The 115,343-nt window shown below is 42.9% G+C and carries 87 protein-coding genes and 1 rRNA gene (1 of these 88 running past the window's edge); 44 read left to right on the top strand and 44 right to left on the bottom strand.

Features of this window, described 5'->3' with window-relative positions:
- A protein-coding gene (locus tag HC965_RS22570; RefSeq protein WP_191033591.1) for a SusC/RagA family TonB-linked outer membrane protein crosses the window boundary here: on the bottom strand, positions 1 to 2,029 show its 5' portion. 1,232 nt of this gene lie to the left of the window's left edge; only the first 2,029 of its 3,261 coding nucleotides appear in the window; it begins with the start codon at positions 2,027 to 2,029; the stop codon falls past the left edge of the window.
- Between the two features lie 30 nt (positions 2,030 to 2,059).
- Positions 2,060 to 3,223, bottom strand: coding sequence for a thioredoxin family protein (locus HC965_RS22565; protein WP_191033590.1), 1,164 nt, complete (start codon positions 3,221 to 3,223; stop codon positions 2,060 to 2,062).
- 248 nt (positions 3,224 to 3,471) lie between these two features.
- Here HC965_RS22565 and HC965_RS22560 point away from each other — a divergent pair, with 248 nt between their 5' ends.
- Both HC965_RS22560 and HC965_RS22555 read left to right on the top strand, forming a co-directional pair.
- Positions 3,472 to 3,933, top strand: coding sequence for a helix-turn-helix domain-containing protein (locus HC965_RS22560; RefSeq protein ID WP_191033589.1), 462 nt, complete (start codon positions 3,472 to 3,474; stop codon positions 3,931 to 3,933).
- 30 nt (positions 3,934 to 3,963) lie between these two features.
- Positions 3,964 to 5,721 carry an ATP-binding protein gene (locus tag HC965_RS22555; RefSeq protein ID WP_191033588.1) on the top strand — a complete coding sequence of 586 codons (1,758 nt, stop codon included), beginning with the start codon at positions 3,964 to 3,966 and terminating at the stop codon, positions 5,719 to 5,721.
- 595 nt (positions 5,722 to 6,316) lie between these two features.
- Here HC965_RS22555 and buk read toward each other — a convergent pair.
- Positions 6,317 to 7,381, bottom strand: coding sequence for a butyrate kinase (gene buk, locus HC965_RS22550; RefSeq protein ID WP_191033587.1), 1,065 nt, complete (start codon positions 7,379 to 7,381; stop codon positions 6,317 to 6,319).
- Between the two features lie 17 nt (positions 7,382 to 7,398).
- Complete coding sequence (locus HC965_RS22545) at positions 7,399 to 8,355, bottom strand: phosphate acyltransferase (RefSeq protein WP_191033586.1); 957 nt, start codon at positions 8,353 to 8,355, stop codon at positions 7,399 to 7,401.
- A 181-nt stretch (positions 8,356 to 8,536) separates the two neighbouring features.
- Here HC965_RS22545 and HC965_RS22540 point away from each other — a divergent pair, with 181 nt between their 5' ends.
- The 4 genes from HC965_RS22540 to HC965_RS22525 all read left to right on the top strand — a co-directional run bounded on the left by HC965_RS22540 (position 8,537) and on the right by HC965_RS22525 (position 11,756).
- Positions 8,537 to 9,340: a glycoside hydrolase family 16 protein gene (locus HC965_RS22540; protein WP_191033585.1), complete on the top strand. Its 804-nt coding sequence runs from the start codon at positions 8,537 to 8,539 to the stop codon at positions 9,338 to 9,340.
- A gap of 17 nt (positions 9,341 to 9,357) precedes the next feature.
- A complete protein-coding gene (locus HC965_RS22535) occupies positions 9,358 to 10,266 on the top strand; it encodes an LD-carboxypeptidase (protein WP_191033584.1) in 909 nt (302 codons plus the stop codon).
- A gap of 70 nt (positions 10,267 to 10,336) precedes the next feature.
- Positions 10,337 to 11,320, top strand: coding sequence for a M28 family peptidase (locus tag HC965_RS22530; RefSeq protein ID WP_191033583.1), 984 nt, complete (start codon positions 10,337 to 10,339; stop codon positions 11,318 to 11,320).
- Positions 11,321 to 11,330: 10 nt separating this feature from the next.
- On the top strand, positions 11,331 to 11,756 hold the full coding sequence (locus tag HC965_RS22525; RefSeq protein ID WP_004316653.1) for a SufE family protein: 426 nt from the start codon (positions 11,331 to 11,333) through the stop codon (positions 11,754 to 11,756).
- 14 nt (positions 11,757 to 11,770) lie between these two features.
- Here HC965_RS22525 and HC965_RS22520 read toward each other — a convergent pair whose 3' ends face one another.
- From HC965_RS22520 to HC965_RS22500, 5 genes are all read right to left on the bottom strand, one after another.
- Positions 11,771 to 12,550 carry a CPBP family intramembrane glutamic endopeptidase gene (locus HC965_RS22520; RefSeq protein WP_191033582.1) on the bottom strand — a complete coding sequence of 260 codons (780 nt, stop codon included), beginning with the start codon at positions 12,548 to 12,550 and terminating at the stop codon, positions 11,771 to 11,773.
- Between the two features lie 146 nt (positions 12,551 to 12,696).
- Complete coding sequence (gene ribF / locus HC965_RS22515; protein WP_191033581.1) at positions 12,697 to 13,689, bottom strand: riboflavin biosynthesis protein RibF; 993 nt, start codon at positions 13,687 to 13,689, stop codon at positions 12,697 to 12,699.
- A 10-nt stretch (positions 13,690 to 13,699) separates the two neighbouring features.
- Positions 13,700 to 14,323 (bottom strand): HAD family phosphatase, encoded by a 624-nt coding sequence (locus HC965_RS22510; protein WP_191033580.1) that lies wholly within the window; start codon positions 14,321 to 14,323, stop codon positions 13,700 to 13,702.
- Complete coding sequence (locus HC965_RS22505; protein ID WP_191033579.1) at positions 14,313 to 17,018, bottom strand: calcium-translocating P-type ATPase, PMCA-type; 2,706 nt, start codon at positions 17,016 to 17,018, stop codon at positions 14,313 to 14,315. The genes HC965_RS22510 and HC965_RS22505 overlap by 11 nt, the downstream gene beginning before the upstream one ends.
- A gap of 90 nt (positions 17,019 to 17,108) precedes the next feature.
- Positions 17,109 to 18,284, bottom strand: a complete 1,176-nt coding sequence (locus HC965_RS22500) for a HAMP domain-containing sensor histidine kinase (RefSeq protein WP_191033578.1) — start codon at positions 18,282 to 18,284, stop codon at positions 17,109 to 17,111.
- Positions 18,285 to 18,507: 223 nt separating this feature from the next.
- Here HC965_RS22500 and rd point away from each other — a divergent pair, with 223 nt between their 5' ends.
- Both rd and HC965_RS22490 read left to right on the top strand, forming a co-directional pair.
- Positions 18,508 to 18,672 (top strand): rubredoxin, encoded by a 165-nt coding sequence (gene rd / locus HC965_RS22495; protein ID WP_191033577.1) that lies wholly within the window; start codon positions 18,508 to 18,510, stop codon positions 18,670 to 18,672.
- Between the two features lie 134 nt (positions 18,673 to 18,806).
- On the top strand, positions 18,807 to 19,523 hold the full coding sequence (locus HC965_RS22490; RefSeq protein ID WP_191033576.1) for a hypothetical protein: 717 nt from the start codon (positions 18,807 to 18,809) through the stop codon (positions 19,521 to 19,523).
- Positions 19,524 to 19,619: 96 nt separating this feature from the next.
- On the opposite strand, the gene HC965_RS22485 is transcribed toward HC965_RS22490, so the two are convergent.
- Positions 19,620 to 21,317, bottom strand: coding sequence for a Na/Pi cotransporter family protein (locus HC965_RS22485; RefSeq protein WP_191033575.1), 1,698 nt, complete (start codon positions 21,315 to 21,317; stop codon positions 19,620 to 19,622).
- 82 nt (positions 21,318 to 21,399) lie between these two features.
- Between HC965_RS22485 and HC965_RS22480 the strand changes: the two genes are divergently transcribed.
- Complete coding sequence (locus HC965_RS22480; protein ID WP_191033574.1) at positions 21,400 to 23,073, top strand: nucleoside kinase; 1,674 nt, start codon at positions 21,400 to 21,402, stop codon at positions 23,071 to 23,073.
- Positions 23,074 to 23,288: 215 nt separating this feature from the next.
- Complete coding sequence (locus HC965_RS22475) at positions 23,289 to 23,696, top strand: hypothetical protein (RefSeq protein WP_191033573.1); 408 nt, start codon at positions 23,289 to 23,291, stop codon at positions 23,694 to 23,696.
- A 174-nt stretch (positions 23,697 to 23,870) separates the two neighbouring features.
- Here HC965_RS22475 and HC965_RS22470 read toward each other — a convergent pair whose 3' ends face one another.
- Positions 23,871 to 25,178, bottom strand: coding sequence for an acetylxylan esterase (locus tag HC965_RS22470; RefSeq protein WP_191033572.1), 1,308 nt, complete (start codon positions 25,176 to 25,178; stop codon positions 23,871 to 23,873).
- Positions 25,179 to 25,388: 210 nt separating this feature from the next.
- A complete protein-coding gene (locus HC965_RS22465; protein WP_191033571.1) occupies positions 25,389 to 26,762 on the bottom strand; it encodes an aminopeptidase P family protein in 1,374 nt (457 codons plus the stop codon).
- Between the two features lie 138 nt (positions 26,763 to 26,900).
- Between HC965_RS22465 and rpoN the strand changes: the two genes are divergently transcribed.
- The 8 genes from rpoN (at position 26,901) to HC965_RS22425 (ending at position 35,379) form a co-directional block, all read left to right on the top strand.
- Entirely contained in the window at positions 26,901 to 28,385 is a 1,485-nt protein-coding gene (rpoN, locus tag HC965_RS22460; RefSeq protein WP_191033570.1) for an RNA polymerase factor sigma-54, read from the top strand.
- Between the two features lie 84 nt (positions 28,386 to 28,469).
- A complete protein-coding gene (locus tag HC965_RS22455; protein WP_191033569.1) occupies positions 28,470 to 29,141 on the top strand; it encodes a phosphatase PAP2 family protein in 672 nt (223 codons plus the stop codon).
- Positions 29,142 to 29,170: 29 nt separating this feature from the next.
- On the top strand, positions 29,171 to 29,551 hold the full coding sequence (gcvH, locus tag HC965_RS22450) for a glycine cleavage system protein GcvH (RefSeq protein WP_191033568.1): 381 nt from the start codon (positions 29,171 to 29,173) through the stop codon (positions 29,549 to 29,551).
- 52 nt (positions 29,552 to 29,603) lie between these two features.
- Positions 29,604 to 30,113 (top strand): 5-(carboxyamino)imidazole ribonucleotide mutase, encoded by a 510-nt coding sequence (gene purE / locus HC965_RS22445; RefSeq protein ID WP_191033567.1) that lies wholly within the window; start codon positions 29,604 to 29,606, stop codon positions 30,111 to 30,113.
- On the top strand, positions 30,113 to 31,963 hold the full coding sequence (locus HC965_RS22440; protein ID WP_191033566.1) for a 4-hydroxy-3-methylbut-2-en-1-yl diphosphate synthase: 1,851 nt from the start codon (positions 30,113 to 30,115) through the stop codon (positions 31,961 to 31,963). Before purE ends, HC965_RS22440 begins: the two co-directional genes overlap by 1 nt.
- Positions 31,963 to 33,438 carry a DUF3843 family protein gene (locus HC965_RS22435; RefSeq protein ID WP_191033565.1) on the top strand — a complete coding sequence of 492 codons (1,476 nt, stop codon included), beginning with the start codon at positions 31,963 to 31,965 and terminating at the stop codon, positions 33,436 to 33,438. Before HC965_RS22440 ends, HC965_RS22435 begins: the two co-directional genes overlap by 1 nt.
- A 117-nt stretch (positions 33,439 to 33,555) precedes the next feature.
- Positions 33,556 to 34,827: an ATP-binding protein gene (locus HC965_RS22430; protein WP_191033564.1), complete on the top strand. Its 1,272-nt coding sequence runs from the start codon at positions 33,556 to 33,558 to the stop codon at positions 34,825 to 34,827.
- A gap of 117 nt (positions 34,828 to 34,944) precedes the next feature.
- A complete protein-coding gene (locus tag HC965_RS22425) occupies positions 34,945 to 35,379 on the top strand; it encodes a DUF6078 family protein (RefSeq protein ID WP_191033563.1) in 435 nt (144 codons plus the stop codon).
- Positions 35,380 to 35,498: 119 nt separating this feature from the next.
- Here HC965_RS22425 and HC965_RS22420 read toward each other — a convergent pair whose 3' ends face one another.
- From HC965_RS22420 to HC965_RS22405, 4 genes are all read right to left on the bottom strand, one after another.
- The gene (locus HC965_RS22420; RefSeq protein ID WP_191033562.1) at positions 35,499 to 37,595 is read right to left on the bottom strand and encodes a BT4734/BF3469 family protein; all 2,097 of its coding nucleotides are present in this window, start codon (positions 37,593 to 37,595) and stop codon (positions 35,499 to 35,501) included.
- Positions 37,596 to 38,616: 1,021 nt separating this feature from the next.
- The gene (locus HC965_RS22415) at positions 38,617 to 38,940 is read right to left on the bottom strand and encodes a hypothetical protein (protein WP_191033561.1); all 324 of its coding nucleotides are present in this window, start codon (positions 38,938 to 38,940) and stop codon (positions 38,617 to 38,619) included.
- A 252-nt stretch (positions 38,941 to 39,192) separates the two neighbouring features.
- Positions 39,193 to 40,731, bottom strand: a complete 1,539-nt coding sequence (locus tag HC965_RS22410; protein WP_191033560.1) for a type II toxin-antitoxin system HipA family toxin — start codon at positions 40,729 to 40,731, stop codon at positions 39,193 to 39,195.
- The gene (locus HC965_RS22405) at positions 40,721 to 41,041 is read right to left on the bottom strand and encodes a helix-turn-helix transcriptional regulator (RefSeq protein WP_191033559.1); all 321 of its coding nucleotides are present in this window, start codon (positions 41,039 to 41,041) and stop codon (positions 40,721 to 40,723) included. Before HC965_RS22405 ends, HC965_RS22410 begins: the two co-directional genes overlap by 11 nt.
- Before the next feature lie 232 nt (positions 41,042 to 41,273).
- Here HC965_RS22405 and HC965_RS22400 point away from each other — a divergent pair, with 232 nt between their 5' ends.
- Positions 41,274 to 41,903 (top strand): porin family protein, encoded by a 630-nt coding sequence (locus HC965_RS22400; RefSeq protein ID WP_191033558.1) that lies wholly within the window; start codon positions 41,274 to 41,276, stop codon positions 41,901 to 41,903.
- A gap of 139 nt (positions 41,904 to 42,042) precedes the next feature.
- Here HC965_RS22400 and HC965_RS22395 read toward each other — a convergent pair whose 3' ends face one another.
- Genes HC965_RS22395 through HC965_RS22360 form a run of 8 tightly spaced genes read right to left on the bottom strand, consistent with a single transcriptional unit; the run spans position 42,043 to position 55,489 of the window.
- On the bottom strand, positions 42,043 to 43,230 hold the full coding sequence (locus HC965_RS22395) for a hypothetical protein (protein WP_191033557.1): 1,188 nt from the start codon (positions 43,228 to 43,230) through the stop codon (positions 42,043 to 42,045).
- Positions 43,231 to 43,269: 39 nt separating this feature from the next.
- Positions 43,270 to 44,706, bottom strand: coding sequence for a BACON domain-containing protein (locus tag HC965_RS22390; protein ID WP_191033556.1), 1,437 nt, complete (start codon positions 44,704 to 44,706; stop codon positions 43,270 to 43,272).
- An 18-nt stretch (positions 44,707 to 44,724) separates the two neighbouring features.
- The gene (locus HC965_RS22385; protein WP_191033555.1) at positions 44,725 to 46,164 is read right to left on the bottom strand and encodes a hypothetical protein; all 1,440 of its coding nucleotides are present in this window, start codon (positions 46,162 to 46,164) and stop codon (positions 44,725 to 44,727) included.
- A gap of 38 nt (positions 46,165 to 46,202) precedes the next feature.
- Positions 46,203 to 47,138, bottom strand: a complete 936-nt coding sequence (locus HC965_RS22380) for a PorV/PorQ family protein (protein ID WP_191033554.1) — start codon at positions 47,136 to 47,138, stop codon at positions 46,203 to 46,205.
- Positions 47,135 to 49,990 carry a S8 family serine peptidase gene (locus HC965_RS22375; RefSeq protein ID WP_191033553.1) on the bottom strand — a complete coding sequence of 952 codons (2,856 nt, stop codon included), beginning with the start codon at positions 49,988 to 49,990 and terminating at the stop codon, positions 47,135 to 47,137. Before HC965_RS22375 ends, HC965_RS22380 begins: the two co-directional genes overlap by 4 nt.
- A 30-nt stretch (positions 49,991 to 50,020) precedes the next feature.
- Positions 50,021 to 50,917: a hypothetical protein gene (locus HC965_RS22370; protein ID WP_191033552.1), complete on the bottom strand. Its 897-nt coding sequence runs from the start codon at positions 50,915 to 50,917 to the stop codon at positions 50,021 to 50,023.
- A gap of 24 nt (positions 50,918 to 50,941) precedes the next feature.
- On the bottom strand, positions 50,942 to 52,462 hold the full coding sequence (locus HC965_RS22365) for a RagB/SusD family nutrient uptake outer membrane protein (protein WP_191033551.1): 1,521 nt from the start codon (positions 52,460 to 52,462) through the stop codon (positions 50,942 to 50,944).
- Positions 52,463 to 52,480: 18 nt separating this feature from the next.
- On the bottom strand, positions 52,481 to 55,489 hold the full coding sequence (locus tag HC965_RS22360) for a SusC/RagA family TonB-linked outer membrane protein (protein WP_191033550.1): 3,009 nt from the start codon (positions 55,487 to 55,489) through the stop codon (positions 52,481 to 52,483).
- A gap of 559 nt (positions 55,490 to 56,048) precedes the next feature.
- Between HC965_RS22360 and HC965_RS22355 the strand changes: the two genes are divergently transcribed.
- The 5 genes from HC965_RS22355 to HC965_RS22335 all read left to right on the top strand — a co-directional run bounded on the left by HC965_RS22355 (position 56,049) and on the right by HC965_RS22335 (position 62,969).
- The gene (locus HC965_RS22355; RefSeq protein ID WP_191033549.1) at positions 56,049 to 57,995 is read left to right on the top strand and encodes a heavy metal translocating P-type ATPase; all 1,947 of its coding nucleotides are present in this window, start codon (positions 56,049 to 56,051) and stop codon (positions 57,993 to 57,995) included.
- A 6-nt stretch (positions 57,996 to 58,001) separates the two neighbouring features.
- Complete coding sequence (locus tag HC965_RS22350) at positions 58,002 to 58,424, top strand: Fur family transcriptional regulator (protein WP_191033548.1); 423 nt, start codon at positions 58,002 to 58,004, stop codon at positions 58,422 to 58,424.
- A gap of 252 nt (positions 58,425 to 58,676) precedes the next feature.
- Positions 58,677 to 59,915, top strand: coding sequence for a hypothetical protein (locus HC965_RS22345; protein WP_191033547.1), 1,239 nt, complete (start codon positions 58,677 to 58,679; stop codon positions 59,913 to 59,915).
- A 103-nt stretch (positions 59,916 to 60,018) separates the two neighbouring features.
- On the top strand, positions 60,019 to 62,088 hold the full coding sequence (locus tag HC965_RS22340; RefSeq protein WP_191033546.1) for a TonB-dependent receptor: 2,070 nt from the start codon (positions 60,019 to 60,021) through the stop codon (positions 62,086 to 62,088).
- A 2-nt stretch (positions 62,089 to 62,090) separates the two neighbouring features.
- A complete protein-coding gene (locus HC965_RS22335; RefSeq protein ID WP_191033545.1) occupies positions 62,091 to 62,969 on the top strand; it encodes a DUF4249 family protein in 879 nt (292 codons plus the stop codon).
- 106 nt (positions 62,970 to 63,075) lie between these two features.
- Here HC965_RS22335 and HC965_RS22330 read toward each other — a convergent pair whose 3' ends face one another.
- Positions 63,076 to 64,077: a malate dehydrogenase gene (locus tag HC965_RS22330; RefSeq protein WP_191033544.1), complete on the bottom strand. Its 1,002-nt coding sequence runs from the start codon at positions 64,075 to 64,077 to the stop codon at positions 63,076 to 63,078.
- 198 nt (positions 64,078 to 64,275) lie between these two features.
- Here HC965_RS22330 and HC965_RS22325 point away from each other — a divergent pair, with 198 nt between their 5' ends.
- The 4 genes from HC965_RS22325 to HC965_RS22310 all read left to right on the top strand — a co-directional run bounded on the left by HC965_RS22325 (position 64,276) and on the right by HC965_RS22310 (position 67,989).
- Positions 64,276 to 65,115: a S1 RNA-binding domain-containing protein gene (locus HC965_RS22325; protein WP_191033543.1), complete on the top strand. Its 840-nt coding sequence runs from the start codon at positions 64,276 to 64,278 to the stop codon at positions 65,113 to 65,115.
- Between the two features lie 115 nt (positions 65,116 to 65,230).
- Positions 65,231 to 65,908, top strand: a complete 678-nt coding sequence (locus tag HC965_RS22320) for a DUF4476 domain-containing protein (protein WP_191033542.1) — start codon at positions 65,231 to 65,233, stop codon at positions 65,906 to 65,908.
- Between the two features lie 30 nt (positions 65,909 to 65,938).
- A complete protein-coding gene (locus HC965_RS22315) occupies positions 65,939 to 66,619 on the top strand; it encodes a DUF4476 domain-containing protein (RefSeq protein WP_191033541.1) in 681 nt (226 codons plus the stop codon).
- Between the two features lie 14 nt (positions 66,620 to 66,633).
- A complete protein-coding gene (locus tag HC965_RS22310) occupies positions 66,634 to 67,989 on the top strand; it encodes a hypothetical protein (RefSeq protein WP_191033540.1) in 1,356 nt (451 codons plus the stop codon).
- Positions 67,990 to 68,016: 27 nt separating this feature from the next.
- On the opposite strand, the gene HC965_RS22305 is transcribed toward HC965_RS22310, so the two are convergent.
- Positions 68,017 to 69,969, bottom strand: coding sequence for a biosynthetic peptidoglycan transglycosylase (locus tag HC965_RS22305; RefSeq protein ID WP_191033539.1), 1,953 nt, complete (start codon positions 69,967 to 69,969; stop codon positions 68,017 to 68,019).
- A 219-nt stretch (positions 69,970 to 70,188) separates the two neighbouring features.
- Here HC965_RS22305 and HC965_RS22300 point away from each other — a divergent pair, with 219 nt between their 5' ends.
- The 9 genes from HC965_RS22300 (at position 70,189) to HC965_RS22260 (ending at position 81,576) form a co-directional block, all read left to right on the top strand.
- Positions 70,189 to 71,613 (top strand): leucine Rich Repeat, encoded by a 1,425-nt coding sequence (locus HC965_RS22300; RefSeq protein ID WP_223854987.1) that lies wholly within the window; start codon positions 70,189 to 70,191, stop codon positions 71,611 to 71,613.
- A gap of 21 nt (positions 71,614 to 71,634) precedes the next feature.
- The gene (dcuC, locus tag HC965_RS22295; protein ID WP_191033604.1) at positions 71,635 to 73,011 is read left to right on the top strand and encodes a C4-dicarboxylate transporter DcuC; all 1,377 of its coding nucleotides are present in this window, start codon (positions 71,635 to 71,637) and stop codon (positions 73,009 to 73,011) included.
- 18 nt (positions 73,012 to 73,029) lie between these two features.
- On the top strand, positions 73,030 to 74,175 hold the full coding sequence (iadA, locus tag HC965_RS22290; protein WP_191033538.1) for a beta-aspartyl-peptidase: 1,146 nt from the start codon (positions 73,030 to 73,032) through the stop codon (positions 74,173 to 74,175).
- Between the two features lie 18 nt (positions 74,176 to 74,193).
- The gene (locus HC965_RS22285; RefSeq protein ID WP_191033537.1) at positions 74,194 to 75,564 is read left to right on the top strand and encodes a porin; all 1,371 of its coding nucleotides are present in this window, start codon (positions 74,194 to 74,196) and stop codon (positions 75,562 to 75,564) included.
- A gap of 7 nt (positions 75,565 to 75,571) precedes the next feature.
- On the top strand, positions 75,572 to 77,095 hold the full coding sequence (locus HC965_RS22280; RefSeq protein WP_191033536.1) for a M14 family metallocarboxypeptidase: 1,524 nt from the start codon (positions 75,572 to 75,574) through the stop codon (positions 77,093 to 77,095).
- A 32-nt stretch (positions 77,096 to 77,127) separates the two neighbouring features.
- Positions 77,128 to 78,357, top strand: coding sequence for a porin (locus tag HC965_RS22275; protein ID WP_191033535.1), 1,230 nt, complete (start codon positions 77,128 to 77,130; stop codon positions 78,355 to 78,357).
- A 5-nt stretch (positions 78,358 to 78,362) separates the two neighbouring features.
- Entirely contained in the window at positions 78,363 to 79,256 is an 894-nt protein-coding gene (locus tag HC965_RS22270; RefSeq protein WP_191033534.1) for a hypothetical protein, read from the top strand.
- A gap of 73 nt (positions 79,257 to 79,329) precedes the next feature.
- Positions 79,330 to 80,793: a hypothetical protein gene (locus tag HC965_RS22265; protein ID WP_191033533.1), complete on the top strand. Its 1,464-nt coding sequence runs from the start codon at positions 79,330 to 79,332 to the stop codon at positions 80,791 to 80,793.
- Between the two features lie 264 nt (positions 80,794 to 81,057).
- Positions 81,058 to 81,576 carry a DUF3836 domain-containing protein gene (locus HC965_RS22260; RefSeq protein ID WP_191033532.1) on the top strand — a complete coding sequence of 173 codons (519 nt, stop codon included), beginning with the start codon at positions 81,058 to 81,060 and terminating at the stop codon, positions 81,574 to 81,576.
- Positions 81,577 to 81,720: 144 nt separating this feature from the next.
- Here the strand turns inward: HC965_RS22260 and msrB are convergent, their stop codons facing one another.
- From msrB to HC965_RS22230, 6 genes are all read right to left on the bottom strand, one after another.
- A complete protein-coding gene (msrB, locus tag HC965_RS22255) occupies positions 81,721 to 82,749 on the bottom strand; it encodes a peptide-methionine (R)-S-oxide reductase MsrB (protein ID WP_191033531.1) in 1,029 nt (342 codons plus the stop codon).
- A gap of 84 nt (positions 82,750 to 82,833) precedes the next feature.
- The gene (locus HC965_RS22250) at positions 82,834 to 84,174 is read right to left on the bottom strand and encodes a TolC family protein (protein WP_191033530.1); all 1,341 of its coding nucleotides are present in this window, start codon (positions 84,172 to 84,174) and stop codon (positions 82,834 to 82,836) included.
- Positions 84,175 to 84,183: 9 nt separating this feature from the next.
- Complete coding sequence (locus tag HC965_RS22245) at positions 84,184 to 85,284, bottom strand: efflux RND transporter periplasmic adaptor subunit (protein ID WP_191033529.1); 1,101 nt, start codon at positions 85,282 to 85,284, stop codon at positions 84,184 to 84,186.
- Between the two features lie 61 nt (positions 85,285 to 85,345).
- On the bottom strand, positions 85,346 to 86,587 hold the full coding sequence (locus HC965_RS22240) for an ABC transporter permease (protein ID WP_191033528.1): 1,242 nt from the start codon (positions 86,585 to 86,587) through the stop codon (positions 85,346 to 85,348).
- 4 nt (positions 86,588 to 86,591) lie between these two features.
- On the bottom strand, positions 86,592 to 87,851 hold the full coding sequence (locus HC965_RS22235) for an ABC transporter permease (RefSeq protein ID WP_191033527.1): 1,260 nt from the start codon (positions 87,849 to 87,851) through the stop codon (positions 86,592 to 86,594).
- 33 nt (positions 87,852 to 87,884) lie between these two features.
- Positions 87,885 to 88,601, bottom strand: coding sequence for an ABC transporter ATP-binding protein (locus HC965_RS22230; RefSeq protein WP_191033526.1), 717 nt, complete (start codon positions 88,599 to 88,601; stop codon positions 87,885 to 87,887).
- Positions 88,602 to 88,780: 179 nt separating this feature from the next.
- On the opposite strand from HC965_RS22230, the gene HC965_RS22225 reads away from it, so the two are divergent.
- Positions 88,781 to 89,761 (top strand): ROK family protein, encoded by a 981-nt coding sequence (locus HC965_RS22225; protein ID WP_191033525.1) that lies wholly within the window; start codon positions 88,781 to 88,783, stop codon positions 89,759 to 89,761.
- Between the two features lie 293 nt (positions 89,762 to 90,054).
- On the opposite strand, the gene rplS is transcribed toward HC965_RS22225, so the two are convergent.
- Complete coding sequence (gene rplS, locus HC965_RS22220; protein WP_044654838.1) at positions 90,055 to 90,408, bottom strand: 50S ribosomal protein L19; 354 nt, start codon at positions 90,406 to 90,408, stop codon at positions 90,055 to 90,057.
- A 156-nt stretch (positions 90,409 to 90,564) separates the two neighbouring features.
- Here rplS and HC965_RS22215 point away from each other — a divergent pair, with 156 nt between their 5' ends.
- The 3 genes from HC965_RS22215 to HC965_RS22205 are packed head-to-tail and all read left to right on the top strand — an operon-like array spanning position 90,565 to position 95,214.
- Positions 90,565 to 91,350: a 5'-nucleotidase C-terminal domain-containing protein gene (locus HC965_RS22215; protein ID WP_191033524.1), complete on the top strand. Its 786-nt coding sequence runs from the start codon at positions 90,565 to 90,567 to the stop codon at positions 91,348 to 91,350.
- A gap of 25 nt (positions 91,351 to 91,375) precedes the next feature.
- The gene (locus HC965_RS22210; protein WP_191033523.1) at positions 91,376 to 92,206 is read left to right on the top strand and encodes a metallophosphatase; all 831 of its coding nucleotides are present in this window, start codon (positions 91,376 to 91,378) and stop codon (positions 92,204 to 92,206) included.
- Complete coding sequence (locus tag HC965_RS22205; RefSeq protein WP_191033522.1) at positions 92,203 to 95,214, top strand: glycoside hydrolase family 3 N-terminal domain-containing protein; 3,012 nt, start codon at positions 92,203 to 92,205, stop codon at positions 95,212 to 95,214. The genes HC965_RS22210 and HC965_RS22205 overlap by 4 nt, the downstream gene beginning before the upstream one ends.
- Before the next feature lie 186 nt (positions 95,215 to 95,400).
- Here HC965_RS22205 and HC965_RS22200 read toward each other — a convergent pair whose 3' ends face one another.
- The 4 genes from HC965_RS22200 to HC965_RS22185 all read right to left on the bottom strand — a co-directional run bounded on the left by HC965_RS22200 (position 95,401) and on the right by HC965_RS22185 (position 99,731).
- On the bottom strand, positions 95,401 to 96,027 hold the full coding sequence (locus HC965_RS22200) for an outer membrane beta-barrel protein (protein WP_191033521.1): 627 nt from the start codon (positions 96,025 to 96,027) through the stop codon (positions 95,401 to 95,403).
- A gap of 15 nt (positions 96,028 to 96,042) precedes the next feature.
- Positions 96,043 to 96,678 (bottom strand): DUF4136 domain-containing protein, encoded by a 636-nt coding sequence (locus HC965_RS22195; protein WP_191033520.1) that lies wholly within the window; start codon positions 96,676 to 96,678, stop codon positions 96,043 to 96,045.
- Positions 96,679 to 96,904: 226 nt separating this feature from the next.
- Positions 96,905 to 97,255 carry a winged helix DNA-binding protein gene (locus tag HC965_RS22190; RefSeq protein WP_191033519.1) on the bottom strand — a complete coding sequence of 117 codons (351 nt, stop codon included), beginning with the start codon at positions 97,253 to 97,255 and terminating at the stop codon, positions 96,905 to 96,907.
- Positions 97,256 to 97,289: 34 nt separating this feature from the next.
- The gene (locus HC965_RS22185; RefSeq protein ID WP_191033518.1) at positions 97,290 to 99,731 is read right to left on the bottom strand and encodes an FAD-dependent oxidoreductase; all 2,442 of its coding nucleotides are present in this window, start codon (positions 99,729 to 99,731) and stop codon (positions 97,290 to 97,292) included.
- A gap of 131 nt (positions 99,732 to 99,862) precedes the next feature.
- On the opposite strand from HC965_RS22185, the gene HC965_RS22180 reads away from it, so the two are divergent.
- Positions 99,863 to 101,203, top strand: coding sequence for a sigma-54 dependent transcriptional regulator (locus HC965_RS22180; protein ID WP_191033517.1), 1,341 nt, complete (start codon positions 99,863 to 99,865; stop codon positions 101,201 to 101,203).
- A gap of 168 nt (positions 101,204 to 101,371) precedes the next feature.
- Here HC965_RS22180 and HC965_RS22175 read toward each other — a convergent pair whose 3' ends face one another.
- The 7 genes from HC965_RS22175 to HC965_RS22145 all read right to left on the bottom strand — a co-directional run bounded on the left by HC965_RS22175 (position 101,372) and on the right by HC965_RS22145 (position 111,788).
- On the bottom strand, positions 101,372 to 102,595 hold the full coding sequence (locus tag HC965_RS22175; RefSeq protein WP_191033516.1) for a clostripain-related cysteine peptidase: 1,224 nt from the start codon (positions 102,593 to 102,595) through the stop codon (positions 101,372 to 101,374).
- A 112-nt stretch (positions 102,596 to 102,707) separates the two neighbouring features.
- Positions 102,708 to 104,786: a hypothetical protein gene (locus HC965_RS22170; protein ID WP_191033515.1), complete on the bottom strand. Its 2,079-nt coding sequence runs from the start codon at positions 104,784 to 104,786 to the stop codon at positions 102,708 to 102,710.
- Between the two features lie 61 nt (positions 104,787 to 104,847).
- The gene (locus tag HC965_RS22165) at positions 104,848 to 105,924 is read right to left on the bottom strand and encodes a DUF6562 domain-containing protein (protein ID WP_223854985.1); all 1,077 of its coding nucleotides are present in this window, start codon (positions 105,922 to 105,924) and stop codon (positions 104,848 to 104,850) included.
- A 44-nt stretch (positions 105,925 to 105,968) separates the two neighbouring features.
- Positions 105,969 to 107,081 carry a DUF6562 domain-containing protein gene (locus tag HC965_RS22160; protein ID WP_223854984.1) on the bottom strand — a complete coding sequence of 371 codons (1,113 nt, stop codon included), beginning with the start codon at positions 107,079 to 107,081 and terminating at the stop codon, positions 105,969 to 105,971.
- 19 nt (positions 107,082 to 107,100) lie between these two features.
- The gene (locus tag HC965_RS22155) at positions 107,101 to 108,411 is read right to left on the bottom strand and encodes a DUF3575 domain-containing protein (RefSeq protein WP_223854983.1); all 1,311 of its coding nucleotides are present in this window, start codon (positions 108,409 to 108,411) and stop codon (positions 107,101 to 107,103) included.
- 275 nt (positions 108,412 to 108,686) lie between these two features.
- Positions 108,687 to 109,676 carry a site-specific integrase gene (locus tag HC965_RS22150; protein WP_223854982.1) on the bottom strand — a complete coding sequence of 330 codons (990 nt, stop codon included), beginning with the start codon at positions 109,674 to 109,676 and terminating at the stop codon, positions 108,687 to 108,689.
- Positions 109,677 to 110,294: 618 nt separating this feature from the next.
- Positions 110,295 to 111,788: a Fic family protein gene (locus HC965_RS22145; RefSeq protein ID WP_191033512.1), complete on the bottom strand. Its 1,494-nt coding sequence runs from the start codon at positions 111,786 to 111,788 to the stop codon at positions 110,295 to 110,297.
- 1,628 nt (positions 111,789 to 113,416) lie between these two features.
- On the opposite strand from HC965_RS22145, the gene HC965_RS22140 reads away from it, so the two are divergent.
- Complete coding sequence (locus HC965_RS22140; protein ID WP_191033511.1) at positions 113,417 to 113,758, top strand: hypothetical protein; 342 nt, start codon at positions 113,417 to 113,419, stop codon at positions 113,756 to 113,758.
- Between the two features lie 1,398 nt (positions 113,759 to 115,156).
- Positions 115,157 to 115,343, top strand: a 16S ribosomal RNA gene (locus HC965_RS22135); the annotation flags it as partial.

Below are 115,343 nucleotides of genomic sequence, written 5' to 3'. Positions count from 1 at the left end.
CTGTGCCAAACAGGTTTGACTGGTCAATACGAATACTGCCGGTGGCGGATAAACGCTGATCCAATGAATAAGACGCATTGCCATAGAATGAAACATAGCGGTCATCAGTTTCGGTGAACTTGTCATAAGGGCCACTGAAATAATAGCTGCCATATAAAGCCTGTGTTCCACTGATGCCAGTCCCCAATTGCAGTTCATTAAACGATTTCCATGTCAGGCTTTGCGGGTCATATCCCCATTTGGTGTAGTATGAGCTTTGGGTTTTCACTTGTCTTCTTTCAGCGCCAACCAGCACTTGTACGTCATGCCGGCCGAACTCTTTATTAAAATCGGCTTGTATGCGGAATGTATATGATTTATTCTTGTTCCATGTTTCACTTAAACGTCCGCCTGCCGGGATATGATTGGTAATATTTCCATCTTTAATAACAGTCGCATTATTTATCTCAGATTTCATGGTATATGAATTAACATCGTAATACTGACTTCTATAAATAGAAGTATTTTCATTCTGATAGTATATCGACAGATTCAGTTCAGGCATTATTTTGAATCTTGCGCTAAAGTTTATATTCTGATATTTATTTTCATTGATAGAATGTGCCTTGTCTATTTCGTCCAACGGGCGGTAAGTTTCATCCAGTAAGCCTTTGTCGACCAGTCCGTCAATAGATGTCTGTGTGCGGCTCATAGTCCATATGGCAGGACTACCGTCCTCATTGCGAAGCATACGGTAAGGCCTTGAATATAAATTGCTAAATCCATTGAATCCATTATCGTAATCTTCTTTGTAATTACTATTGATTATGCCTACATTTACCTGCATCCATTTAAAGAAGTCGAACTGGTTCTTTAAGTTAAAGCCGATACGTCGATTGGACTGTTCCTTTTCGTATGGCAGATTTTCTTTATAATTGGCTGATAAAGAATATTTGTAAATATCGGAACCTCCGCTGAATGCAATGTTATGCTGATGGGTTATCGCAGCCTTACGCACAAGCTCATCTTTTATCTGCTGATAATTATTACGATTGCGATATACATCAAGTTGCGACTGCAACTCTCCGTCGGTTGCTATTTCTCCCGCTTCGCGTTTATACATTAATAAATAAATTTCATTGGTGGCACGTGCGTCGTTAGGTTGATACGGATTATGATAATATCCGAATAACTCTTGCATTAAATCAACCAGTTCAGCGCTTGACGTAAGATTCATATAGCTGTGTGAAGGCAATGGCGTAAACTTTATGCTACCATTATAACTTACCCGGGTTTTGCCTTTTTCACCGGAACGAGTAGTAATAACGATGACACCGTTGGCCGAACGAGCTCCATAGATGGAGGCTGCCGTAGCATCTTTCAATACAGTCACATTAATAATGTCCGCGGGGTTAATGGCATCCAGTCCGCCTTCGTAGGGGATGCCGTCTACTACATACAATGGCGCCCGTTTGCTACTGACCAAAGTCGATATGCCTCGTATGGAAGGACTGGCGTTGGGTCTTAAATCCAGTCCCGCAATCTTTCCTTCCATTCTATCCAGAATATTGGTCTGAAGTTTTCCTTCCATATCTTTCGGGGTTATGATAGCATAAGAACCCGTTGCACGTTCTTTCGAGATGGTTTGATAGCCGGTAACTACCACCTCATCCAACAGACGGCTTTCCGGTTTTAAATCTATCGCATAGTTCACCTTACCCGGAGTGATTTTCAACTCAGTTCTGGCATATCCCACAAAAGATATCACCAATGTATTTCCCGGCTCCACACTTAGTGAGAATTGTCCGTCCATAGTAGTGACAGTGCCATTATTGCTTCCTCTTACAATAATACTGGCACCGGGAACCGCATTGCCGTTTTCGTCTCTTACCACACCGGTGATTTTTACTTTCTTTTGGTTTGCTTCCATTGCCGTATCATCGTGATTCGCCTGAACGGCGTAAATAGAAGAGACCGGATAAAACAAAATAGAACTAAAAGCAAGTAAACCATATATACTGCTTCTCTTCGTAATGTTTGCTATTTTCATATATTAGGCAGTTTATTAAATATATTCGTGTTACTTTCGCCTGGGTTTTGCTTTCAAGGCATCCGGGCGCATATTATACACCGTTTTACCGTGTGTCGGCGGAGCGATGATATAAGCAGGAATAACTTGTTTGTCATTCATTCTGCGGACAACCATTTCCAAGGCAGACGCATATTCCTGATGGATAAAAGCATCGTCTCTTTCTTTTTGGTTGTAAGCGATATAGCGTAAATAGTCGACACACTTGTAGAACCATGCGTCAGGCATCTCATCAGTTTTATAACTTAAGCGTGCAATAAATTTCAATCGGGAAATAAGCTCTTGCTGATTGACATTTGTATCGGCAATCATTGCGTCAATCCGTGCTGCGGCATCATCGTACTTTTTTTCGTTAATGCTGTTGTTGATATGAATCATTTTGCAATTGAAATCTTTTCCTTCGTAGTCGCATAAAGCTTCAATGGCAGCGAGGTCGGCGTAGGTTGTTTCTTTGGCGAGCTTTGCATCCACTGCTTTTTTGCCGAAGCGTTGGCAAAAGTCCATATAATTATTCGACACTTGTCTCAGATAAGGAGTAATGCCCGGGATGTTATCTGCATAGACTTCCCAAATATCCGGTTCTGTCAGCTTGGCACCGTTTTTCAGTAAATCCTCAAAAGCCTTTTGGACATTGTTACGTGCATAAATAGAGTGATTATAACGGATGTAATCGATTAAAAAAGCACGTTCTCTATTGCCTTTCGCATACTGTTCCTGTAAATAGAAAGAACGTTGGGTGGGTATAGTAGCGGCTTTTCCTGTCTGAATGAACTGCTCTGCCGACTGGCGACTACTGCTTCTATGAACTATATTTTCAGTGGTGGGGTCTATGAACGCATAAGTCGGATAACTGTGCACTCCGTATTTCTTGGCAAGAGTCATTCCTTCGCCTTCCTCTGCGTCTATTTTCAGATTGACGAATGTATGATTGTAGTAATACCCTACTGTCGGCAAAGAAAATACAGTTTGTGCCATATTCATACAAGGACCGCACCATTGGGTGTAGAAGTCTATGAATATAAGTTTATTCTCCGCTTTTGCTTTCGTTACGGCTTCCGCCCATGTGACACCATGTAGAAAGTTGATCCCTGCGCTTTGAGCGCTCAAAGAAATTGCATAAATACATGCAGCTAAAATTAATAAGTTTCTTTTCATGTTTCGCTATTTGGTTAAGAATTGATTGTGTGTTTACTTTCGAGTTACCTCTTATTCTCATTTATTGCAAAGTTCATATTTCTTTCTACTATCAAGCGCCTTGACTGTATTCCTTTTATTCTATTTGCTCGGAAGTAATATTCCTTTTATTCATATTATCACATCTATTCGTTTTTTTCGTATATTTGCTTCGAGCGAAACTTTTCATTTGTATATTTGTTGGATTTTAAAAAGAAAAAAGAATAAAGATGGAAACAGAAGAATTGATAATCGGGAGAGTTCATCATGGACGCAATATACGTCGAACCCGCATTGAAAAGAATATAAAACAGGAGGCTTTAAGTAAATCAGTACATTTGTCTCAGCCTGCTATCTCTAAATATGAGAAGATGAAGGTGATTGATGATGAAATGTTGCAGCGCTTTGCGCGGGCGTTGAATGTACCCTTCGATTATCTCAAGACTTTGGAGGAGGATGCACAGACGGTGGTGTTTGAGAATAATACGGTGAATAATAACGATCAAGGCGGAGCTAGCTTTAATTTGGGAACTGTTAAGACATGTGATGTTGATAACGATAACCGAGTTAACAATTTCAATCCTATCGACAAAATCACCGAACTCTACGAACGTCTCTTAAAAGAGAAAGATGAAAAGTACGCTGCATTAGAACGTCGTTTGCAGCATATCGAGCAGAGTTTGCAGAAATAAGTAAACAGATAGTTTGAAAGGAATCGCAGTATGATGAAACAAATACCTTACGGAATTACTGATTTTGGTCGAATCCGGAAAGAAAATTATTATTATGTGGACAAGACCATGTTCATTGGAAAAATAGAAATGCAGCCGCCTTATCTATTTTTGATTCGCCCTCGCCGATTTGGAAAGAGTTTAACTTTGGCTATGCTCGAAACCTATTATGACATAAAGTATGCAGACAGGTTTGATGAATTGTTCGGAAACTTATATGTAGGGCAACATCCTACTAAGTTGCATAATCAGTTCCTCATTATGCGATTTAATTTTTCAGAAATTAGTTCCAATGTCAATGAGGTTGAGCAATCGTTTAAACTTCATTGTTGTAACAAGTTAAAGGACTTTGTCTTTAAGTACGAAGAACTGCTGGGAAAAGAAATTTGGGATGTACTTGACGAGAAAACCCAAGAAGCCCCCGGTGCTTTTTTATCTTCAATCAGTACCTATGCCAGTCGTAAAGGAAATCTCCGTATTTATTTACTTATTGATGAATACGATAATTTCACCAATACCATTCTTTCAACATACGGTACAGAGTTTTACCGAAAAGCAACGCATGGTGAAGGCTTTATCCGTGGCTTCTTTAATGTGATAAAATCTGCTACTACCGGAACAGGCTCTGCACTCGAACGATTGTTTATCACAGGAGTGAGTCCGGTAACGATGGACGATGTCACTAGTGGCTTTAATATCGGAACTAATATCACAACCGACTCATGGTTCAATGATTTGGTTGGCTTTAGTGAGAAGGAATTGCGTGAAATGCTGACCTATTATAAAGAGCAGGGAGTCCTTGAAGAATCTGTAGATGAAATAGTTGCCATGATGAAACCCAATTATGACAATTATTGCTTTAGTGAAGATACGTTGGAACAGTGTATGTTCAACTCTGATATGGCACTTTATTTTCTGAAATCTTTTGTTCTTCATCATAAAAAACCAAAAGAAATAGTAGACCCCAACATCCGTACTGACTTCAACAAATTGACATACTTGATAAAGCTTGACCACGGATTGGGAGAAAACTTCTCCGTTATAAAAGAAATTGCCGAACAAGGAGAAATTACTACCGATATTGTTACTCATTTTTCAGCATTGGAAATGACGAATCCTAGTAATTTCAAGTCTTTGTTATTCTATTTCGGACTTCTTACCATTAAGGGTGTAAATATGGTAGGAAGGCCCATTTTGCACGTTCCGAATTTAGTTGTGAGGGAACAGCTCTTCAACTTCCTGATTCAAGGATACATTAAACATGATATTTTCAAAATGGATATGGACAGGATGGCTGCTTTATTTGAGAATATGGCTTTCAGGGGAGACTGGAAACCCCTGTTCGATTTTATAGCTGAGGCTATTCGTGAACAGAGTCGTATTCGTGAATATATTGAAGGTGAAGCGCATATTAAAGGTTTCCTGCTTGCTTATTTAGGGATGTACCGTTATTATCAGCTTTATCCGGAATACGAATTGAATAAAGGTTTTGCAGATTTCTTATTTAAACCCAGTCCATCGGTTCCTGTGATGCCCCCTTTTACTTATTTGCTTGAAGTGAAATATGCAAAGGCGGGTGCTTCGGAGAATGAGATACGTGTCCTTGCCGATGAAGCGCGTGAGCAGTTACTTCGTTATAGCGAAGATGAACTGGTGGCAGAAGCCAAGGCAAAAGGGGGACTCAAACTGATTACGATTGTATGGCGTAGTTGGGAACTTGTATTATTGGAAGAAATCACTCTTTCTTAATAAATAAGTAGCATAAATGCAACTATAAGACTTTTGCGGTTCATTGATTCCACCTGATTCTTGAAATGCCGATGAATAAGGCAATAGCGGGTGAAGGCAAGGACTAAATTTAGGTGAAACTGAACATGATAGGTTTCACCTTGTTTTTTTAATCCCCCCTTAAGTCAAAACAAATATCCCTTGAGCTAAAATAAATATGATTATAGCTAATCCGGATATGATTATAGCTAATCGAAATATGCTCATTGCAAATCTACGGTCAGGCATAATGGACTGTCAGATATTAATAGTCTGGTTGTCAAAAGTTAATAGCTTATCTTTTAGAAGTTAATAGTCTAGCCTTCAGCTATTAATAGCTGAATTGTTGTGTCTATATCCCCAATACATTGCATCTATATATCCAGCATATTGTGTCTATATGCCCAGCACATTGCGCCTATATGCCCAATAATTGATGTAAATAAAATCGACCGGTGAAAGCAATAGCGGAAGGTTTCACCTTATTTTTCCCCATGCTTTCACCTGCTATTGCCCTATTCATCGGAGTTTCAGATGTGAGGTGAAACCTGTGAAACTTGTGAATCAAAAGTTCGTGTTACTTGTAGACCTGTATGGGTAACTCACCTTTTAACGCCCCTATCGCATTAAGCGCCAATGCTTCCATCTCATCTTCTCCCGGATATACATATATGGGAGCTAAAAATGAAATGCGTTTCTTTAAACGGGGAATTACATAATCAGAATAAGCAATTCCACCAGTCAGAAGGATGGCATCTATTTTTCCGCAGAGAACAGTGGCTGCGCCGCCGATAGCTTTTGCTACATTATAAATCATGGCATCCAGTATCAGTTCCGCTTTCTTGTCTCCTTCTTCTATCGCTTTGATAATGGCAGGAACATCCGTCGTTCCAAGATGTGCCGTCAGTCCGGCACGACCGGAAATACGTTTCTTCAATTCATCTTTCGTAAGCTGACCGCTGAAACATAGGTCAATGAGCTGTCCGGCAGGAAGTGTCCCCGCACGTTCCGGTGAGAAAGGCCCTTCGCCGTCCAGCGCATTATTCGCGTCAATCGCACGTCCGTGATGATGGACAGCTATCGAGATACCGCCACCCAAATGACAGATAATTAAATCAAGGTCCTCATATCTTGTTCTTTGCTCTTTTGCGAAACGCCGTGCTATGGCCTTCTGATTCAACGCATGCCAAATCGTAATTTTCGGCATCAATGGAGAACCTGTAATGCGGGCTATATCTTCCAGTTCATCTACCACTCCCGGATCAGCAATGAAAGCGGGACAGCCGGGAAGGGAAGAAGCTAGTTCTTTGGCTATTAGTCCACCTAGATTGCAGGCATGTGTGCGCATAGCGTGAAGTGTATCCCGTTCCATTGCTTCATTCACTATATATACACCACCGGGGATAGGCTTCACCAGTCCACCACGCCCGATGACAGCATCAAACGTAAAAGGAATCCCATTCGATTCCAACTCCTGAAGTACCAAGTTTTTCCGAAACTCAAACTGGTCTATCACCTGCGGATAAACGGACAATTCTTCTACCGTATGCTTGATGTTGCTGACTAGCAGAGGTTTTTCATCCTCATATACAGCTATCTTTGTAGAGGTGGAACCGGGATTGATAACCAGGATCTTCTTCATAGAGTTTGATGTTTGAATTATGAATTGTTACCTTGACTAAGCACTTGCTTTCTGCATTCGCAATCTCCTGATACCTGAAGGCAGGCCATTGCTATACTGTAATACTTAGATAGTCCCGAATCACTGCGGGACGGGAGAACGACAGGACAAATGGGGCCTTGCAGCAATCCTGCCATTTCAGCATTGGCAAACAGGGAAACAGACTTATAAAAAGCATTTCCCGATTCTATATTGGGGAATATAAGTACATCCGCCTGTCCGTTGATAGGAGATACAATTCCTTTTATATCTCCACTGGCCTGTTCGCAGGACGTACGCACATCCAACGGACCGTCGATAATGACATTGCCGAACTCTCCGGCTTCAGCCAATTCCACGATATTCACATAGTCCAGTGAATGAGGAAATTTGGCACTCACCTTTTCCGTGCAGTGAATCAATGCCACGCGCGGCTGTTCAATACCGAAATGCCGGCATGTGCAAATAGCGTACCATATCATCTCTATACGCTGCTGCAATGTGGGACGTGGGATAACCGCAGCATCCGAGAAGAAAAGCAGCTTATGGTAAGTCGGAATTTCCATCACAGCCAGATGCGTGAGGATTTTGCCTTTCGGGAGCAGTCCTTTTTCCTTGTCCAGTATGGCGTGCAGCAAATTGTCCGTATTGATGATTCCTTTCATTAAAATATCCGCTCCGCCTTCACGAACGATGCGGACAGCTTCACGGGCCGCTTCGTCCGGGTTCTCTATATGAATGGTCTTCACATATTCCGGATATTGTTTGAGCGTAGGATATTTTTCCAGGATAGCCGAATCTCCGATCATCAGGAACTCCGCGATCCCTTCTTTCAGAGCACGCGCCATTGCATACTCCGTGTTAGGATCGTTTGCACAAACCACGGCAATCCGTTTTCTGTGGTTTAGTTTCTTTAGATGGTCTGTGAGCTGGGCAAAATTAAGAATAGGTTCCATAACGTTAGATTTTTAGCAAATATCAGAAAAATGATTGAGAAAACAGGGATTCTAACCCGAAAAAAATACATCTGTTGTGTAACATTTTGCTATATTTCATTTGTTTTAGCCGCCAGATGTGCATGGAATCGTTTTTTCGTGTATTTTTGCATACATAAATCCCCCAAATTATAAAAATGACATGAAACAGTTTAAAAATCTATTATTTATTAGCTTAATTCTCCTTTGTTGGTTGCTTGTATCCTGTAAAACGTCTAAAATCCCATCCGGTTGGTCATTGGCCTGGGAAGAGAATTTTAGTCAGAAAAATACTTTCGATTCGAAGGTATGGAGCAAGATTCCACGGGGAAAATCTGATTGGAATAACTATATGACGGACTTTGATTCTTGTTACTCTATGCGCAAAGGTAAACTGATATTGAGAGGTATTGTCAATCATACGCAGCCTAATGATACCGCCCCCTATTTGACCGGCGGTGTCTATACGAAAGGCAAAAAGGCTTTTGATAATGGGCGTATCGAGATTTGTGCCAAGCTCAATGCGGCGAAAGGAGCCTGGCCTGCTATCTGGATGCTGCCTGAAAAAGCAGCCTGGCCATCGGGCGGAGAAATTGACATAATGGAACGTTTGAATTACGATTCCATAGCCTATCAGACGGTACATTCCCATTATACCTATACGCTGGGTATCAAGGAAAATCCAAAATCTCATTCGACAGGAGTGATTCACCCCGATCGGTACAATGTTTTTGCGGTTGAGATGTACCCGGATAGTCTCTCATTTTATGTCAATGATGTACATACGTTTACTTATCCCCGCATACAAACGAAGGAAGAAGGACAATTCCCCTTTAACCAGCCTTTTTATCTGCTGATAGATATGCAGTTGGGCGGCTCGTGGGTTGGCGCTGTCGATCCTGAAGACCTGCCGGTGGAGATGGAAGTAGACTGGGTACGTTTTTATCAGCGAAAGTCAACAAAATAGATTCTAAATTATAATATATGGATATTCAATTTCCCCCTTTTTTGCAGCCGGGTGATAAAGTAGTCATTGTGTCGCCTTCCAGTAAGATAGACAAAGAGTTTCTGAAAGGTGCCCGCAAGCGGATCGAGTCATGGGGACTGAAGGTTGCTATCGGAAAGCATGCCGGCGGTTCTGCCGGAAGATATGCCGGAACCATCAAGCAACGTCTCAAAGACTTGCAGGACGCGATGGATGACCCGACGGTGAAAGCTATTCTTTGCAGCCGTGGGGGATATGGAGCCGTACATCTGGTAGATAAGATAGATTTCACAGCTTTCCATGAGCATCCGAAGTGGTTGCTTGGATTCAGTGACATCACGGCATTGCACAATCTGTTTCAGAAAAACGGATATGCATCCCTGCATTCACTGATGGCACGCCATCTCACGGTAGAGCCGGAGGATGATCCGTGTACCGTCTATTTAAAAGATATCCTGTTCGGAAATCTGCCAGTTTATACTTGTGAAAAACACAAGTTGAATAAACAGGGGAGCACGCAAGGCATTCTGCATGGCGGAAACATGGCAGTAGCTTACGGTTTGCGGGGAACTCCTTACGATATTCCGGCAGAAGGGACTGTGCTGTTTATAGAAGATGTCAGCGAGCGCCCTCATGCCATTGAACGGATGATGTATAATCTGAAATTGGGCGGCGTGCTCGAAAAATTGTCAGGGCTTATCATCGGGCAATTTACCGAATATGAAGAAGACCGTTCCTTGGGAAAGGAATTGTATGCAGCCCTGGCAGATTTAGTGAAAGAGTATGATTATCCCGTTTGTTTTAATTTCCCGGTAGGGCATGTCACACATAATTTGCCGCTTGTCAATGGGGCGAAAGTAGAGTTCACGGTCGGAAAGAAAAATGTCGAATTAAAGTTTATTTGTTAATAATCTATTCCATCTGAACGATACTGTGTTGAAAATGACTAATTTTGAGGCTTTAATAGAAAAGAGGACGATGAAAAAGAAAACTATGATAGTATTGACAAGTGCCTTTTTGTTATTATCGGCATTCTCTTGCGGAGGCGGCAACAAGGCAAATAGTACAAATGAACAAAGCGAAAAGATTGTTGTGAATGTGCCACAGTTTGATGCGGATAGTGCTTATCTGTATGTAAAGAATCAAGTGGATTTCGGTCCTCGTGTGCCTAATACGAAGGAACACGTGGCTTGTGGAAACTACCTGGCAAAACAGTTGAAAGACTTTGGTGCACAGGTGACCGATCAATATGCCGACCTGATAGCCTATGACGGAACTTTGCTGAAAGCAAGGAATATCATCGGTTCTTATAAGCCCGATAGTAAAAAGAGAATTGCCCTCTTTGCGCATTGGGATACGCGTCCTTGGGCCGACAGCGACCCCGATGAAAAGAATCATAAGACTCCTATTTTAGGAGCAAATGACGGAGCGAGCGGGGTAGGAGCCTTACTGGAGATAGCCCGTTTGATAAACCAACAGCAACCGCAACTCGGTATTGATATAATCTTCCTTGATGCGGAAGATTATGGGGCGCACGATCAGAATAATGAAGAATCATGGTGCCTGGGCGCACAATATTGGGCACGCAACCCTCATGTGCAGGGATACAATGCCCGTTTTGGTATCCTGCTCGATATGGTGGGCGGTAAAAATACCGTTTTCCTGAAAGAATCATATTCCGAAAGATTTGCGCCGGACATCAATAAGAAAGTTTGGAAAGCAGCCAAGAAGTTAGGATATGGCAGTATGTTTATTGATGAAGACGGCGGTGGAGTGACGGACGACCATCTGTTTATCAACCGGCTGGCACGCATCAAAACGATTGATATCATCGCTTCTGACCCCGAAGGGGGCTTTACTCCTACCTGGCATACGCTGACGGACAATATGGATCATATTGATAAAAATACATTGAAAGCAGTCGGACAGACTGTATTGGAAGTAATTTATAACGAGAAATAATAAATATATCATGTCAATTAATGAATTGCAAGACGAAGTTATTGCAGAGTTCAGTGACTTCGACGATTGGATGGATCGCTACCAACTACTTATTGACTTAGGAAATGAGCAGGAACCGCTTGAAGAAAAATATAAAACGGAGCAGAATCTGATTGAAGGATGCCAAAGCCGGGTATGGCTTCAGGCGGATGATGTAGACGGTAAGATTGTTTTTAAGGCAGAAAGTGACGCGTTGATTGTAAAAGGAATCATTGCCTTGCTGATTAAGGTATTGTCAGGGCACACTCCTGACGAAATTCTGAATACGGATCTTTATTTTATTGATAAGATCGGATTGAAAGAACATTTATCGCCTACACGCAGCAATGGATTGCTGTCGATGGTAAAACAAATACGAATGTACGCATTAGCGTTCAAGGCAAAAGAGGGGAAGTGAAAACTTCCCTTTTTTCATTCTGTTTTTGCGGAAGTCAGATAACGCATTGTCAGCACACTGCCGATAAGTAGTAGAACCGCTCCGGATAAGACAAGCAGGTAAGGTGTACCGCTTATCAGGTCATCCATGTTTTTCGCTTCGGGGTATTGGATACTGAGATATACTGCCAGGGAATTGTTCAGCACATGCATGAGTATACAGGGAATCAGGCTGCCGGTCTTATAATACGTCCATGCAAACAGGATACCGATAAGAAATGCCGGAAGTATCTGCGCTGGATTAATATGAAAGACACCAAACAGAAGCGCTGAGATGAGGATAGCCTTTGTCGGGCTATATTGTTGCAGTAAGGCTTTGGTGATAGCTCCGCGAAACAACAGTTCTTCCAGCACAGGACCTATGATGGCTATCGCAAGAATCCCTCCCCAGCCGGATTGGAGAATGTCAAAAGATTGCTCCATGATATCAGGAATCCAGTCAAGCAGTCCCATAAGTGCGGATACTGTAAATCCACCGGTGAGAATAGCCAGTCCGCTACATACCAGATAAGGAGCTGATACAGGCGACCATGTTGCCTTTCTCGTACTGATATAACCGGCTTTCCATAGATAAATACCCATCATAACCTGACCGGCCAATTGTGCCGGAATCATGATTGTCTGCGTCAAGACAGCTTTGTCCAAATCCCCGGTAGTAACCAATAAATAGATGGTACAGGGAATCATTATCAGAATAGGGGCGACGATCTGTGCGATGAGAAGGTCGATCAGAACTAGTTTGATGGCTGTCTTCATAAGGTTTTATGCTCTTTATTTAGTTGTAAAGAAACTGCATATGAACATAGCTAACATTGAAATAGCTATTACCACGAGGGAGATACTCATAAATGTCTTTTGCATAAGAATCAGCTTTTAAGTTGTTGTTATATTATTCATATTGTCTATTCTGTCGGAGGCACTTCTTTCTCCTTTGATGAGCTTGTCTTTTGGGCAAGGAGGATGGCTTCTGTCTCTTCAGCGTCTTTGTGAAGTTGTACGATCAGTTCGTCGATACTGGAATATTTCAGTTCGGGACGAGTCCGCTTTACAAAAGTGAGCCGGATAAACTTGTCATATATGTTGGAATGGAAGTGAAGGATATTCACTTCAATCGTACGGTTAGGGCCGTTACCAATTGTCGGGCGGACGCCTATATTCAACATTCCCATATAAGTTTTCCCGTCGAATGTCACCCATACGGCATAAACACCATCCGCAGGAACGAGCTTGTCGGGATCGTCTACGCTTAAATTGGCGGTCGGGAAACCGATTTTCCTACCTACCTGATAGCCGCCTACAACAGTTCCGTCCAGGAAATATTCATATCCCAGGCAGCGGGCTGCCAAGTCTACATCTCCTTTGTGGAGCAGTTTGCGGATAAGGGAAGAACTGACAGTTGCATGCTGTCCGTCCTCCATTTCTATGGGACTGGTATAGGCTTTTGCCTGAATAACCTCTGTGCCGATTTCTTTTCCATAACACACATAATCCTCAAAGCCTTCGCTGCGATTGTGTCCGAAACGATGGTCGTAACCAATCACCAGGCATTCTACCTGAAAGCGTTCCTTCAGTACTTGCGTCATAAACTCACGTGCCGTCAGGTGGGAAATCTCCGGTGTGAAATCAAGCATCAGACAGTAGTCCACTCCGATGTTGGCTAATAGGTTTATTTTTTCTTCCGGTGTAGTCAGAAGTTCCGGGCGATAATCCGCGTTCATCACTTTGCGGGGATGAACAGGGAAAGTGACCAATGCAGAACGTAAACCTTTGGCTGCTGCTATCTCCTTCACTTGCTGAAACAGATAGCGGTGTCCTGCATGAACTCCATCAAAGAAACCGATGGTAGCTACGCAAGGTTCCGGAGTAAGGGGCGATATGTCACGTATGATCTGCATTTTTACGAATTTATTTGCTTTTGAAAAGATGGCTCCAGTCTTCGCCGGCTTTTGCCGTATAGGTGGAAATGCCAAGTCCTTCGGCCGCTTTACAATTTAGTTCGGAATCGTCGATGAAAAGTGTTTCTTGCGGTTCAATGCCTGCATCTTCGATGACAGCTTTAAAAATCTCCGGTTCCGGTTTTATCATGTGCATCTCATAAGAGAGATATGTTTTTTCAAAATAATCTTCTACTCTGAAGGTACGATATGGGAAAGCATGTTGGCAAGCCCATTTCCAGTGAATTTCGTTTGTGTTGCTAAGCAGGTAGACTACATACTTGGTGCGCAGTTTCAGCAGTAAGTCGAGTTTGTAAGCGGGAATATCCACCAGGAAACTATTCCATGCAGCATCTATCTGTTTGTCGCTTACTGTTTTGCCCATCATATCCCGGATCTCATTCCGAAAGTCGGCGGAAGTAATTAGCCCTTTCTCCTGCTGCATGAATATTCCATGCAGTTGTTGTATGTTCAATCGCTCTTCTACGTCTGTGAACCCTAATTTCTTAAAGCTCTCCATGCAACGTTGGCGGTCAAGATTGATAAGCACACCACCTAAATCAATAAGAAGGTTTTTAATTCCTTTACTTTTCATTTCTACTTTTTTTGTGAATAATACGTTGAACAAGGCGAATAAGTTCTCCAACCCATAACACCATGGACGAAACGCCTATAATTAGAAGCCAGGTTTGCCAGTCGAGTGGTGTCGTACGGAATACAGCTCCACCGAACTGTACGATCAGGAATTGTCCGACCAGGATGGCCAGCACAATCAATTCCATGCCATACGATTTGGAAAGTCCTTTGAACGCCGAATCGGTAGTACCGAATACACGGGCATTAAAGAGGTTCCAGAATTGTAACATGACAAAGAAGGTAAAGAATATTGTGAGATTGTGTATATCCATGCCCTTCACGCTGTGGTCGAAATAATAAATCATTCCGAGCAGCACAATAAGGAAAATAGACCCTACACCTAGTATATTAGTCCGCATTGCCTTACTGATAATAAAATCAGTACTGCGACGGGGTTTTTCAAGCATCACTGTCTCACTTGGCGGGATGGAAGCTAGTGCAAGTGCCGCAAAGGTATCCATAATCAGGTTTACCCATAACATTTGTGTCACGGTCAGCGGAAGTTCCGTTCCGATGACAGAGCCTAGCAGGACAATAAGCAGCGCAACGAAATTGATCGTCAACTGGAAAACAATGAAACGCTGGATATTCTTATAAAGCGAACGTCCCCACATGACAGCGGTTCCGATACTGTTGAACGAGTCATCGAGCAATGTAATGTCACTGGCTTCTTTGGCAACGGAAGTTCCCGTTCCCATTGACAACCCGACTTGTGCATGATTCAAAGCCGGAGCATCATTCGTACCATCTCCGGTTACGGCTACTACCGCCCCTTTCTGCTGAAGTAATTGTACCAGGCGTTGCTTATCCGTCGGACGGGCACGCGACATGATTTTAAGATCCATCACCCGGTCTAATGCTTCTTCGTCGCTCAATTCAGCGAATGCAACTCCGGTGATACGATTCCGTTCCGTATCTGTCTCCGGGTTCCAAAGACCTATCTGACGGGCTATCTCCGTTGCTGTTCCCGGCGTGTCACCGGTCACGATCTTAATGCCGATACCCGCCGATTGGCATTTGGCTACGGCAGCAGGCACGTCAGGACGAATCGGGTCGGAGATGGCAACGATTCCCAAGAAGTTCAGGTCATTGGCTGATACTAATTCGACACAGTCATCCGGCTCATTCTCTCCGACAATCTTGAACGCAAATCCAAGTGTACGCATAGCCATATTCTGATAATTCAGCAACTGCGCTTCCACTGTCGAACGGTATTCCACAGCGTCTACCCGTTTTCCGTCCAGGACTACTTCCTTGCATTTGCCAAGAACGATTTCGGGAGCTCCCTTGATATAGAGTATTTTCTTGCCAATCAATGGAGACTCTACAAGAGTAGCCATGAACTTTCGTTCTGTCGAGAACGTGAGTTGGTCGAGAATATGTGCGTTTTCACGAAGTTCGAGATAATTTCTTCCCTGGCTGTTCAACCATAACAGCAAAGCTACTTCAGTAGGATTTCCCACTCCTTTCGGTTTTTCTCCGGCTGTCGATTCTTCCAGGAAAGCGGTTGAATTGGCACTGATACCTTCTGCGATAAGTGCACTGATATCGTCATCGGACAGGTCACTGCCATTCTTTATACCATAAAAGTTCGGTTCATGTACCTGCATCAGATTCTGTGTCAGCGTACCGGTTTTGTCTGTACAGATCACAGTGATAGCGCCCATCGTCTCGCAAGCGTGCATCTTTCGTACCAGATTATTGGTAGAAAGCATACGGCGCATATTCAACGCCAGGCTAAGGGTGACGCTCATAGGCAAACCTTCGGGCACGGCCACTACAATCAGAGTAACCGCCATCATAAAGTATTTGAGTGTCCGCTCGAAAACCGGAAGCCATTCATGCCATCCGTTCAGCGCGCCGAAGTCAAAGGCAAACACTACATCTTTTACGAAGAAGATAAGGAAAGCGAGGCCGGCAACGGTAAAACCAATTTTTCCGATCAGGTTGGCAAGTTTGGTCAACTGTATATTCAGCGGTGTCGGTTCAAGATTATCTTCCGTGCTTTGGCGGGCTACTTTTCCGATTTCGGTAGCATCTCCTACATGTAACACGCGCATCGTTCCATGTCCGTCTACTACCGTAGTTCCGCGCATTGCCAGATTGGAAGCATACGTCGCTTCATCATCAAAATCCGCTTCCACAGTAGTTTTATTGATAACAGGCTCTCCTGTCAGATTGGATTCGTTTACCTGCAAGGAAATGGCTTCCAACAGTTCCCCATCCGCCGGTATTTCTTCTCCGGTTTCCAAAATTACAATGTCGCCTACTACTATATCTTTACGGGGAATTTCCTGTACGCGTCCGTTACGAATCACTTTTACCAGTGTCTCCTCATTGACTGCATTCAGCAAATCGAATTTTTTACTGGCGTCATATTCGAAAAAGAAACCGATGCCGGTAGCCAGCAGGATAGCGGCGATAATTCCGATAGTCTCGGCATATTCGTTTTCGATGATGGAGATAATTAACGAGAATGCGGCTGCCACTAATAGCACACGTACAACCGGATCTTCAAACTTTTCGAGATAGAGCTTCCATAGGGAAGGACGCTTGGGGGGTGTTAACAGGTTAATACCATTCTTTTCCCTGCTTTGAAGGACTTCATTATCAGTAAGTCCTATATGATAAAAATCATCTTTATTTGTACTCATGCAGATACATGCGTTTAGTTCGGATTGCAAAAGTACAACATAATATTGTGATTAAATGTTTAATTAAAACTTTTTATGAAGTTGAATTTATTACTGCGGTTTGCCACACGTCCGGTAAGGAATGGTGAACCAGAATGTAGAACCTTCACCTTCCACGGAGTCTGCTCCAATCTGGCCATCCAGCTTGTTCACGATGGTTTGGGAAATAGACAATCCCAGTCCGGCTCCCTTCTTGTCCTTGTTCAGCTTCACGAAGCGCCCGAATACATCCGGCAATTTATCCGCAGGAATACCCGCTCCGGTATCCTTCACATAGAAGTAGAGTTCTGTGTTCCTGGCTTCATATCCTATGCGGATTGTCCCTTCGTGGGTGAATTTCATCGCATTGGAAGTAAAATTGGAAAGCACTTGGGCAACCCGGTTGCGGTCGGTCGATATTAGGCAGGAAGAGCGTGACGGCTCTGCTATTATCTTAATTATTCCGCCTGCATCATTCACCCGCATTTGGAAAAGCTGTTGTAAATCCGACAATAACTGGTTAATGTCTACCGTAGCATATACAAACTCCAAAGTACCTGCCTCAATCTTGGACATGTCAAGGATATCATTCACCAGTTGCATCAGGAGGTCAGCATTCATCTTTATGATTTCCTGATATTGGGCTTTTTCCTCTTCTGTGTTTGCGCTGCCCATTATTTCCGCAAATCCGGTGATAGCATTAAGTGGAGTACGTATCTCATGGCTCATATTGGCTAAGAAAGCAGATTTGGAAATATCGGCTTTCTCCGCTTTTTCTTTGGCTATAATCAGCTCCTTTTCCGCTTTCTTCCGTCGGGTGACATCATGAACGGTAAGCACCATGTTCTCTTCATCATTGAGAAGAAAGTAAGAACCTGATATGACGGCGTCACATTCTACTGTTGCATTGTCGGAAGTGACCATTGTCAATGTTGCTTCCAGGTCGGTGAAATTCCTTCTTTGTTCAAAAGCCTGGCGTATGGCGGTGCGTATCGGGCAGGAACCACAGAATGAATGCGTGCCGCAGCCACCTTCTGCCGACAATGCATTACGGCACTGCAACAGATCACCCACTCTTTTGTCTTCCAATCCTTTTTTTGTTCCGGTTTTCTGATAGTAGTTGGTTTTCAGAACTTTGAAATCATTATTTATAAGCAGAATAAAAGCATGCACATTTTTTAGGACAGCACCGGCGATGTGGTTGGTACGTTCCAACTTTCTTGATTCCCGGAATAATCGGCGTTGCATCCGGAGATATTTTTTGCGTTCCCACAAAAAACTGATTAGCAGGACAGCACATAAGACGATGAGGGTTGATATTAATGCTATGAGCATACTTGTATATTGTTGCTTTAGTTTGGTTAATATGTTCACAAAGATAGTTTTTTATTTCATTATTCGAAAAGTGTTTGAACAAATATCTTGTTATTGTTGTTATATTATTTAGAAAACCAATTAAAAGACGAACGTTATGAAAAAGTACATTTGCACGGTCTGTGAATATATTTACGACCCCGAACAAGGAGATCCGGATAGCGGAATTGACCCAGGAACTGCGTTTGAAGACATTCCAGATGATTGGACTTGTCCGTTATGTGGGGTAGGAAAAGATGATTTCGAACCGTACGAAGGATAAAACAAAGAGGGAGAATTTATTAAGTGGGAATAGCTGAATACATGAAATTGTGTTCAGCTATTTTTGTTTTTTTGTGATAACAAATGCTTGTGATACTTATATTTGTAATACCTTTGAATTAAAATTATAGAATTATGTATTACAACAAGATAGCTACTCATCGGATCTCACAGTTATTCCCTTTTATATCTGTATTATTGATATTCAGTTTTTTAATCGTAGGCTGCCATGATGATAATGAAGAGAAACCACCTGTTCCCGAACTACCTACTCCCGAACCACCGGATTATAGTACGATAATTGTCAAAGACATAAGAAATATTCCAGAGAATTTCATTTTTGACAAAGTTAGGGTGAAAGTAACAGGCCTTGATTGGAGTGTAATCGAGACTCTTGAATTTCCCTATGAAAACGGACAGATTGTAATGGAGCTTCCCACTACTTTTCCTTCGGAGAAACTTCAGAAAGTAGATCGTCGGGTTGGTATTGGTATGAGAGGATACTGGACTGGAACAGCAGATGACGGTGATGCACTTGTGGCTACGCTAGGGGATTTTCTCGTTTTTAATGGTGAGACGAAAGTGGGGCGGATTGCAATTTCTAATTGGTCGGGTAAAGGCTCATCTGCGGAGAAGGCAACTCTGGTGAGCTATCAGTATGCTGATCGTCCTTTTACATTGACCGGCAGCGATAAATCTTATTATTATAATGATTGTTCTTTTAATGAAGGGTGGAATATATTTGCTAATATCAACCCGGCAGAAGGTAGTTCACAAAAGGTACTTCGTACAACCAATGTTCCTGAATCCACTTTATTTTGGAGACTTGCGGAATCCTACGTATATAATTAGCCGTTGACTCAAAAGAGATATAAAAAAGGAGAATCAGCCTGATGCATTGGCACGGCTGATTCTCCTTTTATTATTTCTATTCTTTCCTATTAAGAATTAAGAAGCTCTTTTCTCTTTCACATCGCTGCTCGCTTCTACTACATTCACTACATAGTCGCCTAGTTTCTCACATTCGGCGATAATATCCATGTAATAAACTCCCATCTGATAATCATATTCCTTGTTGTTTACGTCCAGGATATTCTGATTCTTCAGTTGGTTACGGTAGTTATTGATTTCGTTCTCGATGTTGAAGGACTTGTTGATGTCAATACTTTGATGCTCCGGTTTTTCCACCACCACAATCATTTGTGCGAGTGCATCGTTAGTCAGCTTCATCATGAAATGAATGTGCTCGTATTGTTTTTCGGTAAAGTCCTGGCTAATTTGGCGTTTCCGGTTGATGGTACGTGCCAGGTTATAACAGCTATCACCGATACTTTCAATCTCTGTTACTTCACGCAACATAGCGCGTATTTGCAACTTACTTTCAGAACTCAGACGACCTTCGGATACCTGATTCAGATAGTTGGCTATCTCAAGCTCCATATTATCGCTAATATTTTCGTACTTCTCTATCCGGCTGAATAGTTTGTTGAAATCATCATCTTTCTCTGTGTGTAGCAAATCCTGCACCATACCGAACATACGGTGTGTACGTTCCGCGAAAAGATGAATTTCCTTACGTGCTTGAAGGATAGAAAGCTCGGCAGTGGAAAGCATACCACCCGTGATAAAACGCAGGCGCGGTTCCTCGTCCTCTTCTTTCGGGCGGATTAGAGCACATACGGTACGCTCAATCAGTTTCACACCCCATATCAGCAAGCATACATTACATATATTAAAGATAGAGTGGAAAGCGGACAGTTTGTAAGAGATGGCAACTTCCGGATTACTGGTTTGGAAGAAGGTGTCTACTACCCAATTCACGAATTGCATGAAAGGGTGGAAAATAATCAATACCCAGATAACACCGAACACATTAAAAACAAAATGGGCCAATGCTGCCCGCTTCGCCTGTGTGTTGGCTGTAAGTGCGGCAAGATTGGCCGTGATAGTGGTTCCGATGTTTTCACCCAGTACGAGTGCTGCTCCCAGTTCGAGGCTGATCCAGCCGTTGGCACACATAATCAGTGTAATTGCCATCGTGGCGGCTGAGGCCTGTACAATCATGGTCAGTATCGTACCGATGAATAAGAACAGGAGAATGGAGAAGAATCCCATATCCGTGTAGTTCTGTACGAAGGCGAGCATTTCCGGGTTGGCATTCAAGTCGGGTGCATTTGCTTTCAGGTACGAAAGTCCCATGAAGAGGAAAGAAAAACCGAAAATGAATTCACCGATGGACTTACGATTGCTTTTACCCGAGAAGATCAGCGGAAGAGCGATGGCCAGGAGAGGAAGAGCAAAAGCGGCCATATCAACCTTAAATCCGAAAATAGAAATAATCCAGGCAGTTACGGTAGTACCGATATTGGCACCCATAATGACGCTAATGGATTCAGCAAGAGTGAGTAACCCGGCATTCACGAAACTCACGACCATTACCGTCGTTGCTGAAGAAGATTGGATAAGGGCTGTGATTAACACACCTGTTAAAACCCCCGTTACCCTGTTGGTAGTCATTGCCGTCAAGATACTTCGTAGTCTGTCACCCGCGACCTTTTGTAAGCCCTCGCTCATAATCTTCATTCCGTACAGGAAGAGTCCTAGTGAGCCGATGAGCTTTAAAAAATCATAAAAAGAATATTCCATCTATAATATTTTTAATGGTTATTTGTTCTCAGTCTGATTATAAGTATATTAGTCCCATATTATTCACCTTTTAACGAACTCGATGAAACAGATGTTACAAATATGTTGCAAAAATAACAATATTTCCAAAGAATTCCCTATCGGAAGCTCACTTTTGGATATTTATTACGGTTTTAATCTTAATTTTCCTTACCAGGTGGTTAGCGCCAAGGTCAATAACCGTTCCGAAGGATTAAATTTCAGAGTCTATAATAATAAGGATATAGAGTTTCTCGATGTGAGAGACCAGTCCGGTATGCGTACTTATGTACGTTCGCTCTGTTTTGTCCTGTTCAAGGCTGTCACGGAATTATTCCCCGAAGGAAAGTTATTCGTAGAACATCCCGTATCCAAAGGATATTTCTGTAATTTACGGATCGGACGCCCCATTGAACTGGAAGATGTGAAACGCATCAAACAACGGATGCAGGAAATTATCGCAGAAAATATATCTTATCACCGCATTGAATGTCATACGGCAGAAGCTGTTCGTGTTTTCAGCGAACGGGGAATGAATGATAAGGTGCGATTGCTCGAAACTTCCGGTTCTCTCTATACCTATTATTATACGTTGGGTGATACCGTCGATTATTATTATGGTAATCTGTTGCCCAGCACCGGATACTTGAAACTGTTCGACATCGTGAAATATTACGATGGATTGCTTCTTCGGATTCCGAATCGCGAAAACCCGGAAGTGCTGGAAGACGTCGTGAAGCAGGAGAAGATGCTGGATGTTTTCAAGGAATATCTAAGCTGGAGCAATATTATGGGAATCAACAATGCCGGTGATTTTAATCTGGCTTGCGAAGAAGGCCATGCTACGGGCTTGATTAATGTAGCCGAAGCTTTGCAGGAGAAAAAGATAGCGCAGATAGCCGATACTATCTTCCACCGTGGAGAGAATGGCAACAGGGTGAAACTGGTATTGATTGCCGGCCCCTCATCTTCGGGAAAGACTACTTTCAGCAAACGCCTTTCCATCCAGTTGATGACAAACGGATTGAAGCCATATCCCATCTCTTTGGATAATTATTTCGTAGACCGTGAAGATACTCCGTTGGATGAGAACGGAAACTATGATTATGAATCACTCTACGCGCTTGACCTGGAATTATTCAATCAGCAATTGGAAGCCTTGCTCCGTGGTGAAGAAGTAGAACTTCCACGTTTCAACTTCTCCCTCGGCAAGAAAGAATATAAAGGCGATAAACTGAAAATAGAAGATAATACGATTTTAATTCTGGAAGGCATCCATGCCTTGAACCCCGAACTGACACCGCATATACCGGCCGAACGCAAGTTCAAGATTTACGTATCCGCACTGACTACCATTTCTTTGGACGACCATAACTGGATTCCGACCACCGACAACCGTTTGTTGCGCCGTATTATCCGTGATTTCAATTATCGTGGATATTCTGCCCGCGAAACTATCTCACGTTGGCCGAGTGTACGTGCCGGTGAAGATAAGTGGATATTCCCTTACCAGGAGAATGCCGATGTGATGTTCAACTCTGCCTTGCTTTTTGAGTTTGCCGTACTTCGCCTGCATGCAGAACCTATTTTGATGGGAGTTCCGCGAAACTGTCCCGAATATTGTGAAGCCTACCGATTGCTGAAATTCATTAAGTATTTTGTTCCGGTGCAGGACAAAGAAATTCCGCCTACTTCATTACTCCGTGAGTTCTTAGGCGGAAGCAGTTTTAAATACTAAGTAAAACGATTAAAGAATATATTCGTCCCTGTGTTTTCATGACAGAAAACACAGGGACTTTTTATGTTGTATAAAAGCAAAGAAAGTGCAAAATAAATAATAATCAGATTCTATTTTCGAAATATAGACTCTAAACTTCCTATTAAACTTTAAAGCACTGAACCTTTGTTTGCCTATTCTGTTATGAATCTACATACAACAAAAAAAATGAGAATATGATATTTTACAATAATCTTTTAGCAAAATGGTTCTTAGGAAAAGGGAAGAATAAGAGTCATTATTTTATGTTTGGTGGTTTTATCTTTACCCGATATAAGTATTTGGAAGTTTGGGAAGATATGGAACTACGGATTCATGCAAGGCAATTTTGGGAATGTTTCCTTTTGACACTGTTGCCTGCCTTGATCTTGTCATTAGTGTATTCATGGTGGTGGATGATTCTCCCCTTCATGACCTATCACATATTTTACTGGCTGGAAAAGTCATTCCGTCCTCACTCTGTTTTCGATTGGGAGGCCATCGAGAATTGCGGCGATACACTTTATATCAGAAAAAGAAAATCGTATGCATGGATGAAATGGTACGGAAAGAAAACCTTGCCTTTGTCCGATTGGGACGATTAAAAACAAGTAAAATGATTAAAGAATAGAGGTTATCAAATCTCCCTTATGATTTTTATTTAGGCACGGATTACGTAGATAAACACGGTTTTTATTTAATTAGAACCGTGAAATCCGTGTAATCCGTGCCTGAATAATATTGTTATAGATGGTAGATTTTATTTCTAATCGTCTACTCTATTTCAGATGTTTCTTTATCCAAAGCAAATGCCCGTATTCAGTATCATTTGATGTCCAATGCTCGTTAATCGGAGTAATCAATGCTTCTTTAGGACAGTTTAATACATTATATACAATGTAACTGGTGGTCGGCGGACATACATCGTCGTTGAATCCCCATGTTATATAAGTATCTACCTTGATTAGCTTTGCGAAGTTTACTACATCGTAATAAGCCATCGTCTTCATCTTTTCAGGCGTATCCATGTCTACGGAATTTCTGAAGAAATGGGGATAACCACCGGCGCGGCCCGCCTTATATCCGGCCATATCGCTTAAAGCAGGATGATTGGCAACACAAGCTGTCACGCGCTGGTCTAGTCCGGCAGTGATTAATGCCAATGCACCGCCCTGACTACCACCCTGGGCAATCACATTCTTACCATCCCACTCCGGCAAAGAAGTCAGGAAGTCAATGCTGCGAACACAAGCAAGATATACCCGTTTCATATAATAATTATCACGGCTATCCAGTCCATTGGTTAAATATCCGTTCTCTCTGCCATTGAATGCATTGCTGATTTCCTTAAAGTCTTCTTCGCTCATTTCAGGATTAAGACCGTGTATCTCTATTTCAAAACGGATGCAGCCTTGTTCCGCATAATATTTATGACGCAAAGGATCTTTTATCGTTTTAATTCCTGCTCCCGGCGGGCACAATACAACGGGAAATTTACCTTCTTTCTTCGGATAGAATAAATAACCATAGACGCATTGGCCACGTCTATTCAATTGAAGTTTCACCAAATAACAATCTATTTTATCCGTAGAATACTTTTCAACATGCTCTTTTGTATAAGTCAGCGGAAAGTCCTTTTGCTCTGCTTTAGCTTTTTCCCAAAATTCATTGAAATCGGAAGGCATAGTAGTATAAGGTTTTAACTTTTCCGGTGAGAAACCGACTTTCACATGATGCGAATACGTTTTTCCGTCCACTGTTGCCTTCAGGCGGCAATCACGAAATCCGGGTTCTTTCATTGTGCCGACAGGCACTACAGCCTTGCCATTTTTCAGTGTCACGCTTCCTTTCGTATCGGCAGGCATCATATCTCCGCCTATTTCATAGCTGACAACTACGTTATCTCCCGGAATACCATATTTATAAAATTGTACTTCCACCGTCGCTTTTTCTCCTGTCTTATAAAGCCAGTCGGCATGATTGGGAACAGTAACCCAAAGCACATCGCTTTTATAAGGATAATTTTCGGCTACGGCAAATAGCAAACTAACTGACAACAGGCATACGAATAAAAGTAGTTTCTTCATGGTGTTATTCATCATTTTATATAAGCATAAAAGTAAGTAATTAAATTCTGATGCAATATTACGGAAGATTTGGCAAAAAGTGTGTAGAAAAAATGTGCAAAGAAATGGATTATTTGGTACTTTGATGAAAATAGCGGAAGTTTCTCATATAAATGAAAAACTTCCGCCATTGTATAATAGATAATCTCGTCTTATTCCGACAATTTGCTTTTACCGCAAAGCTTCCACTTCTTCCGGTGTCAAAGGTATTTTCTTGCCCAGTCTACGAGCACCGGTTTCAGTAATCAGATAATCTTCTTCGTTACGGATACCACCGAAATCCTTGTAAGTCTCTACCACATCGTAATTGATGAAATCAGTAAACTTCTTTTCTGCCTTCCACATATCAATCAGTTCGGGAATAAAGTAAATACCCGGTTCTACCGTATGCACAAATCCCGGTTCCAATGGAATGGCAAGACGTTGTGACTTACGACCGAACTGTGTACTCTTCGGCTGACCGTTATAGCCTACCCATATCTCTCCCAGGTTCTCCATATCATGTACATCCAGTCCCATCATATGACCTAATCCGTGTGGATAGAACAACGCATGAGCACCTTCACGAACTGCACTTTCCGCATCTCCTTTCATCAACCCAAGCGCCTTCATACCTTCTACCATCACACGTGCAGACAATTCATATACCTCCATATAAGGAATTCTCGGGCGGAGAGCTTTCACAGATTCCAGATGCATCGCATTCTGAATTTCATAAACTTCACGCTGACGGGTAGTAAATTTCTTATCGGCAGGAACCGTAGACGACATATCGCCTGCATAACCCGATTCTACTTCCGCACCGGCATCAATCAGGAACAAATCACCCGGTTTCACTTTATTTCCATGATAATGGTTGTGTAATGTCTGTCCGTTGATAGTAGCAATTGTGGCAAAAGAGAGCTGGCAGTTGTTAGCTTCTGCCACCCGGTTCATTTCCGCTACTACTTCATATTCATACATCCCCGGGCGAAGCACCTTCATGGCAGTGATATGCATATCGGCAGTCACGTCGCAAGCCTTTTCTATCTCTACGATTTCTTCAGCTGATTTATAATTACGTTGAGTGATGACAGCGCGAATGAAAGGAACAGACCCCTCCTGACGTGCAGGCGGGATACCCAGCCAATCCATCAACTTCAATTTATGTTCGGGACGGTAAGGCGGCAGATAATGAACTGCTTTCCCTTTCTGCACACACTTGTGAAGATAACTTACAATATCAGCGGATGGCATTAAATTAGATACACCTACACGTTCGCACTTATCGCGCAACGTTGGTTGGGATCCCATCCACACAATTGCGTCAATAGACAGTTCGTCGCCAAAAATAATTTCCTTATCTTCGTCAATATCTATGATTGCCGAAAGTCCGGCGCAAGAAAGCCCGAAATAATAGAGGAAAGTAGAATCCTGCCGATAACGGAACGTGTTATCCTCGTAATTCAGTCCGCACTCGTCATTTCCAAGAAATAACAATACTCCAGAGCCTATATTCTTTTTCAGCAGGGCTCTCCGCTGCATATACGTTTCTTTGGCAAACATATGGTCCTAAATTTTAAGTTCGTGCAACAAAGATAACGAATTTTGTGTTATAGGATTAAAAATAATCCCCTTAATCTGTGTAATCTCTCGTTAAAAAGTTACTTTTGTAGCGAGAAATAGTAGAAAGCAAAAACGAATATGGCACAAGGTTCCCGTCAAATACAATCTCAGGCGCAACAGCAAGTACAGACGCTCTCGCCACAGCAGATTCTGGTCGTGAAATTGTTGGAACTTCCCGCAGTAGAGCTGGAAGACCGTATCCATGCCGAACTGCTTGAAAATCCGGCACTTGAAGAAGGCAAAGAAGATAATGCCGCCGATGAATTTTCCGATGCCGACGGTGCGGAAGATGGCATGGAGAGTGATGCCAATGACTATGACTCTTTAGGTGACTACCTCACCGAAGATGATATTCCCGACTATAAACTGCAAGAGAATAACCGCTCGAAAGACGAGCAGGCGGAAGATATCCCCTTCTCCGACACCACTTCTTTTTATGAAATACTGAAAGAGCAACTCCGTGAACGGAATTTGACAGAACATCAATGCGACCTGGTAGAATACCTGATCGGCTCATTGGATGACGACGGACTGCTCCGTAAATCTTTGGAAAGCATCTGTGACGAACTGGCTATTTATGCCGGCATAGAATCCACAGAAGAAGAACTCGAAGAAGCATTGTGCATCTTGCAGGACTTTGATCCGGCAGGTATTGGTGCCCGTAGCCTTCAGGAATGTCTGTTGATACAGATTGACCGGAAGAAAGAGACAGAAAGAACTCCCAATCCCATACTCGACCTCGAAGAACGCATCATCCGTGACTGCTACGAAGAGTTCACCCGCAAGCATTGGGAGAAAATCATAAAGAAGCTGGATATTGATGAAGAAACATTCAATGACGCCATCTGCGAAATCACCAAACTGAATCCCCGACCCGGCGCTTCTTTGGGCGAAACCATCGGCAGAAATCTTCAGCAGATAATTCCCGACTTTATCGTGGAAACGTATGATGACGGAACGATCAATATAAGTCTCAATAACCGTAATGTCCCCGAACTCCGCATGAGCCGTGACTTTACGGAAATGGTGGAAGAACATACTAAAAATAGAGCCAACCAGTCCAAAGAATCCAAAGAAGCAATGATGTTCCTAAAGCAGAAGATGGACGCGGCACAAGGATTCATCGACGCTGTCAAACAACGTCAGAATACACTGATGACCACCATGCAGGCAATCATCGACCTGCAACGACCGTTTTTCATCGACGGAGACGAATCCCTGTTGAAGCCGATGATTCTGAAAGACGTAGCCGAACGTACAGGACTGGATATATCGACTATCTCCCGTGTCAGCAACAGTAAATATGTGCAGACGAATTACGGCATCTATCCGCTTAAATTCTTCTTCAGCGACGGATATACCACGGAAGACGGAGAGGAAATGTCCGTCCGCGAAATCCGTAAGATTCTGAAAGAATGTATCGACGGAGAGGACAAGAAAAAGCCACTGACCGATGATGAACTGGCAGAAATCCTGAAAGAAAAAGGATACCCCATTGCCCGCCGGACCGTAGCCAAATACCGCCAGCAACTGAATATACCGGTGGCGCGGCTTAGGAAATAGCGGCTTCGGAAATAAGAATGGACAATTGATATTATAGGAACGAGAGTTGTAATTTGCAATTAATAATCAGTAATTAAAAAAGAAGTGGACAGAGAAAGAGAGCATATCATAGCGGATAAGTCAATGTTGCAGGTGGCGAGAGTCACTTCGATATTGTTTACCCCATTTTCCATTCCGTTTTTGTCGTTTCTGGTGTTATTCCTGTTTTCTTATCTACGCATCATGCCGATGGTGTATAAGTTGATTGTATTGGGAATCGTTTACTGCTTCACCATACTGACACCTACCATCACCATTTTCCTGTTTCGCAAGATTAATGGTTTTGACCGTCAGGAATTGAGTGAACGTAAGAAACGCTATATACCTATCCTGCTGACTATCATCTCCTATGTATTCTGCCTGTTGATGATGCGCAAACTGAATATACCCTGGTATATGACAGGCATTATTCTGGCCTCCCTGGTGGTATCTGTCATTTGCATTGCAGTCAACCTGAAATGGAAATTGAGCGAACATATGGCCGGAATGGGTGGAGTGATAGGCGGACTGGTTTCTTTCAGTGCCCTGTTCGGCTATAATCCGGTAGGTTGGTTATGCCTGTTTATCCTGATAGCCGGGATACTCGGTTCAGCCCGTATCATCCTGGGACATCATACATTGGGTGAGGTACTTTCCGGCTTTGCGGTCGGTCTGGTATGTGCCCTTTTGGTGCTTCATCCGATGAGCAATTCCTTATTTCGAATATTTTTATTTTAAAACAGTATAAATCCTAAAAACTAATTATTATGGACTTTCCACAGAATTTGAAGTACACGAACGAACACGAATGGATTCGCGTTGAAGGAGACATTGCTTATGTTGGTATCACAGACTATGCTCAAGAACAATTGGGTGATATTGTGTTCGTAGATATACCTACTGTTGGTGAATCGTTGGAAGCTGATGAAGTTTTCGGAACCATCGAGGTAGTAAAGACTATTTCCGACCTTTTCCTGCCGGTAGCGGGTGAAGTGATGGAACAAAACGAAGCGCTGGAAGAAAATCCGGAGCTGGTGAACAAGGACCCTTATGGTGAAGGCTGGCTGATTAAAATGAAACCGGCAAACCTGAAAGACGTAGAAGACTTGCTGGGTGCCGAAGGCTATAAAGCTGTGGTAAACGGATAACTCTTACCCCACTTTAAATAGTAAATAGAAAATCGTAAAATAGTAAATCAAAATGACTCCAATTGTAAGTATTATCATGGGCAGCACGTCCGACCTCCCCGTAATGGAGAAGGCTGCGCAACTGCTGAATGATATGCATGTACCGTTCGAAATGAACGCACTTTCTGCTCACCGCACGCCCGAGGCTGTGGAAGAGTTTGCCAAGAATGCCTGCAACCGTGGCATCAAAGTGATTATTGCTGCTGCCGGAATGGCTGCCGCCCTTCCTGGTGTAATTGCGGCTAACACTACGCTTCCCGTTATCGGAGTACCCGTAAAAGGTTCCGTTCTCGATGGTGTAGACGCCCTTTACTCTATCATTCAGATGCCTCCGGGTATTCCCGTAGCCACCGTTGCTATTAATGGCGCGATGAATGCGGCTATCCTAGCTATTCAGATGCTTGCATTGAGTGACGAGAATTTGGCGGAAGCTTTTGCTGCTTACAAAGAAGGACTGAAAAAGAAAATCGTAAAAGCAAACGAAGAACTGAAAGAAGTGAAGTTTGAATATAAAACGAACTAATGGATCTATTCAATTATTTTCGAAGAGAAACCACAGAAGTGAATATTGGGGCTGTACCGTTGGGCGGCCCCAATTCTATTCGTGTCCAGTCGATGACCAACACATCTACGCAGGATACCGAGGCTTGTGTGGAACAGGCAAAGCGAATTGTTGACGCAGGTGGCGAATATGTTCGCCTGACAACGCAGGGCATCAAGGAAGCGGAAAACCTGATGAATATCAACATCGGTTTGCGCAGCCAGGGATATATGGTTCCGTTGGTTGCCGATGTACACTTCAACCCGAAAGTGGCCGATGTAGCCGCTCAATATGCGGAAAAGGTGCGTATCAATCCGGGAAATTATGTAGATGCTGCCCGTACTTTTAAGAAACTCGAATATACAGACGAAGAGTACGCGCAGGAAATACAAAAGATTCATGACCGGTTTGTTCCTTTCCTGAATATCTGCAAAGAGAACCACACGGCTATCCGCATCGGAGTAAACCATGGCTCTTTGTCCGACCGCATCATGTCACGTTATGGTGACACACCCGCCGGAATGGTAGAATCCTGCATGGAATTTCTTCGTATCTGTGTCGAAGAGAACTTCACCGACGTAGTGATTTCTATCAAAGCGTCCAATACAGTCGTCATGGTGAAAACCGTCCGCCTGTTGGCAGACGTAATGGAAAAAGAGGGCATGGCCTTCCCGTTGCACCTCGGAGTGACGGAAGCCGGAGACGGTGAGGACGGACGTATCAAGTCTGCTCTCGGCATCGGAGCGCTGTTGAACGACGGACTGGGTGATACCATCCGTGTGTCTTTGAGCGAAGCGCCCGAAGCAGAAATTCCCGTAGCCCGCAAACTGGTAGATTACATCCTGCTGAGGCAGAACCATCCATATATCCCGGGACTGGAAGCACCGGACTTCAATTATCTGTCTCCCGAACGACGGAAGACGAAAGCTGTCCGCAATATCGGTGGCGAACACGTACCTGTGGTGATTGCCGACCGTATGGATGGAAAGACGGAGGTGAATCCCCAATTCACCCCGGATTATATCTATGCCGGACGCGCTTTGCCCGAACAACGGGAAGACGGTGTAGAATATATCCTCGATGCCGACGTATGGAAGGGGGAACCCGGCACCTGGCCTGCTTTTAACCATGCGCAACTGCCACTGATGGGCGGCTGCAATGCAGAACTCAAATTCTTGTTTATGCCCTATATGGCACAGACTGATGAAGTGATTGCCTGCCTGAAGCAACATCCCGAAGTAGTCATCGTTTCCCAAAGCAATCACCCGAACCGTTTGGGCGAGCACCGTGCATTGGTACATCAACTGACAACGGAAGGTTTGCAAAATCCGGTTGTCTTCTTCCAGCATTACGCAGAAGATAATGCGGAGGATTTGCAGATAAAATCTGCCGCCGATATGGGCGCATTGATTTTTGACGGACTTTGCGATGGAATCTTCCTGTTCAATCAAGGTAACCTGAGCCATGCAGTAGTAGACGCAACTGCTTTCGGAATCCTGCAAGCCGGACGTACCCGCACTTCCAAGACAGAATATATCTCTTGTCCCGGTTGTGGACGTACGCTCTACGACTTGGAAAAGACAATTGCCCGCATCAAGGCAGCTACTTCACACCTGACAGGATTGAAGATTGGTATCATGGGATGCATTGTGAATGGCCCCGGTGAAATGGCGGATGCTGACTATGGTTATGTAGGTGCCGGACGTGGCAAGATTAGTCTTTATAAAGGCAAAGTTTGTGTCGAAAAGAATATCCCTGAAGAAGAAGCAGTGGAAAGATTGCTGGAATTTATCAGGAATGACAGGGAAGAAAACAACACAAGAATGGCATAATGAAAAGCTTGATAAATATAAATTCATGGAATTCAGGACATCTCGATATCCAAACTAATGCTTCTGATTTTTATTATGTAAAGTTGGCGCGTAAACTGTATGGTATAATTCGCTTCTCAGAAATCGGAAGGGATGAAGGAGAATTTATGTGCGAACGCTTTGCTATGGCTGCGGCTTATTATTTTGAAGATGTCGTGTCCGGCATCGGTATATGGCAAACTTTTACTTCCAAGCATAAAGAGTTGTATGGTAAATATCTTCCTTTTTATGATTTGGATGAAGAAGAATATTATCAGGACGAAGTAAATTTAGAAGATGTATGCTTCCTTGTGTGGATGATTCTTCAGAAAGAAAAGGATGGGACTTTTTTGAATCCGGAGAATCCATACTTGGTAAAAATGGCTTCAATGATTTATGAGGTATTGGATGCTGAGTTTGAGGAGGCCCCTATGAATACAGAGATGTTGGAACATTTGAAGAATCCATCTTATTATAGAGATTTCTATTCAGTGAAGCTTATGCTGACTCGTTTGATAAGTGAAGTTTACTTGTTCGAGCCTTTCATAGATGAGCGGATAACTAAAGTGGAAGATGAAGTGAATGCGTTGCTAGGAAATAGCTTGGATGATTCATCGCTTGCTTATGCTGTAGACTCGATAATATCGTGCTGTGAAAAGACCGGACCTTTGGCTCTTTATGCTCATGATTGGCTGGCAGCTATATTGGCCCATTGGGGGATGAAAGAAGAGAGCGAACGTGTTGCAGCGATCAAATCTTTAAAGTATGCCGTTTATTTGTTGAAGAGATATGATTCACAAACAATTTGCCTGGAGGATATCAAAGGGGAAGAGTACATTATTCCCCGCGATTCTTTTAACAAATTACCGGATACTACCTTGTTGGATAATAAAAGTTTCATCGGTTCATTAGTGAAATTTGATGGTGAATGGCTGGTGAATGGTATAAGTTCATGGAGCTTAGGAACGAAGCTTTTTGATGCCTATAAGGAAAATATGGCTGCGATAGGGGGTGATCCTATCTTATATGATAAAATTTTGAAAATCAATGAGAATCATCCTATGCTGTATTTTAAGGATTATGAAGAGATGTTGAAGTGGTTCGACAGTCATATCGGGTTGGATGAAAGCTTTACATTGCCTGAGCAAATGAAAAAGCAACATTTCTTTGCTGTCTATGTAGATAAGGTGCGGGATATGGCTGTGCTTCCTGATGGCGCTCTGGTGGTAAAGGATGAACGCAATCCTTATTATAATAAGGAAAAAGCGGAAGAGCAGGGCATCAACTTTATTGTTTCTGATGCAACGACTTCGAAGGAACTGTTGCATTACCTGATAGTACATGATATGCTTCCCGATGCTTGTATTAATTCCACCAAAGGGTTGGAAAGAGGGAAACAACTGGTTCAGGAAAATATGGATTTCATAGCACGTTTTATGCGGGTGGATAATTATTGATATTTTCTCCATTATCAGAACTGTAGAAAATGATTGTTATGACTAGGGAAAAATGGATATTGCTTAGTATATTGAGCATATTTTCATTATATTTGTTCAATATATTAAGCAATGGATATGGAGAAAAGGATTATAAAGGCGATTATTGCTGAGCGTCAGCAAGAAATCAATGAGATACAATTGGTCGAGAGACCGATATTTTTTGAAGAACAAGCCAATTATGTATTGGTAGGTATTCGGCGTGCCGGAAAATCTTATCAGATGTATCAGGATATACAGAATAGGATAAAATCGGGTAAAGCGGTTATTGAGGACTTTCTTTATATAAATTTTGAAGATGAGCGCATTGCTTCTATTGAAGCTTCGGAACTGGGACTTTTATTGGAATGCTATGCTGAGATGTATGATAATCCTAAACCGTTGATTTATCTTGATGAGATTCAGAATATTGAAGGCTGGGAAAAATTTGCCCGTCGATTAGCCGACTCTAAATACAGAGTTTTTATTACCGGAAGTAATGCAAAGATGCTGAGTAGTGATATTGCTACGACTTTGGGGGGAAGATATATCATACGGGAAATATTTCCTTTTTCATTTGCAGAGTTTCTTACCTATCATCAAGTTGAATTGAAAAAAAATTGGGAATATAATCCAACTTTGCGCTTGCAGGTTATTAAATTGTTTGAAATCTATTTTCATTTTGGGGGATTCGCGGAAATGTTTTCGTTAATTGATAAGAGAGAATGGATTAATTCGTTGTACCAAAAGATATTATTGGGAGATATTATAGCTCGCAATGAAATTCGTAATGGTAACGCAATTCGTTTGCTTGCCAGAAAACTGGCTGAAAGCGTGATGCAACCGATTACTCAAATCCGGTTGCTGCATATTATCAAATCCTCCGGCAGTAATATAAGTCGTAATACTTTGGCCGACTATCTGGTTTATATGAATGATGTTTATCTGACTTTTAATATTCCCAACTTCATAGATTCATTGGTTGAACGTACCTCTACTTGCAAGCGGTATTATTATGATAATGGATTGCTCAATAATTTTTTGGTCGGTGGGGAGGCCAAACTATTGGAAAATATAGTGGCTATCGACCTTATCGAGCGTTATAGAAAAGGTGAGGATGATAGAGTGTTTTTCTATAACAAAGGCGTCGAAGTGGACTTTTATCTTCCAAACGAAGAAATGGCAATACAAGTCTCATACAGTATTGACGAACCTCTTACCCGAGAACGGGAGGTGAGAGCTTTGCGTAAAATTGTGGAAGTTTATTCTCTCAAAAAAGCTTTTATCATTACTCGTGATGAGGAGAATATAATTTCTGAGTATGGAATGGATATTGAAGTTGTTCCTGTTTGGAAATGGTTGTTGAGGTAATTTCGAATATATATAGTGGAACGGGTCAGAAAAATAAAAATGCGATATAAATTGTCTTACTAATTAATTTGCTGTAACTTTGTTTCGTCAAATAAGAAAGCAAAATAAAATACGATAATGGAAGAAAATTTTGACTATCAGGCAGTGCCCTATGGTTTTACCCATTGCTTCAATAACCAATGTCCGAAAGGAGAAAAATGCTTGCATCGCTTGGTAGCAATGCATAGTACCGATCAGTATCCCACTTTGTCTGTGGTAAATCCCAATTGCATCCCGGAAGATGCAAACGCTTGTTCTTTTTATAAGTCGATAAAGAAGATACGGGTAGCGTGGGGAGTAAGGCATTTGTTGGATAACGTGCCCCATAAGGATGCGGAAGCACTTAAAAGCCAGATGCTTGGTTATTTCGGACGCGCGATGTATTACCGCTTTTATCGCAAAGAGAAATATCTGTCTCCTGAACAGCAGGAATATATCCGTAGAATTTTTCGCCAAAAAGGTATAACTGAAGAACCTGTGTTTGATTCCTACACAGAAGAATATAAATGGTAATTATCTGCCATCTGCAACAAAATCGTTGTATTCGATTGAAATATAATAGTTTATAGCGTTGCAGATACCTGTTGCAGATGTGTTGCAGATAAAGTATCTGCAACACATCTGTTTTTAGTTCATGAGAGTCTGACAACATGGTAAACAGTACCGCTCCGAACTCGTTTTGAAGGAATTTCGTGTTTGCGCAGTACCCGTCCGAATACACTTACCCGCTTGTTAGACAACGGGATAGCGCTACTTCTTCCTATCTCTTCCAATATCTCTGCCGGTGAAAGCCATTCTCCGTCTTCCTCCTCTTTTGCCGGACGGAAATAACGGTAAAACAACTGTTCTTCGAGTGATACCTGTTCAAATTCGCGGTTACTTTCCGTCATTAACTGCTCTTCTTTCCGGTCAAACCAGTAGCGTTCGCCATGATCCAGCTCATACATGGCTTGTGCATATAACTGTTCGTAATCTATTGCCCGATTGGTATCAATCGTTCCCTGTACCTCAATGCAGATGAAACGGCGACTACCCGTAGGATCGGTCAATAAATCTTTCTGATTACTCGTGGCGATGAAAGAAGCATAACGACGCATCTCCAGCACGGCATTGCCGTAACGCTTACGCATATTTACGATAGGTTTCTGAAGGATATGTTTCAGAAATCCCTGTTGCGTGGCACTAATCTGATCGAATTCATCGATATTGATTAATGCAAACCGGTTCAGATAAAGTTCGGCCTCTTTCTTTTGTGAGAAATCTATACTGTCAGTATAATAGGCACGGATGGCAGGTGGTATGATACTCCGGCAAAAAGTAGATTTACGGGTACCTTGTGCACCTACCAACAACGGAGATACATTATTCGCATACTTTTTATCCGTACCTCTCCAATGAACCACCATATTCAGAAACCAACGATGGAATAACTCTACCCAATGTGCGTTTCCGCAAGGAACGGTCTGCGCCAATGCCCGGATACGATCCCGGCCGTCCCAAACAGGAAGGTGATAAAGAAAATCCTCTAACGGATTGAATACCGGTACGCGGTTGGAATAGATATATCGGCTGATATCTCTGTCCCACAATGGGATACCTTCGGCTTGTGCATCCAGCGCGATGCTGTTCAATACCCGCTTGTCGATCGGATTGAAGTAAAAGCGGAACGAATTTCGTTCGCGGTATTCCACTTCTCCTACTTGTGTATTGTAACGAAACTCATAACGCCGCTTCATAAAATCCTCTGTCTGCAAAGCCAGCAACTGTTCTTTTCCTAAACTACTCTTCTTGCCGAAACCATCACATTCATCATATACTGTTCTGATTATCTGCCGGATAAGTGTTTCCTGCCGATTCAGATAATAATGAAAGATGCTGCGTTTCACCGTTTCCTCTTCGGGAATTCCCGAATGAAAGCAGTTTGCGGCCAATCGTGTCACCAATGCCTGAAAATCTCCCTCTATCGGATATGCGCCCTCATCTTCCGCTTCGTAAATTTCCTCACGCGTTTTTCTCAAGGCAGCTTCGAAGAGCATGAAGGCAGCCCTTTCGGTATCATATCCCGGAACGGCGCGTGTCAACGGTGATTTTTCCGAACGTACCGCTTCCCGATAAGATAATTCTTCAGGCATTCCGGCAGGTTGCGACAGAAAGAACGGTACGGAATCCGGCCTGTACATGAGTTCCGGGTCATGAGATAATCGGGAATATTGTTCCAAAGAGGGCACTTTAGGACGGATATCGAATGGAATTTGAGGTTGATAACATTTTACGGCCAGTCGATAGGCATGTGCATGGAATATTTCAGCTTCTTCTCTGTTCTGTGGAAGCGATTTGTCCGGTCGGGTGAATTTGCTCCATATTTTCACGGTTTGTCCGCTGGAGCCTGTAAAGACACAGTACGTTTGCGGCTGTTCCCAGGCTTTTTGTTTCACGAATGCTATTTCCGATTTTCCGGATAGCGGGCCGATGGTTATTTCCACTACACCGTTGTAACTTTTCATCTGTTTGCCACCTTCCGTTCTGCGGAATTCGGCAGCAGGCAAAATCTTTGGTAACTTGTCCGCTTCGTAACTACGTGCATCGGGCAGGGAATACTTGAGCATTTCTCTGAAAGCGGTAACCGGTTGTGCCTTTGTTTCAGTTCGTGTCTTGTTTATCCATGTTTCTATGTCCATCGTGGTCAGGGCGGTAGTCTTGTCTTTGTCTCTTAATTGAGTAATTTTCATAAATTTGTTTTTGTTTGAAAATATCCTACTAAGGTAGCTATACCCTTTCAATCCCACAAGTAAACACGTGTGTTTTGTTTATTTCTTTATACTCTTTTTTCTGTTGCTTCGGTTGTGTTTTTCTTTTGTTATTTGTTTCAACGTGTTCCAATAGCTTGAAACACTTTGTTTAGTACTTTGAAACACTTTGTTTCAAGTAAGTAAACACTCTGTTTCAACGTGGCGAACACTTTGTTTCAACAGTTTGAACACTTTGTTTCAGCAGCTTGAATACTTTGTTTTCCTAGCTTGTACACAGCACGAGGTGTAGGCAAACTACGCAAATCCAGTGCTTAAATAGTGTGTTGCAGATAACCTTATCTGCAACCATCTGCAACCGGTATCTGCAACGATGTAAGTAGTTTATATTCAGTAATATAAAGCGCTTTTGTTGCAGATGGCAGATGTTTTTGTGTTTTTCAAACTTTATTGTAGGGGATTTGGCATTTATTGGTGATATTCATTCTTTTGATATAGAAGTCAGGGGGATTACGAAATAATACAGCCGTAAGGTTTACCACGATATAATTTAATGATATAAACTTGACTTTGCAATTTTTGTAACTTTTACTTCCTCCAAAAAAATAAGGGGAACGAACGGATAAATCCGTTCGTTCCCCTCCGGGTCTTAGCCAATTCTTAATAATATTTAGGCAAAGGTAAGTAGCAACCTATGAATACTGCGTTTTTGACTTGCAATTTTATAGACATAAAAAAAGCGGAAGGGTATTTACCTATCCGCCAAACGAGGGAGTCCAAGCCCTTAACGCACAAATAGGAAATACCCCCCGCCATATTTACGGGGAGCATCTATCTATTTCGTGTGCGTTGATTTTATTTGGACTTTTCGTTTGCACAGAAATCAGCTAAACGCTTTTTTTCTTAAAATATAAAAATGCAGTCGCGCTACGACTATGCAAAGATAATAATAAATTGAATCATGCTCTTGTCAATCCTCAGTTTTTTCAGTGGCAATTATTTTTTATTTGAAATCCTTGTAATTAGTAACATTTACGTCCAACCCTTTATAGGATGAAGATTTAACTTCTATCCTATTCTTTACATTTACATCTATCCCCTCGTAAGGAACATCAAACTTGGTTTTCACCGTATTTTTCACATTAACATCCAGTCCATTATAAGGAATAGAAACTATGTTCACATCAATAGGGGAAGCCTGAGGTGCAAACTTGACGGGATTCGCGTTGGCAGAAGGAATAAAATCAATGTTACGATAAGCTATGACAGATAGCGAGAATGCTATAATTGTCAGCACAAATTTGGTGTAAAGGTCGATTTTAATCATGGTGTAATTAGTTTATGGTAGTTCAATAATAATGAGATAATACTCTACCCACAAAGTTAAATATGGAAAATCCCTATTGCTAAGGAAATCAACTAATTACTTATGTGTTTTTCCCTCTTAATTCTTTTGAATAGGACTTCTGATAACGTTTAAGAAGCTATTGCAACCATACTGGAATAAACAGTGTGGTTACTAATATTCTGAGAGGTGTTTTAGAACACCTCTCTCTGCTGGTTACTTTAGTGAGTTTGTTTATGCTGTGAGTTCTCTCCTAGCTAAAGGTAGTAATAATCGTTGCACAAGCTCTTTTTTGCTTTCAACAGTCATTTTATTCCTCCCTTTGGTGATAATTTCAGCAGCTAAATTACTTTTACGCCCGACAATATATTTCTGTCGTTTCCCGTTGATGACAGCTTCGATTCGAAAGTCATGCCGGGTATTTTCGGCAATGTTGATTTCTGTTACCAGAAAGCCATCTTCCGTTTCGTATGGTTCGACAATGGTGGGCAGATAGTGTTTCATGTTTTCTCCTATGCTTGGAGGTACAAGATCGGAAAGATGTTGCTCGATACGGTCTTTCCAATAATCGTCTATCTGATAATTGGTGGCATAATTATAGAAATGGCTGATGGCAAGGCTGACTTCTTCGATTATCTTTTTTGCATTTTTGATACCATTCAATTTAGCAAATTGCAGCAGATTATCTTCTGTGATTCCGCCATCCTTTCCGGAAATGCTCATAGAATGTGCATTTTCGTAGGCTGCACCGTCTAAATTGGTGGTGAATGTCATGTCGTAAGCAGGGGTGATGTGCCATGTGCCGTTTTTCTCCATCAAGAAGGAGAAGTTCTTGACATGGTCATCTACATTACCACCCATGATATTAAAGACCGTCCGGCGGTAGAGTTCAGACTGTTCATTGGCTGGAATGTTCAGCTTTCGGCAAACTTCAAATAAATCCTCATAGCTTGTTGCGTCCGGGTTCATGGCGGCGAGTGTCTGTGTATGTATCTTCTCTCCATTTATCCTGTCATAACGTTCCGTCAGAAAGTGATGTTTTCCATCAATTAGAATAAGTTGGGAAGGCATCATCGTAATTCCGGCTTCTTTTGCCATCTCATAATATATCATTTCTATTTGCGTAAAAGGAAAGTCGTCTCCTTCAGCAAATTTCAGAATGTAGTAGGTATAACCTTCCGGCAATGGAACTTGACCGGAATGTATGTCATGTGTCGTTTCATTGATAGCGATGATGGCTTTCGGGTGCTGTCCTCCGGCTGATGTTCCTACTTCATAGACGCTTTGCAGATGCAGTGTTTCATCTTCCTGTACTGATATTTCCTCTCGTTCCTCAAAGATACGGCGGGCCAGTTGGTATAAGCTGTCTATTTGGAGGGTGGAAGAAGATTCCAATCCGGGGGTGGCTGGAATGAACTCAAAGGCCCCCATTCCTCGTTTCCCAATGAAAGAGAGTTTATCTACCGGCGTAAGCCCGCGTTTGGGGATATGGTTCAGGGCTGTCCATTGATCAAAGACCATGTTTCCCCACCGGTCAGGCAAAGAATCTGCCAGAAACGGCGGGAGTCCTTGATAAATCTTCTCTTTGTTTCCGAGTATGGGCATACCCTTTGCAGCCGCTCCTTTGACAGAAGCGGTCAGTGGGGCGATTTCCAATCCTTTCTTGATGAAATCCGGGTGATAGTTGAAAACAGCTTTTTTACTTCTTTCGTCCCAATAAAGTTTTCCAACTTCTTCTCCCCATAGCATAACACTTATAATATTATTTTCCATGTCTTATCCTTTTCGGCTTTTTGCTCATTATTTGTTCCATTGTATAGGCTGAAACAGGTATTTCCGGAAGCAAGTTGTCAATTTGTTCCAGACAGTCCACTACTCGCAGCAGCGCAAGGAAGTTGCCCATATTGATGTTATAGGCTTTCCCGTTCTCGAACTGTCGCAAAGTGATAAGGCTTACGCCGGCTTTATCGGCAGCCTCTTTTTGGGTGAGCTTGTAGGTTAACCTATACTCCTTAAATCTTCTGCCTAATTCCGTGATGATTTCCGGATTGGCCATTGCCTGGGTAATGTGATTCGTTGCCATGCCACAAAGGTAAATATATTAACTATTAAATCAAAATATAGCTGTTAATAATTAATATATTTACTGTTATGATGAATTGTGTGAGGAATTTTATGCTTTGCGAACAGTGAAGGTTTGAAATGTGAAGAGTATAAGCTGATGAAAATTTATTTTATTTTTCTGAATATATTGAGCTTGTTTTTATATATTTGCCACATATGATTTCTAAACAATAATTAAATTATTTATTCTTATGAAAAAGGTTTTGTTGTTTTTCGCTTTAGTAGCGATAAGCGTGGTAAGTATCAACGCGCAGGATAACCTGAAATGGGGTGTGATGGCAGGTATGAATGTCAGCAAATACACTATTACCGGATTTGACAGCAGGATAGGTTTTCATGCAGGTGTCAAAGCTGAATTGGGGTTATCGCAAGAAGCGAGTGGCGCATATATGGACTTTGCCGCGTTGTTGACACTAAAAGGTGCGAAGATTGATGCAGGCTCACTTGCAAGTTTCAAGATGAATCCGTATTATTTGGAAGTACCGGTACATATCGGTTATAAATATGCTGTGAATGATGATTTTGCATTGTTTGGTAGTGCAGGCCCTTATATTGCTGTCGGTTTGTTTGGGAAGTTTAAAGCAAAGGTTGATGGTGATCTTGTCGATTTAGAGGAGTTTGGTGGCAACTCTATGTCCGAAGATATATTTGGCGATGATGGATTAAAGCGATTTGATTTCGGTCTTGGATTGAAAGCAGGTGTTGAGTTCAGTAAGAAGTATCAAGTTGCCATAAGCTATGACTTCGGTTTGGTAGAAGTGGCGAAAGATTTAGGAATGAAAAACAGAAACCTGATGTTATCATTGGGCTATATGTTCTAAACCGGCTACATACACCCGGAACTTTAAGTTTTTGGTTGATAAGAACAAAATGAATATTGAAAGAGGAGTAAATATTACTTAAAAGTAAATTTACTCCTCTTTCAATATCAAAAGTCGGCATTAGCCGAATATCCTTATACTAATTATAAACAATATCGAATGCCTTGAAACGCTGAATACTGCCATCGAACATTTCATTCAGATTATAGATATAGAGAGGAAACGCATTCTTCGCATATTCAATTTCGTAATTTATCACTACGTCTCCGCTTCCTCCGAATGGTCCTCCACCGCCGGGAACAGTGTAACTGGCTATATTATTAGCATAACCCAACATTAAGTTGAAATGTTCCGTAGTCGTAATATTCCAATACCATGCTGGTAATATATGCGGGAAAAAAGCCTTCTGCGAATCATAACGGAGTTTCATAAAAGAAGTTTCTGTCTGTACGTTATTTTTAGAAGTCACCGAATTATATTCCAATAGGTTGCCATTTGCGTCATACTCATAAGTAAAAGTCGTTTCGTACTTATGAATAACAGTTTCTATATAATCCCACGGAAACTCCTCTTCATATATATCTACCGCTTCTTCCCATGTCATGCTCCGGTTCGTCATTTGTCCGGCAGCATTTAATGTCAGGGTCGATGTCTTGGGATATCCGTAGCCCTCGTCTTCTATGAACACAATATTAGTGGCTGTCTTGTATTCAAAAGTACACTCTTTCATTACCCCCCAAGTACCTTCACGTGCTGATTTCACAAGTCGTTGCTGGCTGTCATATTGAAAAGTCCACCAATCTTCTATAGTCTTTCCAAACTGATCGGAGCTACTACATCTGCTAATCTTCGTTATCTTCCCTTTGTCATATTCAAATTCGTAAAAAGATACATTCGTGCCCCACTCGCTACTGTTCACATTTCCTACGAGCTGTAGCGGATACTTCTCTTCTTTCAAATAAATCATTCCTAAGGAATATATAGCATCGTTTTCCACCTGCAAGAGCTCAAACTGACCTCCACCGTCGGTAAGCGGCGCATTGAACTTAAGAGATGTGGCAGATTGCTCTAATAGATCAATCGCAGTTCCTCTGTCGGGATCTATGTTTGATTGTGCAGGTCTGATATACAGTAGAGTCTTGTTCGAGAAACCCTCTCCCGTGACCACCACTTCATTTCCCCATCCGGCCGGGTTATCTTCTGCGCCCGCTCCGTTGATTGTAACGTTTTTAGATACATATCCTGTCGTATCGGTAGAGTCGTCATCGCTGCAAGAGAAGAAGCCGACTGCCAGTGCCACTATCGCAATGTTTATAAATTTTCTCATGTTATTCTTTCATTAACAAGTAATTAATATAAGATTTACTTACTCCTCCGCATGGATATACCAATACTGATAAGCCGATCCCTGAAGAAGCATATTCATACCGAATACTGCTTTCCGATCCGGGGCGAACTGATAGATTGCCGAAGTATTGCCTGTAAAGATCACGCCATACTCATCGCGAAGAAAAGTAGTAGCTTTCATCGTTGTCCTGGAATGAATATCATATACATAACCATCCGTGAAAGCCGTGGCAGGACATACAAACGACAGAATACCGTCATTACTGATTGTGATTCCGGAAGCATCTTCGAAGCCGTCGGGCAAATTCTTGACATATGTCAGTGTCTCATTTTCTACATCATAATAAGCAGGATAGGAGAGTACTTTCACTGCTTTATTCGGTGCTGTTATTTCTAGAAAAGTTGTAGCCAGATATTTACCATTCATACTTATGCTGGTACAGTCGGCATAGTAAATCGGACGGTCCACTTCCAAATATGAGAAATCGCCGGCGCCAGTATTCACTGTTATGATGTGCTTTTTAATCAGGTTTTCTCCGACAAACTTCACTTTATTGTCTCCTTTCCAGATAAGGGCGCTCTGATCGTCGGCGATAGCTCCGTAAACAACAGAACCGTCTGCCGAGCATCCTCTGGCATAAACCCCTACATCAATTAACTCACCAAATAACGATTCTTCCGGAATATCCAGTATTTTCGGCGTTCCTCCGGTCCACTTGATTGGATAATACCGCTTGTCGGTCGTATTCTTGGCATAACCCACCAGTATATTTCCGTCTGCTGATGTTGCGGAGACTTGTGGTGATTCGAAGCTTGCAGGGATATTCATGGTCGTCAAGTTATTATTCTCATCATAATATTTGGCGATACCTTTCGCCTCTTCATAGATCACGAAGAAACCTTCATCTGAGATACTTGAAGCCACATGAGAGACGTCCATGATGGCCGGCTTTTCTTCTTTCCTGCCTGTAGCTATATGGATGGTGAAAGGAGTGTACTTGTATTTGCTACCTTCCATAGCGGAAGTAACCCCACCAATATATTTACCACCCGGCGACATAATCGTATAAACTGATGTCGGTTCAAGCAAACTGAAGGTTATAGTGGTGCCTAGCTGAGTAAGGTTGACTGTTTCCACTGCCTCTCCGGCTCTGAAGATAACTTGAGCCGAACGTACCGACCCGTTCTGTGTCTGAGTGGCTCCCAGCATGATTGAGTTGGCATCTTTACCTTTTTCGATCACCCATTTGCCTACATATTCCACACTCCAATCCTGGCTGGCTTCTACGTTGATTTTCAATTCTTCCTTGCCATCGGCATTAAAGGTGAATGAGTTGGCCGAAAGGTTGATATAGTCGGCTTTATTATCTTTACAACTGCCCGTCGATAGCCACAAAACTACGAATAGAAAGGCTGCGAGCAGATGATTTATTTTTAAACAATTCTTAGTTATCATATACTAAATATCTTTTGATTACTGTTCTTTTTCCAATGTCGTATAAACTTCATATTTCACTTTTCCCCAACCGTCGCCCGGACCGTTATAGTTCATCGGCAGGTAGAATACATAGTATTTCTTGCCCGGTTCTGCCGAGCGTTCCGGCATTGATAAGGTAGATACCTTATGGCAATAGTTCCAATAACCATTCAGGTACAGATAATCGCGGATATAATTATCGTAATAGGCGTCAGACTGTAGCAGCTTTTCGTACCATTCGGCATCAAACGTTTCAAAGAGTACCCCCATCGTATATTTATTGGGAGTAAATTCGTAGAAAGCTCCGCAATCATTTATATTGGATATCTTGAAATCGACTTTCGCTTCACCCATACCATCCTGATAGGCAGGAGTGGAGAGGCTGAAACGCTGAATACCATATACCTCGCCATCCGCATCATACAGTAAGGAGTATGCTTCTAACGGGTAGTTGTACGGATTGGTGACTTCGGGCGTCAGCATCTTGCTGGTGGTATACGTCACTTCCAGCGGCGATCCGGTAGCTGAGTAAGTCAGTCCGGCATTGAGCTTGTTCCATGTTTCCATCATGGTTATCAAATCACCTCTCCAGTTCATTTCATTGTTGATAACGTCTGCGTATTCATCTTTTATAGAAAGAAAAGAAACGATTTTGCTGCAATGCTCGTTTGGAATAAAGGTGTAATCACCGGCGTAGATGTCCATGTAGTCGGTACGGAGCTTAACTTCCGGTCCGGTTCCCGAAGCAGCGGTTGTGAATGGCATCTCCTGTGTATCGGATTCCAGTCCCGACGAACGGTCATAGCCGCGTACGAAGAACACATAGTCCGTATTGGGGTGCAAGTCGAAATAGTTGGCCGTATACGCACTGATATCTTCTTTGGTGCTGAATCCGTCAATCACTCCTTTTTCAAAGATTTCCTTATCGCCCGGCCGGCCTAAAGCGTACTCGAATTTGTAGTAATCGCTGGTTGCGTTAAAGCAGAAACCGGCAGAACTGGACGTAACGTACTTGCGGATCACTTCAAAGATTTCCACCTTCTTACGTGTTTCGGCCTTGATAGAGGCAATAGGGCCCTGAGTACCGTCAACACCGTAAGCAGTGGCAAAAATAGTATAGACTTCTTTCTCATTCAGGTTGGAGAAAGTAATAGTCTGTTTCTCGTTGCCATCCTGTGATTGGGTGGTCGAAAGGCTGCCGTTGATAAAAGCCTGCCGGTCGGTCTCATTGCCGATGGCGTATTTAAAATTGCTTGTACTCCCGCTCGGAGTAAAAATGATCTTCAGTTCGGTACTATTGGTAGTCACGATTCTGTCGATGACGATGGAAGGTGCCACCAGCGCTTCCTTCTCCTCATCGTCACAGCCCGTCAGCACGGATCCGAACACAATCGTCAGCAAAGCAATATATGGATATATAAAAAGCTTATTTTTCATTTTTCAGATGAATTAAAATTAAACATGTTCGTTACGAATCAGAACCGGATACCTGCTGTGATATACCAGACATCTTTCATAATGCTGCTTTTCTCTGTCAGTAAGTAAGCGAAGTCGACCACCAGCGGGCCTAGATAAACCCCGCATCCTACCGAACCGTAATTTCCCGTTGACTTGTTTTCGCTAGCCAGATGGTATCCTCCTCTCACGGCAACCATATTGCGGAACATATATTCCGCTCCGATACCTCCCGTGAAGAAACTGTAATCACTGGGAAGGAAATTGTATTTTCCTTCCAGAGAGCCTGTGAACTGATGATCTTCGGCCAATACATAACGATAGGCGCCACCGGCATTGATGCTGGCGGGCATTCTGTATTCTTCTACCCCGTAATCAATCAGTTTGCCGAGGTTGTACACTGTGATGGCTGCGCTGTAAGCATCCTTGCGGAAGTGCAAGCCCAAATCGAGAGCCATCGACTTGCCCGCCTTGAAGCCCTCCACTTCGTTGAGCTTCGAGTAGATATAGCGCACATTGGCGGAAAGTCCCAACACGTCATTCACCCTCCGGGCATAGCCGAGGTCGATCAGAAGGTCGTAAGGCTGAACCGTGTTGAAAGTGGTGCCGTCACTGCCGGACACCATATTCTCAATCTTATCAGGCGCATAATAACGGACACCTGCCGTAAAAGCGTGTTTATCGTTCAAGCGGTAGTAACCTGCCGCCGAATGTATTTTTGCATCATTGAAAAGTGCGTTGTAGCCGTAGGAAGCGGCTATACGGGAGTCGGCAAAGGAGATTGCGGCCGTATTGCGGAATAGAGAATACGCATTGGCATCCAGAGCGATTCCCGCACCTCCCATTCCCGCTGTACGTGCGTCTGTCACGAAGCCAACGGATGCAGGGTCTTGCGCTTTAACTGCCAGGCAGCAAAACAAGCATATCGGAAGTACAATTAGTTTCAGTCTTATCATAATTTCGTAATATTTCGAGTGAATTCCTGTTGTTTATATTTAACCACTATCTGATAATTGCCGGCCTTGAGGCTGCTCAAATCTACCTGTGACGCTTTGTCCGGCGAAATGGCAACTTGTTGGCTGAATACTTTGGCACCGCTCAGACTATTCAGTGTCACCTGTGCATTGCCTTCCACATAGCGTCCCATACGGATGTTCAGCACACCGTCTCTCTTGACTGGAACCGGATAAAGGTCGACGTCACTGCTCTCGTCGCGGCTGGTCACTTCGAAAGAAGTTCCCACAGTCGCATTATACGGGTCTTTGGCTGTGATGAAGACTTTTCCAACTCCCACGCCTTTTGCTTCTACGGTCAGTTTATTGCCCGATATGGTAGCTGATACTATTTGCGGATTGTTGATCGTGATTTCATAAGTAATCGCGTCTTTATCTTTTTCCGTAAAATACTCATCCAGTTCGTATTCTTTCTTCTCACCTATATAGTGGAATAGGATATCAGGGAATTGCTTCAGCAATATCGGAGCATTGTTTACAATGGAATAAGTGAACTGAATTTCATTTACTTTGTCCGGCTCTACCGTATCGTATAGCTTCAGTACAGCTTCAAATGTGCTGCCCGGAGTTTCTTTCGTAGCGTCAAATGTCAATATTAACTGGCTATTTTCACGCTTGATAGAGATTGCCTTGCTGCCTTTCTTGTCAAATTCATACTTCCATTCATCACCTTCAATATCCGTAACAGTCAATACTATTTCAAGATGTTCGTCTTTTCTTAGCGAAATCATCTCCGGAAGTCCTTCCGCGATTGGTGCTCTGTTGGCAACCGGCTCACCCAGGATAGTGGAAGATAAGGATATATTGCCATCGGCATCGAATGCGGCGATGGAAACATAATAAGTGCTGCCCATCTCCAGGCCATCCAGTTCACAGCTTAATGTTTCGCCTACTTCTTTATCTCCTGTCAGTACTTCTTGGGTGACGGGAATGGATAAACGGCTGAAATCAAGTCCGTACAGATTGCTTTTACTGATAAATAGTTTATATCCTTTCGCTTTCTTGGTGAGGTCATCCGCGTCCACTGTCACTTTCCACGAGAGTTTTACTTTATCTGCCAACCATACCGGATTTAAATTGCCGACACGGTCCGGAGCCATTTTCCCCACGTTTGCCAATGCTTTATAGGCATTGATATAGCCTTTTCCCATCGGGATGCTGGCCGGATTGTACCATCTTATCTCATCGTTGGTCGAAGCCAGCAGTCTATCCTTCAAATCTTCATTCGTGAAAGGCAGGAAATCACCATTCTCGCTGACTCCGTATTTTGAAACCACCAGCGCTGCGATGCCCGATACGTGCGGACAAGCCATAGAGGTACCCGCCATGAAACCATATTGTCCCTTCATATATGTGCTGAATACCTGTGTTCCTTCCGGATAGTCACCGTCTCCACCGGGAGAAGCGACATTTACCCATGAACCGTAGTTGGAGTAAACCGCTCTTTTGTAGTCGGCGCGGAAAGAAGATACGGAAAATACCCGTTCGTAGGAAGAAGGCATTGTGCGTGCATTCACATTGTCGTTTCCGGTGGCGAAAATCACGATTCCCCCTTTCATGGGGCCAACCTGATTGCCATCCTCGTCTTTTCCGGCATTATCAATGAAATAATTTATGGCTTCCTTGTCCGATTCCATAATTTCCACTTCCGAACCGGTCCATCCGTACGACCAACTGTTCTGTGCGATAACAGCGCCATTTTCAGCCGCATATAAGAAGGCGATTGACTTATTCTCTTCTGCACTGGTCTCTATACCTTCGTCATCATATGCAAAGATCTGGCAACTCATCATGCGGATTCCCGAGTTAGGGTCACCGTTTCCACCGGCTACTCCACATACGCCGAGACCGTTGTTGTTGACAGCGGCTACCGTTCCGGCAACGTGCGTACCGTGCTCATGTCCGGTTACTTTTCCCTGGTCTGTGCTGCCATATTCACCTTGAATACCATCTTTATTCCATAAATCATTATCATGTGGAAATACAAAGTTATATCCGTGAATATCATCCGTATATCCGTTAAAATCATCGTCCATATTAGCAGAACCATTCTGTTCCGGCTGATTTACCCAAAGATTCGGAGCGATGTCCGGATGTGTGGTTTCGATACCACCGTCTATGATGGCCACAATCACTTGCGGTTTGCCTGTCTCGATTTCCCATGCTTTCAGCAAATTGATGTCTGCACCGGGCAATGAGTGGCGAAGTACTCCTTCATTGTGATAATGCCATTGATACTTCAGATAAGGATCGTTGAAATCGCTGCTTGCTGTCGGATACTCGGAAGTTCCGTTGTTGAGATTGACTGCCAGTTCTTTCGCCAATTCCTGTGTCATAGGAGACATTCCGGTACCTTTGATACGCTGGAGTTTCAGAATCGGTTCCACATACTGTGCTTCCGGAATATTCAATACCGCATTGAAAGCACGCGTCATCGGTTCTTTCTCATCAAAATAGATGTCATACCACAAGAGTAAACCGGCTTTGCGTCTTCTATCTTCATATTTGCCGCCTCCGGCAAAGACTTGTTTGATTTTCGATATTTTGAAAGAGGAACTAAGCGCGTCCAATGATTCGATGCCGGTAGTCAACTCACCGCTGCGGGTGGTTGCGATGCAAAGTTTAGCATCCGCTTCCGGTGTCAGTTTAATCCTGATAACACCGGATTTCACATGTTCTTCATCCAAAGGTACATTGATGTTCCCTTTCGGAGTATCTTGCCGCATTTCCTGCTCATCGGTACAACTGCCCAGAACGAACAGGAAGGATATAATAAATAATAAGTATTTTTTCATTCCTATGAGGATTTAATTTTATGCACTTGTTTAATCTTCTTTCGTTGCCGTTAGTTCGCTGCTGAAGACATCAGACTGATACCATGCCACTTCATCTTTCACCAAAGACACCAACCCGAATCCTTCATTGAAAGTAAATACATACTTTTTGCCGGCTTCTGTCGAAAGGATTTCAAGTATACCTTTTATATTCGGTTTCACTCCGTCTTTCTCATAAATCAGCTTCCCTTTCGCGTTCAGGGAAGCCCATGACAAATAAATCTCCGAACCATTGTAAAGACCTGCCGATTGGAAGGCTTCTATCTCAATAAAATACAGGCGGTCCGGAATCATCATTGTCATATTCACCGGAATAGTGTTGCCCAGCCCGAAGTCGAACGTGGCGGTTTCCATCGCTTCGTCCGGGAAAGTAACTTCCACCCTGCCGCTGGCCAAGTAGCCGTTGAAAGGGTTGATACCTCTTATCAGGTAAGAACCGTCCATCGGGTTCTTCTCGGTTATATCAATCCGGTATTCTCCCTTTGCGCCGACCGTAGCCCCTACGGGATCTGTGATGGCAAGAGTGATGTACCGGTTGTGCTCTATTTTCGCGTTCTCTATACGAAGGCCAATTTCCAAAGTTACTTTATTGGTTCCGGCCGGTATGCGGTAATGATCGGTAGTCAGAATAATGTCTCTATCCAGTTTCAGATTGCCATTCTCGCTTTTTAATGATACCTGAAAAAAGATATCTCCATTCCGCTCATTGGTACCGGAAACAACAATGGGTACAGTTATAAAATTAGCATCCTCTTTTACCGTAATGGAAGATGATTCAAACTCCAACACCGCATTTGTCTCATTATTCCGGATATCATCACTATCATCACATGCTGTCATGGATAAAGACAAGCAAGTTATCAACATAAAATTTTTAATATATTTCATATCTAATCATGTTCTTGTTTTGAATTAATATCCGGGATTCTGCTGTGACTTAATCTGCGGATTCGCATCAATCTCTTCTTGCGGAATCGGCCATACCAGGCGATAGTCATCCGCATCGTATTTCAACCGGTGCACGTTGCCCAGTTTATTGATGACAGTTCCGGTCTTTTGTCCTTCCGAACGCTCGAAGCCTTCATGCCAGCGTTTCAGGTCGCTCAGGCGGAATCCCTCGCATAGTAATTCCCGACGTCTTTCGGCTTTGATCTCTTTCATCAAATTGTCGCCTGCCAACTGTTTGGATTCATAACCGGTAATACGGTTTTTCTTCAACTCGTTGAGGTATAGATTGGATTTGGAAGTCAAATCTTGCTTGGCGGCCGACTCTGCGGCAATCAAGTACTGCTCCGCAATGCGGAACGGCTTTGACATATTGCAGAAAGTATTGATGTTGTAGTACAGGTACGGATTGCCCGGATATTTGGTCAATGCGGAAACAGTTTCGCTACCGGCCGATACCCGAATCGCACGGCTGCCCAGATAGGCTTTGGCGCGTATGTCTTTGTCACTATACAAAGTGGCTACATCGTTCGTCGGTATGAAGCTGATTACAGCACCGGTATTTGCCAGGAAAGGAGAACCCGTAGAGTATCCGGTATAGTCTCTGGTCATCGTGACCAACCAGAGAGTCTCGTAAGCTCCATAATCCACGCTCCAGAAATTATAAAGATTAGTTTCATTGTTCGTCAGGTTGTATCTGGACGAGTTGATGATTCCTTCCGATTTTTTCAGGGCAGTTTCATAATCGCCCATCACCAGGGCAACACGTGCCTGAAGAGCTTTTACTACGTCTGTCGTAATCCAGGGAGTTAATGCGCCGGAAGGATTGGCATCCGGGTTTTTCTCATCAAATGCCGTCATTTCTTCCAATGATTGCGACAAATCATTCAGAATCAGTTTGTATGTTTCCTCCAGCGTCATGCGGTCGGGATACTGTGTGTTGTCACTGGACGGATTGTATTTGGTAACCAATGGCAATCCGCTGTGGTCTTGGGAAGCAGTCCCCGGATCGTACCGCTGGCAGAACTTCTGTGTCAGGTCGAAGTAACAATAAGCACGGGTGAAGAACGCTTCTGCCATGTAGCGTTTGAGTTCCAGATTTTCCGATGCGGTAATTGTCCCGGATGCTATAAGCTCGTCTAGCTTCTTGATATAATAATTCGCTTGTCCGATGGTCTCATAATTACCGGCCCATATTGTGGTAACGCTCTCTGCCCCCGGAGTGATATCTCCGGTATAGAGTACATTCAATTCACCGGTATATTCGGATACCGCATGAAAATTGTCCGTTTGTATTTCACCATAAGTGACGAAACCACCGGTGGTCAAGGCCCGGAAAGTGCCGTACAGCCCGATGTGGTAACTGCGGCAATCCTGCATCGTGAATACGATGTCTCCGCTCAGAGAACCTTCCGGCATCTTATTCATATCACAAGCACTGCAAATCAGCAAAGCAGCTGTAAAGAGTATATAATTTATTTTTCTCATAACTAATGTCCTATATGTTTAGAAAGAAACCTCCACGCCAACTGAATATTGACGGGTATTGGGATAATTGAATTTCACCGCATTCATCTCCGGTTCCGGGTCGTATCCTGTGAAATCCGTAAAGGTCAACAGGTTGCGGCCAACGAAGAAGATGTTGCAACTTTCAAAAAACTTCGACTTTTGAATCAGCTTCTTCGGGAGAGCATAAGAGATGGATAGCGTTCTCAGACGAAGGTAGGAGGAGTTTTCTGCGAAAGAATCGTCCAGGTAAACCTTCTCTGTGGCTGCCGGAATGTCTGTGACCTGTCCGGGAGTAGTCCACATATTGAGCATACGCTTGGTCTGGTTGTATTTCAGCCCGACGTCATTCGGACTTTCCAACACATAGCGATCGTAGTTAATCATATATTTATTGAGTGCGAAAGAAAAGTCGACGGTTGCCGTCAGCCCTTTCCAGCTTGCGGTTGTCCCGAATCCTCCGGTCCATGGAGCAAACATTTGCTTGTCGATGAAGATGGCATTGTCCTCGCTGTACGTCTTCGTCAGGTTTCCGTTCTTGTCGTACCAGACTATTTTACCGTCGCGCGGGTCTACTCCGGCACGTTTCACGCAATAAAGTTCGCCGTATGACCGGCCGATTTTCAGTTTGGTTCCCGTATCAGGTATCACGTATTCATTCAAGCCGTTGAAGAGTTCGGTGATTTCATTCTTGTTGTAGTTCAATGAAGCTCTGAACGTCCAGAAGAATTTGGCATTGTTAATCAGGTCTACATTCAGGTTCAAGTCGATACCTTTATTGACCATTCCGCCGATATTGCCGATGTTGTTTCCGAATCCTGTCGTATAGGAGTAGGGGATAGACATCAGCATATCCGATGTTTTCTTTTTGTACAAGTCTATGCTACCATAAAAACGATTGAACAAGCGGAAGTCAACGCCAATGTTGGCAGAAGTAACGGTCTCCCACGTCAAATCCGGGTTGCCTGGTTGTATGATAACCGTACCGCTTTCTCCTTCATAAGCACCGCTGCTTGCCAGCAAACTCTGGTAAGCGTAGTCGCCGATACTGGAGTTACCGGTTGAACCGTAACTGATACGGATACCCAAATCATTCAGCCAGTTGACGTTGCTCATAAAGTTTTCGGCTTTCAGGTTCCATTTTGCGCCCAAAGAGTAGAATTCTGCCCATCGGTATTTAGGGGTGAAACGTGAACTTCCGTCCAAACGGTACGAAGCGTCGATATAGTATTTCTCTTTAAAGGTGTAATCTCCTCTGAAGAAATAAGAATTGAACACCGATTCGACAACACTGTGGCTGGGCGGCATATACTCTGTTCCATTGGAAAGAAGCATTAACCGGCTGTCTGTCAGTCCGTCTACAATCGTTCCGAAGCTATTGTCCTTGCTTATGATCGATTCTTGTCCGAGCAGCAACGTGACAAAATGCTTGTTCTCTACATGGAATTTATATTCGGCCGTATTGGTAAACGTAAATCTGTAAAAGCGCTGGAAATTCTCTCTGGCCTGTCCTTTCGCATCATTGATCTGCACGACATCTCCCATCGGAGTGGTGAAGTTGGCGATAGGAGGCACGTTGGAAGAATAGGTATAGTCGAATCCTTCTAAGGCCTGTACAGCTCTCAGTATCAGTCCTTTCACCGGCCTTATTTCTTCAAATAAGTTCAGGTTCACAGAGAAGTTACGACGGTCGCGATCGCGATAGCTTTCCATATATAATGGATTAAGTATCTGAGATTCATGCAAATAGTCTGCCCTGTCTCCGAAAATAGCATTTCCTTTCTCATCCAACTGATAATATCTCGGCGAATCGTCGGGACGTCCCAGACGTGCAAACGTAGCCGGATTGCTCAATGACAGGTCTGACGAAACATCCGGATTGGCATTGTATTTCTGAAAAGCAAGATTGGAGTTTATACCCAGTTTTAACCAGTTGTTGGCACGAATTTCCAGATTGGTACGCAATGAAGTGCGTCGCATCTCGGAAGTAGGGGCTATACCTTCTGTGTTGTTATGGTTTAAAGATATGTAATAACTGTTGTTGTTGCCGCCACCGCTTACCGACAAGTCAAGATTGTAGGTCGGTGCATTGTTGCGGTACACTTCGTCTGCCCAGTCCGTATCGATATTATTCTGTTTAACAACCTGTTTATGCTTGATCCAGTCTTTATCAGTTGCCAGTTTGGGCTCGAGTATCTCGCGAAACTGCATATATTCCTGAGAGTTCATCATTTTCATTCCATTGTCGATCAGATTGGATACACCATACTGTGCTTTCAGGGTGACTTGCGCTTTCTCACCCATTTTGCCTTTCTTACTGGTAATCACAATCACACCATTGGCTGCACGAGAACCGTAAATGGCAGTTGCCGAAGCATCTTTCAATACTGTAATATTCTCAATATCATCCGGGTTCATTGTCGTGAAAATCACCTGCGAAACAGGTGCGCCGTCTAATATATAGAGAGGAGTGATACTTGCATTGATAGAACTCATACCCCGCAAACGTATGTTTGCCGTAGAAGACGGCTCACCCGAACTGGAAGATACCGATAAACCGGCAACCTGTCCTTGCAACGCATCCGCAAAACTTGCATTGGGAATGTTTTTCAGTTTCTTATTATTGACCGTAGATACAGAGCTCACCACAGAGCCTAGTTTCTTGGCCGAACCATAGCCAAGCACTACTACTTCTTCTAATGTCTCCGTATCCGACTCGACAAAGATGCGCATCTTATTGTCTGTTATCGGTACTTCGATTGTCTTCATGCCAATGTACGACACTTGAATGCTTTTTGCCGTTGTGGGCACATTCGGTAGCACGAATTCACCATTCACATTCGTGATGGTTCCTACAGTCGTTCCGGGAATAAGTACGGAAGCACCTATTATCGGTTCGTTCTCTTCCTTTGAAAGCACAACACCTGTGACCGTCCGGGTAGTTTGGGAAAAGGCCCAACTAACCCCCATAAACAGGCAGAGTGTGAATAGGAAAATCTTTTTCTCCATAAACTTCTCTCTTTATATTAATGTTAAAATCATTTATAAAATCAGGAATAAAAACTAGCTTAAAATATTACTTAAAAAAGCACAATATGATATCTTCTCCTTGATTTTTGCAATAAGAAGTAGTGTGCTTCATCCTGTCGTATGAAGATTATGTTTGTAGTTGACCTTAAATAATAGTCATCTATTTTTTCTTATAAATTCGCAATTTTCGGATTTTGTTATTGATGTGTGGGTGTGTATTTTTAGATTTCTGATAAATCTAATAAGAAAGTTTGAACGGTTTTCTTTTGTGTTATTTCTATACTGTTTGAAAAACTGTGCAAGAATAACTTATTTTTTTATAAGTACAAGCGTTGTTAACAAATAATAGGGTCATTTTGTGATAAATACAACATATATTAACTTTAATAGCGTTAATATATAAGCAAAATGATATAAAACGCATTCGTTAGCGTCGTTTTAGGTTGTATAGATCAAAGAAATAGATGGGAGATATTTTCTTTGCAACTTTGTTGCACGAATCATTCACTACCTTTGCAGCAACTAAAAGAGGAAAGATATGGGACATTGTAGTTGCTGTGCACATGAATGTGCACCTAAAAAGGAAGTGGAAGTTAAGAATTCTATATTTCAAGAATACTGGAAAGTGGGGCTTTCATTTATACTGCTGATAAGTGGTATTGTTATGAATGCCCTGGATTCTTCTTTTTTTCATAAAGAGTATGTAGCTTTAATCTGGTATATTGTAGCTTATCTTCCGGTCGGACTCCCTGTTATGAAAGAAGCGTGGGAGAGCATGAAAGAGAAAGACTATTTCAGTGAGTTTACTCTAATGATTGTTGCCACAATCGGAGCTTTTTATATTGGCGAATACCCGGAGGGGGTAGCTGTGATGCTGTTTTATACCATCGGAGAACTTTTTCAGGACAAGGCGGTGGATAAGGCAAAACGTAATATCGGCGCTTTGCTGGATGTAAGGCCGGAGAAAGCTTTGGTACTGAGAGATAACAGCCTGATTACAGAAAGTCCGAAGAATGTAAAGGTCGGTGAGATTATAGAGATAAAATCGGGCGAGAGAGTTCCTTTGGACGGAGTGATGCTCAACGACGTTGCTGCTTTTAATACAGCGGCATTGACAGGTGAAAGTGTCCCCCGTAATATTCGCGAAGGCGAAGAAGTGCTTGCCGGAATGATTGTGACGGATAAAGTGATTCGAATCAAGGTGACAAGACCATTCGATAAGAGTGCGCTTGCCCGCATATTGGAACTTGTCCAAAATGCTTCGGAAAGAAAAGCCCCGGCAGAATTGTTTATCCGTAAATTTGCACGTATCTATACACCTATTGTTATAGGATTGGCGGTATTGATAGTAATCCTTCCATTTGCTTATTCATTCATTGATACTCAATTTGCATTTGTGTTTAATGACTGGCTGTACAGGGCTTTAGTCTTCTTGGTGATTTCGTGCCCGTGTGCTTTGGTCGTGAGCATTCCATTGGGATATTTTGGTGGCATCGGAGCTGCTTCCCGGTTGGGAATCTTATTCAAAGGAGGTAATTATCTGGATGCAATCACTAAAATCAATACGGTTGTATTCGATAAAACAGGCACTCTGACTAAAGGAACGTTTGAAGTGCAGGAGTGTAAATCCGCATCCGGTATTTCAGAAAAAGAACTGATTGGAATGGTAGCTTCGGTAGAAAGTAATAGTACCCATCCGATTGCTAAAGCCATCGTGAACTATGCAAAGCTGCAAAATGTAGAACTGTTATCGGTTACCAGTACAAAGGAATTTGCCGGATTCGGCTTGGAAGCAATGATTAACGGTACTCCGGTATTGGTCGGAAACTGCCGTTTACTATCCAAATTTAATATCGAATATCCGGCAGAGTTATTGCAGATTACCGATACGATTGTAGTCTGCGCCATTGGAACTGACTATGCAGGTTATTTGTTATTGGCTGATACACTGAAAGAGGATGCAAAGAAAGCTATTGATGATTTAAAAATGTTGCATATCAAAAACATTCAGATATTATCCGGTGATAAACAGAGTATTGTTACTAACTTTGCGGAAAAGCTCGGTATCACAAGTGCTTATGGAGACTTGTTGCCGGAAGGAAAAGTGCAGCATTTGGAAGAACTGCGGCAGGACGGGACGAATCAGATTGCATTTGTCGGTGATGGAATGAACGATGCGCCGGTACTTGCGTTGAGCCATGTCGGTATTGCCATGGGGGGATTGGGTAGTGATGCGGCAATTGAAACAGCCGATGTCGTGATACAGACAGACCAGCCCTCTAAAGTGGCCGAAGCCATAAAGGTAGGAAAGCTGACACGCAGGATTATCTGGCAGAATGTATCACTGGCATTCGGAGTGAAATTGCTTGTACTGATATTGGGAGCCGGTGGTATAGCTACCCTTTGGGAAGCGGTCTTTGCAGACGTCGGTGTTGCGCTACTCGCCATTATGAATGCTGTAAGAATACAGAAAATGATAAAATAAGAGACTATGGAAGAGAATATTTATTTGGATAAGTTGGCACGAAGAGACATCAAGCCGACGGCAATAAGGCTTCTCATACTAAAGAATATGATGGAAGTTGGACGTGCGGTATCATTGCTTGATTTGGAAACTCTGCTGGATACGGTGGATAAATCGACCATATCCCGGACAATAGCCCTCTTTTTGTCTCATCACCTTATACATAGCATAGATGACGGAAGCGGTTCGTTGAAATATGCTGTTTGTGACAATTCCTGCAATTGTGTGGTGCAGGATTTACATTCACATTTCTATTGCGAGAAATGCCACAAGACATTCTGCCTGGAAGGCACGCATATTCCTGTTATTGATTTGCCGAAAGGGTTTACTTTGCATAGTATAAACTATGTATTGAAAGGGATTTGTCCGGAGTGTTCTTCTCGAAAATAATTGTTTTTTTATACTTTGTGATATGAAAATTGGAAGTTACTTGTTAATTTTGACATGATAATCACTGTTTTCTATAATTTAAGCGCCTATACGACCCATTTAGGCGTTTTTTTTATTTTAATCATTTTTTTATGAAATAAAATATTCCCAACTTTGCAGAACCATTAAGGTTTATAACTATTCTATGCAAAATATGCGAGTAGTGGGGATGGCATAAATATGTGAATATAACATTTTTAAATGCATTAAAATATGACTGGAAAATTGAATTTATTGATTCCTTGCCTGATGATGGCAATGGTAACATTCACAGGGTGTGGTGACGACAATAATGATGGCCCGACAGGGGGAAGCGTATTATCAGCCGAACAAAGCAAAGAGAAACTGAGTGAAATAGGTCAGAATCTGATTAGCTTGATAAATGCTGACGATCAGAAACAGTTGGCACGAGTAGGGGATTATTTCTCGGAAATTGCAGGTTCATTAGATATTCAGGAAAAAGAAAGTATGCAGCAAATGGTACATTCCCTGGTAGCTGCTTCTCAGGGAAATATGGCTAAGGTGTATTCTTTGGCTGCTATGGATAATGAAATATATCAGATCAGTGATTATTATGGCATTTATACCTATAATAAACAGAATAATGACTGGGATAATGTAGAGTCGACTTCGGAACTTACATTTAAATTTGGCTATGAGAACAAGGATGCTGAAATAAAAATTGCAGCTACCGGCAATACTACAGATATCACTTACGATGGTGTTACTGTGAAAGTTCCTGCAAAACTTACAGCTACTATCAAGTTGGGCTCAACTACACTGACTTCTTTTGAAATTGCTACGGCAAATGTAAGTAACGCTCCGAGAAAAGCGGATATCACAGCTAACATAGATGCTAGCGGTTATAAGGTAGCTGCAACAGTAAGTGCGGGACCTCAGGCTGTAAAGGCTGGTTATTCAATAACTATAAAAGATACGGAAGTAGTAAAGGGTGAAGGCTATTTGAATGGTAGCAATATGACTGCGGATGAAGGTAAGGATGAGAACATAGCAAACCGCTTTAATGACGCTCGCATAGAAGCTGTTATAATGGGTGAGGCTACTGTTGCTTTACAATGTAGCAGTTATAAGAATTTAGCTCGTGAGCTGGAAGAAGTTGAGGACCTGTATGATACTGAAGCGGAATTGTGGGGTGAGTCGCAGAAAGCTGCGCAGGCTACTGCAAATGTATATAATAAATATCTAAACGGAAGCCTGGCATTCGGTGGAAGTGATGAATCATCTGCCACTTTTGTATTCCAACCCTATATATATTATACATCTTCGTATGGAGGGAAACGTGAGTATTGGGATTCAGAACCTCTGTTGAAGTTTGGAGATGAGTCTTTGATTAGCTTTGACAATTATTTTGACGCAGCTTCCGGTCCATTCAAGTCTTTGGCTGATAGTTTCGACGCATTAGTTAGAAGTTTTGAAGGATTCATTGAATAAGAATGGGGTATCGATTAGATAAATGTGAATAAATTGCGGGAGACCGGAGAAGGGAGATTATTCTCTTCTTCGGCTTTCTTTTTATAGATTAGGCGAATTGAATGTGCTAAGATACATACTTGTAGTACTGTTTGCGGGATTGATGGGCACAAATGTATGTGCTCAAACGGAGACACATAGCGATGATACTATCCGAACCGATTCAATCTGGAAGATTCAAGAGGTAGAAGTCGTGGCTTCAAAGAAAGTGCCTGTGCTGCAACGTAGCGCAAAAGGCGATTGGAAACTTGATCCGAATGCTGTGAATTTCATGCCTCGTATGTTGGGGGACAGTGACCCGATAAAAACCTTTCAACTATTACCGGGGGTGACTACTGCCGGAGAATTGAACGGTGGACTTTATGTGCACGGAAGCGAACCGGGGCATAATCTTATATGCATAGATGGTGTGCCTGTGTACAATTCCTCACATCTGCTTGGTTTCTTCTCTATATTTAATAACGATCATTTTTCTTCTTTTTCATTGAATAAGTCTTACCAGCCGGCAGACCGGGGAGGAAGGCTGGCGGCTGTAGTGGAAATGACTCCGCGTGATTCGATTGTGCAACGGGCAAGCGTGTCCGGCAATGTAGGCATACTGGCATCAAGAATTACGGGCGCAATACCGGTAACACCAAACAGTGCCCTTTATCTGTCTGCAAGAGTCACCTATGTGAATCCTGTCATCTCTCTGATAGAAGGTGGTTTTGAAGATAACACAAGGCTTCGTTATGGATTTCAGGACTATAATCTTACTTATGTATGGAAGCCGGATTCTAAAAACAAGATAGTACTGAACAGTTATGTCGGCAATGACTTGCTGAAACTGAAGGAACATCAATATCAAGTGGACTTCAAAATACAGTGGCTCAATGCTATTGCTTCTTTGAAGTGGGAGCATCGCTGCAACGAAAAAGTGTCTCTGACACAAAGAGTCTACATGACGCATTATCGCACTAATCTGCGAGCGAATCAAAATTCATTGAATATGACTATGCCTTCACGATTGACGGACGTAGGATATATGGGAAATGCAGATTGGCGTCTGGGAACATGGAAAATAAAGTCGGGCGGAACTTTTATTCACCATATACTACGGCCTCAATACCCCGAGTCGGTGAATATCTTCGAAGGAATCAATGCCGGAAATCCCGGCAGATACGAAATGGAAGAATTTGTCTTGTATGCCGAAGCAGAGAAAAAATGGGGAAACCTGACAATGGATATGGGGTTGCGTTATAGCGGTGCGATGCAAAATGATTGTTATAATGGTGGAGCGGAACCTCGTATTCGTTTGGAATATGAACTGCCGGAGGATAGGATATTGAGCCTTTCTTACCAGTTGAACAGGCAATATATGAATCAAATCACCGTATCGAGTGCCGGATTACCTATTGACTTTTGGATGCCTTCGACGAAAGATATATCAGGACAAAAAGTTCATTCGTTGGATGTCTCTTTTTTGCAACCGTTTCCGGGAGGGGATTACGAACTACTGGTGGAAGGTTACTATCGGAAACTCTATCATCAAACGATATTCAATGGTGGCTTATTGGATATGTTTAACCAGACATATCGGATTGAGGATCATGTGCTGACCGGAGAAGGACGTAACTATGGCGTGGAACTGATGTTGAAGAAAAGTAGAGGGCGCTGGAACGGATGGATTGGGTATACGCTTGCTTGGGCTGACCGTCAATTCCCGGAATTGAGAGAGGGAAATACGTTTCCGGCCAAATATGACCGGAGACATAATGTGAATGCAATGGTTCATTATACGCTGGATGACCATTGGGATTTTGCCATGACATTTGTGTATGCTTCGGGTAATGCAGTGACGTATCCAAGGGCTATGTATATGATAGGTGAGAATGCGGTTTGTGTATATGACGAGTATAACAGTAGTCGTATGCCGTCTTATCACAGAATGGACTTATCGGTGAATTATTGGTTGGGGCATAAGAAAAACAGTTGTATAAATCTGTCGCTTTACAATGCCTACATGAGACATAATCCGGTTTTTGTGCAAGTGGACGTAAAGCCATCAAAAGATAACGCTGGTTTGCTTATCAAGAAAAAGAATATGTCGCTTTATAGCCTGTTGCCTTCAGTCAGTTATATATTTAAATTTTGAAGATGATGAAAGCACTTTTATATAGTTGGGTAGTTGTTTTGGTTGTGGCTTTAGTATCATGCGACCCGGACTGGGATTTTGATAGTGACTATGAATCGGAGGTAGTAGTGGAAGGTGGTATTGAAGCGGATGGATTCGCCAAGGTTTACCTTTCTCAAAGTAAGATTTTGAATAGTACATGGGATAGTATAGCAGTTTCTAAACTGCCTGTGACGAGCGCTAAAGTTACTGTAAGCGATGGTGACCAGACAGAAATCCTGGTGGGAAGAATGGATAAGGGCAGGTTGCCTTATTTTGTCTATACAGGTTCGCAGATACGGGGAGAAGTAGGCAAGGTGTACACATTGACCGTCATATACCGGGGAAAAGAAATAACGGCACGTACCACCATCCCCAAACCGGTTTTGCTGGATAGTATACGTTTACAGCCAACTGAAGGGTGTGATACTCTTTATCAGGCTACTGCATATTTTAAAGATCCGGCTGGTGAAGCCAACTATTATAAGATTTTTACCCGGGTAGAAGAGAAAGATAATGATTATTACAATGCTTTTATGGGGACATTCTCTGATGAAATATTAGTGCCACCGGTTGCGAAGACTGAGGTTTACAGAGGATTCAGGCATACGGAACTCAACAAGTATACTCCTTTCTTTATTCCCGGTGAGAAAGTGGGAATTTGTTTCTCCCAAATCACAGAAGAAGGCTTTCGCTTTTGGAGCCAATATGAAAATGAAGTAATCAATAGTACTAACCCGGTATTTCCCAATACGACTAATTTGCCTGGTAATATAAATGGTGGACTTGGTATCTGGATGGGATATGGAACTGCTATTTATCATGTTGAAGTGAAGAATACCTGTTATCATTACGAATATTGATAATTCAGATTTTCTTTTTCATATCTTTTTGCGGTAGAATAAAAAATGCCGGAACTCCGATAAGCGAATTATCGTTGAGTTCCGGCTTTCTGCTAATACTGTTTGTTTAATTGATATTGGGATTTAATGCGTGCCAGTCTTTGATGGCAGGGATAATTCCCATTTCGATCACTTCGTCACGAAGTTTGCATAGATGTTCGTAGCTCTTTTCCAGTTCCGCTTGTTCGGCAGGAGTTCCGGCTACTTCCTTATAGGTAACGCCATCTTTAGTAATTGAAGTTTCCATTGCCATCATGATATGGTCAAATTTGCCGTTGGAAACATAAGTTCCGGCAGGCCAGCGGAAAGGTTGTCCACCCATGGCGGCGGCAATCATTTCGATAGAAAGATAAGCCGGACTTTGGAAAGAAGAACGTCCGCGAAGGTCGATGATGTGCTTTCCACCCTGGATAACACGTACTTTCAGTGCTTCCCATTCGGCCAGCGGGAGACGGGTAGTACCGATGAAATCGGTCAATGGTTCTCCTTTTATTTTGGTGGTAGATGCGAATACAGCCATTTGCTCGCCATGGCCGCCGTAGGTACGGCAGTTCTGAATGTCGGAAGCGGGGATATGGAAGTATTTCACTAATTCGTTTTGCAGGCGGGTGCTATCCAAAGCGGCGAGTGTAGAAACCTGTGAAGGTTTCAAGCCTGAATATAATAAGGTAATCAGTCCGGTGATATCCGCCGGATTAAAGATGACAACGATATGTTTTACATTCGGACAATATTGGCGGACGTCTTTACCAAACTGGGCGGCGATTTCTGCATTTCCTTTCAGCAAATCTTCACGAGTCATACCTGCTTTGCGGGCTGCTCCACCGGAAGATACGATATAGGCTGCTCCGGTCAATGCTTCCTTAATGTCCGATGTATAAGTAAGATTGACGCCTTCAAAGCCGCAGTGATACAATTCTTCTGCCACTCCTTCCAAAGCAGGAGCGAACGGATCATACAGGCAAATATTCGGAGTAAGTTTCATCATCATGGCTGTTTGCGCCATATTGGAGCCGATCATTCCGGCAGCTCCTACAATCGTAAGTTTCTCGTTGGTTAAAAATTCCATAAAGCTTAATATATTTAAAGGTGAATAACTTCTTTTTCTTTCTTTTTGCCGCTACAAAGATAACATATTACAGTCCTGATTGTTCATAGCAAATAGTTTTGGCTGATAACGAAAAGTTATAGCAGGTTGATAGAAAGTTCTGTTCAAAATAAACTATCTTTGTATTTAGTAAATAATAAAATAGAGTAAAATAAAAATATGAGCATCGAATTAGGAAGGTTCAATCAGCTTGAAGTTGTGAAGGAAGTAGACTTCGGCATGTATCTTGATGGTGGAGAGGAAGGTGAGATTTTGTTGCCCACCCGCTATGTGCCTGAGGATTGTAATATCGGAGATTTTTTGAATGTGTTTCTTTACCTGGATATGGATGAAAGGTTGATAGCGACGACGTTGACTCCGTATGTGCAGGTCGGTCAGTTTGCTTGTCTCGAAGTATCGTGGGTAAATGAATACGGGGCTTTTCTGAACTGGGGACTGATGAAGGACTTGTTTGTTCCGTTCAGGGAACAGAAGATGAAGATGCAGGTGGGGCGTAAATACGTGGTTCATGCGCACCTGGACGAAGAAAGTTATCGCATTGTGGCTTCGGCAAAGGTGGAACGTTATCTGTCGAAAGACAAACCGGAGTATGCTTCGGGTGACGAAGTGAATATCCTTATCTGGCAGAAAACAGACTTGGGCTTTAAGGCTATCATAGATAATAAGTATAGCGGCTTATTGTATGAGAATGAAATATTCAGTCCACTGGAGACTGGGATAGAGATGAAGGCTTTTGTGAAACAGGTGCGTGAAGATGGCAAGGTAGACTTGATGCTTCAGAAACCGGGTTTCGAGAAGATTGATGATTTCGCGAAAACATTGCTGGATTATATCAGGGAGCAGGGGGGACGAATCAGCTTGAATGATAAAAGTCCGGCGGAAGATATTTATGATACGTTCGGTGTGAGTAAGAAAACCTTCAAGAAGGGGGTGGGCGACTTGTATAGGAAACGTTTGATTTCCCTGCATGAGGATGGCATCACTTTGGCGGAATCCTAAACAGAATAGGGAAATCCCTACATATGAATAGAGAGAATCATTGGGGTGGGGAGTTTCCTCACCCTATTTTTGTGGTATAAGATTAAAGATATTAATAATAAAAACTAGATATGCTATGCGTAAGATAATAATAAGTTTCTGTATCCTGCTCGCTGCTCTTTCCTTAAAGGCACAATCTATCAGCGGAATCCGTATCGACGGCGGAAACACTCCGATTCTTGTTTACTTTGGCGGAAATCAGATATGTATGCCGACTACCACTTGCTTCGTGGCTAATTTGAAATCAGGATATTATACCGTTGAAGTGTATTCTACCCGCTTTTCCCGTCCGGGAGAACGAGTATGGAAAGGGGAGAGATTGTACAACGAACGCGTTTATTTCAACGGGAACGGAGTAACGGAAATTGTGGTGGATGGACGCGACGAGATACGGCCGGACAACAGACCCGGACGTCCGGGACACGGTGGACATCGCCCGAATTATGATCAATATGATAGAGTGATGAATAGTCAACTCTTTAATACATTCCTTAATAGTGTGAAGAAAGTGCCTTTCAAAGATGATCGCATGACGTTGATTAATACAGCTTTGGCAAGTTCGGATTTCACTTCAGGCCAATGTCTTCAATTGACGAAACTTTATACCTTTGATGATGACCGGATGGAGATTATGAAGATGATGTATCCCCGGATTGTTGACAAAGAGGCTTTTTTTACAGTCATTGCTACGTTGACATTCTCTTCCAATAAGGATGAAATGAATGAGTTTGTGCAGAATTACGGAAGACGTTGATATTGGTTAACTAACTAAAACGATACAGTTATGAAAAAGATACATATTATCCTGTGTTTGGCAGTAGGGCTACTGGTCAGTAGTTGTTTTACGAGCTACGTATCCACCAAACAAGTGATGAACATACATCAGGGAATGTCTCAACGGGAGGTAGAAGCAATTTTAGGTAAACCCGACTACCGGCGCTTTGACGGGGATATGGAAGAGTGGGAATTTCGTCGTAATAGCGGAACGCCTGTCTTGACTGAAGAACCGATGACGATTATCGTCCAATTTTCCAATGGTGAAGTGTTAAGCATGGATACATTCGGAGGTTATGGCAGACCTTCACCGCATCCGGTTGTTGTCCCCCCGCCTGTCAACAATACCGTTCAGGTCTTTCCCGGCAATGAACCGGTTAAGGAAATACGGTTAATGACTGATAAGGAGTTTGAAAACTTTATTGATAAGTTGAAATTCACGATTATGAGTGATGACCAAAAGAAGTTGATTAACGGTATGCTGGGAAACCATGATGTAACTTCAACTCAATGTGTGGCAATAGTAAAAGAATTTTCTTATACTCCCGATCAAGTGGATGTGATGAAGATGTTGTATCCGTATGTCAGGGATAAGCAGAATTTTAATAAGGTGATTGATATCTTATTCACTAATATATATAAAGATGAGGTGCGTAAGTTTATTAAGGAGTATCATCAGAATAATAAATGATAGGAGGTTGAATTATGAAGCGAATACTGTTTTTACTCTTTGCTGTCGGTCTGGGTGCCAGTATGACCGTGATGGCTGGAATGAGTACCAGCAAAGTGCGTAAGGAAACACGTTTTCTTACGGATAAGATGGCATATGAGATGAGTCTGAGCACTCAACAATATAATGATGCATATGAGATTAATTACGACTTTATTTATTCTGTCCGTAATATAATGGATTATGTGGCACGTGGTTATGAATGGGCATTGGATGATTACTATGAAGCATTGGATATTCGTAATGATGATCTTCGTTGGGTATTGAGTGATGTACAGTATCGCCGGTTTATGGGAGCTGATTATTTCTATCGGCCGATATACGTAACCGGAGGAAGATGGAATTTCCGTGTTTATGTCAATTATCCGAATCGTAGCTTGTTCTATTTCGGAGTACCTTATCATTATCGTACTTATTGTGGAGCACATTATCGCCCGTATATCCATCATACAAGTTATTATCGGGGGCGGTATAATAATTTCCACCATTATTCCACGCCGCATCGGGTGAGGGATGAGAGAGTATATCACTCTTATCGCCGTTCGGATTTTGGGTCGGTTCATTTCCGTCCGAATTCTTCCAATCGTCCGCATAATGCGCCTACCCGTCCGGGAGTTGCTGTACGCCCGGGAAATTCTTCCCGTCCGGGTTCATCGACTACTACTCGTCCGGGCACGTCAACCCGACCTGGAACAACGACACGTCCCGGGACATCGGAACGTCCTGGTTCCTCATCGCGTCCTGGCAATTCTTCACGTCCCGGAACGTCAACAGGTTCTCGTCCCGGAACAGAACATAGACCATCAACTTCTACCAGACCGTCGACTCCGACCGGAAATGAAAAACCGAATAAAGAGGTTAAGCCTGATAGAAACAATAACAGAGGCGAGGGAAGTTCTTATCGTCGACCGGAAACGAATTCAAGCTCATCTGGCTCAAGTCGTAGACCAACAAGTGGAAGCTCGACTACTTCAAGTTCCAATCGTGAAAGCGGACGTACAAATAGTAGTTCAACGGGAAGCTCAAGCAGACGAAGTGAAAGTAGTTCCTCTAGTAGAAACAGCAGTTCCGAAAGAACCAATAGTTCTTCCAGTCGGGGAACCGGTAGTTCCAGCCGTAGCAGCAGTAGCACCAGTTCCAGCCGGGGGAATAGTAATTCCGGTTCTGCTCGAAGCAGCAGTAGTTCAAGTTCTGCCCGAAGCAATAGTAGCTCCAGCCGGAGTAATGTTTCCAGCGGACAAACAGAAAAACGTTCTTCTTCAGGAAGTACGAGAAGCAGTAACACAAGCTCTTCCCGTTCATCAGAAAGAAGTAACGGTTCAAGAAGATAACCTATTCCTTTATTATTAATATCATTATCATTGCTCCTCAGCGGTAGGAGAACTAGACTCCGGCTTTTCGCCGGCTAGACTATTCCGGGCATCGCCCGTAACTTGGATATCGGGGCGGATACTATCCGCCTCGATTTCATTTATCAGCCCTTTCTGTGCGAGACGTCCGGCAATCAGTTTATAGTAGCCTTCCATAGTCTCTTTCAGTTGTCCGTCTTCGGTGAAGGAACTGCGGAAATGCTTTGGCTTGGGAATGATGGAAGCAAGGAAGATACTTTCTTGGGTGCTTAGTTGTGAAGGACGCTTATTGAAGTAAAAAGCGGAAGCTTCCCGGATGCCGTAGATAAGTGGTCCCCATTCGGCAATATTCAGATATACTTCGTACATCCGTTCTTTTGAAGTCAGTCTTTGGCTTTCTATAAGCCATACGATAAGTGCTTCTTCCAGTTTGCGGGCAAAATTCTTATTTCTGTTCAGGAATACATTCTTCACTAGCTGCATTGTAATCGTACTTCCACCACGGGCAAAGCGTTTTACTTGCAAATCATAAATCAACGCTTCGCGTAAGGCATCGGGCAGAAAGCCATGATGATAAAAGAAAGCTCCGTCTTCGCTTTGCATTACGGACATTCGCAGAATAGGTGAAATGCTGTCCAAAGGAGTGAAATGTTCCCAGGAAGGTCCGATAGGGAAAGTGCGTACCGGTATTCCGTTTTCATAAGCCGTATATATAAATTCACCTGACATTTTGGAAAGCGGCGTAGTGCCGAATTCTATAATCCGGAAATTCTTCTCTTTTAGTTCCGATTCTAGTTTAAGGCTGTCCAGTTGGGCAAAATCAATATCCAGCAAGAAGTGATAAGCTAATTCGCCGCTGGTTTTCATGCCTTCCAGGTTATTGAATAATCCTTTGGGTAAGGAACTGAACAGGTTATCTGCCGGAAACCATGGCTTATCGACGGCTGCGGTGAAATGCCAGTTCCCTTTTTCTTTTTCGGCACGTAAGTAAGGATGAAACTGGAGTTTGTTGAATGCGACGGTGGTAGTGCTGTCCAGTTCGAAAGCATGGTTACTCACATTCATTTGATAGCTAAGTTGTCCACGGTCAAGATGGATCACTTCGGGAGAGAGGGCTTTGTGATAAACATCCAATCCGTTTACTTTGGCTTTTCCATTAAGAAATAGTTGGTTATCGGCACGTTTCTCTTTGGTCATGCTATAAGACAGGGTGTCGAAAGTGACTTCTGCTCCAAAACGGCGGGTAATATAAGGTAGTGATACTTTCTTTTTCTCCGGGGCAAAGAGAGTTGCTTTTAATGTATGCACTTTCCTGTTCAGTTCTCCTGTCGCTTGCCATCGTTGTTGTGAGAGCGCATCTTCTTGAATTTTAATCGCTGATTGAAAACGATTCTTCTCAATAACGAAAGACGGGATATGTACTGCAACAAAATTACTATCTTTGCGTTCGGTTATATCAAGGTTGATAAGTTGGCCGTTTTCGGGCAGGAAACCGTAAATCAGGTTTAATATCCGGTCAATGCGGCTGGCATAGTTGCTTTCTATGACTGGTTCCGGTTCTGCTTGTTGCTGTCGTTTTAGAAAAAGGAAGTCGTAGTTGGCTATTGTGTCGCGCTTGATAAAGTTGATTGCCAGACCATCCATGCGAACGTTGCGTACTTCGATATTTCCTTTGAGTAATTTCCAAAAGTTTAGTTTTACGTTGACGGATTGCAATTTTAGGAGAGTGTCGCGCTGCTCGGGTACGGCAGAAAGTCCTTGCAAGGCAATCTCGTTGCATCCTTTCATTTGCAGTTGCTGATAGTGAAGTCGCAAGCCGTGAGTTTGTTCGATACGGGCGGTGCGTTTATTAACTATATTACGTAAAATGACATTGCGGAATCCGTAAAGGCAGATGAGGCTGGTAAACAGGATACCGATGGCCGACAGAATGACAATTCTTTTTTTGCTGGATGTTTCCATCTTCTTTTCTTGATGTAGTAATCGTTGCAAAGGTAGATAATAATTCGGGCAACAAAAGGAGGTTTTTTCCCTTTTTAGAATTATATTCATCAATAGAAAGAAGAAAATGCAAAAAAAGACGCTTTATTTGTAATATTAATCTTTTGTTAAGGTCTGTATTAATCTTTTCGTTTACTCGTTAATGTTACTTTTACGCTCAAAACCAATACTTTTGAAATTATGATGCGAATGAACAAACCGATGACTACTGCAATATTTTGCATGGCATTATTGCTTGGAGGACTTTCGTCTTGCACAACAAATGATGTGGAAGATATACAAGGAAATGGTGAACAAGACCTTTATGAAATTAAAGATCGTGCGCTGGGGGAATACCTTGTTTATAACTGTAGCCGTACAGATGAAAATAAGCTTCCTTATGAAACGGCTGTTGCGGAAGATGGTAAATTCTATCTGAACACAAAGAAGGCCGCTACAGTTGAAAACCTCTATTTGGTGAAAAACGACGCACAGGTTTCTAAGTTGGAGAGTGCGGGATTGGCTACTGCTGCCGTGAAAATTGTAGATATGGACGGTTTGCAGTTCTTTACCGCTCTAAAGACATTGAAGATTACTTCCAATTTGATTGAGCGAATGGCGTTGACCGCTTTGACAGAGCTTGAAACTGTGGAGATGAATAACAATGTCATTGCATCATTGGACTTGTCACAGAACACTAAGCTGGTTCGTTTTCGTTATGGTGGAACCGCTTCAGCCGCTGCGTCTACTAAACTTTCGACCATCAGTTTTGCAAATTGTAATGTGATAGAGCATATTTATTTGAAGAATCAGAATTTGCAGGAGGGTGGTTTTATCCTTCCTGAAAACTATTCGGCACTAAAGGAACTTGATTTAAGTAATAATCCGGCTGCTCCTTTTGCTATTCCGGATGATTTAATAGAGCAGTTGACTCTTAAAGAAGGAGTGGTTGCCGAATCAGAAGGTGGAGGTGAGGAAGAGGATGAACCATACACGATTTCTGATAAGGCTTTCGGAGAATATCTTTATTATCTTTCGTCCAATGAGAATGCTTCTAATAAGTTACCGGAAGGTCTTGTGGTGAAAGAAGGTGCTGAATATCAACTTAATAAGAATATTGCGGCTACTGTAACAACATTAAATGTAGCAAAAACAGCCAGCGCTATCACTGAACTTACTACATCACAGCTTGAAACGGCCGCAGATCCGATAGGTTCTGTAGATGGCCTGCAATTCTTTACTGCATTGGTGGAATTTACTGCTACCTCAAATAAGTTTACCGAGTCGCTTCCGATTACCGGATTGGAGAATTTGGAAGTGCTGCAAGTAAATACGGCAGGTGTAAGTTCTTTGGATTTGAGCGGTAATCCCAAATTGCGTATTCTGAATTGTAATGGTAGTACGAAAAGCGGATATGGTACGTTATCGACCATTAACCTTTCACATTCATCTAATTTAGAAACTCTTAATCTGAAGAATAATAAATTGGCAGAGATCAACGTTGCAAATCTTACAAAATTAAAGGATCTCGATTTAAGCGGTAATCCTGGTGCAAATTTCAAGATTCCGGCGGAAATATTTAATAATTTGACCACTACTAAGAATAAAGGCGTAGAAGCTGAATAATTACTAATAAAGAATACTATGATGATATATATTGGTGCATTTATTTCCTTACAGGTAATTGTATTGGTGGCCTATTGGCTGATGAAAAAGAATAATCCGCAAGGCGTATTGATGGTGGCTGGTATCTTGATGTTGACTCTCAGCATGCTGCTTGGCATGCATTCGATGAGCCTTACCGAATCGACAGGTACAGCCGTCTTTGACCTTTTCCGGATTATAAAAGAAACGTTCTCATCTAATATGCTTCGTGTCGGTCTGATGATTATGACTATCGGCGGTTACGTGGCTTATATGAAAAAGATAAAGGCTAGTGATGCGTTGGTTTATGTATCTATGCAGCCGTTGGCAATCTTCAAGAAGTTTCCTTATATCGCAGCTTCCATCGTGATTCCTATCGGACAAATGCTTTTCATTTGTACACCGAGTGCGACGGGACTCGGATTGCTGCTGGTTGCTTCGATTTTCCCTATTTTGGTAGGCTTGGGAGTGAGTCGTCTGACGGCGGTTTCAGTCATTTCGGCCTGTACTATTTTTGATATGGGGCCAGGTTCGGCTAATACAGCCCGTGCGGCGGAACTTGTCGGTCAAAATAATATGCTCTATTTTGTAGAACACCAGCTCCCGCTGGCTATTCCGCTTACTATTTTGCTAATGATTGTTTATTATCTCACTAATCGTTATTTTGACCGCAAGGATCGCCAATCAGGACGTTCACAACCTGAGATGGTAGATACGAAAGATTTCAAGGTAGATATTCCATTGATTTATGCCATTCTGCCCGTGTTGCCGTTGTTTTTATTAATAATCTTCTCGAAGTATGTGCATTTGTTTGACCCACCGATTGAGTTGGATACTACTACGGCAATGTTTGTATCTTTGGCAGTCTCCATGCTGTTCGAGTTGATAAGACTACGCTCCTTTAAAGCTGTATTTGCGACTGTCAAGTCATTCTGGGAAGGTATGGGAAAGGTATTTACCAATGTAGTAACCTTGATTGTAGCCGCAGAAATCTTCTCCAAAGGCTTAATCAGCCTCGGCTTTATTGATGCTTTGGTGGAAGGATGTACAAGCTTGGGCTTCTCAGGAGTTTTGGTTTCTATCGTTATCGTCCTGATTCTGTTCCTGGCTGCTATCCTGATGGGAAGTGGTAATGCTTCTTTCTTCTCGTTTGGTCCGTTGGTTCCTTCCATTGCTGCCAAGGTAGGGATGGCTCCGGTAGATATGATATTGCCTATGCAACTGGCATCCAGTATGGGACGGGCAGCGTCACCTATTGCTGGTGTAATTATTGCTATTTCAGAGATTGCCGGTGTGTCGGCTGCTGATTTGGCGAAACGCAATATAATTCCAATGGCGATTACATTGATTGCCATGATGGTAATTCATTTCTTTATCTAACAAGTAATACAGACTATAATGTTCAAACTGATTCAAAATATACATCTTTATGCTCCTGAAGACAGGGGGATGAATGACATACTGATTTGTGGTGAAAAGATTGCTTGCATCGCGCCCCATATTGATATTCGGGGACTTGAAGTAGAAGTGATTGACGGAGCGGGCATGAATGCAGCTCCCGGTTGTATCGACCAGCATGTGCATATCATTGGCGGTGGCGGTCAGACCGGGTACTTCTCCCTGGCTCCCGAAGTTCCGCTGAGTCGTTTGTTGGCTTGTGGAACGACTACGGTAGTCGGACTGTTAGGAACCGACGGTTTTGTGAAACAATTACCGGCATTGTATGCCAAGACCAAGGCATTGTGCATGGACGGTATCTCAGCCTATATGCTCACCGGCTATTACGGTCTGCCTACTCCTACATTGACAGACTGCATTGCCAATGATTTGATATTCATAGATAAAGTAATAGGCTGTAAAATCGCCATAAGCGATGACCGTAGTTCCTATCCCACCAAAAGTGAACTGATGCGTATCATCCAGCAAGTACGCCTGGGTGGTTTTACATCTGCCAAAGGCGGAGTGATGCACGTTCATTTGGGAGCCTTGCCCGGCGGAATTGATGTCCTTCTTGAAATAGCCCGGGAATATCCTTCATTAATTAGCTACATTTCTCCCACCCACATGGGACGTACACACGACTTATTTCTGCAAGGAATTGAATTTGCCCGCATGGGGGGAATGATTGATATTTCCACAGGTGGAACCAAATACTGTGAACCCTATGAAAGCGTACTCGAAGGATTGAATGCCGGAGTATCCATTGAACAGATGACTTTCTCGTCAGACGGCAATGCCGGAGTTCGCCGGAAAGACCCGGTGACAGGTGCCGATAGCTATACGGTAGCTCCACTACACCGGAATCTGGAACAAGTAATTCGCCTGATTGTAGATGGCGGAATTGCGCCTTCAGATGCTTTCCGGCTAATTACTACCAATCCTGCCCGCACAATGAAATTGAAAGGAAAAGGCGAAATCAAAGAGGGATGGGACGCAGACATTACTCTGTTTGACGATACCTGGAAATTGCAAGGAGTCTATGCCCGTGGTGCGGAAATGATGCACGAAGGTAGTGTAATACGTAAGGGGAACTTTGAAATGTAATACTAAAACGACATTGGAATGAAAAAATATCTATTATTCCTGATAGGACTATTTTTGCTTCTTCCGGCAATGGCACAGACAGACGAAGGTAGTGATGATGCCGAGACAGTGGAAGCCAGCGATGAAAGTGTGTCCGATATCAGTACGAAAGTGGCTCTCCATCGGTATAAGATGGGAGACGGTATACGGCTGACAACACAAGGTGGAAACAGACTGGTCATCAGCGGAATGGTGCAGACTTCAGTAGAAAGCCGCCGCTTTGAAGATGTAGACAAGATGTACAACCGCTTTCGCGTAAGACGTGCCCGCGTACGTTTTGACGGAAGTGTATATCACGATAAACTGCGTTTCCGTTTGGGACTCGACTTGGTGAAAGGTAGTGAAACGGACGACGATTCCGGTTCGTTACTTATGGATGCCTATGCAGCTTATCGTCCCTGGGGTTCTAAATTTGTCCTTTCATTCGGGCAACGTTCTACTCCTACGGACAACTACGAATTACAAATGAGTTCACATACTCTGCAATTCGCCGAACGTAGTAAAATAACCTCTGCATTCAGTACGATTCGTGAGGTGGGTGTCTTTGCCGAAAGCTCTTTCAGAGTAGGTAGCCAGGGACTTTTGCGCCCCTCGATTGCCATAACCGACGGAGCCGGCCCGATTTCGCAAGGCAAACGTTATGGTGGATTGAAGTATGGTGGACGACTGAACTACCTTCCTATGGGAGCTTTCCGTTCAATGGGCGGAAGCAGGGAAGGGGATATGGCCTACGAACTGACTCCGAAATTGTGTGTCGGCGTTGCTTACAGCTATTCGGACGGTACATCCGACCGTCGTGGCGGCCGCAGTAACGGGGATTATCTTTATATGAACGACCGTGATGAAATCGAACTTCCCGATTATGCCAAATTTGTGGCTGACTTTGCCTTTAAGTACCGTGGATTTTCCATGCTGGGCGAATATGCCAAAACATGGGGCTATGTTCCTTCTTCTATCACGAAGCGGGTTAGGGAAAACGGCACCACCGCCACCACTTTTGAAGTGAACGGAGAACAGAATGTGGACGCTTATATTAAGAATAGAATGATGCTTGGGCAAGGATTTAATCTTCAGGCAGGATATATGCTTCGCAGCCTTTGGAGTTTCGACCTGCGTTATACATATCTGAAACCGGACACCTATTCATATATGAATAACAATCTGTATTTCAACCGACACAACTTCTATGACCTGAGTGTATCCAAATATCTGACGCGCAATTATGCCGCCAAGATACAACTGACCGTCGGACTGGCTCGCAGCAACGGTGAAAACCGTACTCCTGATAGTGCACACACATACAATGGTAATGAGTGGATAGGCAATTTATTATTCCAATTCAAATTCTGATAATGCTATGAAACGAATTTTAATCATACTCTGTCTCTTGTTGTCCGGACTTCCATTCTATGCTCAACAGACTGGAAAGGTGACAGCCAAGTTCTTTCCGAATCCGCAGGTTGACATTGATACACCTGCTTTTGCAAAGAAGCACGGTTTTACGACTTATCGTGAATTGATGACTTTCCTCCACGATTTGGCTACGGCTTACCCCGAATTGATAAACCTTCAGATAGTAGGCCGCACCCAGCGTGGACGTGACATCCCGATGATAAAGGTCAGCAATGGTGGAAATGATAAGTTACGGGTGCTTTATACGGGTTGTGTACATGGCAACGAGCCTGCCGGCACGGAAGGATTGCTTTATTTTATGAAGCAACTTACCCGTGACCCGCAATTGGCTGCTTTGCTTGACAAAATGGATTTTTATATAATCCCTTCGGTTAATATCGACGGAAGTGAACAAGGTGAACGCGTAACTGCGAACGGCATAGACCTGAATCGTGACCAGACGCTCCTGTCTACTCCCGAAGCGCGTACCTTGCAACGGGTTGCCTTGACAGTGAAACCTCATCTGTTTATCGACTTCCACGAATACAAACCTCTCCGGGCTTCTTACGAAGAAGTGACTAACGGATTGCTGGTCACTAATCCCAATGATTTCATGTTTTTGTGGAGCAGCAACCCGAATGTATCTCCTGCATTGCGTTCTGCTGTCGATGAATTGTATGTGCCCGAAGCTAGTCGTATGGCAGATGCGGAAGGACTGGTACATCATACTTATTTTACGACAAAAAGTAATCGGGGGGATATTATCTTTAATCTCGGCGGTTCTTCCCCTCGTTCGTCAACTAATATCATGGCATTGCGCGGAGCTATTTCCATGTTGATGGAAGTACGTGGGGTCGGTTTGGGTCGCACTTCCTACAAGCGGAGGGTTTATACTACTTATAAGTTGGCCGAGTCTTTTGCACATACCACTTTTGAGCACGCCGACCGTATACGGAGAGCCGTAGATGAAGCCGATCATTATAATGGTGATATTGCGGTGACTTTCCGTTCGAAAGCTGCTTCTGATTATCCGTTGACTTTCATAGATATGCTTGCCTGCAAAAAGGTGACTGTCCCCGTTGAGGCTCGTATTGCTCCTGAATCGGAAGTCGTGCTTACCCGTGAACGTCCTGTTGACTATTATTTGGATGCAGACCAAAGTCGCGCTGTCGAAATATTGCAGAATTTTGGTGTGGAACTGGAACGGTTGGAAGCTCCACAAACGATTGATTTGGAGTGCTATACCGTGACAACTGCTTTGGAAAGCCATGACCTGGTAGCCGGTATTTTACCTTTGAACGTAAAAACAAGCACCGAGACACGTGCGATTACCCTTCCGGCCGGCAGCTATCGTATTTCCATGTCCCAACCTTTGGCTACCCTTGTGACCGTATTGCTGGAACCTGAATCGGCCAATGGTTTCGTCAACTACCGAGTGATTGACGCCAAGGTAAATAACACACTGGGCATCTATCGGAAAATGAAATAGATTAATTAATGACGATAAATAGAATACAAGATATGAAAAAGATAATAGCAGGAGTTTTCTCCTTAATTTTGGCTACTGGTCTGAATGCACAGACAATTGGAAACGAGGCGTTTCCGCAACTGAAAGATGGTTTGCTCGACCTGAATTTAAAAACACCTGGTCAGAAACTGCGTTTCGGTGGTTATCTGCAAGGTTCGGGTTATTATACCGATATTAAAAATGCGGAATCGGAATACGGCTTTGACGTTGACCATGCTTATTTGAGTCTCGAAGGTTCATTCCTGAATGAGAAGCTGGGCTTCTTCCTGCAAGCGGATTTCGCGGACTCTTATCCTCTGTTGGATGCATGGGTTTCATATACTCCCTGGAAACAACTGAAAATCAGTGCCGGACAGAAGCAGACTTTTACCAACACCCGGCAGATGATGATGCTTGACCAGGGACTTGCTTTCGGTGAACATTCATTGCTCGACCGCAGTTTCTCACGTACAGGCCGTGAATTGGGGTTGTTTGTTGAAAGCCGCCTGTCATTGGGAAAAATCGGATTTGATTTGGGAGCTGCTGTTACTTCCGGTGACGGACGAAATTCGTTCGGTTCGTCAAGTACCGACCCTGATTTGGGAGGACTGAAATATGGCGGACGTGCTACTTTCTATCCGTTAGGCTTCTTTACGAGCGGCAATGAAATGGTGTTTAATGATTTTATTCGTGAAAAATCTCCGAAATTGGCAGTCGGTGTGGCATATAGCTATAATGTCGGTGCCAGCAATGCTGTGGGTGAAGGCCATAAGGACTTTCTGATGTATGATAAAGAAGGAATAGCTGATTATCCCGATTATCGTAAATTATCTGCCGATTTATTGTTGAAGTGGAATGGCTTTTCCTTGTTGGCAGAGTATGTCAATGCTACCGGAAATGATTTGAACGGGTTATATATACAGCAGGATGAAGGCGCGAAACTGAAACCACGCCAGATAGCCAATTATTTAGCTTTGGGAGATGGATTCAATGTACAGGCCGGTTATCTTTTCCCGAAATTATGGGCATTAGATGTAGCTTATAGCAAAGTGAATCCTGAATGGGAAGAAACAGAACTGAGTATTTTGCGTAAATCGGAGAATGTAACGTTTGGTGTATCTAAGTATTTCCATAATAATACGTTCAAAATGCAATTGGCAGGCTCGTATACTTCTTATAATCAATTGGTGGGTGCGGGCTCTAAGGAATTTCAGGTTAAGTTGAATCTTCATATTCTCTTTTGATAGCGATGCGTATAGTCAATATTTTGATTTTAATCACATATACTATCCTGATGGCAAGCTGCTTCAAGGATGATAAACCGGAATCTTTGGGAGAAACTTCTACGTTTCTCCCGGGAGACGGCATCGTTATCTATTCGGGATATGCTCCGTTGGCGGACAGGCCGATTCGCGTGCACTTCCATATTCCCGTGGACGGTGATATGAAAAAGATGCCTGTATTGTTTGTATTTCCGGGACTGGAGAGGAATGCGAATGATTATTTAGGCGCTTGGCGTACGGAAGCGACCAATCGAAATGTGATGGTGTTCGTTTTCGAATTTCCTTCGGATACTTATTCTACCGAACAGTATATTGAAGGTGGTATGTTTCAGGGAAGCACGCTGCAAGACCGTTCAAAATGGACATTTTCTATTGTAGAAGCAGTCTTTGATGCTGTTCGGAAGGATACGGGTTCTTCACGAAGCAAGTATGATATGTGGGGACATTCGGCAGGTGCGCAGTTTGTACACCGGTATGTGACGTTTATGCCCGATGCCCGTATCGACAGGGCGGTGAGCGCGAATGCGGGTTGGTACACGGTGTCCGATGTGGATATTGCCTATCCTTATGGTCTGAAAAATACAGAGGCGGCAACCTCTTCCCGGCAGGAATCCTTGTTTGCACGTAAACTGATTGTTCATTTGGGTACGGCGGATACTGACCGTAGCGGATTGAACACTTCGGCGGGTGCCGAAGCACAAGGTGCGAACCGCTATAAGCGTGGTACTTACTATTATGCTGAAGCGAAACGTATTAGTACCAAAGGTGGATATACTTTGAACTGGACTAAGTATGAGGTAACAGGTGTCGCCCATGAGTTTGCCAAGATGGCGGCAGCAGGAGCGAAAGTACTCTATTAAGTAGGACTAAAATTTTGAGTCGTCGGTTAAATGTCTTATTTTTGTTGACCTATTATTCATACAGGAGTCTACTATGTTTTTATCAGCATCATACATAGAAGTATTATATTCTTTAAGGCAAAAGCTAACTTTACTTATCTTTTGCCTTCTTCTCGTTATTCCCGGACGTGCCGAACGCCCGGCAGAGGAGATAAAGAGTATCAAGGCTGACCAAATTCTCAATACCAAGCAATTCAACTATTTGGATAAAGGAAGTATTATCACCCTGCGGATTGCTACTCCTGCACAGGACAAAGTGGTATTTGAGTCATTGATGCGTATTGAAAGTACAGATAAGGAACTGTATAATCTTATTCTTTCACATTCGCCACAAGTGGGTACTGAATTATTATGGGTATGTAATTCCGAAATTGAGAAAGTCCGTATTGATTCTTATGATATAGATTCAATCTCGTCCGATACTCTGTCGGTAGTCTTTTCGGTACATTTCCCCGCAGATTCGGTCTATATATCCGCAAATGGACACTCTTATCCGTTTTCGTCACATGGTATCCGTTCGGACAGGGGATATCGGTTTCACATTCTTGGTGATAAACATTCCCAATTGAAGTTACTTAGCAGACAAGCTGAGTTGCTGACGGTTGGAAAGGAAGAACAACATCTGTCTGCCTGGTATTGGATTCTGTTGATTGTAGTGGTGGATATGATTGTTTTCTTGGGGATGCATTGGCGGCATAGGCGTCAGAAGAGACTAAAGGCAAACAATCGTATCGAGATTCTCACTTCATTTGGAGATGAAGGCGGTACGGTGAAGTTGCCACGAGCCAATGCAGTTTATCTGTTTGGTGGCTTGCAGGTGTTTGATAATAAGGGTGAAGAGGTTTCGCAACGCTTTTCTCCACTCCTGCGCGAGTTATTTATCCTGTTGCTTTTGCGGTCGGCTGATAATGGTATTTCGTCGGAGGAGTTGACTACTACGTTATGGTTCGATAAAGATGATGTAAGCGCCAAGAATAACCGGGCAGTCAATCTTTCCAAATTGCGGGTACTGGTGGAATCTGTCGGCGGATGCACCATTGCCAAGATTTCGGGTAATTGGAGAGTGCAGTTTGATAAGACGGCATTTGTAGATTACTACGAATGTCTTCCCGAGAAAATCCGTCCGGATAGTCTGACAACCGAACGGATTAAAATTATAGCTGCCCTGACAGCCAAAGGCAGCTTGTTGAGTGAATGTGATTATCTGTGGCTCGATTCTTTTAAAAGTCACATGGCTGATAATCTTATTGAGTCTCTATTGAAGTATGCCACTTTATTGGACGAACACGAAGCCTACGATACCAAATTATTAATATCTGATATTATATTCCGGTTTGACTCAGTAAACGAGCCGGCTCTCCGGCTTAAATGTGGTACTTACGTAGCTATGCGCAAGCAGTATATGGCAAAGACTACCTATGAACACTTCTGTAGGGAATACAAATCGCTCTATGATGAACCTTTCGAACATTCTTTTAATAGTATCATTAGTCAGTAAATCATTTCTTTATTCATAAGTTTTTTATTTATGTGTTCGTTTATGAGCGTACAACTGTTCGTTTTCGTACACTCGTCTATTTTATAATAGCTTTGATTATTAAGTAGTTATCTGTTTGGCACGTCCGTTGCATTTATATAGCCGAAAGCGGAAAGCAAAAAAAGAAGAAAAAGATTCAGAAAGTTGCAACCATTTGAGGTGGACGTTCCGTCTAACATACAGAAGAGCAAAAACAGAATGTTGAACAATAAAAAATATACAATTATGAAAACTACAGTATTATTCAGAATGATCGTTTTAGTTGCTATGGTATTTGCAGGTATTGCTAATGCAGAAGTGAAAGCACAGGACAATAACTTCATTACTAATGAAGAAAAAGTGGGTGATCTTGTTGTTTCGAAGGTGATTTACAGACTGGACGGTTCTCTCTACCGTCACATGAAATATGATTTTACCTATGACGACCAAAAGAGAATGGCTTCCAAAGAAGCGTTCAAGTGGGATGCTGCCAGTGAAAAGTGGACTCCATACTTCAAGATAAATTATACTTATACTTCTAATGAAATCACATTGGTATATGCACGTTGGAATGAATCTCGCAGAACTTACGACGCATCTGTTGAAAAGAGCGTTTATGAACTGAATGATGCTAATATGCCGATAGCTTATATGAACTACAAATGGAATGACTATAAATGGACTGAAGAAGCTGCTGCCAACTGGGCTATGAATGTAACTACACCGACAGTGAATGAAGCCAGTCTGTTGATTGCGGACAGATAAAAATATATGGAGTTGTGAAACTCTTTTTTCTCTCTCTAATTTAATTTGCATAAAAAAAAACGGTGGATTATCCCGAAAAGGATATCCACCGTTTTTTAATTATCTGAATAAAGTTTTATCTATTTCAGTCTATCTACGTAGCGTTTACTTAACGAGCGGCAAATATTCTCCATAACCTTCATCTTTCATCTTTTCTTTCGGGATAAAGCGAAGTGAAGCACTGTTAATGCAATAGCGAAGCCCGCCTTTGTCCTTCGGACCGTCTGTGAATACATGTCCCAAATGAGCGTCACCGCTTTTGCTGCGTACTTCCGTTCGGAACATCTCATAAGAAGTATCTTTTTTCTCTGCAATCAAGTCTTTTTGAATCGGTTTAGAGAAGCTGGGCCATCCACAACCCGAATCGAACTTGTCAGTGGAGACAAATAGTGGTTCACCGGTAGTAATATCAACATAGATACCTGGACGATGCTCATTCCAGTATTCGTTATGGAATGCTGGTTCAGTAGCGCTTTTCTGAGTAACAGCGTATTGTTCTGCCGATAGCTTTTTCCGTAAAGTTGCATCATCCGGCTTTTGATAACTTTTCGTTTGGGGAGCATTGGCTTTTCGTGCCATTTCAAATAAAGCCGGATTGATATGACAATATCCGTTCGGATTCTTGTCCAAATAATCCTGATGATAAGTTTCTGCCGGATAGAAGTTGGTCAATGGCTTCACTTCTATGGCAATAGGACTTCTGTATTGGGTAGCTAGCACCTGAATAGCCTGATTGATAATAGGCACATCGGCTTTATTGGTATAATAAATTCCTGTTCTGTACTGCGTACCACGGTCGTTCCCTTGTCGGTTGAGGCTGGTCGGGTCGATTGTCTTAAAATACAAATCGAGCAATAAAGTCAAATTGACGACTTCGGGATCATAGACCACTTTCACCGTTTCGGCTGCATTCGTCTTTCCCGAGCATACCTGTTCATAACTAGGATTGTCAACAATGCTGTTGGCATATCCTGCCTGAGTACTTTCTACTCCTCTGATTTGCTTCAGAAAATGTTCTGTTCCCCAAAAACATCCCCCTGCGAAATAGATTTCTGCTTGATTTTTCATTGGTTTAGCAACTCCTAAAAATACATTACTAATCATCAGAATCACTAAGATAATAAAATGTTTCATATCCGTTGGTTCTTTCTATAATAACGAATAAACCAACGGATATGTTTAAGGGAATCACTATGTTAAGTTCAAGTATGATTCTTGTTATTCAATAATCTGTCCTTTGTAGAAATCCAAAATCTTTGTGCAGAACAAATAATCATATTTGGCTTGCAGCCTGTCTGATAGCGCTTTTGTCAGATTGAGCTTTGATTCGTTGTATTCTACAAAAGTCGCTTTACCATTATTGAATTTCTCATTCATTAGCCGGAAAGATTCTTCATTAGCTTTCACGGCGACCTCACTGGAATTATATTTGCTTTCTGCTGCCAAAGCATTGTACCAGGATTGCTGAATTTCCTTGTAAAGAGTCTTTTTAGCGTTGTCTAATTGCAGTGTAAGATTGTTTTGCTGTAGACGGGCCGTTCTGACTTTATTGCGTGTAGAAAAACGATTGAAGATAGGAACACTAAGATTGAATCCTACATATTTATTCAGATTGTTTTTCATTTGATTGGCAAAACTTCCTTCCGATTTGCCGTTTACTGTATAGTAATTACTTCCCAAACCAGCACTGAAAGATAACTGTGGATAGAAATTACCTTGTGCAATACGGATACTGTTGATGCTACCTTGCAATCTGTATTCTGCCGATTTAATGCTTGGTTTGTAGGCAAGTGCTTGCGTATAAATATCATCCGGCGGAGTGAGAGAAGAGAACTCCATTTCTTCTTTCGGATTCTCAAGGACAAATCCTTCCGGTGTAGGGAGTTCCAGAAGTTGACTAAGATCCAGTAGTGATAACTTATATTTATTGTCGGACTGTACAGCGGTCATTTCATCCTGTGCTACACGAGCCTGTGCTTCAGCCACTTCAGATGGGGAGGCTTTACCTACTCCGAAAAGTCCCTGTATGCGTTTTAGCTGGTCTTTACTTAAATCTACCTGATTGTGAGCAACCTTACTTAATTCTAGATTAAATAACACCTGCAAATAGGCAGAAGTGACATTGATGGCAATATCTTCTTTAGCTTTATTGAGGTCTTCAATGGCCGCTTTTAAATCCAGTTTGGCTAGTGAATATTGATTGGATAGTTGCAAACCGGTGAATATAGGTACATTTGTGCCTAAACTGAAACTTGTATTGGCACTATTGATATCGCTATATGAGTTATCTACCGGAGAGGCTGTACGTCCCCAACTCCAGTTTTGGCTGGCACTACCACTCAAATTCGGCAGACGTGCCCATTTGGTAGTATGCACATCTACTTTACTTATTTCGGCATCGTTAGCAGATTTGCGAATCCCTATATTATGCTCGATGGCATAGTCGATACATTGTCGCAGCGTCCATGCTTGCGACGAGTTGTTGTCCTGCGCCTGAATTGAAATTATTCCGATTCCTGAAAGCAGAAGTACTGATATGGTTCTATGTATTGTCTTCATTGGAGTCTATTATTTGTCTTTTTTCTCAGCACCACGTATTTTGTCCTGTGCAGTTATTCCTTTCTTTATTTCTATCTTGATACCATCACTCATACCGGCCGTCACCTGCGTACGTTGGAATTTTTGTTGAGGCACGGAATCCGTCATGAGATATATAAAGGTAGAGTCTCCGCTAAATTCAATCGTACTTTCGGGCACAGCCAATACCTGATTGGCGCGTTGCAACACGATTTCTGCATTGGCAGAGTAACCGGAACGGATTTGTACGGAATCCGGTACGGAAATAGCAGCTTTGATTTCAAACTGATTGGCTCCGTTTGTTTCTACTCCTTTCGGAGAGATATATTCCAAGATGGCATTGAAAGTCAAATTTTGCAAAGCACCGATTGTAAGTTTTATCGGCATTTGTTCGTGGATACGTCCTACTTCGGTTTCATCAATGTTACCACGGAAAATCAGGTCATTCATATTGGCTACCGTTGCGATAGTCGTTCCGTCATTAAAAGTATTACTCATAATAACCGAGTTTCCCGCTTTTACAGGTACATCCAGTACCAATCCGTCAATCGTAGAACGAATCATGGTACTACTGAAAGATGCACTGCTCTTGGTAATTCCTTCTTTTACGATTTCCAGATTATCTTTGGCAGTCTGTTTTTCTTCACGTGCCTGCTTTACGGCAACTTCACTTTTCTCGTACTCTTCCCGGCTGATTAATTGGTCCTCATACAACTTTTTAATACGGTTAAAGTCAGTCTCAGCCTGTGCTGTATTGATTTCTGCCAGGCGTACACGGCTTTCTGCAGAGTTTAATTGTCCGAGTTCAGGGATTACTTTTACTTTGGCGATAACTTCACCTTTTCTGACTGTTTGTCCCGCTTCTTTATACACCTCATCGATGATACCGGAAATTTGCGGTTTGATTAAGATTTCGTCTCTCGGTTCTACCTTTCCGGTAGCTACGGTAGTCTTTTGCAAGTCTGTTATTTCCGCCTTCACTGTTTCATAAACAGTAATTTTAGGCTGCGATTTCTGATACAGGAACACGAACGTTCCAATAAGGATTACGGCAATGATTACCAATAATGCGATTTTCAGATACTTTTTCATCTTGGATATATGTGTTTAATTTTTAATTCTTTATTCATTCTCAACTTTCAAGTCCCTGTTTCTACTCGTCGCGGATGGCCTCAATCGGTTTGATAGCCATAGCCCGATAAGCGGGTGCCAGTCCTGCTAGCATTCCTAGTGCAATCAACAAGGCACAAGTACCGATTGCCAGTCCGAAGCTGACTTGAAAATGAGAGTCGCTACCGTCTGAATTTACTCCCATTTCTAGCAGTTGCAGTATCATGATGGCAAAGGAGATTCCACACATCCCCGCAATGGTTGTCAGCACCATACTCTCAGAGAGAATTTGCTGCATGATGTCTCTCGGTCGTGCTCCGATAGCCCGGCGGATACCGATTTCGGTGGTACGCTCTTTCACTGTTACCATCATGATATTCGATACGCCGATAGCACCGGCAAGCAAAGTTCCCAAACCGACCATCCAGACCAGTATATTGATGCCCGTAAATAAATTATCGACCATGGAAAACATAGCTTCCGCATTCAAGTACATGACAGCTTGTTTATCATTGGGAGCAATATAATGTGCTGCTTTGATAATCTCTTCCATTTTCGGTTGCAGGTCAGATACTTTGACTCCATGCTTTGCGGTGAAACAGATAACATCAATTCTTCCGCCCAGGTTGTACGTTTGCTGCATGGTGGTGAAGGGTAAAGTGACTGCTTCCGAAGCCCGTCCCTGTATGTTCATGTCCCCTTCGGAAGAAGACATACCGATGATTCTGTAATAAATCCCGTCTACACGTATGTATTTCCCGCACGGATCTTCTCCTGCTTTGAAAAGACTTTCATAAACCCGTTTTCCGATAACACACACTTTGCGCGCTTCCTTTATATCTACATCATTGATAAATCTGCCATAAGCCATTTCCTGTGATTCGATGTGAAGATAGTCGGGATATAGTCCTTTTACGCTGCAATCATATTTTTTATCTTCATATACAGCTTTCGACCCCCAACGGGCGATGGAAGGGGTAATGACTTCCACATCTTTGACTTGCGAACGCAGGCGTTCAATATCGACAGCTTCCAGATTCCACCATCTTCCTTTACGGAAACCTTTATAGGCTTCGCCCGTTCTTTGCGAAGCAAGGAAGCCGGAGTTGGTGGCGAATCCTTCAAAGTTCTTTTTCATCATATCTTCCAATCCTTGTCCGCCGCCGATAAGGGCAACAAGCATGAAGATTCCCCAAAACACACCGAATGCGGTCAGCAGACTTCTTGTTTTATTTCTTGTGATGGTTATGAGGATTTCCTCACAGGTATCCATGTCTATTCTCATAATCTTAATCTGCTCTAAGTGCTTCAATCGGTCGGATGCTGACTGCTTTGCGGGCAGGGAACAATCCGGCTAACGTACCAGCTATTACTAATGTGAGTGTGGCCTGTATGGCAATTCTTATATCGACTGTGGGATTCAGAAAGACCGTTTCAGACCATATCCCGTTATCCATAGTCTGATTTCCGAAAGCATTGTTCATCCATTCGGTCACCCCAATGCCGGCCACCATGCCGATATATCCGAATATAGTAGTGATAGTGACACTTTCTACGATAATCAGCCAAAGGATAGAAAGAGGCTTGGCTCCCAGAGCCTTGCGAATACCAAATTCGCGAGTACGTTCTTTTACGGTAATCAGCATGATATTGGAAACCCCAACAATTCCGCTTAGCAGTGTGAAAATACCAATTACCCAAATCGCTATGCGAAGCATACCCGAGCCCTTCTGCTGTTGCAGATAGTTGGTAAACCGGTTCCATATCCAGATAGCGCTATGGTCGGTCGGGTCAAAACGATGATTGGCTCCTATTACCTTGCGATAATGAGCTTCGAATTCTTCATTCGCTTCTATCGTCTCCAGATTTTTGGTTGTCATGATAAGGTTGTTCACCTTATCTCCTTTATTATAAATAGTTTGCAGGGTCGTGAAAGGAATATAGGCATCGCTGTCTCCACTGTCCCCTTTATCATTATAGAGCCCTACTACCTGATAAACGACGTTGCCTGCATTCACAAACTGCCCGATAGGCTCCGTATGGCTTTTGTCGAAAAGTATTTCTGCTGTTTTCTTATGAAGTACGATGACTTTACGTCGTGCCTTAATATCTATCTCGTTGATAAAACGTCCTTTAAAGAGTTTCACAACCTCTACTTCCGTATGATTGGGGTATACGCCGGAAAGGCTCAGACTCACGTACTCCTGTCCGAAACTAAGATTTACTCCGCCTTGCCAGACAGTCGCTCCGGCTTTAATTACGTGGTCCGGAAAATAGTGGTCGGTGGCATCCACGTCTTTATTGTCCAATTGTACCCGTCTTCCTTCTTTCAGACCATCATAAGACTTGCTCGTCCATCCCGGAAAAATCTTGATGGAGTTCATAGCCCGTTCGGAAGCCGATTGCTCGAATGCATGAATCAGTCCGTTGCCTGCGCCCAGCAGGACGATAAGCATAAAGATACCCCATGCTACGGCAAATCCGGTGAGAAAAGTCCTCAGCTTGTTGCGCTTGATGGTACTGTATATTTCTTGCCAAATATCAATCATGATAATGTTTGTATAGTAGTGGTGGATTCTGGTTTATTTCATGATGCCGTCCTTGCCGAAAGGAGAAGCGTCGTGGTCGATGTTATCCTCGATTCGTTCGATAATACCATCTTTGATATGTATAATCTTGTCTGTCTGGTTGGCAACGCCACTCTCATGAGTGACGACTATAATAGTCATTCCCATTCGGTGCAAATCTTTTAGAATCTGCATCACTTCCACAGACGTCTTACTGTCCAGTGCTCCGGTCGGTTCATCCGCCAGGATAATTTGTGGCTGGGTGATGAGTGCACGTGCGATGGCTACACGTTGTTTCTGACCGCCGCTCATTTCGTTGGGCATATGATGTGCCCAGTCTTTCAAACCCAGCCGGTCGAGATATTCCAATGCAAGCGCGTTTCTCTTTTTACGACTTACCCCCTGATAGAATAAAGGAAGTGCTACATTTTCTACGGCATCTTTAAAGGAAATCAGGTTGAATGACTGGAAAATAAATCCAATCATGCGGTTTCGGTATTCGGCAGCTTTGGTCTCGCTTAGATTTTTGATAAGTACATTGTTCAGATAATAATCTCCGGTATCGTAATTATCAAGAATACCTAATATATTAAGTAAGGTTGATTTGCCAGAACCTGACGCTCCCATGATAGAAACAAACTCGCCCCGTTCTATTTTGAGGTTGATGCCTTTGAGTACGTGGAGGGGTGCTCCGTTGTTGTAAGTCTTATTGACGTTTGTAAGTTGTATCACAATTTCCTTTATTTAGTTTCTGTTTTCTTATGAATTTCTACTATTAGACGACCGAAAGATACGAAAAGTTGCAAAGCAGGTGAACTTTTTTTGAAAAACATTTTGTAGACTCAATCTTCTTTACGTAATTTGTGTGCAGTAAACTTAATGATTAACTAACCCTTTTAAATAAAAGTATCATGAATTCAAACATGGAGAAACCCTACGTAGTAGGTATTGACATAGGCGGAACGAATTCCGTCTTTGGAATTGTAGACGCACGCGGAACTATTATTGCCAGCAGCTCAATCAAGACATCCGGCTATCCTACGGTAGAAGAATATGCAGACGAAGTGTGCAAAAACCTGCTTCCGTTGATTATTGCTAACGGTGGTGTTGATAAAATCAGAGGTATCGGTGTCGGTGCTCCGAATGGCAACTACTACACAGGAACGATTGAATTTGCTCCAAACTTGCCTTGGAAAGGTATCCTTCCGCTGGCTGCCATGTTTGAAGAAAGACTGGGTATTCCTACTGCTTTGACAAACGACGCGAATGCTGCCGCTATCGGTGAAATGACTTACGGTGCAGCCCGTGGTATGAAAGACTTTATCATGATTACGCTGGGTACCGGTGTAGGTAGCGGTATCGTTATCAACGGTCAGATGGTATATGGTCATGACGGTTTTGCGGGTGAGCTCGGACACGTTATCGCTCGTCGCGAAGGTCGTGTTTGTGGTTGCGGTCGTAAAGGCTGTCTGGAAACTTACTGTTCAGCTACCGGTGTAGCTCGCACAGCTCGTGAACTTTTGGCAGCTCGTACGGATGCCAGCTTGCTTCGCAACATTCCTGCAGAAAACATTACTTCAAAAGATGTATATGACGCTGCGGTACAAGGTGATAAACTAGCACAGGAAATCTTCGAATTTACAGGTAACATCCTGGGTGAAGCATTGGCAGACGCTATTGCATTCTCCAGCCCTGAAGCAATTGTATTGTTCGGTGGTTTGGCTAAATCCGGTGACTATATCATGAAGCCGATTCAGAAATCAATGGAAGATAATCTTCTGAACATCTATAAAGGTAAAACGAAATTGCTTGTTTCCGAATTGAAAGATTCTGATGCTGCCGTACTGGGTGCCAGTGCATTGGCTTGGGAACTGAAAGATTTGAAAGAATAATAATATCATTATTATAATAAAGGTAGTGAAGCCTCGGAAGCCAATTGTGCTTTCGGGGCTTTTCTTATGTCTGCCCGGAAGGCTCAGAAATGGGGCTGAATGTTCGTCACCGGGAAACAAGTTGTTCCTCGGTGAGAAACACTTTGTTTCTCGGTGTCGAACACATTGTTTCACACCGGGAAACAAATCCCGGACCGATGCGAAGAAAACATCGTATGAATGATAACGGCAATAAAAAAAGGAACCTCATCCATTGTGAAGTTCCTTTTTTTATTTCGAATCGAAAAGTAGTCTTAGTTATTAACTCTTTTTTCTTTGATTCTAGCTTTCTTACCAGTAAGAGCACGCAGGTAGTACAATTTAGCGCGACGAACTTTACCTACCTTGTTCACCTCGATATTGTCGATAGCCGGTGATTCGATTGGGAAAATTCTTTCTACACCGATAGTACCTGACATTTTACGTACAGTAAAACGTTTCTTGTCTCCATGACCGGCGATTTTGATAACAACACCACGGTACAACTGTACACGTTCTTTGTTACCTTCAATAATACGATATGCTACTGTTACAGTGTCTCCTGCTTTGAAGCTCGGGTGCTGTTTACCGGTAGCGAATGCTTCTTCTGCAATTTTAATTAAATCCATTGTTGTTATTATTAAATTGTTTCATCGTTACAACGCAACATACCAAGTATCTCGTCTCTTGACAGCGATTGCGCGAAAGCGGTGCAAAGTAACGAATTATTTAGCAGATAGCCAAATGTTTTTTGTATATTTGTCGCATATATAAAAATAGCGAACATGAAACAGACTTATGTAAAGTATCTGATTGTGGCATCATTGGCAGGTGGTATCCTGTTCACGTCCTGCCGCACAACACGAGAGGCTACAGCTCACTATCAAGTGGCAAAAGTAGAAGGTAGTATGATTAAGATTGACTCTGTCTGGGACGCTAATCCCGACAAAAGAACTACCGAGGTATTGAAACCTTATAAAGATAAAGTTGACGGGATGATGTATGAAGTCATCGGCACCAGCGAAATGAAAATGGATAAGGGTGGGCCTGAAAGTCTGCTTTCCAATCTCGTTGCAAGTGTCTTGCAGCAGGCTGCCGCACCGACATTGGGGAAACCTGCCGATATGGGACTGGTGAATATGGGCGGATTGCGTAATATCCTGCCGAAAGGTGAAATCACTGTAAGTGAAATCTTTGAAATACTTCCTTTTGAGAACTCCCTTTGCATCCTGACGATGAAAGGCTCGGACATGAAACGACTTTTTAAAGCGATTGCTTCTTTGCGCGGAGAAGGAGTGAGCGGTATCCGTTTGGAAATAACCAAGAAAGGAGAACTGCTGAATGCAACAATCGGCGGCAAACCCGTAGACGACAACCAGCTCTATACGGTAGCCACTATCGACTACCTGGCAGACGGCAACGGGCGAATGGATGCTTTCCTGCAAGCGGAGAAACGTGAATGTCCCGACGGAGCTACCCTGCGCGGATTATTCCTCGACTATGTCCGCAAACAGACTGCCGAAGGCAAAATGATTACTTCCAAACTGGATGGACGCATTACCATAAAATAAAAAGGAGAATCTAAAAACATTGAATATGAAAAGAATTCAAATATCATTCCTGCTATGCCTTGCATTGAGCTTCGCTTTTTCTCTATTTGCGCAGGATACCAAAGAACTTATACTTTTACAGACCAGCGACGTACATAGCCGCATCGAACCTATCAACCAAAAAGGTGACCGCAACTACGATGAAGGCGGTTTTGTCCGCCGGGCTACTTTCCTCGACCAGTTCCGCAAAGAGCATAAGAATGTCTTGTTGTTCGATTGCGGAGATATTTCCCAAGGTACACCTTATTATAATATGTTCCAGGGAGAAGTAGAAGTGAAATTAATGAATGAAATGGGCTACGAAGCCATGACCATCGGCAACCATGAATTTGATTTCGGCATGGATAATATGGCACGCCTTTTCAAAATGGCGAAGTTTCCGGTCGTTTGTGCCAACTACAACCTGGACGCCACTCCCTTGAAAGACATTGTAAAGCCTTACGTAATCCTTGAAAGATACGGCTTGAAGATTGGCGTATTCGGACTGGGAGCCAAACCGGAAGGTCTGATTCAGGCAAATAAATGCGAAGGCGTCGTTTATGAAAACCCAATCGAAGTATCGAATGAAATAGCCGCCCTGCTGAAGAAGAAAGGATGCGACCTGATAGTATGCCTGTCCCATTTGGGTATTCAGATGGACGAGCGCCTGGTTGCGAAAACACGCAATATCGACGTGATTCTGGGCGGACACTCACATACCTTTATGAAAGGACCGAAAACTTATTTGAATATGGACGGCAAGGAAGTACCCGTCATGCATACTGGAAAAAGCGGTGTGCGTGTAGGCCGTCTCAACTTGACTTTGAAACGTAAATGAAGATAATTCCCTCAATTTTAGCGATTTTATTTCTTTTCTCTGCCGGACAGGTCACAAGTTCGGCGCAGAATACTGCTACTGTCGAACCACTGTTAGTGTACAAAGCTCTCCAGGATAAGGATTGCCGGCACTGGGTGGATTCGATATTGGATAAACTCTCCTTTAAAGAAAAGGTAGGTCAGTTATTTATCTACACCATTGCTCCCGTAGATACCAAGCGAAACCTGGAACTGCTGCGCGAAGCCGTCGATACCTACAAAGTAGGCGGACTTCTCTTCTCCGGTGGGAAAATGCAAACCCAGGTCGACTTGACAAACCGGGCACAGAAACAGGCGAAAGTACCTGTTATGATAACCTTCGACGGAGAATGGGGACTGGCGATGCGTTTGCGCGGCACACCTGTTTTCCCGCGAAATATGGTGCTGGGATGCATCCGTGACAATCAACTGATTTATGAATACGGGAGCGAAGTAGCCCGTCAATGCCGGCAGATTGGCGTACAGGTCAATTTTGCTCCGGTGGCGGATGTGAACATCAATCCCAAGAATCCGGTTATCAACACCCGTTCTTTCGGAGAAGACCCGATACAGGTAGCAGACAAAGTAATCGCTTACGCTTCCGGCCTGGAAGGTGGGGGAGTATTATCCGTATGCAAACATTTTCCCGGTCATGGCGACACTGATGTCGACTCGCATAAAGCGCTTCCGGTGCTTCCTTTCACTCGCGAACGCCTGGACAGCGTGGAACTTTATCCCTTTAAAAAAGCAATTCGTGCCGGATTGGGCGGCATGATGGTAGGACATCTGCAAGTTCCGGTGATAGAACCGATAGGCGGACTTCCTTCTTCTTTATCCCGCAATGTCGTCTACGATTTGCTGACAGACGAGTTAGCTTTCAAAGGACTGATATTCACCGATGCACTTGCGATGAAAGGCGTATCGGGCAATGGTTATGTCAGCCTGCAAGCACTGAAAGCCGGTAATGACATGGTACTCGCTCCCCGCAATCTGAAAGAAGAAATCCCGGCTGTGCTGGAAGCGGTTGAAAAAGGAGAACTGACCAAAGAAGATATTGAAAACAAATGCCGCAAAGTCTTGACCTATAAATATGTATTAGGACTCAAGAAAAAGCCGCACATACAATTATCCGGTTTGGAACAGCGAATCAACAGCCCGCAGACACGCGATTTAATTCGCCGGCTGAATCTCGCCGCCATCACTGTCCTGAATAATAAAAATCACATCCTTCCCCTGCATGCGGATAAAGAGCAAACGATTGCTTTGCTCGAAGTTGGAAAACCCGGAGAAACGGAGATATTAACCAAGCAAATGTCCCGCTATACCTCTCTGACACGTTTCCGTCTTCGTCCCAATCAGACCGAAGAAGAAAATCAGCGATTGCGTGATTCATTGGCTACCTATAAACGAATTGTTGTAGCCGTCAGCGAACAACGGTTGGCTCCTTATCATTCGTTCTTTACTAAGTTTGCTCCTGAAAGTCCGGCTATCTACCTGTTCTTCACTCCCGGCAAAATGATGTTGCAGATTCACCGTGCGGTGTCTCATGCTTCTGCCGTAGTGCTGGGACATAGCCATACTAGCGATGTGCAACGTCAAGTGGCAGATATTTTATTTGCCAAAGCCACCGCGGACGGACGATTATCAGCAAGCGTGGGCGGATTATTCCCGACAGGCGCCGGAGTGACCATCACGCCGAAAACTCCTTTGCACTTTATCCCGGAAGAATACGGACTTTCATCCGCTCTTCTTAAAAAGATTGATACCATTGCGTTAGACGGCATTCAGCAAGGAGCCTATCCCGGTTGCCAGGTGGTCGTGCTGAAAAACGGACATATCATGTTTGATAAATCCTTTGGTACTTATACAGGAAAAGGAAGTCCCCGTGTCGAATCCACGAATATCTATGACTTGGCTTCCCTTTCCAAGACAACGGGTACTTTGCTTGCCGTCATGAAACTCTACGATAAGGGACGTTTCAATCTGACTGATAAGATTTCCGATTATCTGCCGTTCCTGCAACGCACGGATAAGAAAGATATAACGATTCAGGAGATACTGTACCACCAGTCCGGCTTGCCGTCCTGGCTTCCTTTCTATCAAGAGACTATTGATAAAGATAGTTATGACGGAAGACTTTTCAGTGCCCGCAAAGACGCGCACCATCCGGTACAGATTGGAACGACTACCTGGGCTAATCCGAAATTCAAGTTTAAAAGCGAATATATATCCCCTGTCAAGACCGGAGATTATACCATTCAGATTTGCGACAGCCTGTGGCTGAACCGCTCTTTCCGGAAAGTGATAGAAGAGAAAATAGTGGAAGCTCCGTTGAAGCAGAAACGCTACGTATATAGTGATATAGGCTTTATCCTGTTGGGAATGTTGGTGGAACAGCTGGCGGGAATGCCAATGGAAGCCTATTTGCAACGTGAGTTTTATGAACCGATGGGCTTGGAACGTACAGGTTACCTGCCTTTGCGCCGTTTTGCCAAATCAGAAATCGTGCCATCCAACAAAGACCGCTTCTTGCGGAAAGAGACTTTGCAAGGATATGTACATGATGAGGCTTCCGCTTTCTTCGGCGGACTTGCCGGAAATGCCGGACTTTTCTCAACCGCTCGTGAAGTGGCACGTGTCTATCAGATGTTGTTGAATGGCGGAGAGATAGACGGTCAACGCTATTTGAGCAAAGAAACCTGTAATCTATTCACAACGGAAGTTTCCAAGATAAGCCGGCGGGGACTGGGCTTTGATAAACCGGACATGGAAGATTCGAAGAAGGGAAACTGCGCTTCCGGCGTACCTGCCGAGGTGTACGGACATACCGGATTCACTGGTACATGTGCCTGGGTAGACCCGGTGAACGACTTAGTCTATGTCTTTTTGAGTAACCGTATTTATCCCAATGTCACCAACCGCAAGCTGAACCAACTGCATATTCGTGAACGGATACAGGAAGCAATCTACGGTGCGATGAGGAAGAAATAGGCAAAGAAGAAATAAGCAAGGAAAAATAGGCACGGATTACACGGATTTCACGGTTTCAATTAATTAAAAACCGTGTTATCCGTGTAATCCGTGCCTAAAAAAAGAAAGTAAAAGGTGGCTATATTAAAAAGACACCTTTTACTTTTTTTATTATTAACGTAATATTCTGATAGTTGCAATTCTTTTTTAGAAGGATACACCCAGGCGGAAGCCGAAGTTGCTCAAACCATCTACACTGTAATGCAGTACATCAGCCTTGTTGGTACCATAGCTGTAGTACAAAGCAAAGTGTAAGCCCGGTCCGTATACCCAAGGGAATACATTGACACCTATTTCAGGAGAAGCATAGAAGCCCCAGCTGTTATCTCTTGCTTCAAGCATATTGAAGTTAGAACGGATTTTAGCATATTCAGCACCCAACTTTGCACTGACGTAAGGCTGTACAGAACCGCCACGGTTCCATTGGTAACGTGCAGCAGCACCGAAAGGCAACTGGAACATAGTGTGTTGCTGGTCGGTAGTCACCTCGCCGGCACCCAGGTTGAATGTTTCGCGACCTACATATTCGTGGTTAGAGTGATAGTTTAGGAAGAGTCCCAAACCCAGGTTAGGAGTCACAAAATAACCACCTTCGAAGTTCATACCCCAACCGCTGGCTTTGTCAGCGAAGTGATTGCCTAGCGGGGCATTGAATTGCCAGTCAATATTGGCATAACCATTGTCGGATAACTGTGCCTTAGCCGGCATGGCGAAGGCGATGGCAATAGCCGCCAAGGCTACTACCTTGAAGTATATATTTTTTCTTGTTTTCATAACAGTTGTAGTTGTTTATTTGTTAGTAAGATAAGGTGACTGAACGAATGACTGGTTGACAGCTTCCACTGCGAGTGTGCGGTTGATAGCTTTGGAGCCAGTTTCGAATCCGGTCAGATAGCTTGTCCATACAACAGGCAGTTTGGCACTTGCACCTTGTTCTGCTTTCAGGTCTATCATTTCTGTCAGGAATGAGTTGGTACTATAACTGTAAGTCACAGCATACGGGTAGTACCATCCGCCACCCCAGTTTCCGCCCCAATAGCCAGGACCCCAGTAACCGGGATAACCCCACCACCATTCAGGTTGAGCATAACTGGTGAAATAATAAGTACTTGCAATGTAGCTCACTTGAATACCAAGGTCTGCACTTTCTTTGTCAGCAGCAGCTGTATAACCTCTGGCTTCCATGTTTTCTGTGTAAGCAGCCAAAATTTGTTCAGCGCCTTCTCCTTCGAGATACTCCAGTTCCTTGGTATCGTTGATAACCAGAATCTGTGGAGCCAGATAGAATGTAGGAACTTTGAAGTCAGCTTTCTTGTCGTAGTTAGTGTATACCAGATAATTGTCATCCAGCTTACCCATGTCCGGGTCTTTTTCGCAAGAAGCGAGTGCAAAGACCGCCAATAAAATAGGAATTAATTTCTTCATATCTTTATAATGTTTAGGTTATATAAAAATCATGCCCTGGTACCTTGGGGCTTTTGCTACAAACAACAAGAAAAAAATAAAAAGGTTCGCCTGAAAAATTATTTTGCCGGAAAATTAACATCTTTCTTTTCGCGGCTTCCATCAAAAAAGGTGAGCAATCTCCCCATCATCAGGCCGATTGCTCACCGTTTATTGTTTTACAGAAAATAAGTTGAAAATCCGTTTTTTAAAACAGAGGTTTTAATAATTCCGGTATCTCCACTTTGTCAAGTTCCAGTTCATTCACCCGTTGTTTCCCTGTCGGGGACAGATGAAAATACATTTGACGGCGGTCTTCATTTCCGAGGGTTCTGATGATTAACCCTTTTTCTTCCAGTATCCGGAGCATTTTCGATGTATGCGATGGGCTCAAGTCCGTTTGTTTTGACAGGTTGGTAGCCGTCATTCTCTCCGAAGAGCACTTGAGAGTACACAATATCATAGCCTCATTCAACGTTATCTGATAGACTTTTTCAAATGCAGATTCAAAGCTTGTCATGGCTCTGAACACATCACGCATTGCACATATTGTTTTCATATCTTATTTGAATATATTTTATTAGTTACTTCCGTTAAATAAACAGATTAACGTTGGCATTATCCGCTCGTTCCATATACGTTGCAACACCGCCGATGGTCACCTCGTCCAGGAGTTCTTCTTGTTTTACTCCCATCACGTCCATTGACATTTGGCAAGCAATAAACTCGACTCCGTTTTCCAAGGCTTGCTGACGCAGTGATTCAAGTGAGTCGATTCCCTTCTCCTGCATGATATACCGCATCATTTTTCCACCTATTCCGCCCATGCTCATTTTCGAAAGTTTTAGCTTCTTAGAGCTTGACGGCAGCATCATACCAAACATTTTTCCAAAAATATCTTTTTCCACTTTCGGCTTTTGCAACTTCTTGATAACGTTCAATCCCCAAAAGGTAAAGAAGATTGTAACTTTCTGTCCCGTGGCTGCTGCGCCGTTAGCGAGTACAAAGGTAGCTAAAGCTTTATCCAAATCATCACTGAACATGATAAAAGTTTTTCCTTTGCCCTCACAAGAAGTAACAATATTACATGATTTTGGTTCTCCTTTTTCTATAATAACGACAGATTTTCCTCCGGATGCCTCTTTTGAAATCAGTTGATTACCAGTCGAACTGCACCATGCGGCGGCGTCGCGCGGGAATCCCGGGTCGGTTGCCGTAATTTCCACCCGTTCGCCCGAAGCCAGTCCGTCCATTGTTTTCTTCATTTTCAGAATCGGGCCGGGACATTGCAATCCGCAGGCATCCACCCGAATTGTTTTGGCGGCTGCGATGGGAGCGGTAGAAGCGGCGGCTTCTTCCATTTCGCTACCATTATCTTCGTGTATAATAATAGGAGCAGTGGCAGCACGATACGTCTTGAGCCCGCCCGAAAGATTACGTACCTTCTCGAATCCGTGTTGTGTCAAGATGCGGTAAGCAAGATATCCCCGTACTCCGACCGCGCAGAAAGTATAAATCATCCGGTCTTTCGGCAGTTCCGTCAGCCGGTCTCGCAGCTCATCCAGCGGAATATTCACCGCACCCGGCAAAGTACCTAAAGCAAATTCATCCGAAGTGCGGACATCCAGCAGGAATTTGTTTTCCATCTCAATATCCCGCAACTCTCTCCAATAGACCGGATTCGTTTTACCGGTGATAATATCCTCGGCCACATATCCCGCAATAGCTACCGGGTCTTTGGCAGATGAGAACGGCGGCGCGTAAGCCTGCTCCACTTTCATCAGGTCGTAAATCGTTCCCTCGTGCTTGATGACAAGCGCCAGTTCGTCAATCCGTTTGTCAACCCCGTCATAACCGACTATTTGTCCGCCATACAATCGTCCCGTCTGTTTGTCGAAAGTAATTTTAATACTCATCGGCATGGCATCCGGGTAATATCCGGCGTGGGAAGACGGATGAATGGTAGACGACATATAATCAATCCCTTCCACCCGCAACCGCTTTCCGGGTAATCCGGTAGAAGCCACCGTCATATCGAAAACCTTTGCGATGGAAGTACCGATAGAACCTTCATAAGAAATCTTCGCTCCCAGTATATTATCAGCGGCAATACGTCCCTGACGGTTGGCAGGTCCGGCAAGATAGTTAAGCCAGGGCTTTCCGGTAATCGGATGGCGATATTCAATCGCGTCACCGATAGCATAAATAGATTCATCGGACGTCTGCAAATAATCGTTTACGGCAATACCGCCGGCTGGGCCGATAGTCAGTTCGGCAGCCCGTGCCAGGTTTGTTTCAGGCCGTACACCGATAGATAAAATAACAATATCGGCAGCAATGGACTGACCGTTCTTAAAAGTAACCTTCAACCCTTTTCCATCCCGCTCGAAAGAAGCCACTGCCTGCTCCAAATACAGATTGACTCCCTTGTCCATCAAATGCTGATGCACCAGTGAAGCCATTGAAAAGTCGATGGGAGCCATCACCTGATTACCCATTTCCACAATCGATACCTTCGCCCCCTGTGCGTGTAAATTCTCCGCCATCTCCAGCCCGATAAATCCGGCTCCTACCACCACCGCTCTCCGTGGCGCATGGCTGTTTATATATTCTTTGATTCTGTCCGTATCCGCCACATTTCTCAAAGTGAAGATTCCGCTCAGGTCTATTCCCGGCAGGGGCGGACGTACAGGGGAAGCCCCGGTCGATATTAGGAGCTTATCATAACTTTCTTCATATGTATCCTCACTACTTTGTCTCACAGTGACCGTCTTTCTTTTCCGGTCGATAAAAATCACTTCATTCTCCGTCCGGACATCAACGCGAAAACGTGTCGAAAATGCTTCGGGAGTCTGAACGAACAGTTTTTCACGCTCTTCGATGACTCCACCTATATAATAAGGTAAGCCGCAATTGGCATACGATATATACTTTCCTTTTTCCAAAAGGATGATTTCTGCTGACTCGTCTACTCGTCTGATTCGGGCAGCAGTGGTAGCCCCGCCTGCAACGCCTCCGATAATGATAACTTTCATATATTTATTAGTGTAAATAGTTTCCTAAGGAAATAACAAAGTGTATAAGTAAAATGTTCATGGATTCGTTGAAAAAACTTATATTTGCACACCCTGTTTTTCATTCTTCTATTTTATTTTAGGTAAATTATATGAGTAAAGTTCTTATTATTGACGATGAAGTTCAGATTCGCAGCCTTTTGGCTCGTATGTTAGGGCTCGAAGGTTATGAAGTATGTCAGGCAGGTGATTGTAAAGCTGCTCTGAAACAACTGGAAGTCCAGTTGCCCGACGTGGCTTTATGCGATGTTTTTCTTCCCGACGGAAACGGTGTTGACCTGGTATTGACTATCAAAAAAACAGCTCCCAACGTTGAAGTGATTCTGCTTACCGCCCACGGCAATATTCCCGACGGCGTGCAGGCAATCAAGAACGGCGCATTTGATTATATAACGAAAGGAGATGATAACAATAAGATTATCCCCTTGATAAGCCGTGCCGTAGAAAAGGCGAAAATGAATGTCCGCCTGGAAAAGCTGGAGAAGAAAGTCGGTCAGATGTATTCGTTTGATTCTATCCTGGGTGAATCGAAAGTCCTGAAAGAAGCAGTCCTGCTGGCACAAAAGGTATCTGTGACAGATGTTCCCGTATTGCTGACCGGCGAAACCGGAACGGGAAAAGAAGTCTTTGCACAGGCCATACATTATAACAGTAAACGGAGCAAACAGAATTTTGTAGCCGTCAATTGTTCCTCTTTCAGCAAGGAACTGCTGGAAAGCGAGATGTTCGGGCATAAGGCGGGTTCATTCACCGGTGCATTGAAAGATAAGAAAGGGCTTTTTGAAGAAGCCAACAACGGCACCATCTTTTTGGACGAAATCGGCGAAATGGCTTTTGAACTGCAAGCCAAATTACTGCGTATCCTTGAAACAGGCGAATATATAAAGATAGGCGATACCAAACCGACACGGGTAAATGTGCGCATCATAGCCGCTACCAACCGCAACTTGCAGGAAGAAATCAAAGCCGGACGCTTCCGCGAAGACTTGTTCTACCGCCTTTCGGTATTTCAGGTACATCTGCCATCGCTTCGTGAACGTGCAGGAGATATCCGGATTCTGGCTAACGCTTTCGCCAAAAGTTTCTCTGAAAAACTCTCATATACAGTCAGTGAAATGACTCCCGCTTTCCTGGAAGCCCTGGAACAACAACCCTGGAAAGGAAATATCCGCGAACTAAGAAATGTCATCGAACGCAGCTTGATTGTTTGCGAGGGTGGACGACTGGATGTCTGTGACCTGCCTTTGGAGATTCAGAATACTCATTATGAATGTTCGGACGATACGGCAGGCGGGTTTGAACTGGCAGCGATGGAACGCAGGCATATCGCCCGCGTATTAGAATACACCAAAGGGAATAAAACGGAAACTGCCCGCTTGTTGAAAATCGGGCTTACTACACTATATCGGAAGATAGAGGAATACAAAATTTGAATATCTATCATACAAAGAACGGGACATTCATTAAAAAATGAATGCCCCGCGCTTCACAGCGCAGAGCATTAGCATACAAACAAACAAAAATAAAACACGGTGTGGCATTAGGGGTGACAGTCCCTGATAGCTAAAGTGGGAATCCCTGAACGCTTTCCTGGGAATTAGCTATTGGTATACCGTCCCACACCATGTAGTTTGTGTGTATCCTTGATTTGCATACAAGAAATCTCTTTGTGGCACATAACAGCTCAATCCGCTATGTGCATGTATCGTGAAGCCATATGCCAGTCCCGGAAGGAAGCTTGGCGTAGCGGCTGAATAGGTAACAATGCTCTTCCATAAGCCATCCACATACGTGCTTAGCGCAGGATTGGCCGTCAGCAATGCTTCTTTAAGGTCGAAAAACAGATGCCATTTGTTGCGGTTAAAACACTGTAAGGCAGAAATTGTTTCGGCATCCGGCTCCCAACGCAGGAAAGCGGCACGGGCAAGCTGTGCCAGTTCTTCCAAATGCCCGGTTCGCACAACGCTGATAGTAGCCGAGCGATAATCGCCCGTTTTGCTATCCCATGTATTGAAGTAGGCTTGGGCAAACTTCTCCAGTCCGGGCGTTGGCTGAAAGAGATAGGACAGGGCGGACGGATACACTTCCGTCATTCCCGGACTTACGATTTCCGTAGGAGAAGCAATGATAGCTTCCGTCTTGTCTTTCAGTTCATAAGCCACCTCAACGCTGCCCATATAGCAACCTTCAAAAAGAATAAAATCCCATTTCTTATTACCGGGCAGGGGAAGGGTAGCGGCAAAATCCGTCAGTTCCATCTCACTCTCCCCGTCGGTACAAACACTGCGCGTACTGCGACGGGAAGATTCGATGTCTTCTTTTTCTAAATTCTCTCCTTTGTAAGGTTCTTCCAAACCGCCTGCCGGCAACCATGCAGATCCATGTGAAAACAGAATTAATCCGTAGCTTGAGGCGGAATAGTTTTTCAAAATGTCGTTCAACACTTGCTCCATGACCTCTGCCGAAGCGGAGTTTTGTGTCGTATAAGTTTTCAATATCTGCCGAGGGTTTTCAGTGTCGGCACTGATTTCCATCAGTTGGGGTGATACATGTTTGCGGTCATAATAGATAAATAATCGGTTTTGCGAATAATCCGCTGAAAGAAATCCGACAGTAAGCGCTGCTATCTTTTGCTCAATCTCTGACGACAGACTGTTGTCTCCGGCAAGATAGGCTATGATAATACGTTGCGTTTCTTTTTCCGGTTGAGGGGTGATGGGATAGAAATACCCCTCATTGCTGCATGAACTGAATAACAGGCAGCAACAACAAAAGAAAAATAACCGGTAACGGATAAATAATACTATGTGAAGAAGATATTTCACCAATAACGAGTTTGTTTGTAGCTTGAATCAGAGATAGGAAAATATAGCCGGGTAAGGCTATACGAGGAGACAATACCCGGCTATGATTGTTGAGATAAAAAAGTGGGAATGATTAATATACAGCTACTGAAATATTACTCCAGTTGCTACCTTCGTATCCTGAGTACATATCTTTGATGTTTTGGCTGTCATATACTAACTTGCAATCAGCTCCTGAATCAGCAAATAAAGGACCGAATACAGTGCCAGCTTTCTTAATAGTCAAAGTTTTACCGTTCTTCATTGTCAACTTGTAGTCTGCAACGCCGTTACCATCATTATCTACGTAAGGCAATGAACCACCGTTAACTGTAGTGTTTACGCTAGAGTTAAAGTCTTTGAATGTACCGCCGCTGATAACAGCTTTTGCAGTATCTTCAGAACCAATAACTGTAACCGTGCTGTTGTATTCTCCGCCATTGAATGTAGCAGTTTCTTCAACAGTGATGGCTACTGAGTTGTATGTAGTTCCTGCGAAAGTAACATTTTTCGCTTTGATAGTTGTCGGCCAACCGTTTGATACAACTTTTTCGATAGTAACGTCAGCAGTGCTAGTCACTTCAAATTTTTGGATGCTAGGCAAATCTAAAGTAATGTTATTGCTCAAACCTTCCAGGATAATGTCCTGTCCGTCTTTGGTCAATGTCAACTTAATGTCGTTAGTAACATTGCCGGTCAGGTCAGAGAAATCGGCCGGGTTAGGAATATCCGTACCGCTCATGTTGATAACCGGTTTAGTCTCATCAGCAGCAGAAGACAAGTTTTTCATAGCCACGAGGTCATCAATAACCTGGTCGAAGTTATCTTTGTTGATACCTGTGATATCGATAGAGATAGCCTTACCGTCATCACCGCGTACCACTACAACATGCGCGCCGTTTACGTCACCTTCAGGAATGAAGTGGTCGTCCGTACTTTGCTTTTTGTCATCGTCAGTAATTTCTACTGTTTCAGTACCGCCTGTGAACTCATCAACGATAGTAACTGTACAGCTATATGCCTTATACAGATTCATCTTGATGATGGTGTGAGCATTTGTTCTTACAGGAACATTGCTTGCGTTACGAACAGCTACCAATTTGAGTCCGTCAGCTACTTCATTGATAGTAGTCAGTTCAGCAGCAGCCTTAGTAAACTCAGTCGCCACCAGTTGGTCTACATTGTAACCTTTGAAGCTCAAAGAGTAAGTAGCATCTTTGCCTGCTTTTTCAGGGATAACGTAGTTCAGGTCGAAGATAGGATAGTATTTATCACCATCTTTGTGCCATTTCACACCATTGACATCATCAGAAGTGCTGGTAGCAGAAGCCACGTCAAACGGACGGTGGAAGTAATTCTTAGTAGTCGGAGTTGCCGAAACCGGAGTCTGCGTCAAAGCATTGTAACCAGTTGACAAGTTAGTAACTTCCATTCCCAAGTGCTCAAGAATATTCTCTTCACCAATGTTGTTCAAAGCGTCAGCCCATTCAGTCTTGTTGTCATAGTCAGTCAAAATCAAGCTGATCTTGGCGAACTTACGGGTAGCTGTGATAGGAATTGCAGTTGTGATACTGTTATTTTCTGATCCCTCTGCAATATTATAAGTACCGTCTGCGTTCACGGTGAACTTGATAAGTCCGGTGTAAGCGTCGCGGGCTTCAGGAGTTTCGATGATAGGCATCATACCCTCTGTGAATTCCAGTTCGGAAACATTAGCCAGGTTTTCAGTCTTCCAGTAATAGTCGTTGCGGTTTTCAGTGCTTGAAGAAGTCACCGATTTCGGAACGAAGTCAACCCATACCACAGCCGTGTAGCTGTTACCTGCTGCCAGGCGGAATTCAGGAAGATCAATATCGTTGCCGCTGGGAGCTTCTGTCAATACAGTTCTTACCTGCGTGTATGGAGATGTCCCTCCATTAGCGAATATCTGCAAAGTTGCACGTACATTCACTGCATCAATCATTTCTGTGTCGGAATCTTTCCAGTTAGACCATCCACCTTTTGAGAAATCCGTACCCGCATAAGTACTGATCGCATTCCCCATGTTAATTTTGAACGCTACAGGCGTCTCCTCACCTGTCACAACCTGTTGGTTGTCAACAAATGCATCATCACCGCACGCCGTCATCATAGCTGTTGCAGCTATTAACGACCAGAATAAACTTTTTTTCATGCTTTAAAAAATTGGTTAATAATAAAAATGTGTCACTGTTTTGTTATAATAGAAAGAAATTTTACGGACGATATTCTTTGAATGTCAATGGATATACACTTTCGCTTCCTTCCTGTTCCTCTGTCGCTCCTTTGATTAACAGCATATAATTCGGATTGGGCAGATTGATCGAGATAGAAGAATAATCCGGCGCGCCGCTTCCATACCGTTTGAATGTCACCGGAGTACTGCCTGATGCTGTTTCTGCCGAAATGTAGAAAGATAAAGGAATGACATCCGCCATCGGTACAGGTACTATCAGATAATCATGCAACGCAAATGTCCTGTCAAAGGAAGAAACCTCTTTGGGATAAAGCGATTCGAGATTTGTCCTTCCTCCTGAAGCCTCTCCCGTCCATACATTAAATTGAGTATATAATGCGCTTCCCGTTTCATATACGATTCGGACATTCTTCAGACCTTCTGTCCATGCAGCGCCACTCTCGTCAGTCAACTTCACCCACGGGAGAGATACTTTCACGAACGGACGTCTCAACTTGATAGAAGTCAGCTTCTCCTCGTCGCCTTCCTTTATATCTCCATTCACTTCGATGGTGAAAGATTCGGATTGTCCGGCATAAGCATCCTCTATATTCATGTCGTTGGCAGCCGCTTCTGCATGAACTGTTCCGATTGTCTCGATGAGGCGTATGTCGCTCAACCCCTTCGAAGTATTGTATATCAAGTCAGTTACCGTTCCTGCCGCGATATAATCAGCCCAGCAGATAGCCTTGTACGTATCATTGGGCGCCAATCGTATGTCCGGGAAAGTGATAGCCCCGGTCAGTCCGCTGTTATCGTCGATAAATTGCTGGGACTGTGCTACGCGCAGGTTCGTTGTCGTCGAATACACTTCGATTTTGCAGCGCAGGCGATACCCCGCAGGTACTTGCTTGTCGCCGCCGGCACGGGTGATTACGCCGTAGTCCGTTGCCGCTTCCGGTTCGTTCGCAGCCTTAGTATCAACTGTTGCCAGTATGGAAACGCTGGTTTCCGGAGATTCAGCCGGCCCTATATTCAAGGGCGACTCGTTGGTGCATGCCGCAGTGAGAAACGACAGACCGAAACATACTATCCGGAAATACTTCTGGTGATTCATAAGCCTATATTTTTTCATCTTATTCTATCCTTAAAAATTATTCATTAATCAGGTATCACTATTTCTATTATTTCTTCGAAATCATCGTCGATACCCGGTGAACTGGGCTTGCGAACGGTCAGGAATGCGCCATATACCAATGTATGTTTGTTGCGTTGCATACGTATCTCCGCGTTTCCGCTTTTGTGTATGCTGCTTCCGTCTGCTGCGTGAGTTTCTACTATAATGTTATAATAGTTGTCTGTTCCGTCGCCCGGACCTATAAAGATGAGGTCTTCCGCCAATTTGTATTCTTTCCCTTCCGTATGCACACTTACAGGATGCTCGAATGTCGCACCTGATTGTGAACCGTTTGCCACCTGGCGGAAAGTGTCGAACATCGGCGGTATCCACATCTGATAATTCACTTTGGCAGTATGCGGTTCCGGTGCATCGGCTCCCATTTTCTCAAAATACTCTTCCATATCGTTGGAAATCACCGTATATGTGCCGAAGGGGCGCAATAGTTCCAGTTCTTCCGTGAAGTCAAGGGCGTTCGAGTGGGAGTGGGGCACTCCGTATCCGCTGTAATCCCAGGTAGTACTTCCGCTGAAAGCGTCTTTGGTAGATCCCGCGCCAAACGGTTCCAGCATCTTCACGCTGCTTAGTGAAGTCACGTCAAAGTAAGGATTCGTAGTTTGTCCGCTTGCCAGCGGCTCTGCCCATGCCAGTACGGCTATCTTTTCGGCCGGAAGGTCTACACTGACTTTATGGCTGTTGCTGCCTTGGTTCAGTGTGCCGCCGTTCACAATCTTGCGTTCCAACTGCGTTTTCAATCTACCGTCATCATCCATTGTCCAGAATTCCAGCACATACCTCACTGATACAGTGCTTACGGTACGTGTGTAATTCGAATAAATCGGTTCATTGTCCCACGCCGTGTTGAACTTGAGCGTCAGTTGGGTGTGGCAGATGTGCGGATGCGCATCCAGGTAACAAAGGTCTTTCTTCTCACACGAACTCAGCAGTAGCAGGGAAAGTATGAACAGTGCCGCCGCAGATGCGGAAATCATCGTCACCAACCTTTTATGTCGCATCGTCTCCTTCCGGTTTCCCCATTCAGACACGTTATATTTGTTATATAAATCCATAGTTTCAGTATCTTTTTCTGTTCTCATAATCAGGTCCTCCTATGATTTAAAATCTCCAGACGAGTGAAGCCTTGATTTTGCTTGGTCCCCAATAGTTCTTACCCTTATGTTGCTTGAATGCGTTGCACGGGTCATACCAGAAATACTTGTCATATTTGAGACGGTTGTATCCGGCAGAAATTCCGAGGTCGAAATAAAGGCAGTCGAAACGGTTGAACTTGAAGATATATCCGTAAGAAACACCCAGTCCGCGGATATTACCCTGACGTCCCGTACTTCCGAATTTCACGTCATATTCGCCATATAGCCCGTATAGTCCCCAGTAAGAACCCTGGAAAGAACGGTCGTCACGTATGTACATGCGCACTTCCGGCGATACGGACGCTACGTTGTAGCTGTTCCCTTTTGCTTTGCTGTCCTTCAGCCAGCGGTATGCGCCTTCTACGGCAATAGAATAGCGGTTGCCGAGATACGCTTCCAGCTCGATGTTCGGAGTGATAAGCGCGGCCCACGAAGCGAGGTTGGTTTTGATAGCCATAAATGGCGGTTCGCACCGGCAAGGCTCCGGCTCCTGTACTACCGGTTTCTGCGGAGTCCTCTTCACCGTGTCCACTTCTACCACTTTTATCTCTTCCTTCACTACGGGCGAAGCGACCACAGGCACTATTCTTAGTAACTGCACACTGCTTGCGCTTCTCAGTTTAGGATAGAAAGTATTCAGCATATAACGGTAAGCACCGCCGGGCAGCTTCTTGAGGGCGATTTCCGGGTCTACTCCTTCGGGCGTGTTGTTGAGAATATCCAGTATGCGGGCTTTTTCCTTCATATCACTCTTTTCGACCATGACACGCAGCTCGTTCCAGTTCTCGCCGCCTGCCACAACTTCAAACAAGCTGGGGGCGAGTCCCGTTTTAGCTACCAGATAGTCCTTCAGCACATCTGCTCTGGCCTCACTTAGCTTCATGTTCAGTGCTAACGGACCTTCGGGAGATGCATATCCGATGATGCGGATGTGGTCGATGACGTACTCATTTTTGTCTATAATCTCTTGTACTCTGTCGATACATCGTTGTAGAGTACCTCTGTTGCCGTTGTACTCCAAGTCAAGATTGCTCTTTCCTGTTTTGAAATGGATGTACCAGGCTTCCGGATCCTTTGTCAGTGAGTCCGTCGGGAGTATTTGCCCCCATGCGGCACACGTCAGAAGAATACTTCCGGCTAATAGGCATAGCTTTCGTCTTAAATATTCCATACTGGTTTTAAATTTTTGTTTCTCCGTAGTGTGCGCCGTTACTTTGTAGGTAACGGCACGTGCCGTCCCAGGCAGGCGGAAGCGTCCCCTGAACGCGGTTGGCATGAATAAAAATACAAAAGGAGAATCGCGCCACTGTGAGCACAGTTGCGAACGTTGAGTTTTCGTATCCGAACGCTGGATACGACTGGAATATTTATGCGATAAAGTTGCTTGGTTTACTTTGGAAGAGTTTTCATTTTAGCAAATACTTTGCTTTTTTATAAAAACCTGCAAAAAAAATGTTAGTTTTGTTTTCTTATTTCAAAATCAATCTTTATATTTGTCGAATCTTTTGTGTACCGTTACCTACAAAGTAACGGATTAGCTAAATAATTGAATTACAGCAATGTAGTTGCTAAATATTGATTTTTGCATCCCTTCTCCGCTTCTTTTTTTATGTAAGAGATAATCATACTATTTGTCTTATCTATTTCCTTTTGTTCAAAGGCTTTTAAGTATGTTTCGGTCACTTTCACGGAAGAGTGTCCCAAAGCGTTGCAGATGATTCCTGTTGCACATTTCTTTTGATAGGCTGTTGTCGCCCATGTGTGGCGGGCAGTATATGAGGATAGTTTTTCTCCGAGATTCATCCTTCTTGAAAGTTCGTTTAGTCTTCTGTTGAACCCTCTCAATATGGCTTGATACAATCTGTATTCCTCTTTGCTGCCGAAACCGTTCGCGTTCTGCATTCCCGGAGCATCCGGCAAGATAGACAATAAATAAGGTGACCTGGGATTGCGGTTGGCCAACTGGTTGATAAGCCGCATTGCTTCAGGAGTCACGTTGACGGTGATTACCCGCCCGGTTTTTTGTCTCTTATAAATAAGGATATTCCCATGCAGGTCGCATTTCCTCAACCGGGCAAGGTCGATGAACGGCATTCCCCTTAACAAGAAAAGGAGTACGAACCATGATTGTGCTTCCCGCAAAGAGGGGAGTGTTTGTCTGGCAACAAGGATGTTTCCCATATGTCCTGCTGTCAGCGCGCGTTTTGTGTCTGCCCGCACTCCTGTATATACGGTGTCGAACAAACCTTGTTTCCATTTAATTCGTCTTTCTTTGGTAGCCCTGTGATAAATAGCCCGTAGCATACGCATATAAGTAGATACGGTATTCATGCTAAGCATATTCTCCAATAAGTATCGCTCGAAACCCTGCAAAGGTGCCGGAGCGAAAACTTTATCCAATTTCATCGCACCCTTTTGTTTGCTATGCCAATATTGTGAAATAGCATTCAGAGTACTTTGATAAACGTGGGCTGTCCCATACCGCCCCTCGCTTTCCAGTCTTAGTATGACTGTCTCCATAAAACTTTTTAAATCATTCATAATTCCTTTGTTTTTTATCTATTAAAAACTGAAGGAAGAAATAATTGGCATAGGCTACTTGTTTGCTTGTTTGTGTAATCTTTGCATTTCACGGTCTTGTTTTAACCGTTATTTTTGTTTCTTGTACGTAAAATCGGCATTCTTGTATATATGCCGATATTTTAGCATGTCAACCGATATTCTTGTATATATACCGATGCCCTTGTATGCAAAACCGATATTTTTGTTTGTTTTTTAGTCTTACGCCCTTTTTCCTTCCATTCCTCAAAGATAAGCCCGAATTGAAATATGGGAGTTTTCAATTTGGATTTTTGTATTTCTATATGTATCATTCTGATTTTTAGACTTTTTGTTTCCCGACATATACTTGCTTTTGGAAGCTGTGAAGGGTCATTTGTGTCATTTTTTACGATGATTAGTTTCGACTTCTGCAACAACTTGTTTTGTTTTATTACGAAAAGTGGAAACCTCGTTTCGAACCGGAATCTTAGTATGTACTTTTTATGTGATATAAGTGGTAATATAGGAACACACTCTACGCCTTCTACAGGAGGCATGTATTAATTATTGAGCGTCTGCTCTGGACTGAAACAGCCAACCGGTATTAGCGAAAGACAATTATAGGCTATCGGGTAATTTGTTTAGATTGAGAATATTTTCTTCCGGGTCTGCAAAAGCATTCATTTCGTATAGAAACGTTTTCATTGCATTCAAATCTTCTCCATATAGCGCAGAACTGAATCTTTGAACTTTCAACATGGCGTTGATGTACACGTTCGGATCATTTTGTCGGGTAAGTTTGCGAAGAGACAACAAATAGTCATTACGAAAAACGGTAGGTATAATGATTTTGGATTCGTTTGCAACCGATAGTTCCGCATTCATCATTACGCGGGCAATACGCCCATTTCCATCGTTGAAAGGATGTACTTCGCTAATCATAAACATAATGAATAATGCCTTCGCAAAAGGCGTTTGCAGAGCCTGATAATACTCAAATCCTTTCAGTAAAGTACCTCTGGCAAGAGTAAAATCAACAAAATTGGTATTTCCTGCCCGGTTATTTTGCATTTTGAACATGCCGGGCATTTTACTTTGTCGTGCGGACAACATAATCCGGTGCCTGGATTGCAGAATCTGAATCAATTCCTCTGCCGATCTTGGTACTATTGCCATTTCCCGCTTGTTTGATACGATATAGAACGTACCTAAAACATCGTGTGAATCTTCATTACGGGCTTCCATCGGCTGATTGGTTTCTATGATTCGTTGTGCGTCTTCCACTTCGAACTCTGTCCCTTCTATATAATTGGAAAAATAGCTCTCGAAAAACGCAAAATTCCGATAGGCACGTTCTGTTGTATTTTTATCCGGATAAGATTTGAATTCCATTTGCTGAAGAGCAGCGAACAAACTCCCAAATAACTCATAGCGTTCTGGGTCATAAGGTTCCCCAAAAGCACGGGCTGCCGCCAAAGGGGATTTTAAAATTTGGGCAGGGTGGGTCGCAAGTAATGCACTGATAATTGTATTCAATTTTTCAAATTCAGGTTCCATATTCAAAACGGAGGCTACTTCCCGTGATTTATCCCGCAATTTATTGATAGCAGTTTCTCCATTTGTACGAATGATGATCTCTAATTTTTCTTCTATGGTCTGTTGCGTCAATGTTTTAGACTCATCTCCTTGCTTTCTGGATACTTGCATGTTTTCCAAAAAAGCTCTTTCCGGTCGGGACAGATACAATCCTTCAATAAACGGAGTGTCTTCCGGCATCCCACCTTTTCCTTCCATCAAATGAATGGTGATACCCGGCAAAGAAATGTTTTTCGTATAAGAATAAGTCAAAAAAATATGTCCGCTGGGGGTGGGTTTAAATTCAAAAGCCGACCTGTGGCTGATGACAGCTTGAGGATATAGTTTCCCTAATAGGATGAAAATGTTTCTCCTGATAATATTCTCAGGCTGGTCAGTCAAGTTTGATGTGTAAATCTTAGGTGCTATTTTTCTTATGACACCTTCTTTGACAAGTTTGGCTATACGTTTTGATTCCGCTTTATCGGAAGATGAAAACAAAAGTTCCTGTAACTGTATTCGGCGATTTTTTTCCATTATAAATCACTATTTCTGCAAAAGTAGGTAAAATTTTCTATTATAACAGGGTAAATGGGCGATTTTTGTCGATTATAACTTATATCCTTATAAAATGCCAAGTATTTAAAGTTTGATAGAAGAAAACCTATGGATGGAATGAGAATATAAGAGATAAAGTCATTGGTATTGAAAAAATATAGAAAATGATAAGGTGTAATGGTTATTGAGCGTTCACCTTGTGTCTTGTTGTTATTCTACTAATCCACTAGAGTGGATTTGTCATTTTCATCTCTCATACTCTCATTGATTATAGATAACTAAATGGTAATCAGCTAATAATGAAATGAGAGATAAAATTATAAATGGTATCTCTCATTATTTTCTACTCATTTTGACGGAAAAATGTGTGTCTCTCATCGTTTTTTGTTCTATTATTATGTATCTCTCATCAAAAACTTCTCATCAAATACCTTTCGTCAAATACCTCTTCATTCCTCATCAAATTCTTTTTCATCTTTCATGCTATTTCGGATTATATTTCTTTCTTTTTCAGTTTATTGCTTAATCATCTGTACTTAACCGCTTGCTCGTATGTAATATACCTTTAGATTCTATGTTTTCTCCTAATCATTGTCGTATTTTTAAGGCGATATCTATATCGTTCCACTCGAGTGAACGGTTCTGTGCACTCCAGTGCATAGTTCTATCCACTCTAGTACACAGAATTGTGCACTAGAGTGGAACGGTTTGAATATCGGTACAAAAACACAAGGATACCTGCTCTATGAGGTGTGGATACCTGCTCTTTATTCTATTGTGATACGGTAAATGAGCCTCTATTTGCCATGAACCGTAGACTAATTTCAGCGGATTTCATCATTTCGCCATATGAAACCTGCATTATTCTATCAACGCATATCAATCGGATAATGATAAGTAGTAGAATTTTCATTCTCGTCTTTGGGGCTGAATGAAAGCATCCAATGATAGCAAATTCTATCTTGGCCTCTTCTAAAATCTTCAAAATATAGTTTTCTCTATGAGAAATAGCTTGAAATAGAATGAGAGATACATAATAATCGGGTAAAAAGCGATGAGAAGCACATTGTTTTCAATCAAAATGAGTCGAAAATGATGAGAGATGCCGTTTTTTATTTTATCTCTCATTTTGTTATTTGTTGATTATCATCTAATTAGCTAAAATTAATGAGAGCATGAGAGATGAAAATGAAAAATACGTTTTAGTACAGCTAAGCCGATTTTACTAAATAGAACGAATTAAACTCGGCGATTCATTTCTTTGTCAATATTGTTTGCCTGATAAATATTTATTGCTACTTTTGTCGTAGTTTACTTTCTAGCGAAGAAAGTAGGTTTTTAATAATTTTATTGAGAACGGTTATTTATTGCATTCTATATAAAAAATCGGCTAATTTTTTCACGAAAAGCAATAAGTGACGGGTCTCGCGCATCTTTTGTATATATAACCTTGTTATATACCCAATTGAGCGTGGGACTATCACTTGTGTTCGTGAAGGGTCTTAGCCGATACCTTATATAGGCATGAGTAGATAGTTCCTGCGCTCTCTTTTTATATATAACCCTCGCACCATCGGGAACTGATGCGTCAAACAAAACTAAAAGCGATGGATATTGATTTTAAAGAAAACATCATCCGCTTGATGCAGCATCCTGTCATGCATAAGCCAATAAGTGAACTGACTAGTTGCGAGCAAAGCCAGCTTTATGAAATACTGGACAACCTGGTTGAATCTTCAATGAATGCATCCTACACCCAAATAGACTACATTCAAATGTCCCGTCTTTGTTACGCTCTTGCCGAGTTATCCTATGTAATGTGCAGTAATCCTGAACGCATAATCCATCATTTTCGTGATTCTTTGGACTGTCTTTCCAAAGGTGGCATTGACTTGAGTCTAAATAAATGGACTGAACTGGTTAATTTACGTCAATCTGCGGAAAGATGAAAAATTGAACCGATTTGAGATAGCACTGAATGAATTCAATAAATCCAATAGTTTGAATTAAATCTGAGTAGAACTGCGTTAATCGGATAAAATCATCTGTGTACGCCGGATTGATTATCTTGTCGTATTGTCGTATGACCGGGTAATGAAATAGTTCTCATGATCCTACCAGCTTTTCTGCATGGAGAGTTCTCAACTCTACTAATTGCTTGTGAAAGTGGTTTTTAGAATTGTCTCCTAGAGAGGATGCTCATTTCCCCATACGAGCATCCTCTTGCTTTTTTATCGACATTTATAAAACTTCTTTTCTAGTTGAGCTTGATACGAGCATCCTCTTGCTTTTTTTATCGTCATTAATGAAACTTCTTTTCTAGTTGAGCTTGATACAGCATTCTCTTACTTTTTTATCGGCATTTATAAAACTCCTTTTTTAGTTGAGCTTGATACAGCATCTTCTTGCTTTTTTATCGACATTTATAAAACTCCTTTTTTAGTTGAACTTGATACGGCATCCTCTTGCTTTTTTTATCGACATTTATGGAACTCCTTTTTTAGTTGAGCTTGATACAGTATCCTCTTGCTTTTTTTTATCCTTATCGCTGTTTTCTTACCTCTATTTCTACTATTCCTTTCTCCCTTCAGTCTTTTTTTACCTCTCTTTCTCCTTTTTCCCTTTCATTCTTTAGAAAAAAGATGTTTTTTTCTTCCAGCTATTTATTTCCTCGCGCGCGCATTACGCGCACACGTGAATATAATAATGTGTACTCCCTTACCCGTTCCCGCACACACTTCACCTAATATTAAAAAATATGTTCTACAACACCCTTATCGTTCAACGAGTTAGCATAAGCATTCAAAAATAATTAGAAAAAAGAGTTGAATATATTTGGAGTGTATCCCAAAAGGGACTACTTTTGCACCCGCTTTCCAAGAGAAGGAAGCCTTGACAAAATGACTTAGTGATAAAGCGTAGGACGGCTTAATAATAAGAACAAAAAAACTTCCGATAAAGTTTGGAAGATATAACTTAAAGTTCTTATCTTTGCAGTCCGATTCGCAAAGAAAACGGTTTATCTTTTCTTAATTAATTATTCTTTCCCTTTCGCAAAGAGAGCCTGAGAAACGAGTTGAAAAAGAAAATAAAAAAACTTCCGAAAAAGTTTGGTAGTTAAAATTAAACCTCTTACCTTTGCACCCGCTTTTGAAACGAAAGCAACAAGTTCTTTGAAATATTGATAAACAATACAAGTAGTACAAGTTAAAAAATAGAACCGTCAATACTTGTTTCAAGCGTAGCAATACAAATGAAACTTAGGTATTAGAAAAGAGTCAATAAATTTTGTACGGCATCCTGAGCAGAGCAAAAACCATCCTTAATGGATGATTAAAATAACTTTTACAATGAAGAGTTTGATCCTGGCTCAGGATGAACGCTAGCTACAGGCTTAACACATGCAAGTCGAGGGGCAGCATTTTAGTTTGCTTGCAAACTAAAGATGGCGACCGGCGCACGGGTGAGTAACACGTATCCAACCTGCCGATAACTCGGGGATAGCCTTTCGAAAGAAAGATTAATACTCGATAG

The organism is Bacteroides sp. GM023, from assembly GCF_014750685.1.
Lineage (GTDB): Bacteria > Bacteroidota > Bacteroidia > Bacteroidales > Bacteroidaceae > Bacteroides.
The sequence above is the reverse complement of the archived record's forward strand: the minus strand, read 5'-3'. Positions and strand labels throughout refer to the sequence as shown.

What these genes read in the sequence shown, in the direction of transcription:
- HC965_RS22155 (WP_223854983.1), bottom strand. Translation starts at nt 108,411, where the DNA reads ATGCCAACCGCGTTCAGGGGACGCTTCCGCCTGCCTGGGACGGCACGT.
- HC965_RS22480 (WP_191033574.1), top strand. Translation starts at nt 21,400, where the DNA reads ATGAAACAGATGTTACAAATATGTTGCAAAAATAACAATATTTCCAAA.
- HC965_RS22215 (WP_191033524.1), top strand. Translation starts at nt 90,565, where the DNA reads ATGAAACAGACTTATGTAAAGTATCTGATTGTGGCATCATTGGCAGGT.
- HC965_RS22505 (WP_191033579.1), bottom strand. Translation starts at nt 17,018, where the DNA reads ATGAGTACAAATAAAGATGATTTTTATCATATAGGACTTACTGATAAT.
- HC965_RS22210 (WP_191033523.1), top strand. Translation starts at nt 91,376, where the DNA reads ATGAAAAGAATTCAAATATCATTCCTGCTATGCCTTGCATTGAGCTTC.
- HC965_RS22325 (WP_191033543.1), top strand. Translation starts at nt 64,276, where the DNA reads ATGAGCATCGAATTAGGAAGGTTCAATCAGCTTGAAGTTGTGAAGGAA.
- dcuC (WP_191033604.1), top strand. Translation starts at nt 71,635, where the DNA reads ATGATATATATTGGTGCATTTATTTCCTTACAGGTAATTGTATTGGTG.
- HC965_RS22525 (WP_004316653.1), top strand. Translation starts at nt 11,331, where the DNA reads ATGTCAATTAATGAATTGCAAGACGAAGTTATTGCAGAGTTCAGTGAC.
- HC965_RS22305 (WP_191033539.1), bottom strand. Translation starts at nt 69,969, where the DNA reads ATGGAAACATCCAGCAAAAAAAGAATTGTCATTCTGTCGGCCATCGGT.
- HC965_RS22410 (WP_191033560.1), bottom strand. Translation starts at nt 40,731, where the DNA reads ATGGAAAATAATATTATAAGTGTTATGCTATGGGGAGAAGAAGTTGGA.
- HC965_RS22160 (WP_223854984.1), bottom strand. Translation starts at nt 107,081, where the DNA reads ATGAGAACAGAAAAAGATACTGAAACTATGGATTTATATAACAAATAT.
- HC965_RS22225 (WP_191033525.1), top strand. Translation starts at nt 88,781, where the DNA reads ATGAATTCAAACATGGAGAAACCCTACGTAGTAGGTATTGACATAGGC.
- msrB (WP_191033531.1), bottom strand. Translation starts at nt 82,749, where the DNA reads ATGAAACATTTTATTATCTTAGTGATTCTGATGATTAGTAATGTATTT.
- HC965_RS22205 (WP_191033522.1), top strand. Translation starts at nt 92,203, where the DNA reads ATGAAGATAATTCCCTCAATTTTAGCGATTTTATTTCTTTTCTCTGCC.
- HC965_RS22260 (WP_191033532.1), top strand. Translation starts at nt 81,058, where the DNA reads ATGAAAACTACAGTATTATTCAGAATGATCGTTTTAGTTGCTATGGTA.
- HC965_RS22500 (WP_191033578.1), bottom strand. Translation starts at nt 18,284, where the DNA reads ATGCAACGCCGATTATTCCGGGAATCAAGAAAGTTGGAACGTACCAAC.
- HC965_RS22335 (WP_191033545.1), top strand. Translation starts at nt 62,091, where the DNA reads ATGATGAAAGCACTTTTATATAGTTGGGTAGTTGTTTTGGTTGTGGCT.
- gcvH (WP_191033568.1), top strand. Translation starts at nt 29,171, where the DNA reads ATGGACTTTCCACAGAATTTGAAGTACACGAACGAACACGAATGGATT.
- HC965_RS22520 (WP_191033582.1), bottom strand. Translation starts at nt 12,550, where the DNA reads ATGAAGACAGCCATCAAACTAGTTCTGATCGACCTTCTCATCGCACAG.
- HC965_RS22405 (WP_191033559.1), bottom strand. Translation starts at nt 41,041, where the DNA reads ATGGCAACGAATCACATTACCCAGGCAATGGCCAATCCGGAAATCATC.
- HC965_RS22475 (WP_191033573.1), top strand. Translation starts at nt 23,289, where the DNA reads ATGATATTTTACAATAATCTTTTAGCAAAATGGTTCTTAGGAAAAGGG.
- HC965_RS22240 (WP_191033528.1), bottom strand. Translation starts at nt 86,587, where the DNA reads ATGAGAATAGACATGGATACCTGTGAGGAAATCCTCATAACCATCACA.
- HC965_RS22320 (WP_191033542.1), top strand. Translation starts at nt 65,231, where the DNA reads ATGCGTAAGATAATAATAAGTTTCTGTATCCTGCTCGCTGCTCTTTCC.
- HC965_RS22535 (WP_191033584.1), top strand. Translation starts at nt 9,358, where the DNA reads ATGGATATTCAATTTCCCCCTTTTTTGCAGCCGGGTGATAAAGTAGTC.
- rd (WP_191033577.1), top strand. Translation starts at nt 18,508, where the DNA reads ATGAAAAAGTACATTTGCACGGTCTGTGAATATATTTACGACCCCGAA.
- HC965_RS22300 (WP_223854987.1), top strand. Translation starts at nt 70,189, where the DNA reads ATGATGCGAATGAACAAACCGATGACTACTGCAATATTTTGCATGGCA.
- HC965_RS22485 (WP_191033575.1), bottom strand. Translation starts at nt 21,317, where the DNA reads ATGGAATATTCTTTTTATGATTTTTTAAAGCTCATCGGCTCACTAGGA.
- HC965_RS22330 (WP_191033544.1), bottom strand. Translation starts at nt 64,077, where the DNA reads ATGGAATTTTTAACCAACGAGAAACTTACGATTGTAGGAGCTGCCGGA.
- HC965_RS22140 (WP_191033511.1), top strand. Translation starts at nt 113,417, where the DNA reads ATGGATATTGATTTTAAAGAAAACATCATCCGCTTGATGCAGCATCCT.
- HC965_RS22190 (WP_191033519.1), bottom strand. Translation starts at nt 97,255, where the DNA reads ATGAAAACAATATGTGCAATGCGTGATGTGTTCAGAGCCATGACAAGC.
- HC965_RS22430 (WP_191033564.1), top strand. Translation starts at nt 33,556, where the DNA reads ATGGAGAAAAGGATTATAAAGGCGATTATTGCTGAGCGTCAGCAAGAA.
- rplS (WP_044654838.1), bottom strand. Translation starts at nt 90,408, where the DNA reads ATGGATTTAATTAAAATTGCAGAAGAAGCATTCGCTACCGGTAAACAG.
- HC965_RS22390 (WP_191033556.1), bottom strand. Translation starts at nt 44,706, where the DNA reads ATGATAACTAAGAATTGTTTAAAAATAAATCATCTGCTCGCAGCCTTT.
- HC965_RS22180 (WP_191033517.1), top strand. Translation starts at nt 99,863, where the DNA reads ATGAGTAAAGTTCTTATTATTGACGATGAAGTTCAGATTCGCAGCCTT.
- HC965_RS22270 (WP_191033534.1), top strand. Translation starts at nt 78,363, where the DNA reads ATGCGTATAGTCAATATTTTGATTTTAATCACATATACTATCCTGATG.
- HC965_RS22345 (WP_191033547.1), top strand. Translation starts at nt 58,677, where the DNA reads ATGACTGGAAAATTGAATTTATTGATTCCTTGCCTGATGATGGCAATG.
- HC965_RS22315 (WP_191033541.1), top strand. Translation starts at nt 65,939, where the DNA reads ATGAAAAAGATACATATTATCCTGTGTTTGGCAGTAGGGCTACTGGTC.
- HC965_RS22245 (WP_191033529.1), bottom strand. Translation starts at nt 85,284, where the DNA reads ATGAAAAAGTATCTGAAAATCGCATTATTGGTAATCATTGCCGTAATC.
- HC965_RS22435 (WP_191033565.1), top strand. Translation starts at nt 31,963, where the DNA reads ATGAAAAGCTTGATAAATATAAATTCATGGAATTCAGGACATCTCGAT.
- HC965_RS22545 (WP_191033586.1), bottom strand. Translation starts at nt 8,355, where the DNA reads ATGGAACCTATTCTTAATTTTGCCCAGCTCACAGACCATCTAAAGAAA.
- HC965_RS22530 (WP_191033583.1), top strand. Translation starts at nt 10,337, where the DNA reads ATGAAAAAGAAAACTATGATAGTATTGACAAGTGCCTTTTTGTTATTA.
- HC965_RS22420 (WP_191033562.1), bottom strand. Translation starts at nt 37,595, where the DNA reads ATGAAAATTACTCAATTAAGAGACAAAGACAAGACTACCGCCCTGACC.
- HC965_RS22465 (WP_191033571.1), bottom strand. Translation starts at nt 26,762, where the DNA reads ATGTTTGCCAAAGAAACGTATATGCAGCGGAGAGCCCTGCTGAAAAAG.
- HC965_RS22490 (WP_191033576.1), top strand. Translation starts at nt 18,807, where the DNA reads ATGTATTACAACAAGATAGCTACTCATCGGATCTCACAGTTATTCCCT.
- HC965_RS22265 (WP_191033533.1), top strand. Translation starts at nt 79,330, where the DNA reads ATGTTTTTATCAGCATCATACATAGAAGTATTATATTCTTTAAGGCAA.
- HC965_RS22540 (WP_191033585.1), top strand. Translation starts at nt 8,537, where the DNA reads ATGAAACAGTTTAAAAATCTATTATTTATTAGCTTAATTCTCCTTTGT.
- HC965_RS22145 (WP_191033512.1), bottom strand. Translation starts at nt 111,788, where the DNA reads ATGGAAAAAAATCGCCGAATACAGTTACAGGAACTTTTGTTTTCATCT.
- HC965_RS22510 (WP_191033580.1), bottom strand. Translation starts at nt 14,323, where the DNA reads ATGAAAAGTAAAGGAATTAAAAACCTTCTTATTGATTTAGGTGGTGTG.
- HC965_RS22565 (WP_191033590.1), bottom strand. Translation starts at nt 3,223, where the DNA reads ATGAAAAGAAACTTATTAATTTTAGCTGCATGTATTTATGCAATTTCT.
- HC965_RS22555 (WP_191033588.1), top strand. Translation starts at nt 3,964, where the DNA reads ATGATGAAACAAATACCTTACGGAATTACTGATTTTGGTCGAATCCGG.
- HC965_RS22400 (WP_191033558.1), top strand. Translation starts at nt 41,274, where the DNA reads ATGAAAAAGGTTTTGTTGTTTTTCGCTTTAGTAGCGATAAGCGTGGTA.
- HC965_RS22170 (WP_191033515.1), bottom strand. Translation starts at nt 104,786, where the DNA reads ATGAAAAAAAGTTTATTCTGGTCGTTAATAGCTGCAACAGCTATGATG.
- iadA (WP_191033538.1), top strand. Translation starts at nt 73,030, where the DNA reads ATGTTCAAACTGATTCAAAATATACATCTTTATGCTCCTGAAGACAGG.
- HC965_RS22275 (WP_191033535.1), top strand. Translation starts at nt 77,128, where the DNA reads ATGAAAAAGATAATAGCAGGAGTTTTCTCCTTAATTTTGGCTACTGGT.
- HC965_RS22440 (WP_191033566.1), top strand. Translation starts at nt 30,113, where the DNA reads ATGGATCTATTCAATTATTTTCGAAGAGAAACCACAGAAGTGAATATT.
- HC965_RS22425 (WP_191033563.1), top strand. Translation starts at nt 34,945, where the DNA reads ATGGAAGAAAATTTTGACTATCAGGCAGTGCCCTATGGTTTTACCCAT.
- HC965_RS22415 (WP_191033561.1), bottom strand. Translation starts at nt 38,940, where the DNA reads ATGATTAAAATCGACCTTTACACCAAATTTGTGCTGACAATTATAGCA.
- HC965_RS22470 (WP_191033572.1), bottom strand. Translation starts at nt 25,178, where the DNA reads ATGAAGAAACTACTTTTATTCGTATGCCTGTTGTCAGTTAGTTTGCTA.
- purE (WP_191033567.1), top strand. Translation starts at nt 29,604, where the DNA reads ATGACTCCAATTGTAAGTATTATCATGGGCAGCACGTCCGACCTCCCC.
- HC965_RS22560 (WP_191033589.1), top strand. Translation starts at nt 3,472, where the DNA reads ATGGAAACAGAAGAATTGATAATCGGGAGAGTTCATCATGGACGCAAT.
- HC965_RS22310 (WP_191033540.1), top strand. Translation starts at nt 66,634, where the DNA reads ATGAAGCGAATACTGTTTTTACTCTTTGCTGTCGGTCTGGGTGCCAGT.
- HC965_RS22375 (WP_191033553.1), bottom strand. Translation starts at nt 49,990, where the DNA reads ATGAAAAAATACTTATTATTTATTATATCCTTCCTGTTCGTTCTGGGC.
- buk (WP_191033587.1), bottom strand. Translation starts at nt 7,381, where the DNA reads ATGAAGAAGATCCTGGTTATCAATCCCGGTTCCACCTCTACAAAGATA.
- HC965_RS22370 (WP_191033552.1), bottom strand. Translation starts at nt 50,917, where the DNA reads ATGAAATATATTAAAAATTTTATGTTGATAACTTGCTTGTCTTTATCC.
- ribF (WP_191033581.1), bottom strand. Translation starts at nt 13,689, where the DNA reads ATGCAGATCATACGTGACATATCGCCCCTTACTCCGGAACCTTGCGTA.
- HC965_RS22235 (WP_191033527.1), bottom strand. Translation starts at nt 87,851, where the DNA reads ATGATTGATATTTGGCAAGAAATATACAGTACCATCAAGCGCAACAAG.
- HC965_RS22195 (WP_191033520.1), bottom strand. Translation starts at nt 96,678, where the DNA reads ATGAAGAAATTAATTCCTATTTTATTGGCGGTCTTTGCACTCGCTTCT.
- HC965_RS22285 (WP_191033537.1), top strand. Translation starts at nt 74,194, where the DNA reads ATGAAAAAATATCTATTATTCCTGATAGGACTATTTTTGCTTCTTCCG.
- HC965_RS22360 (WP_191033550.1), bottom strand. Translation starts at nt 55,489, where the DNA reads ATGGAGAAAAAGATTTTCCTATTCACACTCTGCCTGTTTATGGGGGTT.
- HC965_RS22200 (WP_191033521.1), bottom strand. Translation starts at nt 96,027, where the DNA reads ATGAAAACAAGAAAAAATATATACTTCAAGGTAGTAGCCTTGGCGGCT.
- HC965_RS22250 (WP_191033530.1), bottom strand. Translation starts at nt 84,174, where the DNA reads ATGAAGACAATACATAGAACCATATCAGTACTTCTGCTTTCAGGAATC.
- HC965_RS22150 (WP_223854982.1), bottom strand. Translation starts at nt 109,676, where the DNA reads ATGAATGATTTAAAAAGTTTTATGGAGACAGTCATACTAAGACTGGAA.
- HC965_RS22380 (WP_191033554.1), bottom strand. Translation starts at nt 47,138, where the DNA reads ATGATAAGACTGAAACTAATTGTACTTCCGATATGCTTGTTTTGCTGC.
- HC965_RS22395 (WP_191033557.1), bottom strand. Translation starts at nt 43,230, where the DNA reads ATGAGAAAATTTATAAACATTGCGATAGTGGCACTGGCAGTCGGCTTC.
- HC965_RS22165 (WP_223854985.1), bottom strand. Translation starts at nt 105,924, where the DNA reads ATGAATCACCAGAAGTATTTCCGGATAGTATGTTTCGGTCTGTCGTTT.
- rpoN (WP_191033570.1), top strand. Translation starts at nt 26,901, where the DNA reads ATGGCACAAGGTTCCCGTCAAATACAATCTCAGGCGCAACAGCAAGTA.
- HC965_RS22185 (WP_191033518.1), bottom strand. Translation starts at nt 99,731, where the DNA reads ATGAAAGTTATCATTATCGGAGGCGTTGCAGGCGGGGCTACCACTGCT.
- HC965_RS22355 (WP_191033549.1), top strand. Translation starts at nt 56,049, where the DNA reads ATGGGACATTGTAGTTGCTGTGCACATGAATGTGCACCTAAAAAGGAA.
- HC965_RS22350 (WP_191033548.1), top strand. Translation starts at nt 58,002, where the DNA reads ATGGAAGAGAATATTTATTTGGATAAGTTGGCACGAAGAGACATCAAG.
- HC965_RS22365 (WP_191033551.1), bottom strand. Translation starts at nt 52,462, where the DNA reads ATGAGAAAAATAAATTATATACTCTTTACAGCTGCTTTGCTGATTTGC.
- HC965_RS22280 (WP_191033536.1), top strand. Translation starts at nt 75,572, where the DNA reads ATGAAACGAATTTTAATCATACTCTGTCTCTTGTTGTCCGGACTTCCA.
- HC965_RS22385 (WP_191033555.1), bottom strand. Translation starts at nt 46,164, where the DNA reads ATGAAAAATAAGCTTTTTATATATCCATATATTGCTTTGCTGACGATT.